The sequence below is a fragment of the Enterobacter cloacae complex sp. IR5418 genome, from assembly GCF_049238105.1.
Classification (GTDB): domain Bacteria; phylum Pseudomonadota; class Gammaproteobacteria; order Enterobacterales; family Enterobacteriaceae; genus Enterobacter; species Enterobacter hormaechei.
This window is the reverse complement of the sequence record NZ_JBMKHS010000008.1, coordinates 1-112,757: the sequence shown is the minus strand read 5'-3', so window position 1 is coordinate 112,757 and position 112,757 is coordinate 1. Positions and strand designations below refer to the sequence as shown.

112 protein-coding genes and 4 pseudogenes (1 of these 116 running past the window's edge) are annotated in these 112,757 nt (G+C 55.0%); 48 read left to right on the top strand and 68 right to left on the bottom strand.

The genetic code is table 11. The features are described from left to right. The 4 genes from ACOTX7_RS09045 to dsbG form a co-directional block, all read left to right on the top strand. On the top strand, positions 1-548 hold the end of the coding sequence (locus ACOTX7_RS09045) for a methyl-accepting chemotaxis protein (RefSeq protein ID WP_221256009.1). It extends 1,003 nt beyond the left edge of the window; 548 of the gene's 1,551 nt are visible here — the last part of the coding sequence; its start codon lies beyond the left edge, outside the window; the stop codon is at positions 546-548. Between the two features lie 189 nt (positions 549-737). After that, positions 738-1,151, top strand: a complete 414-nt coding sequence (locus tag ACOTX7_RS09040) for a hypothetical protein (RefSeq protein ID WP_221256008.1) — start codon at positions 738-740, stop codon at positions 1,149-1,151. Positions 1,152-1,156: 5 nt separating this feature from the next. Continuing rightward, on the top strand, positions 1,157-1,714 hold the full coding sequence (locus ACOTX7_RS09035; protein WP_221257248.1) for an RNA polymerase sigma factor: 558 nt from the start codon (positions 1,157-1,159) through the stop codon (positions 1,712-1,714). 41 nt (positions 1,715-1,755) lie between these two features. Further along, entirely contained in the window at positions 1,756-2,532 is a 777-nt protein-coding gene (dsbG, locus tag ACOTX7_RS09030) for a thiol:disulfide interchange protein DsbG (protein ID WP_221256007.1), read from the top strand. Positions 2,533-2,570: 38 nt separating this feature from the next. On the opposite strand, the gene ACOTX7_RS09025 is transcribed toward dsbG, so the two are convergent. From ACOTX7_RS09025 to ACOTX7_RS09015, 3 genes are all read right to left on the bottom strand, one after another. Then, positions 2,571-3,860: a glycoside hydrolase family 10 protein gene (locus ACOTX7_RS09025; protein WP_221256006.1), complete on the bottom strand. Its 1,290-nt coding sequence runs from the start codon at positions 3,858-3,860 to the stop codon at positions 2,571-2,573. A gap of 7 nt (positions 3,861-3,867) precedes the next feature. After that, on the bottom strand, positions 3,868-4,155 hold the full coding sequence (locus ACOTX7_RS09020; RefSeq protein WP_221256005.1) for a VF530 family DNA-binding protein: 288 nt from the start codon (positions 4,153-4,155) through the stop codon (positions 3,868-3,870). 131 nt (positions 4,156-4,286) lie between these two features. Beyond that, positions 4,287-5,768 (bottom strand): UbiD family decarboxylase, encoded by a 1,482-nt coding sequence (locus ACOTX7_RS09015; protein ID WP_221256004.1) that lies wholly within the window; start codon positions 5,766-5,768, stop codon positions 4,287-4,289. Positions 5,769-5,879: 111 nt separating this feature from the next. Here ACOTX7_RS09015 and ACOTX7_RS09010 point away from each other — a divergent pair, with 111 nt between their 5' ends. Further along, positions 5,880-6,764 carry a LysR substrate-binding domain-containing protein gene (locus tag ACOTX7_RS09010; protein ID WP_221256003.1) on the top strand — a complete coding sequence of 295 codons (885 nt, stop codon included), beginning with the start codon at positions 5,880-5,882 and terminating at the stop codon, positions 6,762-6,764. An 18-nt stretch (positions 6,765-6,782) separates the two neighbouring features. Here ACOTX7_RS09010 and ACOTX7_RS09005 read toward each other — a convergent pair whose 3' ends face one another. From ACOTX7_RS09005 to ACOTX7_RS08995, 3 genes are all read right to left on the bottom strand, one after another. Then, the gene (locus tag ACOTX7_RS09005) at positions 6,783-7,760 is read right to left on the bottom strand and encodes an MBL fold metallo-hydrolase (RefSeq protein WP_221813183.1); all 978 of its coding nucleotides are present in this window, start codon (positions 7,758-7,760) and stop codon (positions 6,783-6,785) included. A gap of 107 nt (positions 7,761-7,867) precedes the next feature. Then, positions 7,868-8,752, bottom strand: a complete 885-nt coding sequence (locus ACOTX7_RS09000) for an SDR family oxidoreductase (protein ID WP_000103461.1) — start codon at positions 8,750-8,752, stop codon at positions 7,868-7,870. A 111-nt stretch (positions 8,753-8,863) separates the two neighbouring features. Then, a complete protein-coding gene (locus ACOTX7_RS08995; protein ID WP_000548096.1) occupies positions 8,864-9,391 on the bottom strand; it encodes a GNAT family N-acetyltransferase in 528 nt (175 codons plus the stop codon). 131 nt (positions 9,392-9,522) lie between these two features. Here ACOTX7_RS08995 and treZ point away from each other — a divergent pair, with 131 nt between their 5' ends. Genes treZ through glgX form a run of 3 tightly spaced genes read left to right on the top strand, consistent with a single transcriptional unit; the run spans position 9,523 to position 15,865 of the window. After that, the gene (treZ, locus tag ACOTX7_RS08990; RefSeq protein WP_221256001.1) at positions 9,523-11,310 is read left to right on the top strand and encodes a malto-oligosyltrehalose trehalohydrolase; all 1,788 of its coding nucleotides are present in this window, start codon (positions 9,523-9,525) and stop codon (positions 11,308-11,310) included. Beyond that, on the top strand, positions 11,307-13,775 hold the full coding sequence (gene treY, locus ACOTX7_RS08985) for a malto-oligosyltrehalose synthase (protein WP_221256000.1): 2,469 nt from the start codon (positions 11,307-11,309) through the stop codon (positions 13,773-13,775). Before treZ ends, treY begins: the two co-directional genes overlap by 4 nt. A gap of 14 nt (positions 13,776-13,789) precedes the next feature. Beyond that, complete coding sequence (gene glgX, locus ACOTX7_RS08980) at positions 13,790-15,865, top strand: glycogen debranching protein GlgX (RefSeq protein WP_221255999.1); 2,076 nt, start codon at positions 13,790-13,792, stop codon at positions 15,863-15,865. Here glgX and ACOTX7_RS08975 read toward each other — a convergent pair. Continuing rightward, the gene (locus ACOTX7_RS08975) at positions 15,862-16,410 is read right to left on the bottom strand and encodes a winged helix DNA-binding protein (protein WP_006810671.1); all 549 of its coding nucleotides are present in this window, start codon (positions 16,408-16,410) and stop codon (positions 15,862-15,864) included. The genes glgX and ACOTX7_RS08975 overlap by 4 nt on opposite strands. A 224-nt stretch (positions 16,411-16,634) precedes the next feature. On the opposite strand from ACOTX7_RS08975, the gene ACOTX7_RS08970 reads away from it, so the two are divergent. The 3 genes from ACOTX7_RS08970 to ACOTX7_RS08960 are packed head-to-tail and all read left to right on the top strand — an operon-like array spanning position 16,635 to position 19,345. Further along, positions 16,635-17,357 (top strand): DUF969 domain-containing protein, encoded by a 723-nt coding sequence (locus tag ACOTX7_RS08970; protein WP_003857121.1) that lies wholly within the window; start codon positions 16,635-16,637, stop codon positions 17,355-17,357. Beyond that, positions 17,354-18,340: a DUF979 domain-containing protein gene (locus ACOTX7_RS08965; RefSeq protein ID WP_221255998.1), complete on the top strand. Its 987-nt coding sequence runs from the start codon at positions 17,354-17,356 to the stop codon at positions 18,338-18,340. The genes ACOTX7_RS08970 and ACOTX7_RS08965 overlap by 4 nt, the downstream gene beginning before the upstream one ends. A 9-nt stretch (positions 18,341-18,349) precedes the next feature. Beyond that, entirely contained in the window at positions 18,350-19,345 is a 996-nt protein-coding gene (locus ACOTX7_RS08960) for a DUF2891 domain-containing protein (protein WP_221255997.1), read from the top strand. A gap of 47 nt (positions 19,346-19,392) precedes the next feature. On the opposite strand, the gene ACOTX7_RS08955 is transcribed toward ACOTX7_RS08960, so the two are convergent. Further along, positions 19,393-20,280, bottom strand: coding sequence for a LysR family transcriptional regulator (locus tag ACOTX7_RS08955; RefSeq protein WP_350364020.1), 888 nt, complete (start codon positions 20,278-20,280; stop codon positions 19,393-19,395). Between the two features lie 372 nt (positions 20,281-20,652). Here ACOTX7_RS08955 and ACOTX7_RS08950 point away from each other — a divergent pair, with 372 nt between their 5' ends. From ACOTX7_RS08950 to ACOTX7_RS08920, 7 genes are all read left to right on the top strand, one after another. Further along, the gene (locus ACOTX7_RS08950) at positions 20,653-21,243 is read left to right on the top strand and encodes a LuxR C-terminal-related transcriptional regulator (protein WP_221813179.1); all 591 of its coding nucleotides are present in this window, start codon (positions 20,653-20,655) and stop codon (positions 21,241-21,243) included. 208 nt (positions 21,244-21,451) lie between these two features. Further along, positions 21,452-22,006 (top strand): fimbrial protein, encoded by a 555-nt coding sequence (locus tag ACOTX7_RS08945; protein ID WP_205922389.1) that lies wholly within the window; start codon positions 21,452-21,454, stop codon positions 22,004-22,006. A gap of 42 nt (positions 22,007-22,048) precedes the next feature. Beyond that, positions 22,049-22,732 carry a fimbrial biogenesis chaperone gene (locus ACOTX7_RS08940; protein ID WP_125357660.1) on the top strand — a complete coding sequence of 228 codons (684 nt, stop codon included), beginning with the start codon at positions 22,049-22,051 and terminating at the stop codon, positions 22,730-22,732. A 40-nt stretch (positions 22,733-22,772) separates the two neighbouring features. Beyond that, positions 22,773-25,388: a fimbria/pilus outer membrane usher protein gene (locus tag ACOTX7_RS08935; protein ID WP_221813177.1), complete on the top strand. Its 2,616-nt coding sequence runs from the start codon at positions 22,773-22,775 to the stop codon at positions 25,386-25,388. Between the two features lie 85 nt (positions 25,389-25,473). Beyond that, positions 25,474-26,658, top strand: coding sequence for a fimbrial protein (locus tag ACOTX7_RS08930; protein WP_221813175.1), 1,185 nt, complete (start codon positions 25,474-25,476; stop codon positions 26,656-26,658). Between the two features lie 409 nt (positions 26,659-27,067). Further along, complete coding sequence (locus ACOTX7_RS08925) at positions 27,068-27,334, top strand: DUF1778 domain-containing protein (protein WP_221255996.1); 267 nt, start codon at positions 27,068-27,070, stop codon at positions 27,332-27,334. Further along, positions 27,322-27,813: a GNAT family N-acetyltransferase gene (locus ACOTX7_RS08920; protein ID WP_006810665.1), complete on the top strand. Its 492-nt coding sequence runs from the start codon at positions 27,322-27,324 to the stop codon at positions 27,811-27,813. The genes ACOTX7_RS08925 and ACOTX7_RS08920 overlap by 13 nt, the downstream gene beginning before the upstream one ends. Before the next feature lie 37 nt (positions 27,814-27,850). On the opposite strand, the gene ACOTX7_RS08915 is transcribed toward ACOTX7_RS08920, so the two are convergent. From ACOTX7_RS08915 to ACOTX7_RS08875, 9 genes and pseudogenes are all read right to left on the bottom strand, one after another. Further along, the gene (locus tag ACOTX7_RS08915) at positions 27,851-28,849 is read right to left on the bottom strand and encodes an HAD family hydrolase (RefSeq protein ID WP_221813172.1); all 999 of its coding nucleotides are present in this window, start codon (positions 28,847-28,849) and stop codon (positions 27,851-27,853) included. Then, complete coding sequence (locus tag ACOTX7_RS08910; protein ID WP_221813170.1) at positions 28,846-29,859, bottom strand: oxygen tolerance domain protein; 1,014 nt, start codon at positions 29,857-29,859, stop codon at positions 28,846-28,848. Before ACOTX7_RS08910 ends, ACOTX7_RS08915 begins: the two co-directional genes overlap by 4 nt. After that, positions 29,856-31,370 (bottom strand): vWA domain-containing protein, encoded by a 1,515-nt coding sequence (locus ACOTX7_RS08905; RefSeq protein WP_221813168.1) that lies wholly within the window; start codon positions 31,368-31,370, stop codon positions 29,856-29,858. Before ACOTX7_RS08905 ends, ACOTX7_RS08910 begins: the two co-directional genes overlap by 4 nt. Continuing rightward, entirely contained in the window at positions 31,367-32,344 is a 978-nt protein-coding gene (locus ACOTX7_RS08900; RefSeq protein WP_221813165.1) for a VWA domain-containing protein, read from the bottom strand. Before ACOTX7_RS08900 ends, ACOTX7_RS08905 begins: the two co-directional genes overlap by 4 nt. Further along, the gene (locus ACOTX7_RS08895; RefSeq protein ID WP_221813163.1) at positions 32,337-32,777 is read right to left on the bottom strand and encodes a DUF4381 domain-containing protein; all 441 of its coding nucleotides are present in this window, start codon (positions 32,775-32,777) and stop codon (positions 32,337-32,339) included. The genes ACOTX7_RS08900 and ACOTX7_RS08895 overlap by 8 nt, the downstream gene beginning before the upstream one ends. Next, positions 32,778-33,683 carry a DUF58 domain-containing protein gene (locus ACOTX7_RS08890; RefSeq protein ID WP_221813161.1) on the bottom strand — a complete coding sequence of 302 codons (906 nt, stop codon included), beginning with the start codon at positions 33,681-33,683 and terminating at the stop codon, positions 32,778-32,780. Next, complete coding sequence (locus ACOTX7_RS08885) at positions 33,683-34,687, bottom strand: AAA family ATPase (protein WP_221813159.1); 1,005 nt, start codon at positions 34,685-34,687, stop codon at positions 33,683-33,685. Before ACOTX7_RS08885 ends, ACOTX7_RS08890 begins: the two co-directional genes overlap by 1 nt. Then, positions 34,684-35,100 (bottom strand): annotated as a pseudogene (locus ACOTX7_RS08880) (SPASM domain-containing protein); the annotation flags it as partial. The pseudogene ACOTX7_RS08880 and the gene ACOTX7_RS08885, both read right to left, overlap by 4 nt. Beyond that, positions 35,096-35,428 (bottom strand): annotated as a pseudogene (locus tag ACOTX7_RS08875) (sulfatase-like hydrolase/transferase); the annotation flags it as partial. The pseudogenes ACOTX7_RS08880 and ACOTX7_RS08875, both read right to left, overlap by 5 nt. A 365-nt stretch (positions 35,429-35,793) precedes the next feature. Here ACOTX7_RS08875 and ACOTX7_RS08870 point away from each other — a divergent pair. Together ACOTX7_RS08870 and ACOTX7_RS08865 are read left to right on the top strand one after the other, a co-directional pair. After that, positions 35,794-36,983: pseudogene (locus ACOTX7_RS08870) on the top strand (OmpP1/FadL family transporter). Between the two features lie 222 nt (positions 36,984-37,205). After that, entirely contained in the window at positions 37,206-38,606 is a 1,401-nt protein-coding gene (locus ACOTX7_RS08865) for an ISNCY family transposase (RefSeq protein WP_221813157.1), read from the top strand. Positions 38,607-38,744: 138 nt separating this feature from the next. Here the strand turns inward: ACOTX7_RS08865 and ACOTX7_RS08860 are convergent, their stop codons facing one another. The 3 genes from ACOTX7_RS08860 to ACOTX7_RS08850 form a co-directional block, all read right to left on the bottom strand. Next, positions 38,745-39,587, bottom strand: a complete 843-nt coding sequence (locus tag ACOTX7_RS08860; protein ID WP_221813155.1) for a nitroreductase family protein — start codon at positions 39,585-39,587, stop codon at positions 38,745-38,747. A gap of 66 nt (positions 39,588-39,653) precedes the next feature. After that, positions 39,654-40,238, bottom strand: coding sequence for a TetR/AcrR family transcriptional regulator (locus tag ACOTX7_RS08855; protein WP_416275617.1), 585 nt, complete (start codon positions 40,236-40,238; stop codon positions 39,654-39,656). Between the two features lie 154 nt (positions 40,239-40,392). Next, a complete protein-coding gene (locus tag ACOTX7_RS08850; protein WP_221813151.1) occupies positions 40,393-41,328 on the bottom strand; it encodes an alpha/beta fold hydrolase in 936 nt (311 codons plus the stop codon). Positions 41,329-41,443: 115 nt separating this feature from the next. On the opposite strand from ACOTX7_RS08850, the gene ACOTX7_RS08845 reads away from it, so the two are divergent. Further along, a complete protein-coding gene (locus tag ACOTX7_RS08845; RefSeq protein WP_221813149.1) occupies positions 41,444-42,340 on the top strand; it encodes a LysR family transcriptional regulator in 897 nt (298 codons plus the stop codon). A gap of 299 nt (positions 42,341-42,639) precedes the next feature. Next, the gene (locus ACOTX7_RS08840) at positions 42,640-43,257 is read left to right on the top strand and encodes a CatB-related O-acetyltransferase (protein WP_032673833.1); all 618 of its coding nucleotides are present in this window, start codon (positions 42,640-42,642) and stop codon (positions 43,255-43,257) included. Positions 43,258-43,261: 4 nt separating this feature from the next. On the opposite strand, the gene ACOTX7_RS08835 is transcribed toward ACOTX7_RS08840, so the two are convergent. Both ACOTX7_RS08835 and ACOTX7_RS08830 read right to left on the bottom strand, forming a co-directional pair. After that, positions 43,262-44,554 (bottom strand): glycoside hydrolase family 28 protein, encoded by a 1,293-nt coding sequence (locus ACOTX7_RS08835; RefSeq protein ID WP_221813147.1) that lies wholly within the window; start codon positions 44,552-44,554, stop codon positions 43,262-43,264. 104 nt (positions 44,555-44,658) lie between these two features. After that, a complete protein-coding gene (locus ACOTX7_RS08830; protein ID WP_221255993.1) occupies positions 44,659-45,417 on the bottom strand; it encodes a DeoR/GlpR family DNA-binding transcription regulator in 759 nt (252 codons plus the stop codon). An 86-nt stretch (positions 45,418-45,503) separates the two neighbouring features. On the opposite strand from ACOTX7_RS08830, the gene ACOTX7_RS08825 reads away from it, so the two are divergent. Further along, complete coding sequence (locus tag ACOTX7_RS08825; RefSeq protein WP_221255992.1) at positions 45,504-46,088, top strand: GDP-mannose pyrophosphatase; 585 nt, start codon at positions 45,504-45,506, stop codon at positions 46,086-46,088. Between the two features lie 84 nt (positions 46,089-46,172). Then, positions 46,173-46,931, top strand: a complete 759-nt coding sequence (tam, locus tag ACOTX7_RS08820; RefSeq protein WP_221255991.1) for a trans-aconitate 2-methyltransferase — start codon at positions 46,173-46,175, stop codon at positions 46,929-46,931. A gap of 6 nt (positions 46,932-46,937) precedes the next feature. On the opposite strand, the gene ACOTX7_RS08815 is transcribed toward tam, so the two are convergent. From ACOTX7_RS08815 to ACOTX7_RS08785, 7 genes are all read right to left on the bottom strand, one after another. Next, positions 46,938-48,128, bottom strand: coding sequence for a cytochrome c biogenesis protein/redoxin (locus ACOTX7_RS08815; RefSeq protein ID WP_221255990.1), 1,191 nt, complete (start codon positions 48,126-48,128; stop codon positions 46,938-46,940). Positions 48,129-48,263: 135 nt separating this feature from the next. Next, positions 48,264-49,559 carry an ATP-binding protein gene (locus tag ACOTX7_RS08810; protein ID WP_221255989.1) on the bottom strand — a complete coding sequence of 432 codons (1,296 nt, stop codon included), beginning with the start codon at positions 49,557-49,559 and terminating at the stop codon, positions 48,264-48,266. Further along, complete coding sequence (locus ACOTX7_RS08805) at positions 49,556-50,296, bottom strand: response regulator (RefSeq protein WP_048973863.1); 741 nt, start codon at positions 50,294-50,296, stop codon at positions 49,556-49,558. Before ACOTX7_RS08805 ends, ACOTX7_RS08810 begins: the two co-directional genes overlap by 4 nt. Before the next feature lie 44 nt (positions 50,297-50,340). Beyond that, the gene (locus ACOTX7_RS08800) at positions 50,341-51,336 is read right to left on the bottom strand and encodes an alpha/beta fold hydrolase (RefSeq protein WP_421626068.1); all 996 of its coding nucleotides are present in this window, start codon (positions 51,334-51,336) and stop codon (positions 50,341-50,343) included. Between the two features lie 134 nt (positions 51,337-51,470). Then, the gene (locus ACOTX7_RS08795; protein ID WP_221813145.1) at positions 51,471-51,911 is read right to left on the bottom strand and encodes a GNAT family N-acetyltransferase; all 441 of its coding nucleotides are present in this window, start codon (positions 51,909-51,911) and stop codon (positions 51,471-51,473) included. Then, a complete protein-coding gene (locus ACOTX7_RS08790) occupies positions 51,908-52,516 on the bottom strand; it encodes a hypothetical protein (protein WP_221813143.1) in 609 nt (202 codons plus the stop codon). Before ACOTX7_RS08790 ends, ACOTX7_RS08795 begins: the two co-directional genes overlap by 4 nt. Then, positions 52,516-53,478 (bottom strand): hypothetical protein, encoded by a 963-nt coding sequence (locus ACOTX7_RS08785; protein ID WP_221813141.1) that lies wholly within the window; start codon positions 53,476-53,478, stop codon positions 52,516-52,518. The genes ACOTX7_RS08790 and ACOTX7_RS08785 overlap by 1 nt, the downstream gene beginning before the upstream one ends. A 148-nt stretch (positions 53,479-53,626) precedes the next feature. Between ACOTX7_RS08785 and ACOTX7_RS08780 the strand changes: the two genes are divergently transcribed. Further along, a complete protein-coding gene (locus tag ACOTX7_RS08780; protein WP_221257247.1) occupies positions 53,627-54,175 on the top strand; it encodes a GNAT family N-acetyltransferase in 549 nt (182 codons plus the stop codon). Here ACOTX7_RS08780 and ACOTX7_RS08775 read toward each other — a convergent pair. From ACOTX7_RS08775 to sad, 8 genes are all read right to left on the bottom strand, one after another. Continuing rightward, on the bottom strand, positions 54,163-55,077 hold the full coding sequence (locus tag ACOTX7_RS08775; protein ID WP_006810639.1) for a bestrophin family protein: 915 nt from the start codon (positions 55,075-55,077) through the stop codon (positions 54,163-54,165). The genes ACOTX7_RS08780 and ACOTX7_RS08775 overlap by 13 nt on opposite strands. Positions 55,078-55,278: 201 nt before the next feature. Next, positions 55,279-56,730 carry a tagaturonate reductase gene (locus ACOTX7_RS08770; RefSeq protein WP_221255986.1) on the bottom strand — a complete coding sequence of 484 codons (1,452 nt, stop codon included), beginning with the start codon at positions 56,728-56,730 and terminating at the stop codon, positions 55,279-55,281. A gap of 117 nt (positions 56,731-56,847) precedes the next feature. Then, complete coding sequence (locus ACOTX7_RS08765; protein WP_221255985.1) at positions 56,848-57,375, bottom strand: GNAT family N-acetyltransferase; 528 nt, start codon at positions 57,373-57,375, stop codon at positions 56,848-56,850. 82 nt (positions 57,376-57,457) lie between these two features. After that, positions 57,458-58,423 carry a sensor domain-containing diguanylate cyclase gene (locus tag ACOTX7_RS08760; RefSeq protein WP_221813139.1) on the bottom strand — a complete coding sequence of 322 codons (966 nt, stop codon included), beginning with the start codon at positions 58,421-58,423 and terminating at the stop codon, positions 57,458-57,460. A 58-nt stretch (positions 58,424-58,481) separates the two neighbouring features. Continuing rightward, a complete protein-coding gene (locus ACOTX7_RS08755; RefSeq protein ID WP_006810635.1) occupies positions 58,482-58,844 on the bottom strand; it encodes a DUF4186 domain-containing protein in 363 nt (120 codons plus the stop codon). Further along, complete coding sequence (gene glsB / locus ACOTX7_RS08750; RefSeq protein WP_221255983.1) at positions 58,844-59,770, bottom strand: glutaminase B; 927 nt, start codon at positions 59,768-59,770, stop codon at positions 58,844-58,846. The genes ACOTX7_RS08755 and glsB overlap by 1 nt, the downstream gene beginning before the upstream one ends. A gap of 62 nt (positions 59,771-59,832) precedes the next feature. Further along, positions 59,833-61,422 carry a methyl-accepting chemotaxis protein gene (locus ACOTX7_RS08745; protein ID WP_221813137.1) on the bottom strand — a complete coding sequence of 530 codons (1,590 nt, stop codon included), beginning with the start codon at positions 61,420-61,422 and terminating at the stop codon, positions 59,833-59,835. 127 nt (positions 61,423-61,549) lie between these two features. Then, positions 61,550-62,932: a succinate-semialdehyde dehydrogenase gene (sad, locus tag ACOTX7_RS08740; protein ID WP_221255981.1), complete on the bottom strand. Its 1,383-nt coding sequence runs from the start codon at positions 62,930-62,932 to the stop codon at positions 61,550-61,552. Positions 62,933-63,031: 99 nt separating this feature from the next. Here sad and ptrR point away from each other — a divergent pair, with 99 nt between their 5' ends. Next, positions 63,032-63,910, top strand: a complete 879-nt coding sequence (gene ptrR, locus ACOTX7_RS08735) for a putrescine utilization regulator PtrR (RefSeq protein ID WP_221255980.1) — start codon at positions 63,032-63,034, stop codon at positions 63,908-63,910. Here ptrR and ACOTX7_RS08730 read toward each other — a convergent pair. Further along, a complete protein-coding gene (locus tag ACOTX7_RS08730) occupies positions 63,907-64,719 on the bottom strand; it encodes a PhzF family phenazine biosynthesis protein (protein ID WP_221255979.1) in 813 nt (270 codons plus the stop codon). The two genes, ptrR and ACOTX7_RS08730, sit on opposite strands and share 4 nt — an antisense overlap. Before the next feature lie 22 nt (positions 64,720-64,741). Beyond that, on the bottom strand, positions 64,742-65,530 hold the full coding sequence (locus tag ACOTX7_RS08725) for a PhzF family phenazine biosynthesis protein (protein WP_221255978.1): 789 nt from the start codon (positions 65,528-65,530) through the stop codon (positions 64,742-64,744). Positions 65,531-65,706: 176 nt separating this feature from the next. Between ACOTX7_RS08725 and ACOTX7_RS08720 the strand changes: the two genes are divergently transcribed. Beyond that, positions 65,707-66,903, top strand: coding sequence for a sugar transporter (locus ACOTX7_RS08720; protein ID WP_006810628.1), 1,197 nt, complete (start codon positions 65,707-65,709; stop codon positions 66,901-66,903). A 93-nt stretch (positions 66,904-66,996) separates the two neighbouring features. On the opposite strand, the gene ACOTX7_RS08715 is transcribed toward ACOTX7_RS08720, so the two are convergent. Then, entirely contained in the window at positions 66,997-67,662 is a 666-nt protein-coding gene (locus ACOTX7_RS08715; protein ID WP_006810627.1) for a MarC family NAAT transporter, read from the bottom strand. A 256-nt stretch (positions 67,663-67,918) separates the two neighbouring features. Here ACOTX7_RS08715 and marR point away from each other — a divergent pair, with 256 nt between their 5' ends. Genes marR through marB form a run of 3 tightly spaced genes read left to right on the top strand, consistent with a single transcriptional unit; the run spans position 67,919 to position 69,002 of the window. Further along, positions 67,919-68,353: a multiple antibiotic resistance transcriptional regulator MarR gene (gene marR, locus ACOTX7_RS08710; protein WP_032673829.1), complete on the top strand. Its 435-nt coding sequence runs from the start codon at positions 67,919-67,921 to the stop codon at positions 68,351-68,353. A 20-nt stretch (positions 68,354-68,373) separates the two neighbouring features. Next, positions 68,374-68,754 carry an MDR efflux pump AcrAB transcriptional activator MarA gene (gene marA / locus ACOTX7_RS08705; protein ID WP_001303241.1) on the top strand — a complete coding sequence of 127 codons (381 nt, stop codon included), beginning with the start codon at positions 68,374-68,376 and terminating at the stop codon, positions 68,752-68,754. A 32-nt stretch (positions 68,755-68,786) separates the two neighbouring features. After that, entirely contained in the window at positions 68,787-69,002 is a 216-nt protein-coding gene (marB, locus tag ACOTX7_RS08700; protein ID WP_000668584.1) for a multiple antibiotic resistance protein MarB, read from the top strand. Between the two features lie 38 nt (positions 69,003-69,040). Here the strand turns inward: marB and eamA are convergent, their stop codons facing one another. Further along, positions 69,041-69,940, bottom strand: a complete 900-nt coding sequence (gene eamA / locus ACOTX7_RS08695) for an O-acetylserine/cysteine exporter (RefSeq protein ID WP_205923899.1) — start codon at positions 69,938-69,940, stop codon at positions 69,041-69,043. 193 nt (positions 69,941-70,133) lie between these two features. Between eamA and ydeE the strand changes: the two genes are divergently transcribed. Beyond that, on the top strand, positions 70,134-71,351 hold the full coding sequence (gene ydeE, locus ACOTX7_RS08690; protein ID WP_260630807.1) for an efflux MFS transporter YdeE: 1,218 nt from the start codon (positions 70,134-70,136) through the stop codon (positions 71,349-71,351). Positions 71,352-71,396: 45 nt separating this feature from the next. Here the strand turns inward: ydeE and zinT are convergent, their stop codons facing one another. From zinT to urtA, 6 genes are read right to left on the bottom strand one after another with little or no spacing between them, the layout of a single operon-like run. After that, on the bottom strand, positions 71,397-72,035 hold the full coding sequence (gene zinT, locus ACOTX7_RS08685) for a metal-binding protein ZinT (RefSeq protein ID WP_221255976.1): 639 nt from the start codon (positions 72,033-72,035) through the stop codon (positions 71,397-71,399). A 52-nt stretch (positions 72,036-72,087) separates the two neighbouring features. Next, a complete protein-coding gene (gene urtE, locus ACOTX7_RS08680; RefSeq protein WP_221255975.1) occupies positions 72,088-72,786 on the bottom strand; it encodes an urea ABC transporter ATP-binding subunit UrtE in 699 nt (232 codons plus the stop codon). Between the two features lie 9 nt (positions 72,787-72,795). After that, a complete protein-coding gene (gene urtD, locus ACOTX7_RS08675) occupies positions 72,796-73,593 on the bottom strand; it encodes an urea ABC transporter ATP-binding protein UrtD (protein ID WP_221255974.1) in 798 nt (265 codons plus the stop codon). Beyond that, complete coding sequence (gene urtC / locus ACOTX7_RS08670; protein WP_047354773.1) at positions 73,593-74,666, bottom strand: urea ABC transporter permease subunit UrtC; 1,074 nt, start codon at positions 74,664-74,666, stop codon at positions 73,593-73,595. Before urtC ends, urtD begins: the two co-directional genes overlap by 1 nt. Beyond that, positions 74,666-76,240, bottom strand: coding sequence for an urea ABC transporter permease subunit UrtB (gene urtB, locus ACOTX7_RS08665; RefSeq protein ID WP_221255973.1), 1,575 nt, complete (start codon positions 76,238-76,240; stop codon positions 74,666-74,668). Before urtB ends, urtC begins: the two co-directional genes overlap by 1 nt. Before the next feature lie 24 nt (positions 76,241-76,264). After that, positions 76,265-77,536 carry an urea ABC transporter substrate-binding protein gene (urtA, locus tag ACOTX7_RS08660; protein ID WP_221255972.1) on the bottom strand — a complete coding sequence of 424 codons (1,272 nt, stop codon included), beginning with the start codon at positions 77,534-77,536 and terminating at the stop codon, positions 76,265-76,267. Here urtA and ACOTX7_RS08655 point away from each other — a divergent pair. After that, a complete protein-coding gene (locus ACOTX7_RS08655) occupies positions 77,531-77,716 on the top strand; it encodes a hypothetical protein (RefSeq protein ID WP_125357643.1) in 186 nt (61 codons plus the stop codon). The genes urtA and ACOTX7_RS08655 overlap by 6 nt on opposite strands. 22 nt (positions 77,717-77,738) lie before the next feature. Here the strand turns inward: ACOTX7_RS08655 and ACOTX7_RS08650 are convergent, their stop codons facing one another. Next, positions 77,739-78,842 (bottom strand): cobalamin-independent methionine synthase II family protein, encoded by a 1,104-nt coding sequence (locus ACOTX7_RS08650; RefSeq protein WP_221255971.1) that lies wholly within the window; start codon positions 78,840-78,842, stop codon positions 77,739-77,741. Positions 78,843-78,998: 156 nt separating this feature from the next. Continuing rightward, the gene (locus ACOTX7_RS08645) at positions 78,999-79,409 is read right to left on the bottom strand and encodes a rhodanese-like domain-containing protein (protein WP_221255970.1); all 411 of its coding nucleotides are present in this window, start codon (positions 79,407-79,409) and stop codon (positions 78,999-79,001) included. A 73-nt stretch (positions 79,410-79,482) separates the two neighbouring features. On the opposite strand from ACOTX7_RS08645, the gene ftrA reads away from it, so the two are divergent. Further along, positions 79,483-80,478 (top strand): transcriptional regulator FtrA, encoded by a 996-nt coding sequence (gene ftrA, locus ACOTX7_RS08640; RefSeq protein ID WP_221255969.1) that lies wholly within the window; start codon positions 79,483-79,485, stop codon positions 80,476-80,478. A 151-nt stretch (positions 80,479-80,629) separates the two neighbouring features. On the opposite strand, the gene ACOTX7_RS08635 is transcribed toward ftrA, so the two are convergent. Next, entirely contained in the window at positions 80,630-80,992 is a 363-nt protein-coding gene (locus ACOTX7_RS08635) for a hypothetical protein (RefSeq protein ID WP_000721089.1), read from the bottom strand. Between the two features lie 243 nt (positions 80,993-81,235). Between ACOTX7_RS08635 and ACOTX7_RS08630 the strand changes: the two genes are divergently transcribed. After that, complete coding sequence (locus ACOTX7_RS08630; protein ID WP_006810610.1) at positions 81,236-81,469, top strand: DUF2554 family protein; 234 nt, start codon at positions 81,236-81,238, stop codon at positions 81,467-81,469. Here the strand turns inward: ACOTX7_RS08630 and ACOTX7_RS08625 are convergent. Then, a complete protein-coding gene (locus ACOTX7_RS08625) occupies positions 81,466-83,430 on the bottom strand; it encodes a peptidase U32 family protein (RefSeq protein WP_221255968.1) in 1,965 nt (654 codons plus the stop codon). The genes ACOTX7_RS08630 and ACOTX7_RS08625 overlap by 4 nt on opposite strands. Before the next feature lie 80 nt (positions 83,431-83,510). Further along, positions 83,511-84,038, bottom strand: a complete 528-nt coding sequence (locus tag ACOTX7_RS08620; protein ID WP_221255967.1) for a helix-turn-helix domain-containing protein — start codon at positions 84,036-84,038, stop codon at positions 83,511-83,513. Between the two features lie 92 nt (positions 84,039-84,130). Between ACOTX7_RS08620 and ACOTX7_RS08615 the strand changes: the two genes are divergently transcribed. Next, positions 84,131-85,297: a benzoate/H(+) symporter BenE family transporter gene (locus ACOTX7_RS08615; RefSeq protein WP_221255966.1), complete on the top strand. Its 1,167-nt coding sequence runs from the start codon at positions 84,131-84,133 to the stop codon at positions 85,295-85,297. Here ACOTX7_RS08615 and ACOTX7_RS08610 read toward each other — a convergent pair. After that, the gene (locus tag ACOTX7_RS08610) at positions 85,277-86,149 is read right to left on the bottom strand and encodes a helix-turn-helix domain-containing protein (RefSeq protein ID WP_006810606.1); all 873 of its coding nucleotides are present in this window, start codon (positions 86,147-86,149) and stop codon (positions 85,277-85,279) included. The two genes, ACOTX7_RS08615 and ACOTX7_RS08610, sit on opposite strands and share 21 nt — an antisense overlap. Before the next feature lie 174 nt (positions 86,150-86,323). Here ACOTX7_RS08610 and ACOTX7_RS08605 point away from each other — a divergent pair, with 174 nt between their 5' ends. Beyond that, complete coding sequence (locus ACOTX7_RS08605; protein ID WP_221255965.1) at positions 86,324-87,220, top strand: DMT family transporter; 897 nt, start codon at positions 86,324-86,326, stop codon at positions 87,218-87,220. A gap of 32 nt (positions 87,221-87,252) precedes the next feature. Here ACOTX7_RS08605 and ACOTX7_RS08600 read toward each other — a convergent pair whose 3' ends face one another. After that, positions 87,253-87,927, bottom strand: a complete 675-nt coding sequence (locus ACOTX7_RS08600) for a DUF3313 domain-containing protein (RefSeq protein ID WP_006810603.1) — start codon at positions 87,925-87,927, stop codon at positions 87,253-87,255. Positions 87,928-88,061: 134 nt separating this feature from the next. Further along, on the bottom strand, positions 88,062-89,657 hold the full coding sequence (locus tag ACOTX7_RS08595; protein ID WP_221257246.1) for an ABC transporter substrate-binding protein: 1,596 nt from the start codon (positions 89,655-89,657) through the stop codon (positions 88,062-88,064). 111 nt (positions 89,658-89,768) lie between these two features. Between ACOTX7_RS08595 and pepT the strand changes: the two genes are divergently transcribed. Then, the gene (gene pepT / locus ACOTX7_RS08590; protein WP_205923909.1) at positions 89,769-90,998 is read left to right on the top strand and encodes a peptidase T; all 1,230 of its coding nucleotides are present in this window, start codon (positions 89,769-89,771) and stop codon (positions 90,996-90,998) included. Here pepT and tehB read toward each other — a convergent pair. Further along, complete coding sequence (tehB, locus tag ACOTX7_RS08585) at positions 90,995-91,588, bottom strand: tellurite resistance methyltransferase TehB (RefSeq protein WP_221255963.1); 594 nt, start codon at positions 91,586-91,588, stop codon at positions 90,995-90,997. The genes pepT and tehB overlap by 4 nt on opposite strands. Then, positions 91,588-92,583 carry a dicarboxylate transporter/tellurite-resistance protein TehA gene (gene tehA / locus ACOTX7_RS08580; RefSeq protein WP_221255962.1) on the bottom strand — a complete coding sequence of 332 codons (996 nt, stop codon included), beginning with the start codon at positions 92,581-92,583 and terminating at the stop codon, positions 91,588-91,590. Before tehA ends, tehB begins: the two co-directional genes overlap by 1 nt. 121 nt (positions 92,584-92,704) lie before the next feature. Between tehA and ydcK the strand changes: the two genes are divergently transcribed. Continuing rightward, on the top strand, positions 92,705-93,685 hold the full coding sequence (gene ydcK, locus ACOTX7_RS08575; RefSeq protein WP_221255961.1) for a YdcK family protein: 981 nt from the start codon (positions 92,705-92,707) through the stop codon (positions 93,683-93,685). On the opposite strand, the pseudogene rimL reads toward ydcK, so the two are convergent. From rimL to ACOTX7_RS08555, 4 genes and pseudogenes are all read right to left on the bottom strand, one after another. After that, positions 93,680-94,186 (bottom strand): annotated as a pseudogene (rimL, locus tag ACOTX7_RS08570) (50S ribosomal protein L7/L12-serine acetyltransferase). The gene ydcK and the pseudogene rimL overlap by 6 nt on opposite strands. Before the next feature lie 90 nt (positions 94,187-94,276). After that, positions 94,277-95,932, bottom strand: a complete 1,656-nt coding sequence (locus ACOTX7_RS08565) for a glucan biosynthesis protein D (RefSeq protein ID WP_213828135.1) — start codon at positions 95,930-95,932, stop codon at positions 94,277-94,279. 230 nt (positions 95,933-96,162) lie between these two features. Then, positions 96,163-96,936, bottom strand: coding sequence for an ABC transporter substrate-binding protein (locus ACOTX7_RS08560; RefSeq protein WP_006810595.1), 774 nt, complete (start codon positions 96,934-96,936; stop codon positions 96,163-96,165). A 10-nt stretch (positions 96,937-96,946) separates the two neighbouring features. Next, the gene (locus tag ACOTX7_RS08555) at positions 96,947-98,116 is read right to left on the bottom strand and encodes a pyridoxal phosphate-dependent aminotransferase (protein WP_221255960.1); all 1,170 of its coding nucleotides are present in this window, start codon (positions 98,114-98,116) and stop codon (positions 96,947-96,949) included. A 113-nt stretch (positions 98,117-98,229) separates the two neighbouring features. On the opposite strand from ACOTX7_RS08555, the gene ACOTX7_RS08550 reads away from it, so the two are divergent. Next, positions 98,230-99,072, top strand: coding sequence for a LysR family transcriptional regulator (locus tag ACOTX7_RS08550; protein ID WP_006810593.1), 843 nt, complete (start codon positions 98,230-98,232; stop codon positions 99,070-99,072). Here ACOTX7_RS08550 and ACOTX7_RS08545 read toward each other — a convergent pair. Both ACOTX7_RS08545 and hglS read right to left on the bottom strand, forming a co-directional pair. Then, positions 99,059-100,564, bottom strand: coding sequence for a carboxylesterase/lipase family protein (locus ACOTX7_RS08545; RefSeq protein WP_221255959.1), 1,506 nt, complete (start codon positions 100,562-100,564; stop codon positions 99,059-99,061). The genes ACOTX7_RS08550 and ACOTX7_RS08545 overlap by 14 nt on opposite strands. A gap of 42 nt (positions 100,565-100,606) precedes the next feature. Beyond that, on the bottom strand, positions 100,607-101,950 hold the full coding sequence (gene hglS, locus ACOTX7_RS08540) for a 2-oxoadipate dioxygenase/decarboxylase HglS (RefSeq protein ID WP_221255958.1): 1,344 nt from the start codon (positions 101,948-101,950) through the stop codon (positions 100,607-100,609). Positions 101,951-102,177: 227 nt separating this feature from the next. On the opposite strand from hglS, the gene ACOTX7_RS08535 reads away from it, so the two are divergent. Continuing rightward, positions 102,178-103,101, top strand: coding sequence for a LysR substrate-binding domain-containing protein (locus tag ACOTX7_RS08535; protein WP_221255957.1), 924 nt, complete (start codon positions 102,178-102,180; stop codon positions 103,099-103,101). 41 nt (positions 103,102-103,142) lie between these two features. On the opposite strand, the gene ACOTX7_RS08530 is transcribed toward ACOTX7_RS08535, so the two are convergent. From ACOTX7_RS08530 to ACOTX7_RS08520, 3 genes are all read right to left on the bottom strand, one after another. Continuing rightward, complete coding sequence (locus ACOTX7_RS08530; RefSeq protein ID WP_221255956.1) at positions 103,143-104,834, bottom strand: methyl-accepting chemotaxis protein; 1,692 nt, start codon at positions 104,832-104,834, stop codon at positions 103,143-103,145. Between the two features lie 159 nt (positions 104,835-104,993). Then, positions 104,994-106,112 (bottom strand): S-(hydroxymethyl)glutathione dehydrogenase/class III alcohol dehydrogenase, encoded by a 1,119-nt coding sequence (locus ACOTX7_RS08525; protein WP_221255955.1) that lies wholly within the window; start codon positions 106,110-106,112, stop codon positions 104,994-104,996. Between the two features lie 32 nt (positions 106,113-106,144). Next, positions 106,145-106,420 (bottom strand): metal/formaldehyde-sensitive transcriptional repressor, encoded by a 276-nt coding sequence (locus tag ACOTX7_RS08520; protein WP_003857256.1) that lies wholly within the window; start codon positions 106,418-106,420, stop codon positions 106,145-106,147. 245 nt (positions 106,421-106,665) lie between these two features. On the opposite strand from ACOTX7_RS08520, the gene ACOTX7_RS08515 reads away from it, so the two are divergent. The 5 genes from ACOTX7_RS08515 (at position 106,666) to ACOTX7_RS08495 (ending at position 108,878) form a co-directional block, all read left to right on the top strand. Continuing rightward, positions 106,666-107,289: a transporter gene (locus ACOTX7_RS08515; protein ID WP_221255954.1), complete on the top strand. Its 624-nt coding sequence runs from the start codon at positions 106,666-106,668 to the stop codon at positions 107,287-107,289. 168 nt (positions 107,290-107,457) lie between these two features. After that, positions 107,458-107,730, top strand: coding sequence for a DUF883 family protein (locus ACOTX7_RS08510; RefSeq protein WP_003857263.1), 273 nt, complete (start codon positions 107,458-107,460; stop codon positions 107,728-107,730). 188 nt (positions 107,731-107,918) lie between these two features. Continuing rightward, on the top strand, positions 107,919-108,158 hold the full coding sequence (gene ycgZ, locus ACOTX7_RS08505) for a regulatory protein YcgZ (protein ID WP_221255953.1): 240 nt from the start codon (positions 107,919-107,921) through the stop codon (positions 108,156-108,158). A 118-nt stretch (positions 108,159-108,276) separates the two neighbouring features. Beyond that, positions 108,277-108,576, top strand: coding sequence for a hypothetical protein (locus ACOTX7_RS08500; RefSeq protein ID WP_221813129.1), 300 nt, complete (start codon positions 108,277-108,279; stop codon positions 108,574-108,576). A 23-nt stretch (positions 108,577-108,599) separates the two neighbouring features. Beyond that, a complete protein-coding gene (locus ACOTX7_RS08495) occupies positions 108,600-108,878 on the top strand; it encodes a biofilm development regulator YmgB/AriR family protein (protein ID WP_221255951.1) in 279 nt (92 codons plus the stop codon). An 85-nt stretch (positions 108,879-108,963) separates the two neighbouring features. On the opposite strand, the gene ACOTX7_RS08490 is transcribed toward ACOTX7_RS08495, so the two are convergent. Then, positions 108,964-109,227, bottom strand: coding sequence for an EAL domain-containing protein (locus ACOTX7_RS08490; RefSeq protein ID WP_313771844.1), 264 nt, complete (start codon positions 109,225-109,227; stop codon positions 108,964-108,966). Positions 109,228-109,256: 29 nt separating this feature from the next. Here ACOTX7_RS08490 and ACOTX7_RS08485 point away from each other — a divergent pair, with 29 nt between their 5' ends. Further along, positions 109,257-110,000 carry a DeoR/GlpR family DNA-binding transcription regulator gene (locus ACOTX7_RS08485; protein ID WP_006810570.1) on the top strand — a complete coding sequence of 248 codons (744 nt, stop codon included), beginning with the start codon at positions 109,257-109,259 and terminating at the stop codon, positions 109,998-110,000. 13 nt (positions 110,001-110,013) lie between these two features. Beyond that, complete coding sequence (locus tag ACOTX7_RS08480) at positions 110,014-111,081, top strand: oxidoreductase (protein WP_221255950.1); 1,068 nt, start codon at positions 110,014-110,016, stop codon at positions 111,079-111,081. Positions 111,082-111,124: 43 nt separating this feature from the next. Here the strand turns inward: ACOTX7_RS08480 and cybB are convergent, their stop codons facing one another. After that, positions 111,125-111,655, bottom strand: coding sequence for a cytochrome b561 (gene cybB, locus ACOTX7_RS08475; RefSeq protein ID WP_221255949.1), 531 nt, complete (start codon positions 111,653-111,655; stop codon positions 111,125-111,127). A gap of 481 nt (positions 111,656-112,136) precedes the next feature. Between cybB and ACOTX7_RS08470 the strand changes: the two genes are divergently transcribed. Then, positions 112,137-112,712 (top strand): DUF1120 domain-containing protein, encoded by a 576-nt coding sequence (locus ACOTX7_RS08470; protein WP_260630805.1) that lies wholly within the window; start codon positions 112,137-112,139, stop codon positions 112,710-112,712. Positions 112,713-112,757: the final 45 nt, after the last annotated feature.

The following is a 112,757-nucleotide window of genomic DNA, read 5'->3' as shown; positions in this document are numbered from 1 at the left end:
GCGAAGCGGTAACCCGCGAAGTTATCGAAACGATGAATACTATCGCGTCCAATTCGAAGCGCATTGAGGACATCACCAGCGTTATCAACAGCATTGCTTTCCAGACCAACATTCTGGCACTGAACGCGGCCGTTGAAGCGGCGCGTGCCGGTACCCAGGGGCGAGGATTTGCCGTGGTGGCGAGTGAAGTTCGCACTCTGGCACAGAAAAGCGCAGTGGCGGCGAAGGATATTGAAAGCCTTATTGCCCAGTCTGTTTCCAGCGTGAAAAACGGTGCGGAACTGGTGAATCGTTCGGGAGAGGTGATTGATTCTATTATCAGCTCTGTGAATAAAGTGAACACGCTGATGGAACAGATTTCCGTTGCCTCTGAAGAGCAGAGCCGCGGGATTGGTCAGGTTGGGCAGGCCGTAACGGAGATGGACGGCGTAACCCAGCAGAACGCGGCGCTGGTGCAGCAGTCCGCCGCTGCGGCCGCCTCGCTGGAGGAACAGGCGCAGCAGCTGTCGCAGAGTATTTCGAGTTTCAGTTTGCCTGCAACGGCGTGATGTTCAGAGAGGCTCCTGATGGAGCCTTTTTAATGTCTGCATGTAGCCGCTGCACAATCTCCTTCAGCCAATACTGTTAACCATACAAACCCGTCATCACATAAATTTTATCTTTCCCCGGCAATATTTCTATTCCTCAATCGTCTACCTCATCAGAGATCATATTCATTCAACGTAAACGAGGTACACATGAGAAATTTTGATATGCATGGAAAAGGTCACGGGCATGGTTTGGGCCGCCATCGTATGGGCAAGGGCATCGTGATTGGCGCAGTCCTGTTTGTGGTGCTTGGCCTGCTGGTCATGTCCCTGTGGAACGCGTTGCTCCCGGCCATCCTGGGGGTTAAAGCCATTGGCTTCTGGCAGGCTCTGGGGATCCTGCTGCTGAGCCGCATTCTTTTCGGTGGTCTGGGTTTCCGTCCGGGCATGTTCGGTGCACACCGCCGTATGCACGAACAATGGATGAATATGAGTCCCGAACAACGTGAGGCCTTCATTCAGCAGCGTCGGGCAGGATTTGGGCGCCACGGCCATTGCCGGTGGCACGACGGCCGGGATGAGAAGCGAGATGATAACGCTGCGAAAGCGCCGGAAGCTGAGTGAGCAATATGAAAGCCGGTGAGGCGGGGGAATCATTACTGATCTCGGCACTCAATGCCTGCCGCGCGCGGCTAAAAGCCTTCATTCGCGGACGGACTGCGGTTCGTGATGATGTCGATGATATTCTTCAGGAAGTGACCTGGCAGTTGATGAAAGTGGAACAGCCGGTCGAGAACGTCGCCGCCTGGCTGTTTCGCGCTGCACGAAATGAGATGATCGACCGGGCGCGAAAAAAGCACGAGGTTTCACTGCCGGGGTACCTGACAGCAGATGACGAGGACTTTCCGGAGCAGGAGATTGCAGAAACGTTATTTGGCGTACCGCAAACGCCGGAGGAGGAGTATCTCAACATGCTGCTATGGGAAGAGTTGGGGCAAGCCCTGTCGGAACTGCCGCCACTTCAGCGCGAGGTGTTTGAAAAAACGGAATTTGAGGGCTACAGCATGAAGGTGCTGGCAGAGGAAACAGGCGACAGTGTGCAGGCGTTATTATCCCGCAAACACAAAGCTGTGCGATTTTTGCGTAGTCGCCTCAAGGATATTTATGAAGCGTTGACAGGGCAATAAACTTCGACCACTCTGAAAAACAATAATTTAGAGAGGTCGTTATGCTTCAACGGTTAGCAAAGAAAAAGGTGCTGTTACTCTCTGCTCTGATGGCTTCAGGGCTGGTCAGGGCAGAGGAGATGCTTCCGGATGTGGTGAAGCACTTCAGTGAACAGCAGGACATCAAAATCATTAAGAAAATTGACGCCCCCGGTGGCGCGCCAGCGTGGCTGGGGCAATATCAGGACATGGGCGTGACGCTCTTTCTGACGCCTGACGGAAAGCATGTGGTGTCTGGTTATCTTTATGATGAGAAGGGAACCAACCTCAGTGAGGCCTTTTTCCAGAAAGAGATCTACGCCCCGATGGGCCGCGAGATGTGGAAAAAGCTGAATGCGGCGCATCCGCTGAAAGAGGGTGCAGAGACTGCCCCGCGCAAAGTCTTTGTCTTTGCCGACCCGTTCTGCCCGTACTGCAAGCAGTTCTGGGCTGAAGCGCAGCCGTGGGTGACGGCCGGAAAGGTCCAGCTTAATACGCTGCTGGTCGCGTTTCTCAACCCGAACAGCGGGCGTAACGCCTCCGCCATCCTGAATGCGAAAGATCCGGTGTCGGCCTGGAAAGCGTACGAGCTGTCCGGCGGCAAAAAGCTGCCAAAGCCTGAAGGCGCAGCATCCCGGGAAACCGTTGAGATCCTGCAAAATCACCAGACGCTTATGGACAGTCTCGGGGCGAATGCCACACCGGCTATTTATTACCTTAATGAGCAAAACGAACTGCAACAGGTCGTGGGCATGCCAGACGCAAAACAGCTTGAGGCGATGTTCGGGCCGAAGCCATAAGAGAAAGGCAGAAACAGGGTGTTTCTGCCTTTTCTTCATCAGCTCCCCCAGCGTCCACGCAGATAATTTACGGCCTCCTGCGTCTGGGGCTGATTAAGATAATCTTCGCGGAACAGGATGGTGCCTTTTACGTCTGGCAGGGAATCGTTGAGATCGAGCTGTTTTTTCAGCTCCGGTACGCCGCCGTTTACCGTCCAGTCCGGCTCATTTCTGGAAGGCGCGCCCACTTTGTAGAGCGCGATCCCGATATACAGGCGGGTATGGGTCGGTTTCACCACGTCAGCCCACCATTTTGTCAGCACATCGTAGCGCGCTGCGTCGCGGGCGAAGGGCCAGTAGATCTGCGGCGCAATATAATCCAGTAAGCCCTGCTGTACCCATTTGCGCGTGTCAGCGTAGGACTCATCGTAGGCCGCGGCACCGCGCGTGTCCGAGCCTGCCGGATCGAAGGATCGGTTGCGCCAGACTCCCGCCGGGCTGACGCCAAATTCGACCTCAGGCTTTGCCTGCTTGATCGCCCTGGAGACCTGCACAATCAACTGCTGCGTATTGTGTCGACGCCAGTCCGCTTTTGACGCAAATCCCTCGCCATAGCGCCTGAAGGTCCAGGCATCATTCAGGGGGGACCCCGGCGTTTCGGTGTAAAAATAGTCGTCGAACTGAACGCCGTCGACAGGGTAGTGATTCACCACTTCCATCACCACCTGGGTTATCCATTCCCGCACCTCGGGAATGCCCGGGTCGAGAACAAAACGATCCCCCGAGGTGCGGATCCATTCCGGATGCTGGACGTATACGCTGGAAGGATGAAGCGACGAGGTGCGGTTAAGCGCGGCGATGGTCGACGGCTTTGTGTTGGTGGAAACGCGGTACGGGTTAAACCAGGCATGCACCTTCATCCCGCGCTTATGCGCTTCATCCAGCATAAACTGGAGGGGATCGTAACCGGGGTCTTCCCCGATAGTCCCCGTCAGGGTATCTGACCACGGCAGTATTTTAGAGGCCCACAGCGCCGTACTGTCCGGTTTGACCTGGAAAAAGACGGTGTTGATCCCAAGATTTTTCAGCTTATCGAGCTTGTCCGTCAGCGCCTTCTGCTGCTGGGCGATACGCTGCTCGGCGCTACGGCCATTCACCGAGGAAACGGGTGGCCAGTCGAGACGGGAGACGGTCGCCAGCCAGATCCCGCGCATGGGTTCGTTGGTCTGCTGTACTGGTTTCGCCTGCGGCAGCGGGGTAACGAGTGATTTAGGTGGTCTGGAGGTGCAACTTACCAGTAAAAGCGCGCAGCCAAGCAGCGCGCCAGTCCGTTTTACGTGTCGCATCATTTGCGTGTTAGCTCCTGGGTATCCGGCTGTCCGTCCAGGGATTAAAGGCCGGTTCGTCCTGTTCCCCGTTACCATCATCGTGAAGGGAGTCGAGGTAGAGGGCTTCAACTTCCGCCCGCGCCCATGGGGTGCGGCGCAGGAACTTCAGACTCGATTTAACGCTCGGGTCCTTGCGAAAACAGTTGATTTTGATTCGGTTGCCCAGTTCATTCCAGCCATATCGCGCAACCAGCGCGTTAACCTGCATTTCGAGCGTTACGCCATGCAAAGGATCGTTGGAAATATGTGCTGTCATAGGCGTCCGGTAGTCTCATTTTTTATGGGGATGTGATAAACGCTCAAAGGTTACAAGAAAGCAGGGGACGCGGCAATTTCAGCGTGAGGTTCTTCACCCGTGAAAGGGTGAAGAAGGTTTTCCGGTTAACGCTATTTTTTAAACAGTTCAGGCGCCCACGGTGTTGGATCTACCTCCATAAAGGGCGCACGCTCAAAGCGGGACTTCAGTGCCCAGGGCACCGTACAGTCGAAAATCGTTTTGCAGGTGATGCCGTTTCCACGAATGGAGGGGCTGTAGTCCGGCGCCTGAGACGGATCGAGCTGGTGTCCGCGGATCCCCGGCAGATGGGTGATGCTGACATCGCCCTGCATACGGGTGGTCATGGCCCACAAGATGTCGTCGCTGTCGAAAATATCCACATCTTCGTCGACGAGAATAATGTTTTTAAGCTCCGAATAGGTGGCTAACGCGATGAGTGCCGCCTGACCCTGACGCCCTTCGTCAGAAGGCTGACGTTTTTTCACCTGCAATACGCCAAGGAATTTGCCGCCGCCAGCGGTATGCGCATAGACGTTTTGCAGAAAACCGGGGATGGCTTCTTCCACCGCATTGCGGATGCTCGCCTCCGTTGGCAAACCGGCCAGCGTGGTGTGCTCTTCGCCCGGACCCACCAGGGTTTGCAGGATAGCCTGATGGCGCATCGTCACGGCCTTCACTTTGATTACCGGTAAGGAGGGGTTAGCCTCCCCGCAGTAGCCGGGGAATTCCGGCATGGCGTGCCCGGTGTGGGTATGCTGATCTTCTTCTACGCGCACGCCGGGCAGCAGTTCGCCTTCGATGATAATTTCCGCACGCGCTATCGCTTTTTCATTTACGGCCACGCCCTGCACCAGCTCGACGGGGGTCTGACGTAACGCACCGGCGACACCCAGCTCGTTATAGCCGAAGGGCGTAGTAGGGGCTTCGAAACAGGCACCAATGTAGATAGCGGGATCGAGGCCCATATTAATCGTGACCGGCAACGGTTTTCCCGCCTCCTCGGCTTTCTTACGGAACACTTCAATATGGCGGCCCGCGGCAAGGAACATGGAAAGCTCATCGCGTTCCTGAACGCAGAGGCGGTGAATAGTGACATCGGTCAGCGACGCGTCTTCCGGATCGCTTGCCAGCACCAGCCCCAGACAGAAGAACGGACCGGCATCTATCGGCGTGTTGGTCGGTGCCGGAAGCAATTTACGCAGATCAAAGTCCGGATCGTCGGCATAAAACACCTGTTCCTGACACGGCGCCTGGGTCGCCGGGACGACAACGGGAGCAATCGGGTTTTTCACGGCCTGGCCGACATGTTTTGCCAGTTCAGAGGGCTCGCAGCCCAGCAGGAGCGCCGCACGCTCGCGGCTGGCGTGCATTCCGACCAGAATACGGGAGTCGGGATACCCCTTAATCGCATTAAACATCATCGCCGGGCCGATGCGCGTCGGACGTTTTACCGTGCCGCCAGCACCAATGTGCCGGTACACACCCGCCAGCTCCGCGTCAGGATCGACCGGATGGCTGGTCTCAAGGTATTGACCTTCATGGCGTTTGAGCAGTTCGATAGCACTTCTGAGATCGTTGATGTGATTTTCCATATTTTCCCCCTCGGATGAATGCTTCCATTCTTAACCGGACGAAGAGGGCTATCAATTGCATCATTTATGCTATTTTAATAAGAATTTTATTATCAATAATGAAGGCAGGGTATGCAGTTTCGACTGATGCGCAATTTTATTGTGGTGGCTGAAGAGCTTCACATGCACCGGGCGGCGGAGCGTCTCAACATGGCGCAACCGGCGCTAAGCCAGCAGATAAAAACGCTTGAAGATCGGCTGGGGGTGATGCTCTTTAGCCGGGCGAATCGTCGCCTGACGCTGACGCCAGCCGGTGAAGCGTTTCTCAGTAAAGCCAGAGTTGCGATTCTTATGACCGATCAGGCGATTCTGGATGCCAGACAGACGGCCAGAGGGGAACAGGGCGTGCTGAATCTCGGCTGTGTTTCAAGTGCGATATTCGACAGTAAGCTGCCCGCCGCGCTGCGGCTTCTGCATGAGAAATGGCCGGCCATCATCTTGTCTATGATGACGGGGAACGTGCAAACCCTTTATAGCGCCGTGCAAAGCAACCAGCTGGATGTGGCCATTATTCGTGCCCCGTTACCGCTGCTGCCTGACGATCTGCAAAGCCGTCCTTTCACAACGGAAAAAGCCGTGCTGGCCTTACCTCGTCAACACAGTCTTGCTGGCTCCGCCGCGCTGACGCTTGCGTCGGTTAAAGAGGAGAAGTGGATCGCCCTGCGCGACCCGGAGGGGATGGGGCTGGAGCAATATTTCTATGATGCCTGCCACAGCGCGGGCATACAGCCTGACGTGGTGCAAAATGCCACCGATGTCCCCACGGTGATAAGCCTTGTCTCGGCAGGGTTTGGCATCGCCATGCTACCGGCCTCAGCGAAGGCGATATGCGTAGAAAACGTCGTCTATGTGGATATTCTTGACCGACTCCGGGAGAGCGAGCTGACGCTTGTTTGCCACCGGATTATTCGCTCTGAGGTGCTGAAAAAATTGATGAGCATCCTCGATCATACCTGACGTCCGGCGGGGGACATCTTATTTTGCGTCACGGTTGGTATAGGTCACCGGAACCCACGCATAGCCGTCCCGCTCACCTTTCGTCACAAAGCCGATTCCGGGGAAAGGCAGATGTGGCGCCGCAATCAGATCTTTGTTTTTCACAAACTCAGCGAAAGCTGCGTTGCGTACCCGGGCGGCGCCGTCCTGATCCTCATCGTAAGCAATCGTCACGTTGGGCTGCGGGAACTGAACCGCGGCAACGTGAATGATGTCGCCGACAAAAGTCATTTTTTCACCTTTGCTCTCCAGCGTGTAGAACGCGGAGCCTGGGGTGTGTCCCGGGTGAACCGTACCGCTGATGCCCGGCAGAAGCTGTTCCGTGCCGGAGAAGGTCTTCACTTTTCCGGCATCCAGATAGGGCTTTAAGGTCTTGTGCGCAACGTCGAAGTAGTTCTGGTCATAGCCAGACTTTTTCTGGTTCTCGTCGTTAAAGAAGAAATCGATATCCGGTTTGCCGACATACACCTGCGCGTGGGTAAACACGCGCTGACCGTCTTTGACCAGGCCGCCAGCGTGATCGGAGTGCGCATGGGTGATCAGGATATCGGTAATATCCTGCGGCCTGATGCCCTGCGTCGCCAGACTCTCAATCAGCCGCCCGCCTTTGCCGGGGCCGAAGAGCTGACCGGAACCGGTATCCACCAGAATTTTGTGGCCGGGGATGGCGATATAGAACGCGTTAATCGATGCTTCCACCGGATTGGCCTGGAAGTTTTTAGCCAGTAACGCATCGGTATTTTCCGCCGTCGTCCGGCGCAGTAAGGCGTGCAGATCCTGCGGCACGCTGCCGTCCGTAAAGGCGGTGACAATCGTATCGCCAACCTGAACGCTGTAGCCGCCAGCCTGCTGTTTCACCACATGCTGCGGAACGCTGGCCACCGCGTGGATCGCTGGAAAGAATACAACCGAACCGGTCAACAGGGTTGATATCGCAAGTTTTTTCACAGTAAACATGATGGGCTCCTCAATAGTAAGTTCATCATAGTTCAATTGCGATTTTTGAGAGCAGCCGGGGAGTGAATGTGACCTATCCATGAAATGGATAGGTCTGAGAGGATGTTTTACAGCACGCCGGTACCGCCGTCAGAGCACCACACTTGCCCGGAAGCGTATGAACAGGCATCGGAGGCAAACAGCACATACAGCGGTGCGATTTCAACCGGCTGGCCCGGTCGGCCCAGGGGAGTGTCTTCCCCGAACTTCTGAACTTTGGACTGCGGCTGACCGCCGCTGGACTGAAGCGGTGTCCAGTACGGACCCGGCGCGACGGCATTCACCCGGATGCCACGCGGCCCCAGCTGCTGGGCCAGAGACTTGGTGAAGGCCACATTACAGGCTTTGGTTTGCGCATAGTCCACCAGGATCGCGCTCGGTTTAAACGCCTGCACGGACGTGGTGTTGATGATCACGGCGCCTTCCTGCAAATGGCGCAGCGCTGCTTTCGTGATCCAGAAGGGCGCATAGACGTTGGTCTTAAACGTCGCGTCGAAATCTGCCGTGGTGAGATCGTCGATTGATTCGCAGTACTGCTGGCGTCCGGCGTTATTCACCAGGATATCCAGACCACCCAGTTCGGCGACGGCTTTTTCCACCAGCGTATCGCAGAACGACTCCACGCGAATGTCGCCGGGAATGGCGACCGCTTTACGGCCTTCGGCCTGAATCAGCGCAATGACCGATGCCGCATCGGACTCTTCTTCCGGCAGATAACCAATAGCGACATCTGCACCTTCACGGGCATAGGCGATGGCGACCGCGCGACCAATACCGGAATCACCGCCGGTAATCAGCGCTTTTTTTCCTGCCAGTTTTCCCGACCCGATATAACTTGTTTCACCATGATCCGGTATTGGCTTCATTTCCGATGCCAGCCCGGGGGCCATTTGCGGTTGTTCAGCAAACGGTGGACGAGGGTAATGCAGCGTGTGATTATTTCCTGTAGACATACCGGCCTCCTTATATAGTGAATTCCAAGATTAGTCGTTAATTAAACGCAAGCGGGCAAAATTGACAAATTCAGACAAATCTATATTCCATTCGCGGCGGTAAAATAATTCTTAAGCAAGCATGTAATACCAGAAAAGGGCGACTTCATCTTTTTCCGGCAGGGCGTTGTAAAGATAGCGATCGTACCCCCCCAGAATAAACCCATAGTGACGATAGAACAGACAGGCTGAAACATTGACGTTCTGCGTCTCCAGCCGCAAGCCGGGCGCATTGAGGCTTCGCGCCCAGACGTGGGTGGCGGACATCAGCCTGTGCGCCGCACCCGTTCGGCGTTTTGACCGCTCCACCGCAATGTAATCCACCGAGATAAATTTATTCCAGTTGCAGGACGCGGTAATAAAACCGGCGATTTCACCGTCATCCGTTTCGGCGATAAGAAATATTGAATTTGGATTAACACAATGATTTTCCAGCGTCTGGAGATCAAGCTCATAGGTTTTAAGATAAGGTTCGGTCAGCGCCTCGATATGCAAGTCGCCATTAATAAACGGCTCTCTGGCAATCTCATCAACCATGAAAGAAAAATCACAACATTCAAGACGGGCGAGGTCGGTGCTTAATCCTTTTCGAATATGCATAGTATTCCTTAAGTGGGAGTTATAAATAGATGATAGACGAAGCGGTATACCCTGCTGGCATAACACTCTGTAGATCCTGGTCTAAGCTTGTATTTCGTTCCGCGTAAAATGTGGTCATTCGAGGACAATGAATGGAATTCAGAACATGTCGCTGGCACTGGGGTGCTGAGTTTATTTCCGATGACGTGGTACGTTTTCGCGTCTGGGCTGAAGGGCAGAAAGATCTCACGTTGCGTTTAACCGACACCGACATTCCGATGGCGGCGATGGGCGACGGCTGGTTTCAGATTGACGTGCCCGGCATCCGGCACGGTACGACGTATCAGTTTGTTTTACAGGATGGAATGGCGGTGCCGGACCCGGCCTCGCGCGCGCAGCAGGCTGACGTCAATGGCCCGTCGGTGGTGATCGACCCGCGTCGCAACCTGCCCACACAACGGGAATGGCAAGGACGGCCGTGGGAAGAGACGGTGATCTACGAGCTGCATATCGGCACCTTCACGCAGGAAGGCACCTTCAGGGCGGCCATCGACAAACTGCCTTATCTCGCCGATCTGGGTATAACGCAGCTGGAAGTGATGCCCGTGTCCCAGTTCGGGGGGGCGCGCGGTTGGGGGTATGACGGCGTACTGCTGTATGCCCCGCACTCGGCGTATGGCACACCGGATGATTTTCATGCTTTCATCGATGCCGCCCACGCGCTCGGGCTTTCCGTGGTGCTGGATATCGTACTCAACCACTTTGGCCCGGAAGGGAACTACCTGCCGTTACTCTCACCGGCGTTTTTCCATCAGGATCGTATGACGCCGTGGGGCAACGGTATTGCCTATGACGTTGACGCCGTCCGGCAATACATCGCTGAGGCGCCGTTATTCTGGCTGTCGGAGTATCATCTCGACGGTTTGCGCTTCGACGCCATCGACCAGATCCATGACGACGCAGAGACCCATATTCTTCCCGAGATAGCGCAACGGATCCGCGACGCATTTCCGGATCGGCTTATCCACCTGACCACCGAAGACAGTCGCAACGTCATTTTCCTGCATCCGCGCGATGAGCATGGTCAGACGCCGCTTTTTACCGCCGAATGGAATGATGACTTTCACAACGCCGCGCACGTGTTCGCGACCGGGGAATCACACGGCTATTACCAGGACTTTGCCTTTGAGCCGGAGAAAAAACTGGCGCGGGCGCTGGCAGAAGGGTTTGTCTACCAGGGGGAGATCTCGCTTCAGACCGGGAAATCGCGCGGGGTGGAGTGTCGCGAGCAACCGCCGCAGTTTTTTGTCGATTTTATTCAGAACCACGATCAGGTCGGCAACCGTGCCCAGGGGGAGAGACTTATCTCTCTGGTTGGCGCAGAGAAAACGCACGTGCTGTTCGCGGCGCTGCTCCTGTCGCCCCATATTCCGCTCCTGTTTATGGGGGAGGAGTATGGCGAGACGCATCCGTTCCTCTTCTTCACCGACTTCCACGGCGACCTGGCGAAAGCGGTGCGGGAAGGGCGCGCGAAAGAGTTTTCCGGCCATGCCGGGCACGATGAAACCGTACCGGATCCTAACGACCTGAATACCTTTATGCGGTCGAAGCTTGACTGGAACAAGGCAGAAACGGAGGAAGGCAGGGCGTGGCTGCACGTTACGCGTGAACTGATTGCGCTGCGTCAGCGCTTTATCGTCCCGTTACTGAAACAGCACGGCACCGTTGAGGGTCACGTCCTGCAAACGGCGCTCGGCATGGTTGCCGTGAGCTGGGGTTTTCCATCCGGTACGCTGTCGCTGGCGCTGAATATCGGCAAAAAGCCGCTCACTTTACCGGACCTGTCAGGAAAAACGATCTTTAGCTGGCCGGAGGCCGTCGAAAACCTGCCGCCGAACAGCATTGTTGTTCGCTTTGCTGACGGAGACGCAGCGCTATGATCCCTTCCTCTACTTATCGCATTCAGTTTCGCAACGGCATGACCTTCGATCGCGTGGTGGACCTGATTCCGTATATGAAAGACCTCGGTATCAGCCATCTCTACGCGTCGCCTGTTTTCACCGCCACCACAGACTCGACCCACGGCTATGACGTGACGGATCCCAACGAAATCGACCCGGCGATTGGCGGACGAGACGGGTTTGACCGCATGGCGGCGGCGCTGAAACAGGCGGGGATGGGCCTGATTCTGGATATCGTTCCTAACCATATGTCGACCTCGCTGGAAAACCGCTGGTGGCGCGATGTTATCGAGCACGGCAATAAGAGCCGCTACGCAGCGTATTTTGATATCGACGGGTCCCGACCGCTGACGTTGCCGTTTCTTGGCGACACCTTTGAAGCCGAGCTGGAGCGGGGAGCTATTACCTTAAAACGTGACAGTGTCACGAACAGCGCGGCGCTGGTTTACTATGATGCCGCCTATCCGCTTAATCCCGGCACGTATAACGAAAGCAAGAGCATCGCTGAGATCCACGAAGCGCAAAGCTGGCGGCTGATGTCCTGGCGGGAAGCGCCGAAACAGCTTTCGTGGCGACGCTTTTTTGAAATTACCGGGCTGGTGGGCGTGCGTGTAGAGGATGAGGCGGTATTCGCAGACACGCACCGCCTGATCCTTGAGCTTGTCCACGCCGGAATTGTCGACGGCCTGCGCATTGACCATGTGGACGGGCTTGCCGATCCGCTGGGCTATTTGCAACGCCTGCGGGCGGCGACCGGGCCGGACTGCTACATCACGGTGGAGAAGATCCTCGCCAAAGGGGAACAGCTTCCCCCGGAATGGCCCGTCTCGGGCACCACGGGGTATGAGTTTATCGCCTCGCTGGCGGAAGTGCTGGTGGATGATACCAACCTCTCGCGGCTGGAGACGCTTCACGACGAGACGCTGGGTACGATTGTGGACAGGCAGGCGGAACTTCGCAAAGCCAAAGGGCTGATGACCGATCGTAATTTTGAAGGTGAATTTACCACGCTGCTCAAAATAGCCAGCGAGCTGGCCGGGCATAACGGCGCCGACGTGGAGCACGAGGACATTCGCCATGCCTTACGTGAGCTGCTCATCGCGTTTCCGGTGTATCGCACCTACGGCACCGCGGAGGGGCTGACGCCATCGGATGTGTCGCTGCTCAGCCGGGTGGTCGCCAGCGTCAACACCTCTGAACCCGCTCTGAGTCTGATCGTGCGTATTCTCACCGGTGATGTGCCGGAGCACGACCAGGCGCTGGCGTCGCTTTTCCGCACCCGTTTTCAGCAGCTGACCGGGCCGCTGATGGCGAAGTCGGTGGAGGATACGCTGTTCTTCCGCCATAACCTGGAGCTGGCCCTGAACGAAGTCGGCGCCGACCCGACGCCGCGCGCGTTTTCACTTTCCCGTTTTCACCAGGAGATGCGCATTCGTCTTGCCCGGCAACCCGATGCGCTACTGGGCACCTCAACCCACGACACCAAACGCGGCGAGGACGCGCGGGCGCGGCTTTACACCCTGACGGAAGCGCCAGATCTGTGGAGCGAAAACCTGGCGCGCTGGCGGCAGATGAACCAGACGCATGTCCGATTTCTTAATGACGGCACCGCGCCGAACGCCGCCGACACCTGGATGATCTTCCAGGCGCTGGCGGGCGTCTGGCCAGCCACGCTGTCGCCTGACGATCGTGACGGCCTTAAGTCACTTGAAGCGCGTTTCCTTGGCTTTATAGAGAAAGCCCTGCGCGAAGCCAAACAGCGTACCGACTGGATCGACAGCAACGAAGGTTACGAGAGCGTGGTGCTGGACTATGTGCGCCATCTGCTCTCCCCGGATAATACCCTGTTCCTGCATGATTTCAGTGCCGCACTCCAGCCGTTTATTCGGGCGGGGTTAATGAACAGCCTGAGTCAGACGGTGATCAAGCTGACGGCGCCCGGCGTACCGGACATCTACCAGGGCAGCGAAGGGCTTAACTTTAGCCTGGTCGACCCGGATAACCGACGCGAACCGGATTTCACCGCGCTGGCGGAAAACCTCAGCACGGCGGATGCAACCCTCTTTAACGATGCGCAACGCTGGCGAGACGGCAGCGTGAAACAGAACGTCACCGCCACGCTGTTACGGCTTAGGCCGCATTATCCCGCGCTTTTCCGCTACGGCGACTGGCTGCCGCTGAAGGTGAGCGGCGAGCGGGAGGAGAAACTGATCGTTTATGCCCGCATAAACAATGACGAGGCGCTTATCGTCGCCGTGCCGCGCTTGGTGTTTGACGTCACCGACAATGCGACGCTGTGGGCCAATACTACCGTGGCGATACCCCAGGAGCTGGCCGGGAAGCACTACCGGGATCTGTTTACCGGTGAGCGTCGCCGTCTGCCAGAGACGCTGGATTTAACGTCTGAAAAGGGATGTTTATTGGTTCTGCTTACCTGCGATTAATCGAGAGAACAAAAATGCCAAAGGATACAACGTTTGAAATTCGGGCCGGTCATGGCCAGCAGTTGGGCGCAAATTATGACGGGAAAGGGGTGAACTTCGCCCTGTTTTCCGCCCACGCGGAGCGGGTGGAGCTTTGTCTGTTCGACCCCTCCGGGAAAACCGAAATCGCCCGCCTGGAGCTGCCGGAATATACCCATGAGGTCTGGCATGGCTATGTGCCGGATCTGAAACCGGGGGCGCTGTATGGCTACCGTGTTTATGGTTCGTACGATCCGGAGAACGGCCACCGGTTCAACCCCAATAAGTTGCTCATTGATCCCTATGCCCGTGAACTGGTGGGTGACATTGAGTGGAACGATGCCCACTTCGGCTATGAGCTGGGACACGATGAGCTGGATCTCAGTTTTGATACCCGAGACAGCGCGCCGTTTACGCCCAAATGCAAGGTTATCGATCCCAATGCCGTTGACTGGCAAGACTCCCGCCGTCCCGATATCCCCTGGCCGCATACCGTGGTCTATGAGAGCCACGTAAAAGGCTTTACCCAGCTTAACCCGGCGATTCCGCCTGAACTGCGCGGTACGTTTGAGGGGATGGGGCATAAAGCGTCGGTGGAATACATTAAAAGCCTCGGCATTACCTCGGTCGAGCTGCTGCCGGTTCACTGGTTCCCTGACGATCAGCATCTGCTCGATCGCGGCCTGAAAAACTTCTGGGGCTATAACTCGCTCGCTTTCTTTGCGCCAGCGTCCCGCTATTACGGCCCGGCGGGGATCCAGGGGTTCCGCGACATGGTGCGTGCCTATCATGACGCGGGTATCGAGGTGATCCTCGACGTGGTCTATAACCACACGGCGGAGGGCAACGAACTGGGGCCAACCCTGTCGTTCAAAGGGATTGATAACTTCTGCTATTACCGCACCATGCCGGATCAGCACCGGTACTACATCAACGACACCGGCACCGGGAACACCGTTAACACGTCGCACCCCCGCGTGTTGCAGATGGTCATGGACTCCCTGCGTTACTGGGCGGAATCGATGCAGATTGATGGTTTCCGCTTTGACCTCGGGACCATTCTCGGACGTGAGCCGGAGGGATTCGATCCGCGCGGCGGCTTCTTCGATGCCGTGACCCAGGATCCGGTGCTGTCGAAGCTGAAGCTCATCGGTGAGCCGTGGGATATCGGCCCCGGCGGGTATCAGGTGGGGGGCTTCCCGCCAGGCTGGGGTGAGTGGAACGACAAGTACCGCGACACGGTGCGCGAATACTGGAAGGGGGATAACGTCTCTAACGATTTTGCCGCCCGTCTGTTAGGGTCCGGTGATTTGTACGATCTGCGCGGGCGTCGTCCGTGGGCCAGCGTCAATTTTATCACCGCGCATGACGGCTTCACGCTCAACGACCTGGTGTCGTACAACGAGAAGCATAACGCCGATAACGGGGAAGATAATAACGACGGACACAACGATAACCGGTCATATCACTACGGCGAAGAGGGGCCGACGGAAAACCCGGATATCATCGCCACCCGCGAGCGGCAAAAGCGCAACTTCCTTACCACGCTCTTCTTCTCGCACGGCACGCCGATGCTGCTGGCAGGTGATGAGTTTGGCCGGACGCAAAACGGCAATAACAACGGCTATTGTCAGGACAGCGAAATCTCCTGGGTAAACTGGGAAGGACTCACTGAAAACGACGAGAAGCTGCGCGAGTTTACCCGTCGGTTGATTGCCCTGCGCGCTGAGCAGCCGCTGCTGCGACGTGAAAACTGGCGCGACGGGCTGGAGATCCGCTGGTTTAACGCCGGTGGCGGCCCGCAGCAGTCGGAACAGTGGGATGAGGGATCCACCCTTGGTCTCGCCATCAGCCGTCCTGATCTTGTGCAGGAAGAGGGCGTCTGGCACGACGTACTGGTGCTGTTTAACCCGTTTGAAGGCACGGTGCCATTCCAGATCCCGCAGTTTGGCGAAGGGGGCTGGGTGCTGGAACTCTCGACGGCGGATGATGCTCCCACAGGGGAGATCATCACGGACTCCGTCGATTATGAACTGGCCGGACGGAGTATGACGCTTTTCCGCCGTCCTTAAAGAGAAGCTGCCGCGCGTGCGGCGGTATCGTACAGGGAGGAGATCGCGCGGAGTAACTGCGCGGTCTCGCCAATCGACGCGCCCGGAATGCCGCTTTCCGCATGAATGTTGATCAGGCAGGCTTCCCGCACCTCCCGGTACTTCATGCACAGCGCTTTTCCCTCCTCCGTGGTGGAGAAAAAAAGCTCTTTTCCGGCTTTCTCGCTGGTGACATATCCCGCCTTGACCAGCTTTTTCAGCGCATACGTGACCACATGCGTATCTTCCACGTTCAGCACAAAGCAGATATCAGCCAGCTTTTTCTTACGGTTGCGGTGGTTCACGTGGTGCAGAAGCGAAACGTCAAAGGCCCCCATATCCGGTTCACCCGCTGCGGTCATGCAGCGCACCATCCATTTGTTAAACGCATTGCTGGTCATGATCAGCGCATATTCCAGCTCTGATAATTCGGCACACCGCTCTGAGACGAGATGACGGGAGGAGACGATACGCCCGTCCGTTATATCGTCGTGGTTTAACGCTGTCGTCTTTTTCTTTGTCGTCATAACGATCCTTCCCCCGAAATGTAAACCCGTCGATAAAATAAGAACATTTTATTGATAAATTGTTTACATGTTTTTGACGTTCAGATATAGCTTTTTAGTGCAGGTTCTGTGGAGCCTGACGCAAAACACAACATCGCGCGCCGTAATGCACCGGCTTCGCTCTGCTGCGAAGTATAAAAAATAGCCGTCGGCGCGCAACGCTCACTTTGGATAGGGTAACGTTTATGGACAGTTCTACACTGTTGCCACTTATCGGGATTCCGGTGGTGGTTATAGGTTTTGCACTGCGTTTCAATCCGCTGCTGGTGGTCGTGGTGGCGGGGCTGGCGACGGGCCTGCTGGTTGGCATGGATTTCGGTATGCTGCTGGAAACCTTTGGTGAAAAGTTTGTGAATAGCCGATCGCTTGCCACCTTCATTCTGATCCTGCCGGTCATTGGTCTGCTGGAGTATTACGGACTGAAAGAGCGCGCGCAGGCCTGGGTCGCGAAGATCGCCAGCGCCACCTCGGCGCGTATCCTGATGCTCTACTTTGTCGCCCGCGAAGGGACGGCTGCGCTGGGGCTGATGTCTCTCGGCGGCCACGCGCAAACGGTGCGTCCGCTGCTGGCGCCGATGGCGGAAGGGGCGGCCCTGAATGAATACGGCGAACTGCCGCAGACTATTCGCGACAAAATCAAAGCCCATGCCGCCGCGTGTGACAATATCGCGGTTTTCTTCGGGGAAGATATCTTTATCGCCTTTGGCGCGGTACTGCTGATTGATGCGTTCCTGAAAGAGAACGGGATCGAGGGGATCGAGCCGCTGCACATCGGCCTGTGGGCTATTCCGACCGCTATTGCGGCACTGATCATTCATATGACGCGCCTGCTGCGCCTCGACGCCAGCATTCGTCGCGACGTGATGGCCTGGAAAGCAGAGCAGGGTACGCAGGAGATCGCACCATGACGACCCTCATCACCATTAACCGCGTGTACTACCTGATCGGCTTTGTCGTGATGCTGCTGGTTGTGATGACCCTTCGCGATCGCGCTAACCCGAAACGCTTTACCACCGCGCTGTTCTGGTTCTTGTTCGGCGGGATCTTCCTGTTTGGCGATCTGATGGTGCAGGAGCTGGGCAAGTCGCTGGCGTATCGGATTATTGGCGGCGCCGTTATCGTGATTGCGCTGCTGGCGGGTTTCGGGCTGGTCGGGAAGGGGCACTATAAAATGTCCACCGAGGAGGAGCGTGTTGCCTCGTCGAACCGGCTAAAAAACTGGCTGTTTTTACCCGCGTTGATGATCCCGGTGGTGACGGTGATCGGGACGCTGTTCCTGAAGGGCATCTCGATCGGCGGCGTTTACCTGCTCGACCAGAAACAGCTCACCCTGGCGGCGCTGTGCGTGGCCTGCGTGGCGGCTATCCTCACCGGCTGGTGGCTGACAAAAGGTACGCCGCTGCATGCGGTGCGTCAGTCGCGTCGGCTGGTCGATACCATTGGCTGGGCGGTGATCCTCCCGCAGATGCTCGCCATGCTCGGCGGGGTGTTTGTGGTGGCAAATACCGGCGAATCGGTACAAAAGGTGGTCAGCCTGTTTGTGAACCCGGACAGCCGCTTCATGCTGGTGGTCATTTACTCCGTGGGGATGGCGCTGTTTACCATGATCATGGGTAACGCCTTCGCTGCCTTCCCGGTGTTAAGCGCCGGTATCGCTCTGCCGTTCCTGATTAACGTCCATCACGGTAATCCGGCACCGCTGCTGGCGATTGGCATGTACGCGGGCTATTGCGGCACGCTAATGACGCCGATGGCCGCCAACTTCAACATCGTGCCCGCCGCGCTGCTGGAGTTAAAAGACAAATATCAGGTCATCAAGATCCAGATCCCGACCGCGTTAACCCTGCTGGTGGTGAACGTGTTCTTAATGTATTTCCTCGTGTTTCGCTAAGGAGCTGCAATGGAATTAACGCAACATCAGGCTGACGCCTTCGCCAGAATGCCGTTGACCTATTTACGTCAGGAATACCCGAACCACATTATGCATCTGCTCAACGACGACGGTGACGTGTTGCCGCCTCGCGAGCTGCATCCGATTTTTTACGGCTGTTTTGACTGGCACTCGGCGGTGCACGGCTACTGGCTGCTGCTGCGCTGCCTGCGCCTCTGGCCCGAACTGCCGTGCCGGGAAGAGATCATCACTCTGTTCGAAGAACACCTGACCGACGAGAAGGTGGCAAAGGAGCTGGCCTATTTTACCGCGCCGTTCCGCGCATCGTTTGAGCGGCCTTATGGTTACGGCTGGCTGCTGGCGCTGGCGCAGGAGCTGAAACAGTCGTCGCTGCCGCAGGCGGAGCGCTGGTACCAGACGCTGCAACCGTTAACGCTGGATATTCGCCAGCGGCTGGTGGGTTACCTCAGCAAGCTCACCTATCCCATCCGCGTCGGCACGCACTACAACACCGCATTTGCGCTCGCACTGGGGCTGGATTATGCCCGGGCGGTGACGGATGACGAGCTTGAAGAGGCGATCCTGGACGCGGCGACGCGCTTTTATCATACGGACACGCAATATCCGGCGCATTATGAGCCGGGCGGCGACGAGTACATTTCCGGGGCGCTGACCGAGGCGTTACTGATGAGTAAGGTGGTGGCGAATTTCCCGGCCTGGTTCGATGCGTTTCTGCCGGAGGTGGCTTGCGTTTCAGCGCTGATGAACCCGGCAGAGGTGAGCGACCGCACCGACCCGAAAATCGCACATCTGGACGGGCTTAACCTCAGCCGCGCGTGGTGTATGAAGCACATTGCCCGTGCTCTGCCGGAAAACCACCCGGCGCAGCAGGCGTTACGCGATGCCGTTGCGCGTCATCTCTCGGCAAGCGTGGAGCATGTTGTCGGCAGTCACTACAGCGGCGGACACTGGCTGGCGAGTTTTGCGCTGCTGGCGCTGGAGTAGCGACATAGCATTGGCAAGATACTATTCAAAACCGTCTTACAGGGCGGTTAATTTAGTTCTTTAATCATGCTTAATAAATCAACCATGGATTTATCGTTAGCGACGGAGTGATGGTAATGCAAACTACAATCAAAGCGCATACGTAACTCCTCAGGGGGATCGAAAGCTTTGACAGGGAAGCATGTTTCAATGAATGAGACAATATCGCGGGGCATCAGTACAATATCGTTAGAAAAACAGCACAGTGTAATCATATTTAATGAATTGCTGGAGGTGACAGAAATATCCCTGAGATTGACTAATTCGTTAAACCGGTTAGCGTGTTCGATGTTGGAACAGACCAGATTCATTCCTCGTGACCAGACAATGTGCTTGTTTTCATACCAGTCTTTCATCGTAAAGGTATCTTTGATAGTCGGGTGATTTTTACTTGCAATGATCGCAATATCACACGATATAAAATCAACCTGAATAATGCTGCGATCGGGCGGCAACCTGGAACCAATGTCCATGTCTACCTCTTTATTTCTGAGGCGTATCAGTCTCGCTTCATCATCCATTTCGGGTGGAATAAAACGTAACGTTTTGGGCGAAAGGGTGGAATTTTTTAACTGATACGACAGCATCAGCTCAATCAGCGCATACGTGCTTATCGTCAGGGTTCTACTTCCAAGGGGTTGACCGTCATCATTATTAGGTAGTTCACCAATAATAGAGGTATATCGCTGACTCAACTCGAGGGCGGTACTGTCAGGTATCATCCCGTTCTTGGTCCGGCAAAAAAGGGCTGAGCCTGTTGCTTTCCTCACCTTGTTAAGTAAGTAACTTATCGTGGCGGGTGAAACATCCATTAACTCCGCTGTCCGCGTTACGCTCCTACAGGTGGTAAGTATATGTATGGCTTTCAGAGACTTTAAGTTGATTTGCGTTATCATTAGCACCTTTGAATTGCGCATGGAAATATCAGCCTGGATTATTAAAAAAACCAAATTACAAATCAATTAAATTACCCATTTAAATTATTTAAATTTAAACTCTGTGTCATGCATTCTCTCTGCGCTGCTCATTTTTAGCGTGTGCTTACAATGCTTTATACAACATATTCGGTCGCATTTTACGAAGGCGTGACCTTATTGCCTCACTCCGACGAGAAAGATACACTAACGTCATTCAGCGAGACTTATCTGTTGCTGTAGGTGCATTTTAATTAATTAAATGATTGATTTGATTTTGTCATTTGACTCACGTTCTGGCGCTCATTACTTTTTGAAAGATTAAATCTTTTAAAAGAAATGGAGACGTTCATTATGAAAAGATTGCTGTTTATCAGCGATAATATCTTCTTTTGTGCGGGAGTGGATAGCAACGTTGCAGATACCCGGATAGTAGGAGGAGAAAGCGCGAATTCAACGAATATCCTGCTTAACGATGATCAAATTCCGGTTGTCAGAGTAAGCAATCTTACCCTAAGGCGACAGATAATTGAGAAAATACAAAGCATTACCGATAAATATATCGTCACGCTGGACGAGATTTATCCCCGAAGTTCATTCAAGTTAGGTGATGTGCTTTTTTGCGGGAATCTGCTGAGCTACAGGAATATCATCAAATTTTTAGAGTGTAACCGTAAAAGCCACTTTGCGAAACTAACCGACCGTGAATTAGCGGTGTTGTACCGAATGCATAATGATAATGCGCAAATTGCTGAAGAGATGAATTTATCGGTCAAAACTATCAGTCATTACAAGCTTAGTATCCTGGAAAAATTGCGTGTTGACATGAAAAGCAATATAAACCTGTTAAAGGTCAAGCTGACACTTGATCAGGCCTATTTGTACAGCGTCAATGACGAGTTCTACCATTTCTGCCAGATGGATGAAACTGAATTCGCGTTTTAATTTAATTTTTCTAATTCACTATTTAAAGACTTTGATTTTACATGACACCCTTTGAATTTAAATGGGTTTTTATATTCAGTGCGTGAAAGTGGATATATTTTGGCTTGATCCATAATTTTTGTAAGGTAATGTCTCAACCAGCGAAGGCGATTAACCCCATTCGCTACTTCAAATGGCATATGACGGATATATTAAAACAGGATAATTTATGAAGAAATTAATGACATCTACAGCTCTGATGGCGTTGTTTACAGTCGTTGCATTTAATGCGCAGGCGGCATCAACCGGTACGATTACCTTCAACGGGGAATTAACGGCGACCACGTGTGACGCTGATGTTGATGGTCAGGGACCGGATGCGACGATTGTATTACCTACCGTTGGGACAAATCAGCTTACCGCTGAAAGTCAGACCGCTGGTCGCACCGGTTTTAATATCGGACTGAGCAACTGTGCAGGGACCTTACAGACTGCTTCTGCATTTTTTGAAGCTGGCTCCACCGTAGACCTGACTACCGGCCACCTTAAGAATATCAGTTCTGACGCTGCGGCCGCCACTAACGTCAGCCTGCAACTGCTTGATGAAGGTAATACTGAAGCCGTTATCCAGGCGGGTAACAGCAATCAGACCGCAAACACCAGTTACTACGATATTTCTTCCGGTTCGGCAAATCTTCCTTATGCCGTTGAATACTATGCTGACGGCGCAACGACAGCGGGGCCAGTTGTCAGCAACGTAGTCTACTCCATCCAGTACAAGTAATACCTGAAGGGGGGGCATCCCCCTTAATAAGAGAATCCCCCCATGATCCGTAAATTTATTTTTTCTTTAGCGCTGTTCAGCACCGTAGCGCAGGCAAGCATCGTAATTACTGGCACCCGAGTGATCTACCCGGCCTCTTCAAAAGAAGTCACGGTTAAAGTCAGCAATAAAGGCGAGTCGCCGGTGCTTATTCAAAGCTGGCTGGATAATGGCGATACAAATGCTAAACCCGACAAAATTAAAGTGCCTTTTGTCCTTACGCCTCCCATTAATCGTGTCGAACCGTCCAGCGGCCAGACGCTGCGTATCAGAGCATTACCCAATAATTTATCCCAAAAGCAGGAATCCATATTCTGGCTTAACGTCCTTGAGATACCTGCAAAGCCTAAAGAGGATGTCGTTGAAAAAAATAATTACCTCCAGGTGGCGTTTCGTTCGCGCATAAAGTTTTTTTATCGCCCGTCCAGTCTGAAAGGTAGCCTGGCTGAAGCGGCAAAAACATTGCAGTGGACACATTCAGGCAAGGGGCTTCATGTGAAAAACAGCTCCCCATATCACGTTTCTCTGGTTCAGGTTTCAGTGGGTAAGAAACACGTTGATGGAAAAATGCTGAAGCCATTTTCTGAAATGGACTATGCGTTGCCTGCGACAAGCGGTAGTCAGCTGACCGCGAGTTACGTCAATGACTACGGTGCTGTTATTCCAGTGAAATTTACCCTCAAGTAATCCGCGAATCTTTTTGCTTTACCGGTTCAGGACGTCTGGCATGAAAAAAAACAAATCGAAATACCTCTCCCGTAAAATCATTGTTACCAGGTTATCTCCACTTTGGGTTGCTATGTCTGGGCTGAGTGGGCAGATCGGCGCGACGGCGTTGCCGGTAACGCAGATCGCAAAAAATGTGCAGTTCGATTCGTCATTTTTGCAGCTGGAAAACGTCAACGCGGTAGATTTAAACCGGTACGCAAATGGTGCCAGCATTACGCCAGGAACCTATAACACCGCAGTCTTTGTAAATGGGCATGCCGTGGGTAACGTGGACGTAGAAATGCGCGAGCGAGAGGACAAAACCGTTTTCCCGTGCATGACAGCGTCCTTATTAAAGCAAATCCCTTTTCGTTACGAACATTTGCCTGCCCATTTTTTTGAGAAGGCGGGTGAATGTGGTGATTTACACGCCTTGCTTCCGGAAGCCGTCACGCGGTATGACAGCAATGAGATGAGGCTGGACATTCAGCTTCCGCAACTGTATGTCTCTGATACGGCGAGAGGATCGGTTAGCCCGGCGCTGTGGGACAGCGGGATCCCGGCCGCCATATTAGGCTATAACCTTAACGGTTATCAAAACACGTCGAACGGCATCGAGAATAAGTCTTTTTATGCTGGCATCAATGCCGGGCTGAATATCGGCGCATGGTATCTGCGTCATAACGGCAGTTATAACTGGAACAGTAACGGTTTCAAAAAATACGACGCCATTAATACTTACCTGCAAAGAGATATTCCCGCGCTGAAGGCGCGCGCGCTAATCGGTCAGTCAAATACCCGGGGGGATGTGTTTGATACGCTGCCCTTTACCGGCGTCGCGTTGGCAACGGACGAGCGTATGCTGCCGGAATCCCAGCGCGGTTTTGCTCCTGAAATCCGGGGCATAGCCCGAACCAATGCCAAAGTCACCGTTCGTCAGGGTGATGCGGTTATTTATCAAACCACGGTAGCGCCTGGCGCATTCCTTATAGACGACCTTTACCCCACCGGCTATGGCGGCGACCTGCTGGTGACGGTAGAGGAGGCTGATGGCACTCGTCAGTCTTTCAGTGTGCCTTATGCGGCTGTGGTAGAGCAGTTGCGCCCGGGTGCGACCCGTTTTGAACTGGTGGGTGGTGAACTCCGCAACGATTTTATCTCACACGACGTCGCGCTTTATCAGGGGACGGTACGTCATGGCCTGACCAATCTGCTGACAGGATATGGCGGCATGCAGGTCAGTCAGAATTACTATGCGCTCCTGGGGGGAGTCGCTGTAGGTACGGAGTATGGGGCATTTTCCTTTGATGTTACCCAGGCAAGGATGCACCTTCACCAGACGGAAAAGCAGGCCAGCTCGGGCCAGAGCTATCGCCTGAGTTACAGCAAAACCGTCAGCGAAACGCAGAGCAATATCTCTGTGGCGGCTTACCGTTTCTCCTCCAGCGGCTTTATGGATTTTATGACCGCGCAGCAGACGCTGGAGGCCATCGAGCGGGGTGCCTCAGAAAATGCCATTTCACGATCCCGCAACAGATTCAGCGTCACCGCCAGCCAGGGGTTACCAGGGGCGTGGGGGCAGCTTTATATCAGTGGTTCCGTGCAGGATTACTGGAATAAAACCCGTTCCGACAAGCAGTACCAGATGGGTTACAACAACAGTTATGGCTCCGTCAGCTACGGGGTGTCGGTAGGCAGGACGTACAGCCTGAATGGCACTGAAGATACCTGGCTGCTGACCATGAGCATGCCGCTGGGCCGTTCAGACAGTACCTACCGTCCACAGTTGTCAACGCAGCTGACGCATGACAGCACCGGGCGAACGGGAGAACAGGCGACGTTGTCCGGTACCGGTGGCGAAGAGCACCAGTTCAGCTACAGCGCCACGGCGATGAACGCAAACCAGGGGGTGGGAGCCTCGGGTGCACTCAGCGGCCAGTATCGAACGCAGTATGCGAACCTTAGCGCCAGCTGGAGCGGTGGGCGCAACTACCACAGTGAATCCCTTGGCGCTAACGGGACCATCGTGGCACATCAGGGCGGCGTGACGCTGTCGTCATACACCTCTGATACGTTTGCGCTGGTAGAGGCAAAAGGGGCAACGGGGGCATCCGTATCGGGATACCCTGGCGTCCGTATCGACCGTTTCGGCTATGCCCTGGTACCGTATCTCGATCCCTATCAGATGAACAACGTGATTCTGGATCCTAAAGGGGCCAGTGATGAAGTTGAGATGGTGAACACAGAGAAAAGAGTGGCCCCGTATTTTGGCGCAGTGGTGAAGGTGAAATATGGAACCAAAACGGGATCGCCGGTGCTGATTAACGCGACGCTTAACGGACAGCCGGTGCCATTTGGTGCCGAGGTGCTTGACGAGAAGGGCCGCAGCGTCGGGAATGCGGGACAGGGGGGGCAGTTATACGCCCGCGTTGAACAACAGCAGGGGACACTCACCGTGCGTTGGGGGCAAGGTAATGATCAGCAGTGCGAAATCCGCTATCACCTGATGCCGGTCAGTTCAGAACAGAAAAACACGCACATTCAGACGTTTAATTCTGTCTGCAAGACATCAATGGATCCTCGTTTGGGTAGCACGCTCGCCATGCAGACAGCGACCGGACAGGCTCATTCATAAATCTAATACGATTAGTTTAAATTCACCATGCTGTCGCCTTTTTAATTGGGTGTATATCCACAATAACCATTATGTAGAGAGAACCATGAACATTCGTCCGGCGAATAAACTAAGCACAATAACGCAGGGGGTAATCCTGTTATCCGCGCTATTCAGTATGACCAGCGCAGCGAGGGCGGCCTGTAGTGTGAAGAATATGACGACCGTACCCTTTCAATATAACGTAGACGAAACCTACAGCGGAAATGAACGTCCGGTGGGCAGCACATTATACCGGGCGGCCTATGCGGTTGGCTCATTTGGCGGGGATACCACGGTGACCTGCGACCAGGACACCACGTTATATAAATTTCTGACCATCACCGCTGAGCCGCTAGGACAGCCGGTAACGATGGCCACGGATTTTGGCACTGGGCCCGTTTATCCGACCAATGTCAGCGGTATCGGGATTGTCTACTTTTATTCCAACCCGACGAGATTTATCACCCTGACACAGCCAACATCTCCAACAACAATAAACCTTAAGGCAAATACGCCCCAGAGCATGGCTACCCAGCTTAGCTTGAGTGAGGGCAATTTCGATGTGGCGCTTATTAAAACTGGCCCTGTGGCATCCGGCTCATCGGTGTCGATATCTCAGGCCGTCCCTCACTTGGCGGTAGTGGTATCCACAAATCAGACCTACGACGCCTCAGCCATGAAAGTGGTGAATATTCCACAAAGCGGGTGGATAACGGTTACAACATCGACCTGCGAAACGCCTGACGTGTCTGTGAGCATGGGAAGTCATGATGCGAATAAATTTACCGGAAAGGGTTATACCACCGGGTGGAAAGATGCCTCAATCGTGCTGCAAAACTGCCCAACCTTCTCGGGCTATTACGCCAACAATTATACCGCGCAGGTCATCCCTCTGGAGGGAGGTACGCCAGATGAACCCAGCATGGGACGTAATCTGAACACCCTTACTGTGTCGCTGACGGCGTTAAACCCAATAGTTGATACGACTAACCAGGTGATGGGGCTGGACAGCGGGAATGATGTGGCCACAGGTATTGGTATTCAGCTGGGCTATAGCGCCAGTATCAGTGCGGTGGCGACATCGCCCCAGACCATCTGGTCCCCAGGAAAAAACTGGGATATCGCGCCACCGACGGACGGACGACTGTCATTCAAAATCCCACTGGCAGCACGTTATTACCAGACAGAGGATACCGTGATGCCGGGCAAAGCCAATGCAAAAGTCACTTTCAATATCGATTATAAGTAATCGTGTTCAACATTCGTCGCAAAAAGATAATGTAGGAAATTAAAAAGTAGTTTTCATTTCTTTTACCATCATTATACATTCAGTAGGGGTTATTCAATGAAATTAAATAACGATAACACATTATTCATGTTGCCCCCGAACTGTTGTAACGTCATTCTTGTTTCACGAACTTAAGACCCCTCTGAGTTCGTCCCTGAACGAATAATAATAAGAGTGTTTCCACCTGGCTTATATGCAGGCTCACTACACCAGGACAAATGTCCTGGTTTTTTTTATTCTCCGGCCCACAAAGCTTTAGCATTAAAATTGACTGCTCCACGCTGCATGGAGTAAGGGTTGTGTATAGCGATTGCTATACACACCGCTTATGCTATGCTTGTAAAGCAATTGCTATACAAGAGGTATGCCCATGAAATCAGATGTTCAACTCAATATCAGAGCCAAAGAATCCCAGCGGGCGCTTATCGATGCCGCCGCAGAGATCCTCCATAAATCACGGACAGACTTCATTCTGGAGATGGCCTGTCAGGCAGCCGAGAATGTGATCCTCGATCGGCGTGTATTCAATTTTAACGATGAACAGTATGCAGAGTTCATTGACATGCTCGATGCCCCGGTCGCGGACGATCCTGCCATAGAAAAACTGCTGACAAGGAAACCTCAGTGGGACGTGTAACAGCTCCAGAGCCCTTATCCAGTGTTCATCAACTGGCGGAGTTCGTCAGTGGAGAGGCCGTGCTTGACGAATGGCTAAAACAAAGAGGCCTGAAAAACCAGGCGCTCGGCGCAGCCCGAACATTTGTGGTTTGTAAAACGGGCACGAAGCAGGTCGCGGGTTTTTACTCACTGGCTACCGGCAGCGTTAACCATACGGAAGCGACAGGCCATCTTCGCCGTAACATGCCGGATCCGATTCCCGTGATTGTACTTGCCCGTCTGGCTGTCGATGTCTCATTACACGGAAATGGGTTGGGAGCCGATTTACTCCACGATGCGGTTTTACGCTGTTATCGGGTGGCAGAGAATATCGGAGTGAGAGCGATCATGGTTCATGCACTCACTGAAAATGCCAAAGCTTTCTATCTTCACCACGGTTTTAAAGCATCCCAGACTCAGGAACGAACACTGTTTCTCCGGCTTCCTCAGGAGAAGTAAAAGGGCAATAAGTTGCCCTTTTGTTGTCACTCATCCGCTACCGCGTTGTTACCGGACAAAGCGCCGGATCAAACACCGTTTTCCAGTCCTTTTGCATATCCACTACCGTCCAGCCTTTTGCTTTTGCAACCTGTAATCCCTCTATCAGTTTTCCACTGGCTGGTGGATGGCTGTCATAGGCATATTCACGTTCGGCATCGGTATGATGGACAATAAGACCGAATGTTTTCGCATCCGGATTGGCCGCAGTGTATTGCATCATGGCAAGATCGCCATCGCTATTGCCAAAGGCTGCGACGGGACGGTGCCCCATAAACAGATGAATGGCGACCGGTTTGTTGGCCGCATCATCGTTAAAAGCGCCCTGCATGGTTTTTTTGATTTCGGCCCCGTCGGGGGTGAGTGCAAATTCCCCCAGCGCAAAGGATCCGACAACCTGTTCAGGCGGAATGCCATACATTTTTTGCGAAAGCACGCGCATAAAGTCGATGCCGCCACCGGAGATAATCCAGGTTTTGAAGCCATTCTCACGCAAATAATCCAGCAACTGTCGCATCGGTTGATACCCTAACCGATCGTAACCGCAGTCGAAACGCGGATCTTTTTTGCTGGACACCCAGTTCGCCACGCGCTGGTCGAACTCGGTGGTGGTGATATCGCTGTGGGTTAATGCCAGCAGCTTAAGCAAGCCTGCTTCACCTGCGGCTGCGACGGCGTTGATATCGTTATTAAGCACGGACTGTACCAGCGGCTCTTTCGCCCATTCAGGATGCTGTGGCGCCAGACGTTTCACTTCATCCAGAGCAAACTGGATCTGAAAGGTAAGAGGGGCCTCGGGCCATAAGGTCCCGTCGTTATCAAACACGACATACCTTTTTTCCGGTGGAATATAGGTTGAACGATCGGCGTTGGTTGTATTTTTCACCCACTCCATAATCGCTTTTTTCGCAGCGGTATCATTCCAGGCCGAAAGGGGGTCGGCCATTGCAGAGCCGCACAGGCTGGCTAACACAATGCCAAGGATCACACGCTTCATAAATGACTCCTGTTTTTGGGGACCAGGCCCGGAAGTGCAGTGGGTTTCCAGAATCGACGGTACTGGTTAGTGAGAAATTGACCGCTGCGGCGCAGCGCATGACGTAAAAACCAAAGCGCCATACAGCTCGCAACAGTCAACGCAATAAACAGCGCAATGAGGCTGACAGGGAGATCCGTTTTCCCTTTCAGCACCGATTCGGCACCGGCATTTAATGCCGGGCCGACCGTGTAGCGACTGCCAGGCAGTTCAGCCAGCTGCCACTGCTGGTGGGTGGTGTCCCACCAGCGTAATTTAATCGGCGGCAGAACAATTTCCCCGGCCTCGATCGGGAGATAGCGGAGGGTTTCAATACGTTGCGCGCCGTCAATGTCGCCTCTGCCGGACGTAATAAGGCTATTTTTTGCCGTTAATCGCTGGGAATGCGAACCCGGTATTGCAAAGAGTAATTGAGGGATCTGCACCGGAGAAATATCTCCCGCGCGCACCGTCACCACGCGTTCAATAACGTCACCCGCCCGCAGATCCTTGTCGCCATGGGTGGTGTGCGTGTTCACCTGTTGGGTGAGCGTCAGTCGGGAGGCAGGAAGAAAACGATCGGGCTGCTGTACATCCCTGGGCCAGGTTACGTTCTTCTCCAGCGGCGGCAGTTGAACGGTAGTCGGCGCTTCTCCGGCTGCCGCGAAAGTGATTTCCTGCGCGGGTAAGCGAAGCGTTCCCTGATCCCATGCGGCAACCTGCCGCTCCATGCGTACGCCGCTCCAGGTAGTGCCACCTTCACGACGGGTGACAAGCTGATTAGGGATCGCCGTTGTGAGGAGATCGCCATTTTCGACCGGAAAATCGGGCCACGTCGGCGGGGGATTAAACCAGCCATCGGTCCGGAAGGTGACGGCGACGCGCACCGGTTGGCCCGGCACCACGTGTTCAGGGGCGATCAACTCGCGGGTAATGTTCATTGCAGCGTGACAGGGTAACGTCAAAAATATGATCAGCCAGAGCAGTCTCATTCAGCGCCTCCCGGTTGCGTACGATAAAGATTCTCCAGCAGACCGGAGGGGGACACGGTAAGGTTCTCATACCACTGGCTGACCTGAGGTGTATTACCGGCAACGGGTTGAATATCTTTTTGATTAACACCCTGATCTGGCTTCAGGTCGTGCTTGATCTCATCCGGCTTGTAATCCTGCTCTTCGCCCTGTGCAGCCTGACGGTCTCGCTCTTTTTGCCGCAGCTGCATGATGATCGCGGCGATCTTAGCCCGGTTCCCTTGCGCCAGCGTCCAGTCGGGCCGCAGGCTCAACGCTCGGTCATAGCTGTTTAACGCCAGTTGCCACTGTTTTTGCTGGGCCAGCGCGTTGCCCGTCCACACCAGCACGTCGGGTGTTTGCTGCGCCTGACGGAATGCAGCAGTCGCCGCCGGAAAATTTCCGGCCCGATACCAGGCGATACCCTGTCGGAGCGGGTCAGTGTAATGGTGAGCGGCCTTGCTATAATCACCGCGCGAAAAGGCATATTGCCCCTGCATGTCCGGGCTAATCCACGCATCCAGCCAGGCGGCATGTCCGGCAGGCTGCCAGAGCAGCAGCGGGGCGATAATCACCCAGCAAAAAAGCTGTCGTCGCCAGAAGAAAAGCATCCCCAGCAGGGGGATAACCAGCATCCAGCCGTCGTTTCGCCAGTGCAGATCGCCGCGGGCATTGTTCTGCGCCGTTACGCCCTGTTCAATATGGCTAACAATAACCGGGAGGTCGTCGTCGTTGGCCGTCACCAGCGTAACGGGTATGCCCGCATTGCGAATGGCCTCGAAACGGGAGACGTTCAGTCGCGTGTCGATACCAAGCCCCGCGAGCTTTTCAGGTAACGCACCCCCCTGGGCTGTCCCCGGGACCCATACCTGAAGCGGCAGTGTTTGCTTGTCTAGCCAGGCGGCATCTTCCGCGCTGAGAGTATCGGCCACTAAAATGATGCTGCGAGGTGAAGCGGGCATGTTTTTCATTGCCAGCGACACTGCGTTCTGTAAGCCGGAACCTTCACCCGACGGCAGTAAACCCGGGTTTTGCGCATGCAGAAAGAGGGAATAAAACGCGGGATCGACAGTCAGCGGCGTGGTCAGCCAGGCCCCGGCATGATAAACCACCAGGCCAAATCGCGTGCCTGGCTGACGTTCCATTAATGTCATAATTTTTGTCTGCATCCGTTCGTGTCGGCTGGGGGCGAGATCGCCCGCGAGCATGGCACCGTCCTGCTGCAAAATGACCATGACGTTGCTTTGTGGCGTCAACGCTGCGGGCAGCTGTCGTTGCCAGGTTGGGCCAGAAAGCGCAATAACGCCCAGCATGGCTATCCACGGCAAGGCCTGCCCAACTTTACGATGCCGCCCGATGATTAACGCCTTCGCCAGCGGCTTATCCATTATCCGCGACCAGGCGCTGCGGCCTGCTGCCGGGAGCCACCAGAGCGCAACGCAGAGCACCAGTAACAGTAGCCTCCAGGGATGAATAAAATGGAAGTCGCTCATACTTTGTTCTCCCGGACGATACGGTAGAGCTGGAAGGCCAGCAACAGGAGGAGCGCGGCGGCGAGAGGCCAGGCAAAGAGCGGCACGCGCCAGGACCAGCCGATGCTCTTGACCTGGACCGGCGTGATGGCATCAATTTCTTTCCAGACCGCGTCCAGTGACGCGCCGCTGTTTTCCGCCGTCCAGGAACGTCCTCCTGTCATACGGGCAAGGTCCTGCAACAGGTTCAGGTCAACTTTGTCATCCCCGCTGCTATTCACATCACCAAACGCGATGGTGTGCAGCTGAACATGGTGGCTGACAGCCAGCTGCGCGGCGAGGCGAGGGGTCAATTGTGATGCGGTGTCATTTCCATCCGTCAGCAGAATCGCCAGCTTGCTGGCCTCCTTATCACCGGTTGAATCCAGCAATTTTACCGTGACGCCCAGCGCATCGCCGATAGCCGTCTGCTGGCCAGCCATGCCGGGCGCAAGCTGACTGATGCGTGTCTCGAGCGCCTGCTTGTCCTCGCTCACCGGGGCAAACGGCCAGGCGCTGTTCGCAAATATCACCAGTCCGATACGGTCAGATTTGCGGGCCGCCACGAATTTTTTTACCGACTGTTGCACGGCCTGAAGGCGTGTAAGCCCGCCTGCAACATCGTTTTTTTCCATCGATCCGGACACATCCAGAATCAGCATAATATTACGCATGGGCTTCTCAATGTGCTGAGGGGGAGTGAGGTACTCAGGACGGGCAAGTGCACAGACCATCAAAGCCCATATCAGCCAGAACATACACGTTGCCATCTTGCCGCTGCGCTCAGGCTGCTGGTTAAGCTGTAAAGATTCGATTAACCCAGGCAGGAAGGGGACGCGGACATACTCTTTTACGGTGCGCTCACGGGTGAACAAGAAACGCCCCAGTAGCGGCACGAAAAGCACCAGCCAGGCCCAGGGCCAGGCGAAATCGATTTGGGACAGGTATTCAGACATAAGGAAGCCCCTCTATCCATGAGCGTAGCTGCTGACGCAGCCGAAACGTCTCTTCCTCACTGAGGTGGTTTTCAGGCTGGCAATAGCGCTGACAAAGCTGGTCGCGAATGTCCGCATCAAGCGGCAAATCTGACAGCCAGAGCACCGGGTCCAGATACGCGCTAATCGTCTGGCGCGTGTGGTGAACCAGTAAAATCCGTTTAATCAATACAAGCCAGCTGTCCACGGAGTGGGATTGCTCGATTGCCTCCAGCGCCTGACGCCGCCACAAATTCCGTCGCCAGCGGGCCAGACGGATAAGGGCAAAAACGAGCAGGGCGATCAGCAATATGCCGCCCATGACCAGCCATCCGGCAGGCAGCGGCAGCCAGGAGGGAGGCTCAGGCAGGATCGGCTCTGCCAGCTCTGGTATGGAAAATCCCTTCTCTAACATTCAGACTCCTTTTTGCAACTGCCAGAGCAGATCGTCGGCAACGACTATCTGATTAACGCGAACCCCAAGCCGGGTAAGGCGCTTTTCCTGATCGGAGAGCCGTGCCGTGATGTTCTGTTTAATACCGTCCTGAAGATAAGGTGAAAGCGAGAAGTCAGCTTCGCGTCCTTCATAGCGGGCGGACAGTTTGCCCTGGGAGGGTAAGCGTAAATGCAAGTCATCCAGCATGACGAACGCGCTCACTTCACCACGGCGGCGCAGTGCCGCCAGCAGGGCGTCACACTCGTTATCCAGATCGTGGAAATCGCCGATGAGCGCCACCCAGCTTCCGGCTGGAATCAGCGTGATGGCGTGACGCAGCATACTGGCAAGCGTGAGTGGGTGAGGCGATTCTTCAGGATAGTTATCGGCGACCTGGTGATTAAAGCGCACGATATCATCCAGCAGCGCCGGTAAGGTGCCAGCCGGGCTGCGGCATTTATGCAGTGAATACGCGTCATCGCCAAAGATGAGGCCACCTAACCGGTCTCCGTCGTGATAGCTTCGCCAGGCCAGCAGGGCGGCTATTTTGGCGGCGGCAACCGATTTGGTTTGTACGCGGGTAGAAAAAAACATGTCGCGACGCTGATCGACCAGTATAAAAATAGGCCGCTCTTTCTCTTCGTTATAAAGGCGTATCCACGGGGTTCGCATGCGCGCCGTGGCTTGCCAGTCGATCAGGCGGACGTCATCACCGGGCTGATAGCGACGCAGGCTGTCAAAGTTCATCCCTCGGCCTTGCTGGCGTGAAACACGCTCGCCCGCCAAAGCACCCGGCGGGATCTGCCCCGGTGGATTGAAAATGGCTCGCGCATCGGCAGCAAGCCCGATCAACGTTTCACGTTCAATGCGTACCGCACTGCTCATTACGCCACCACTGCGTCTAATAACATTTGTACGGCGTCATCCGGGGTGCAATTGTCGGCGCTGGCCTGCCAGGTCAGCATCAGACGGTGACGCAACACCGCCGGGGCCACTTTTTTGATGTCCTCTGGCAGCACGGCATCGCGTCCTTCCAGCCAGGCCTGCGCACGACCGCAGCGTTCAAGGGCAAGGGTACCGCGAGGGCTGATGCCAAAGCTCAGATAGCCTGCCAGCGTATCGCTCACCTGTTGCGGGTGACGGCTTAAATCCACAATATTGACGATGTACTCTTCGACCGCCGGCGCCACATGGATGGCAGAAATACCCTGCCAGCAGGCGGCTATCTCCTGCTGGCTCAGCATTAAGGTCTCGGGAAGGGGGGCGCTCGTCCCGGCGGAGGCGGCCAGCTGCTGATATTTTTGCTGTTGCTCCCCGCGGACCAGCTGCATGACTTTCAATTCATTTTGCTTTGTCGGGTAGTCCACCAGGACCTTCATCAGAAAACGGTCCAGCTGTGCTTCGGGCAGGGGCCAGGTGCCCTCCTGATCGACCGGGTTTTGCGTGGCAAGCACCATAAAGACCCCCGGCAGCGGCCAGGTTTTTCCCGCTACGGTGACGTGGCGCTCTTCCATCGCTTCCAGTAGCGCAGACTGGACGCGCGCGGAGGCGCGGTTGATCTCATCCGCGAGGATGATGTTGCCGAATACCGGGCCAGGCCGAAAGCGGAACTGATCTTCTTCTCGCGTGGCGTTTTGCTGATAAATCTCGCTTCCGGTGATATCTGAAGGCAGCAGGTCGGGTGTGAACTGGACCCGTCGATAATCCCCCTCAACATGACGCGCCAGCTCGCGTACGGCACGCGTTTTTGCCAGTCCCGGCAGGCCTTCCAGCAGTACGTGACCGTCACAGAGCAGGGCAATGATCAGCATTCGCACCAGCTCTTGCTGACCGATAACCTGTTCATTCATTCGTTGTTCAAGTTGCAGCAGTTTCTCGCGTTCGATCATCGTTTTAATCCTGCAAAGTCACGTTTAACCAGCGTGGCGATCCCCACCAGGATGGGCTCGGCGTAATTAAAGAAGGCTTTGATACCTGGGCAGAGATAGTTAAGACCCGCCTCGCCGTCCGGGGCGCGCACAATACGGTTTTTGGGGCACTCGCCCCAGCACATGTTCAGATAAGGGCAGGCCTTGCAGAATTTTGGCAGCGTATCGCGCTTACCCATCCCGAATGCTTTTTGACGTTCTGAGAACGCCAAATGCGCAAGCTGGGTATTTTCTATATTGCCAATCTGGTATTCCGGGTACACGTAATGGTCGCAGGAGAAGATGTCGCCGTTCTTTTCAATCGCTAACCCTTTACCGCAGAACTCGGAGTGGGTACAGATTTGAGCAGGCAACCCCAGAGTCTGGGCGACGGAAGGGCATCTGGCCGGTGATAAATGCTGAACGGCCTGCGGTAGAACTCTGTTCGGCGTAATACGAAGTGAATTTGGCCCCTTCAGCGGCGATGCTGTCGATATTAGGTGTCCGGTAACCCATGGTGCCCTGATTGTAGGTGCTCGGGTTCCAGTAGCCGATGTCATCACCAAAAATAACCACGATGTTAGGTTTCGACGTGTCTTGCTTTGGGGCATTTTCCGGGGCGGTAGTGGTCGCCGGGGCAGCGTACACGCTGGATGCTGCGCCGGCTGCAAGGGTCAACAGGCTGGCGAGCATTGTCCTTCTAAAAGGCACATTTTTTTGCATGGGGTAAGCTCCGATCGTTAGGATGGCAAATTGAGTATAGCCAGGGGAAAAGTATTTCCAGTTTTTTCTGAAGGAAATTAGATGCTTCAACGCTTTTTCCGATACTGACATATTCACATTTCTTAATGGATGCCGAATATATTTAGTCGTTTATTCGTATATTAAGAGTAATCGTCGAGAGCGTGATGGGCCAATGGAAAGGCGTTTAATAATAAATTTTCAGGGATCTCAATGTAAACGGTTTCAACCTCATCCTTACCGAACCATCACGCTATACGTACTGAAACAGTGAAGATACGCAGTTCATCATCTACGCTATTAACAACAATAAAACCGTTATTAATACGTTCCTGAGCAGGTGGCTAATGAAAAAATTATCCCTGATTTGCCTGGGTTTGCTTATTTCGCAAACCGCGCTCATGCCAGCGGACTCTATTTCTATGAAATAGGTACGGAAGATACAGCTCTGGCCGGGGCGGGGCAGGCGGCGCGTGCTCAGGATGCTTCGACCATCGTGACCAACCCCGCATGCATGACCCGTTTGCCGGACCATATGTTTACCGGCGGAATACAGGCGATGGACGGTGATATCTCTTACACGCTGGATAATGAATCTGGCAGACAAAGCCCAGGCGATATTATGAGCTTCTTCCCGAACGCCAGCGCATTCTATACGCAAAAGCTGAATGATGACTTATACGCTGGTATTGGGCTATATGGTAATTTTGGCCTGGGGACAGATTACGGTAACTGGGCGGGCGATCGGCTCATAAAGAAGAGCACGATGGTCGCAATGACGCTCAGTCCCTCTATTGCCTATAAGCTTAATGACAGGTTATCCATTGGTGGATCGGTAAATGTGAACTATGGTCTGCTGTCGCTGACCCGAAATGTTAATAACAACGATGAAACGGAAAAGGACCATGACTGGGCAACGAGCTATCGGCTTGGTTTGCTGATGGCATTGACCGATCAAACCCGGGCAGGCATAACCTGGACCAGTAAAACAGAATATGATTTTAATATTGACGGTACGGCCCGTTTTCCCAATTTACCTAATACAGAATATGACTTGCCCATTTCCGCGCAGGTCAGAACACCGCAACAAATTATGCTAAGCCTGGTTCATGACCTTAATCAGCAATGGTCCGTCATGGGCGATCTCGGCTGGCAGGACTGGAGTCAGTTTGGCAGTCCTCAGATCAGGGTAGCGGGGCAGGATATTGACAAACAGAACCGTTTAAAGGATTCGTGGCATGCTTCGTTGGGTATGCAGTATCGTCCAACAGAACAGTGGCGCCTGAACGCCGGTGTCGCTTTTGACAGCACCATTTATGAATCGCAAAGCGATGTGGCGATGACGCTACCGACCGGGGACGAATGGCGTTTTGCCACCGGCGCGCAATATCAGGTGACGCCGCAAAGTAATGTGGGATTTGCCGTTTCCTATTTGCATATGCAATCGTCGAAGGTGCAAACGCCTGAACAACTGAAAGGTCGGTTTGACAATCCTTACTTATGGTTCGCCAGCGTCAATTACAGCTATACATTTTAATGCGTAGATCCTCCGCGCCAGGCCATCGCGAGATTGCATTAATGTCTGTGGTCGCGATGTAGCAGGGCGTGTGGCGCTGGCGGCAGGACATCCTTTTAAGCGTTTTGATTGATTTAACATAATATACATTATGCGCACTAACGTTGTAACCGCAAAGTTGTAATGTCCGCTCTGGGCTAAGTTAAGATGTCCGTCACGTAGATTCACCATCGAGGGATTCTGATGACGGCTCACGCAGCGGAGTTTTTCACTTTGGATGAAGTTAACCGACTCAAAATCATTCAGGACGTTGTCGACCGGCGTCTGACCACTCAGATGGCCGCGCAGCGCCTGGATATTTCCGATCGCCAGTGCCGACGCCTTCTGTCGCGTTACCGTGAATCTGGCCCACTTGGTATGGCTAACCGCCGTCGCGGCAAACCGAGCAATAACCAGCTGCCTAATGGCCTTGCACAGTACGCGCTCAATATTATCCGAGATCGCTATACCGACTTTGGGCCTACGCTGGCGTGTGAGAAACTCGCAGAACTGCACGATGTTCACCTGTCCAAAGAGACTGTCCGTTCACTCATGGTCAAAGCCGGTCTCTGGATCCCCCGCAAACAACGTGCGCTGAAAATTCAGCAGCCGCGTTATCGTCGGGCCTGCTGCGGCGAACTGATCCAGATTGATGGTTGCGACCATCACTGGTTCGAGAACCGAGCGCCCGCCTGTACCGCACTGGTCTACGTCGACGATGCGACGAGCCGCCTGATGCAGCTTCGATTTGTGAAATCGGAATCAACCTTCACCTATTTTGAAGCCACCAGGGGCTATCTGGAAAAGCATGGCAAACCACTGGCATTGTACAGCGACAAAGCCAGCGTCTTCAGAATCAACAATAAAAATGCCACCGGCGGCGATGGTTATACCCAGTTTGGCCGTGCGATGCATGAGCTGAATATCCAGACTATCTGCGCTAATACCAGCTCTGCCAAAGGCCGTGTGGAACGCGCCCATCTGACGCTTCAGGATCGCCTTGTAAAGGAGTTCCGTCTCAGGGGAATTTCTTCTGTGGATGCAGCCAATGAATTTGCTGATGAGTTTATGGCTGATTACAACCGGCGCTTTGCGAAAGCGCCCCGGCATGATTTTGATGTTCACCGGCCACTTGAAACTGACGATGACCTTGCCGCGTTTTTCACATGGCGGGAATCGCGCCGTGTTTCAAAATCCCTGACGGTGCAATATGACAAAGTGCTTTATCTGATTGAAGATAATGAATTAAGTCGCAGGGCTATCGGGAAATATATCGAGGTCTGGCACTACCCGGATGGTCGTAAAGAACTCCGCCTTAATGACGCTGTTCTTCCCTACTCCACCTATGATCGACTCCAGGAAATCGACCAGGGGGCTATTGTGGACAATAAACGCCTCGGGCGGACACTTGAATTTATCAAACTGGTTCAGGATAAACGCGACAACAACCGGTCACAGGCTCTCCCTGCCGGAGATGGCCCCTCGCGTAGGCGCAGAAAACCCTCACAGAAAAAATCTCAACGTTCTCTGAATGGCGACGATATGCTGGAAGCATTGAAGACGTTGCAATTACGTTCTGGAGAAATTTTTGGCCCAAGGAGATGACTTGAATCCCATGATAAACAGCAATGCTTCGGTATCTAACGTCCGCTTTGAGCGAATAGCAGACATCGCGTTTATTTCATTTGGAAATATTTTTTTCTGAGCTCTCTGGCGGCTGCATAGGCAGCCGCAAAGGAAAACTTACTTAAAACCGAAACCACGTCCCTCAAGAGTAGCGCGAAGATTCTGACGTCCGTCCATATAAGCCATGCTGGTTGCTGAACTTTGCACGGCCTGTCTCCAGGTTTTGTCTTTCATTCCCAGTCCTTCACGAAATGCGTGGAACGCTTCTTCATAGCTTTTAACATGCGCGTCAAAGTCGGCTGCGTTATAGCGATTACGATGCGCTACTACACTTTGCGGCAGGCGCGGGCGGATACTGGCGTTACTTTGCGGATGAGGCCATCCGACAACCAGTCCGCATACTACGTAACTATGCGGCGGTAGCTGTATAAGCTCGGCCAGTTCTTTGGCCTTATTTCGTGCAGCGCCAATATAAACTGTTCCAAGCCCGATCGATTCGGCTGCAACCGTGGCGTTCTGTGAAGCAAGAGAGGCATCCACGGTCGCCATAATGAACGAGTCAAGATATTCATGCACGCCCGGGTTAAGCCCATCCGCGACGGTCATATCATGATTACGCGACAGATCGGCAACCCATAACAGTATTGCCGGTGCTTCTTCAATGTAGCCATTAGCCAGGCCATTATCTCCAGCTGAGAGCCTTCTGACTTCTGCCTTAAGCTCAGGGTCGGTAACGGCTACCACGCTCCACTGCTGAAGGTTTGAAGATGTGGAAGCAGACTGCGCGGCTGCCACCAGAGTTTCAAACCAGTGTTCCGGCAGAGCTTGCTGCGAGAAATTTCTAACCGAACGGTGTCGGAGCAGCCCTTCTATCTGTGCATTCCAGATAATATTTTCGGGGCGGTTTTTCTCACCATAGCGAGCTGTAATCAGTTGTTCTTTTTGCAAATTGTCAGTCATAATTTGTTTCCTTAAAACTGGAATGATCATTCAATAATTGATTAAATAAAAAGGCCGTCAGGCCTTTTACTGAATGCTGCTGATAAGCGATTGAATTGCATGCTGTTGGTAATCAACCTCATGCACGATCCTGCCGAACACCCGAAAGCCAAAGTAGGCACACATAAATGCTTTTGCCATTTTCTCTGGTTCACGCTCTGCTGCAAACTCTCCGGAAGCAATACCAGTGGCGAAAAGCGCTACAAATAAGGCTTCCAACTCTTTGATATAACTGCGGCTCAGATCCTCAACGGTCTTATCTTTAGCTGCTCTCTCAAGCGGCGAGAATATGGCCATGCAGCCGTTACGCTCTATTTCACTGAAATCTAGTTCAATGCCCTTTTCAAGCAGGATGCGCAGCCGATCTTTGACTGTTCCAGGCTGTCGGAAAACTTCCTGATGAAACTCAATGCTGGAGCGGTGATACCGACGCAGTGCTTCATGGTAAAGGTTTTCTTTATTACCAAAAGCGGCATAGAGACTACCCCGGCCCAGCCCGGTACTCTCGACAAGCGCCTGAGCTGAAGTTGCCTCAAAGCCGTTACGCCAGAACGCATCCATGGCGGCCTGTATTACCAGCTCGTCGTCAAACTCTCTTGGTCTGCCTGCCATCATTAACTCCTGCTGAAGAAACCGACTTCATCTTATCAATTATGGAATGATCGGTCAATAATCCATCGAGCTTATCTTTATGGTCACCGCTGCGCCTGAAACATCCTGCTTATCGGAAACGGTCTTCAGGACCTTAATGGACAGCTATCTAGGTTTATTTGCTCAGAAATTCATGGAGTTGCCGGGTAAACGTCAGCGGCTCTTTGAGATGCAGGAAATGGTCACCATTATTTTTTTTATCATAGATAATGACCCGTCCGTCAGATACGGTCTCTGCAATCCAGCGCTGGCTTTCCACCCAGTTACTGTGTTCACCAGATACGACAAGCACGGGGTTTGAAATTTTCTGAGTAAGGACATCACGCCAGTCGTTAAGAATATGGTCGAAAAGCACAAGCTCCAGGGCTACCATATCAGGCGGCACCATCTCTTCTGCAAAAGTATGTGAGTTTTCAAAAGCGGGCGCGCCTGTGACGGTGTAAAAATCCATGATATCCGTATTCACAACCAGCCTGTTTGAGGGACCTTTACCGTAATACATTGAGATCATCGCTTCCGCTGATGTTGTAAAGGCACCGGCATTAATACGCTGCTCTTCAGTCCAGTCGCTATGACAGTAAATAGATGCTGCCTCGTCGATAAACACCAGTTTTTCGATTTTCTCGTTACCGAACAGGTCAATGTAGCTCCAGATAACAGAACATCCCATCGACCAGCCACAAAGGTGTGCTTTGCGAATGTCCAGCGAAACCAGCATATCGTTGAGATCGGCTGAAAGGCGTGATATCCGATTGCCAAAAGTCACCTTATCTGACAACCCGTGGTTGCGCTGGTCGAGGACATAGACTTCATATTTATCTTTCAGAAGATGAATAAGGTTGATGTACTCCGCTCCGTTTGAAGACCAGCCGGGAACAAATACTAACGGGGTGCCTTTTCCCGCTTTCCAGTAAGTCAGCTTCACGCCATCGTTAGTCTGAAAAGATCCTATCTCAAGGCCTTTCACATCTGAGAGCTTCGTTGGCAGGCCTGGGATGCTGTGTGCGAATTCATAATCATGTCCAAAATATTCTAATGCGGTCTTAATCATTTTCCCCTCTCATTTAACAACAAGCTGTAGCATAACGGGTACATTTTAAGAGCTGAGTTAAGTAAGATGCAGTCCTGAGAATGGGAATGGGACTTTCATTAATGAGAGGGGTTCGGTGGATCTTAATGCTTTAAAAATGTTTGTTCTTGCCGCACGTGGCGGTAGTCTTTCCGCTGCTGCGCGTAACAACAATATTCCTTTGCCCACGCTCAGCCGCAAAATAGCCGAGCTGGAAAAGGAGCTGAACTCCGTGTTGCTCGAAAGGACTTCCACAGGTTGCAGGTTAACCGAGGCCGGGCAAAAGTTAATGAATTATGCAAGCTCAGCAATGGATATTCTGACTGATGCCGAACAGGCTCTGCTGACAGCATCGCCCCGTATTACAGGACATCTGCGTCTGACAATACCCCAGTCACTTGAGGTGTGGTGGCAGCTTATAAGGCAGTTTCAGAAGGCTTATCCGGATATTGCTATCAGCGTTCATACGACGGAGCGTCGTGTGGATCTCATCTCTGAAGGCGTTGATGTTGCGTTGAGAGTCGGAACTATCGCTGACGACTCCGTGGTTATTCGCCACCTTATGGATTTTCGTCATATTCTGGTCGCCAGCACTGCTCTTTTCAGTTCAGCACCGCTTCCTGTAAAACCGTCCGATCTTACGGGCTATCCCTGTGCGGCCTGGGGATCGGTGACAGGGGCACGGCCCGTCTGGATGCTGGGCAATCATGCCTATGAAGTTCCTGCCACCTTAACGGTAAATGATTATCTTCATTTGCGGGCAGGAGCACTTGAGGGGGAATACATTACAGAGTTGCCGGTTTTCTTTGCAGCTGACTATATAAATAATGGAAAGTTAATCGAGCTGCTTCCAGCTTATCCACTGCCTTATTCTTCATTACATCTGGTCTATAAAAGGCAAGGACATATCTCAGCCTCTGCCAGAGCTTATATTGATTTTTGCAGTGACAACATTGGCTTGCTGTCGGCTAAATGCCTGATAACCCCCTCCTAACAGAGTCTGGTAGTTAAAACAGAGCCTGCTAATGTAGTGAAAAGTTGCAGGCCAAGGTTAAAGGATGTTTTATGCAATGTCTGCTTTTGGCACAGAGCGGACATTTTAACTTTGCCCTGCCCCGGACATCTGAACTTAGCTTTGACAAACGTCAGATAACGAAAATTGTAGCCAGACTGGTGCAGTCGTTATTCACCTGTTTTAAGGCCACACGGGGCTAATCACCGTTGTAACAACGTAAACAATTAACTTATCATCACATGGCTAATCACTTACCCATGAGTCTAAAGGCCTTCAGAATGACTGAAAAACACTGGTCAAAAATAGAATATCTGCATCAGACCGTCACTAACCCTAATATTCACATTAAAGGTACGCACAGCTATTACAGTGACTGTTGGGATAAAGGATTCGAGCGTTCCGTCGTGAGATATTTACTTGGGGACGAGTTCAGTCGTGACTGGGAACCCCTTGGTCGACTCGACAAATTATATATTGGCAATTTTGTTTGTATTGGCGCCGAGAGCGTGATCCTGATGGGAGGAAATAGTACGCATCGTATGGACTGGATCAGCCTATACCCGTTCATGGAATCAATAAAAGAAGCCTACGTTAGCCGTGGTGACACCATACTGGGCGATGGTTGCTGGCTGGGAATGCGGGCGATGATTATGCCCGGTGTGACAATTGGTGAAGGTGCTGTGGTTGCCGCTGGCGCTGTGGTAACAAAAAATGTACCACCCTATGCGATTTTCGGCGGCAATCCGGCCAAACTGATTAAATACCGTTTTCCTGAAGACGAGATTACGCGAATACTTGCGCTGAAATTATACGACCTTCCGGAAGAAAAACTGGTCTCCATCCAGCCATTATTGTCGTCAGGTGAAATCACCGCACTAGAAAATAGCTTACGATAACGATTTAACGTTCATAACTGTCGTTACACTCTTGTGTGTTCTCCACGGCAGTCACCTGCACATCCTTAAATAGCATGCCATCCACACCAGAAATTTTTCCGAACTCTGTCGCGTCGATCACAATCCCCTCCAGCGTTAATCCGGCCACAGGACGCTCCGGATAACCTTCTATGAAAAATGCCCGCGAGAAGCATTTATTGTCTGAGCGACGCGCCGTTATATTTTTAATCGTCAGTCCGCTGACCACCGTAAGACCGGCGTCTCCCTCGACACCTGCGGCCAGCTTGCGCCAGTGTTCTGGTTTATCAGCTAAATCTCCCCGGTCGCCATAGCTGTACTGCGGAAACCAGTTCAGCTGGATTAAGACCGGAAAACGCACGTCTGTAAGCCGTAAATTCTGCACGATGATATCCCGAATAAACCCGCCCCGGTTGCGGGCAGACTTAATGCGAAACCCGACGCCTGTGCCGTTAAACGCGTTATCTTCAATCAGGACGCGTTCAATGCCGCCTGAGGTTTCGCTCCCCAGCGTGATCCCGGATCCCTTATTCAGCGTACAGCCGCGAATGACTATATCCCGGGCGGTACGTGCTTTTTGCGCCGCTTCGCGTCCTCGTCCTGATTTGATGCAGATATTGTCGTCATTGCAGGAAACGATGCAGCGTTCGACCCGCACCTGCTCACAGGAATCGATATCGATCCCGTCGGTGCTCGGCCCCGCAGAGTTGCTGATCTGCACACCTTCAACCGCGATATGGCGCGAATAACAGAGATGCATGTTCCAGAATCCGGACTCCCGACTGGTGAAATCACGCAGCAAAATGGTCTGACTTTCAAAAACCAGGATATTGCGCGGTCGCTGACAGTCGTAATCAACCACCCAACGCAATCCTCTGGCGCTGTAGTCGCCGACCATGCCGCTGCGCTCGTCATCTCCCCAGAAGCGTTGCCACCAAATGGCACCCTGCCCGTCTATCGTGCCCGTACCGGTAATGCTGACGTTTTCACACTCGATGATATTGATAATGCCTGCTGGCCAGCGCATATCTATGCCAGCAACCCGGGTATTAATCAGCGGGTAATCAGCCAGATCCTGGCTCCCCACAAGCTGCGCGCCAGCGTCCAGGTGAAGCGAAACACCGCTTTTCAGGAAAAGTGCGCCGGTCAGAAAACGCCCTGGCGGAATAACGATGACGTCATTCTGTTGAGCGTTATCAATGGCCTGCTGAATGGCGGATGTTGACAGACGTTGCGCGGTTGGGTCCGCGCCGCACGCCAGAATGGAGATCGCTTTCATGGCTTGTCCTTAAACAGATGAAAGCCTTAGTCTAGGAATCAGCGTGACGGATAACCTTTGTCTGTTTGACAGCCATGCGCTCAGGCTGGCAAAAAAGCAGATATTTACTGGCTTGCGATCACCGCAACGCCCTTTTCTTTCATCGCGTTGACCCAGCGTTCATCCGTTGTGTCCTCAACAACCAGCGTATTCACCCGCGACAGGTCGCCAATCACAAACGTCGAGGCCGTGTTGATCTTCTCCGGTGAGGCCAGTACCACCGTTTCCGCCGCTCTGCCGGAAAATGCACGTTTGATGCACGCTTCTTCATAATCTCCGGTGGTCAGCCCGGCCTCAGGATGCACACCGGTGACACCCATGAAAAACAGATCCGCATGAATATTGTTGATGCCTTCAATAGCAGCCGCACCGACCGTGACGATGGAGTGTTTATACAAACGACCGCCAATCAGGATCACCTCTATGCATGGATGGTCGACCAGCCCCAATGCAATACCCGGACTGTGCGTCACCACGGTTATTTGCAAATCGGGTGGCAAGAACGTAATAAGTTCGGAGGTGGTCGTCCCGCCATCGATGATCACCACCTGCCCCGGTGAAATGAGCTGCGCCCCCCGACGTGCCACGCGTTTTTTTGCATCCATTTTAACGGACTGACGTTCAGCAAAAGGCGCAACCGCTGAAGATGCTGGCAGTGCGCCGCCGTGGACACGCTGCAAACGCCCTTCTGCCGCCAGTTCACGTAAATCACGGCGGATAGTGTCCTCAGATACCGAGAAAAAAAGGCTTAGCGCAGTAGACTGCACCTGGCCTTCCGCCTCCAGTTTTTCCAGAATCAACTGTTTACGCTGACTTGTGAGCATGATTTATTCCTGATATTGCACGAACCATCTTGTATTTGCACGATAGTGCTGTTTATGATGCTCACTCTACGAGAGGAGAGCCAAACGTGCAATCAAAACGTGCAGATATACGCATCATCACCAGCGAAACGTTGTCCGACAACTGGTATAACCTGAAAAAATACACTTTTGACCTCCAGCGCAGCGATGGCGACTGGCAGCGACAAGAGCGTGAAGTGTATGACCGCGGGAATGGCGCGACGATCCTGCTCTATAATCGCGACAGCAAAACCGTGATTCTGACACGGCAGTTCCGTTTCCCGGTGTTTATCAATGGTCACGAAGAGGATCTCATTGAGGCGGCCGCCGGGTTGCTCGATAACCTTGACCCGGAAAGCCGGATTAAAGCCGAAGCGGAAGAAGAAACCGGGTTTAAGGTGACGCGCGTAGAGAAAATTTTTGAGGCCTATATGAGCCCTGGCTCCGTTACCGAGAAACTCTACTTCTATCTGGCGGAATATTACCCGCAGGATCGGACCAGCGCGGGCGGCGGCGTTAAAGCAGAGGGGGAAGATATCGATGTGCTGGAACTGACGCTGGACGACGCGCTTCGGGGCATTGAGAATGGCCAGATTGTCGACGGAAAAACCATCATGCTGCTGTATCACCTGGCCCTGAAAGGCATTTTATAATCCCACAATTAGCCAGATACCTGCCCCGGCGCAGGTATTTGCCTGTGCTATTCTTGCTGAACACCTCAACACGGAGATGCGAAAATGGCCGACTGGGATCCCTCACTTTATCTTCAGTACAGCGCAGAGCGCACACGTCCCGCCGCTGAGTTACTCGCCCGGGTGCCGCTGGCGGACGTAACAACTGCCGTGGATTTGGGCTGCGGGCCAGGCAACAGCACCGCGCTGCTGAAACAGCGCTGGCCTTCAGCGCAGATCACCGGCGTGGATAACTCCCCGGCGATGCTGGAGGAAGCCCGGCAGACGCTGCCAGACTGTCACTTTGTTGAAGCGGATATCCGTCACTACAAACCTGACCAGCCTCTCAGCCTGATCTACGCCAATGCCTCCCTGCAATGGATCCCGGACCATTACCACCTTCTGCCACACATGGTTTCACTGCTCCAGCTAAACGGCGTACTGGCGGTACAAATGCCTGATAACTGGCTTGAGCCGACGCACGCCCTGATGCGTGAAGTCGCCTGGGAACAGGGTTATCCCGAACGTGGCCGCGAGCCGTTGCCGGGTATCCATGCTTACTACGATATTCTGACGGAAGCGGGATGTGACGTGGATATCTGGCGCACCACCTACTTCCATCAAATGAGCTCTCATCAGGCGATTATTGACTGGGTCAGCGCGACGGGGTTACGTCCGTGGTTACAGGAACTGAACGAAAGCGAGCAGAAAAATTATCTGAAACGCTACCTTGAGCTGCTGGAAGAGCAGTATCCGCTCCAGGAGAACGGGCAGATACTGCTGGCTTTTCCGCGCCTGTTTATGGTGGCTCAGCGGGTTCCGTAAGCCGGATCAGGAACGCGCTTCCTTGAGCAACTGCTGAATGACGGCCTCCTGCTTGTCGTAGTTACCTTCGCCAAACGAGGTGTAACGCAGTTGCCCTTTCGCATCGAAATAGTAATGCGCTGGCCAGTACTGATTTCCGAACGCGCTCCAGATTTTGTAGTTATTATCCGTCACCACGCGGTACGGCAGTTGCCATTTGTTGACCGCGTTTTTCACCGATGATATCGGTTTTTCCCAAGGATATTCAGGCGTGTGGACACCAATGACGACCAGACCTTGAGACTGATATTTCTTCGCCCAGTCACGAACATACGGAAGCGTATGCTGACAGTTAATACAGTCCCAGGTCCAGAAATCGATAAGGACCACTTTCCCCCGCAAGGACTCAGACGTGACAGGGTCACCATTCACCCACCCCGTACCGCCATCTAATGAGGGTAACTGGCTGCTCGGCGTCGCGTCAGCGACCGGTTGCAGTTTCACCTGCGAGGAGGTGGGTTGCGCAAGACTCAACAGCGCGTTTTCCAGCTTGTCGGCAACACCGTTGGCGCCTTTCAGTGCCGAGGTCATCCCGCTGGCGTTGAACGCAACGGCAGCTAACATCATCACCCCCGCCCCCTGACGCAAACGCGCCATCAATGCGGATTTGGCTCTCAGAGGAGCGATCAGCTTACGCCCGCCCACGACAAGCAGCCCCAGCATCAATGCGCATCCACTGCCGTAAGCGGCTAACAGCGCTCCGGTCGCGATGGCCGAGTGTCCTGCAATATTAATGCTGAAGATCGCCCCGAGAATCGGTCCGGCACAGGGTGACCACAACAGTCCAACGGCCAGCCCTGCCAGAAAAGCCGAAAGCATGCCGCGTCGCTGCATGCTGTGGGTGTTGAGAACATTTCCCGCGCTGACCGCCGGGCGGGCAATGCGCTGAGCGAACTGCGGGAAGATCAGGGCCAGCGCGGCAATACTCAGTACCAACAGCGCAATCCAGCGACCAATAACGGTGGCGTCGGCGATCCACTCGCTGGCCACCGTTACCACCATCGCCACCAACGTGAACATCACAATCATTCCCGCCAGAAGCGCCAGAATGTGCTTGCGCTGCCCCTGAAAGCCGGCGAACAGCAGAGGAATGACGGGAAGCGTGCAGGGACTGAGCAGGCTAATCATGCCGCCCAAAAAAGCGATTATCAGAAACATAAGGACCTCACGATACAGTAGCTGCGAAGGTGCAGTGAGGTCATTTCACCGTACGAATGTGTTCAGCCTGTGTGCTAAAATCTGAATTTCGTCTGCCTGGGTATCGGCGCGGGGTGCAGATACAAAAACGTACAATTAACCGCGCGGAAGGGTCACGCTTACGGTCAGTCCGCCCTCTGCCCGGTTTGCAAGATGCAATTTCCCGTCAAGCCGAGCGGTGAGCTGCGCGGCAATCGCAAGGCCTAATCCGGTGCCGCCCGTTTCGCGATTGCGCGACGTTTCAACCCGGTAGAACGGCTGTAACACCGCCTCCAGCTCTGCCTCCGGGATGCCGGGGCCGTTATCCATAATGCGGATCGCTACCTGCCTTTCATCTTCATCAATCTCTATTACCGCGCTATCGCCAAACTTCAGCGCATTATCCAGCAGATTCGTCATCACCCGGCGCAATGCCTGCGGGCGAGTGACGATCGGCAGACGCGTATTGCATGGATGAAAATGCACGTTTTTACCAATGTCCTGATAATCACTGGCGATGCTGTTAACCCACGCATTCAGCTCCAGCTTCAGCGTGGTCTCTTCCAGGGATTCTGATGACCGGGCATAGGCAATCCCCTCCCGTACCAGACGCGACATATTATCCAGGTCGCTCAGCAACTTATCGCGTAGTTCAGGCTGATCCGCCATTTCGACCCGCAGCTTCATGCGCGTGATGGGCGTCTGGAGGTCGTGAGAAATGGACGCCAGGATCTGCGCGCGTTCACGCAGATACGTCTGTATCCGCGACTGCATCTCATTAAAAGCCTGCGCCGCCTGCCGCACTTCAACCGGCCCTTTTTCAGTCATCGGAGAATGGGCCGCCGGATCGAGGGAATCCACCGCGCGGGTGAACTGCAAAAATGGCCGGACAACCTGGCGCACGGCAATCCAGGAGCAGAACGCGACAAGGAACAGCTGAAGAACCAGCACCACGGGCAACCAGCTGGCGACAGGGGGCATGCGCGGGATCAGATCGATGGTGAGTGGAGCACCGTCGCGGAGCGTCAGATGGGCCTGAATATGGGAAATCGGCCCCGGAACGGCCGTAAAACGCAGCGGATACTGGGAAGAAAGCGTCTCTTTCAGGGTTCGGACCGCATCGCGCGAGCGTTTATCCGTTGGTGCCGCGCCTGGCTCGCCCGGACCAAGAATATAACGATAATTACCGCGACTGAGGCGTTCCAGCCACTCTGGCCGCTCTTTGGCCGGAAGCCGGTCGAGAATGGCCACGCTGGTCGCGACGTCGTTCTCAAGATTGCCCAGCATAACCGTGCGCGCGCTGCGCATTCGCTCAACCATGACCAGCGTCAGGCTGAGCGCGTTAGCCAGCAATAGCCCGAGCAGCACAATGATCAGCAGCCGGGCCAGTAACGTGCGGGGCCACAGCGTCATTCATTGGCCTCGACGATGGTCACCGGCATGGTAAAAACGTAGCCCTCGCTGCGTACGGTTTTAATGTAGGCTGGCGTGCGGGCATCTTCATTCAGGCGCTGTCGCACGCGACTCACCAGGAGATCAATCGAACGTTCAAACAGCTCGGCGTCACGTCCCTGCGTCAGGTTCAGCAGCTGGTCGCGGGTCAGCACCCGTTGAGGATGGTCGAGGAATACGCGCAGAAGACGGTATTCCGCCCCGCTGAGCGCCACAATCAGTCCCTCGTTATCAATCAGATGACGCGCCACGGTATCCAGCTGCCAGTCACCGAACACCACCAGACGCCCTGCCTCGGTGACCTGAAGATTAGGCGGCATAGTGCGAAAACGACGCAGGATGGCTTTAATACGCGCCAGCAGCTCGCGGGCCACAAACGGTTTCACCACGTAATCGTCCGCGCCCATCTCTAGCCCCAGGATCCGGTCCGTGTCTTCATTGCGCGCGGTAAGCATCAGGATCGGCAGATCCTTATGCCTGCTGCTGCGCAGCTGTCGACACAGCGTCAGGCCATCATCGCCGGGCATCATCACGTCCAGCACCACCAGGTCGATATGCTGTTTGTCGAGCACCATGCGCATCTCTTTCCCGTTCGCCGCGCCAGAGGCGTGATAGCCGGATTTCACGAGGTAATCGACAATCAGTTCACGAATATCCCTGTCGTCATCGACGACAAGGATGTGATCAATATGCTCCACCGCAGGCTCCTGATTAAGAGGTAACCGATTGAAAATAGCACATATCAGAGCTTATCCGCGTCGACAACTGCTTTAACAAAGTCCTGCGGATCTTCCTGCGGCGGGTTGTGGCCAACCGTTGCGCCGAAAGTACGGTGCTCATATTTTCCGGTAAATTTCCCGGCATAGGCCGCAGGTGCAGGGTGTGGCGCCCCGTTATTACCGCCTTCGATGGTGATGGTCGGCACCGTAATGTTCGGCAGCGTCGCCAGTTTTTGTTCATAGGCGTCATATTTAGGCTCCCCTTTTTCCAGACCCAGACGCCAGCGGTAATTACTGAGCGTGACGGCAACGTGGTCCGGGTTATCGAGGGATTTGGCGCTGGCATTGAAGGTGGCATCGCTGAATTTCCAGTCCGGCGAAGCCTGGGACCAGATCAGCCGGGCAAAATCGTGCGTATTTTTAGCATAGCCTTCCGCACCGCGCGGCGTGGCGAAATAGAACTGGTACCACCACTGAACCTCTGCCTTCGGCGGTAATGGTTGTTTCCCAATCGCCTGACTACTGATCAGATAGCCACTCACCGAGACCAGCGATTTCACCCGTTCCGGCCAGAGCGCCGCAACGATATCCGCGGTACGCGCTCCCCAGTCATAACCGGCGAACACCGCCTGTTTGATGTTCAGGGCGTCCATCAGATTAACAATATCTTTCTCCATTGCCGAAGGCTGGCCGTTACGCGGTGTTTTATCAGAAATAAAGCGCGTTGTGCCGTACCCGCGCAGGAACGGCACAATGACACGATACCCCTTCGCGGCCAGCGCGGGGGCCACTTCAGCGTAGCTGTGAATGTCGTACGGCCAGCCATGCAGCAGGATCACCGGTTGCCCCTCTTTCGGTCCGATATCGACATAACCGACGTTAAGATCGCAGGCGTTAATCTGTTTTACCTGGTTGAAGGCCGACGCGTAATCTTTACCCATCGCTTCAGCCTGACAGGACATCACGGTGCCAAGCGAAACGGTCAGGGCGACTGCTGAGTATGCGAGTTTGTTAAACATGATGTTATCTCCGGGTGAGTTCAGTTGACAGAGATATAACACCATGCGTTTGTATAAAGGATGTGTGCGGATGCGGCTTTATTGCATACCTGTGTATGTATCACAGACGCAGATACAGTGTGATACAAACCCGGTTAAGGGGTGATTCGGTACCGGACGTAATCGTCGGCTTCACCATAGTGGTCATACAGCTTACGCGCCGGATTATGCATGCGGGTTACCCAGTAGAGTTTTGACCACCCTTCCCGCTTACCCTCATCGATCAGGGCGTCGATAAGCGTTTTACCCGCCCCTGCGCCACGTTCGGCAGCGTCAACAAATAGATCTTCCAGATAGCAAATGGGCGCGGTTGACCAGGTCCCTTCATGCAGGACACACATGGCGAAGCCGATGACGTTGCCGTCTTTCACCACAACCCGGCAAAAAAGGGATGATGAACCTGAGAGCGCCCTGTCCCACGTCGCAGCGGTAACGGACTCGTCAAGGTAGCACTCATAAAAATGGGTATAGCTATCCCACAGCGGTCGCCACTGTGGGTAATCTTCTGTCTGTAACGGGCGTACGATGAGCGTCATGCGTTCCTCACATTATCCTTAATGCTCTTTTGGCGCATGATGCGGGCCAGCGTGGCAAGACGCTTCGAACGACAATATAGCGTGAACAGCACAAAGCCCCGACTGTTTAACACCATACGGCTAATTACCAAAGCGATCGTTGCAATGATCAGCTGCCAGCTACTGCCGTCAGAAACGATCAGATAGTGAATCCATTGCAATACCGTTAATGTGAGCAGGATGATGAAAAGCGCTAAAAATCCTGTTAGTCCTGACGTGTATCCTCGGGCAAGGAATGCACTCGCGAGCATCAGGAAGATAAGTATCGCTAGCGATGGGACAAAAAAACTGAGTGCATGTAGCGATGGCGACATACTGGATATTGTCTGGAGAAATGGCAGCAAATTAAACGCAAAAATCACCAGAAATAGCGGTAATAATATCGCTACCGGATAAGCATTTTGCCGTGGCAGCTCACTAAGCGGGCGTGAAAAATAACGCTCCAGTTCGGGTGAGGAATGGTTTAATAAGACATTGTCATGACGGGCAATAGCGTCCTCAATCCGTTTACCGTGTTGCAGGAGCTCGTATGAAACGTGTCCGGTTAACAAGCGCAAAAATTTCATCAAAAAACCGCCAGCGACTGGATAGTACCGATAATGTATTTACTGGTGCGAGGTATGTTCCCTGGTGCCGCAATAACTCCGCTTACGGCGCTTCCTGCAAGTGCCGCGGCACTCGTCACAACTTGACCTAATTGCCTGGTGAGCTCAATCTGAACAGGACCCGTTGGGAATCGTTTTGGATAAAAGCCTGCTCTAATAAGCGCTTTGACTTCTTTATTGCTTATACCAGGGTTTTGAGCGCGAATAATTAATTCAGTCAATCGAGCACGGTCCTGACGAGGATAACTTTTTAGCCATTCGGTTGCTTTCAAGGACGAAACGGATTTCATTGCGCGCCAGGTAGTAACAGCCTCTTTCAGTGCACCGCCTGCGCTTGCCAGAGAAATGACATCTAAGGAAGTGGATGTCGCGACATACCAGTCCTGAGTATCCAGCCAGGCGACATTAGCACCATCATTTTCAACCAAATCATAAATTCGATAAAGACCATTCACACATTGCAGACCAGTGGCAGCCGTTCCGGCGTAGCCAATAGCGACCAATACGCTTCCCGCGCCTGCGGTAAGGGGAGTTGCTGCTGTTCCAGCGAGCATCACTCCGCCAGTTATGATCATCGCGCCACATGACAGAACGGTTGAGGCAATTTCAGTTCCCATGGAAGTAGAAGAAACTGCATCACTCAATGCTTTTCCTGCTGTGGAGACAGACGGCAGCGAGGAGGCTTTATTCACAATAACATGCGTTACTATTCCACTTTGCCCTTGAGGATGTCGTTTGCCGGGTCGAACCAGGAAGCGTTGGGGGCCGTCAGAGTAAATGATACCCGCGTGAGCAAATTCACGATGACAATCCATGGCGGCACCAAGCGCTTTAAAATCAAAATCCGCAGCCCCAACTCCCGACATTTTCGCAAAATCGTAGCCCGGTAAGTTTTTATCAAGGTTTATCCCAGGTAAAACCATACCTTTCTCCTTTTTAAGCAGGTTAATTTCGTTAACTCGACATCGTTTACATCGTAACTAAAGTACAGTATATCGGAACAGAATGTTATTAAGATGAAAATACCAGAACACAAACAAAAGCATAACGCTCAAATATGGAGATCACCGGATGACGATACCCACGCTTACGACAGAACGCTTATTACTTAAACCCCTTGTTGCCGCCGATGCCGTCCAGATCCAGCAACGCTATCCCCGCTGGGAGATTGTCCGCTATATGGTCTCTTCAGTCCCCTGGCCCTACCCGGAAAACGGTGCAGAAAATTACGTCAACAACGTTGCACTGCCCGACATGGCCAAAGGGATTGCGTGGTTCTGGACGATTCGACGTCGCGAAGCGCCTGACGAACTGATGGGGGTGATTTGCCTGTATGACGTGGAGGACAACAACCGGGGCTTCTGGCTCGCGCCGGAATTTCAGGGCCAGGGATATATGCGGGAGGCGAGCATTGCGGCAACGGATTATTGGTTTAATACGCTCAATAAACCGGTGTTACGTGCGCCGAAAGCGGCGGCCAACAGCCGCTCCCGACGTATTTCAGACAGCAGCGGCATGCGGCTTATCAGGACGGAGAAGAAAGCCTACGTCAGCGGCATGCTGGACTCGGAGGTGTGGGAAATCACCCGCGACGAATGGAATGCCCGTCAGGTCAGCTGATAATATTTATCCGGCATCAGTCTTTCAGGGATGTTCTCTTCATCGTTCATCTGCAACAGATCGCGCTCCATCATGTTGCAGATGGCGTCCAGCGGCAGATCGTTATCTTCCGTTCCAAACGGATCTTCCAGCTCTTCTGCCAGCGTATCCAGCGAGATAAAAGTGTACGAAATCAGCGCAGAGACAAAGGGCGTCATGTAATGCAGATCCACAACCAGCGCAAACGGCAGCATGATGCAGAACAGATACACCGTCCGGTGCAGGATCAGCGTATAGGCAAACGGAACTGGCGTATTGGCGATACGCTCACAGCCAGCCAGCACAATGGACATATCATTCAGGCGGTTGTTGAGGCTGTGAAACAGGATGTCTGAAAGCTGCCCGCTACGCCGCCGCACGGCCAGCCACTCCCCCATGATCAGCAGGATACGGTTCGCCGGTGAGTTGGCGTCCATCACGTTGCGTAAATCGTCAGGCGCCAGATAGCGGGACAGCTGTTCGGCATTGGTTTCTCGGCGCAGGGTCATACGCAGGCAGTTAGCAAAGGCGATTTGCAGGCGAACAAACTCGCCGAGATGTTTATCATCCGGTAAGGTGTTTTTTACCTCGCGAAACAGCGAGCGCGCCGCTATCATCAACTGCCCCCAAAGCAGACGTGCCTCAACGTAGCGGGAATAACAGGCGTTATTACGAAATCCCAGGAAGATGGCAATAGCCACACCCAGAATGCTGAACGGCGCGACGGTAAACCGAATGCCCAGCGAGGTATACCACGGCAGCATGACAATCACGGCGATGGAAAGCAGGAAGTTAAGCAGCAGTCGGGTATAAATTTTGGGAAGTACCGAACCATGCCAGACAAAAATCAGTTGCAGCCAGTGCTGTTGAGGACGAACAATCATAATCAGCTTCAGATAAGTAAAGAGCGCGGCTATTAAACGTGATCCCCCTCACGGTTGCAAGCTTGTTACTAATTCATTGCATTTTCTGACCTGCTAAGCCTGACGCGCACGGTGCTGCATGTGCTTTTTAAAAAAAGAGCACATAGTATGTTGTAACTAAATAGGGTCTGTAAAAAACCCGGCAAACGCCGGGCATTATGATTAGCAGAGCGGTTTCACCGCATCGCGCATGCCTTTGCTTAAAATCGCATCCAGATCCTGCGCAACCTGTTCTACCAGTCCGTTTACCTGCGTCAGATCCTGCTCCCAGTGCTCGCTCACGCTTAACACCGACGATACCAGCTCACGGGTAGTGACCTGTTTATCGCGATGTTGCGTCCACAGCTGCTGGTAACGTTCAAGCCAGTGCGCGTCGTCCTGCACCGGATAAGGCTCACCGTTGCGTTCGGCGCGGTAGAACGCAATCAGCGCTGCCAGGGCAAAGGTCAGTCGTGCAGGCAGTTTGCCGGTCGCCTTCTGCCCTGCCAGCAGTTGCGGCAGAATGCGGGTGCGGTATTTGGTCATCCCGTTCAGTGCAATCGACAGCAGCTGATGCTTAATGTACGGATTACGGAAACGCCCCGTTACGGCACTGGCGAAAGAGTGCAGCTCGTCACGCGGCAGATCCAGGACCGGTATGATCTCCTCATAAATAGCCTTCTCTACGAACGCGCAAATCTCCGCGTCGTTCATGGCGTCCCCTACCGTATCCAGCCCGGCCTGAAAAGCGACCGGGACCAGCGCCGTGTGCGCGCCGTTGAGGATCGCCACCTTACGCTCTTTATACGGTTTGATATCGTCAACAATCAGGACATTGAGCGGGTATTTATCCAGGCGCAGTTCCGCTGCAAGTGATTTTGGTCCCTGAATAACAAACAGATAGAAGTGTTCAGCCGTGTCGAGGAAGCCATCGTGATAGCCCAGACCGGCTTCCAGCTCTGCCACCTCATCACGCGGATAGCCGGTAACAATGCGGTCAACCAGCGTCGAGCAGAAGGTGTTAGCATCATTCAGCCAGGCAATGAATGCCGCCGGAAGCGCCCACGCCTGTGCGTAGCGCAGCACCAGTTCACGCAGGGCATCGCCGTTGTAGTCGATGAGTTCGCAAGGAATGATGATCCAGCCTTTATCCGCTGCCCCGTTAAAGTGGGTAAAGCGTTCGAACAGCAGACGCGTCAGTTTGGCCGGATAGCTGACCGCTGGCGCATCGTCAAACTTATCGCCCGCGTGATAGCTGATGCCCGCCTCCGTGGTATTGGAGAAGACAAATCGCATGTCCGGGTTATGGGCGAGCTTCAGAAATTCATCGTACTGGCTGTAGACGCTGATTTCACGGTTCACGGAACGAATAAGACGCGCATCGCTTACCGCTTCACCCTGCTCATTCAGACCACGAATAATCGTGGTATAGAGACCATCCTGAGTACTCAGCGACGGGGGAAAATCGCTCTGGATTGGCCGCACAATCACCACACCTGAATTGAGATCGGTATGCTCGTTTAAGAGGTCGATTTGCCAGTCAACGAACGCGCGCAGGAAGTTACCTTCGCCGAACTGGATGATACGTTCAGGATAGCGCGCACCGGGGAAATCACGACGGTTGAGTGTGTTCACAATGGAGGTCCTTTATGATTAGTCATACAGCCTGATAAGATTGGTGTGATAACTTATCAAAACTTCACGACCAGAACCCCTGTCTGGATCAACACATGGCGTAATGGTGAAAAATAATCACAAGAATTTATAAAACACCGAGGTTGCCGTCATGTCCCCGTTCGGCATCAGGGCGTAGCGTGGGATCTCCCCCACCTTTTGCCAGCCCCCACGTTGGTAAAACGTCTCCGCGCCGCTGCCGGTCGACGTATCAAGCACCAGCACCGTAAGGGCTTTTGCACGCGCAACCGCCTCCAGGGCTTCCATCAGCGCCATTGCCGCCCCTTTACGGCGCGCCTTCTCATGAACCAGCAGTTTCGCGACATCTGCGCGGTGCGGCTGGTTTTCAGGCTGATCGGTGATCAGCTGGACCGTGCCAACCAGCCCCTGCTCCTCATCGAAACATCCCAACACAGTGCGCTCGTCGCGCCCGACGCTTTCTGCGACGCTGAGCCAGAACGTATGGGCTTTCCCGGAAGAAAAAGGCAGCATAAAGCTGACGGAGGCGCCGCCGTTGACACAGCTGACGAGAATATCGTTCAGGGCAGTGATGTGGGTAAGAATGTCTTGCCGGGAGAGAGGTTTAATCAGCATGGGAGAGTTCATCGCGCGTCCTTAGGTTGAATCTCTCCACTTTGCTATTAACATTTTTGTAACGCAATAAGCGATGACATAGGATTTCGTTATGTCATTTTTCGCGGTGGTGTTGCCGCTTCATGGCGTACATCTGCGCATCCGCATGCTTTAACCACGCCTGCATATCGTTCCGGTGATGATCGAACTCGCTTAACCCCCAGGAGAACTGTAACGACCAGGGATGCAGCTGGCGCGCGTTGTAATTTTCCGTTTGTTCAACAAGATACTGCATGGCGATCCAGGCGCCAGGCTCATCGGTATCCGCAAACAGTACCGCGAACTCATCTCCCCCGAAACGTACCAGCAGATCGGCCTCGCGGAATGAGGAACGCATCAGGGCGGCCATCGCTTTCAGGGCTTTGTCGCCCTCCTGGTGCCCGAAGCGATCGTTAATGGTTTTGAAATGGTCCAGATCCAGCCAGCCAAGCGTTAACGGTTCTGCCCGACGCTGCGAAACCGACAGCGCAAACTGCGCAAACTGGTTAAACCCGCGACGGTTAAACAGCCCCGTAAGCTCATCGGTCGTGGCCGCGCTTACGGCTGCAAACTCATCCTCTGCCAGCGCGCTGAGATCGGCCAGTACGGCGGAATCCGCCGCCGAAAACTCACGCGGTGCGTAATCAATGAGACACAACGAGCCTACGCACGCCCCGTCACGTAAACGCAGCGGGTAACCGGCATAAAAGCGCACGCCAGGCTCTCCCGCCACCTGCGGGTTGTCCGCAAAGCGTTCGTCCCGCAGCGTATCCCCCACCACCAGCGGCGCGTCCCCCAGGATCGTATGACCACAAAACGAGAGTTCGCGAGGCTGGCTGACGGGCACCCGGCCATCGGCAGACTTCACGATCACGGCGTGATCATCCACCAGCGTAATCATCGCCAGCGGCACCCTGAAAAAGCGTGTTGCCAGACGCGTCAGACGGTCAAACGCGGGATAATTGTCGATCTCAAGCAGACCGGACTCGCGCAGTGCATTCATGCGCTCCGTTTCATTAACGGGAATCAAAGGTGCTTTCATAACGTCTCCTGACGCTGAGCATTAGTAAAAGCGTAGCTTAAACAGAGACATTGTCAGTTCATGAGGCACGATTTACCTCAATGACCAGCCAATGATGGATCACGTTGACGATATACTGTTGTTGCTGCGCATTCAGCGGCACGCCCTGCGGGATCGCATGCCACTTAGCCAGACAGCCCCGACAGCAGGTTGCCGTGGCATGCTGGGCGATAAAGACCGGATGGCCACGCATCGGCGTCTGCTTACCGTCATTTACCGGCTGTGCAGGTGCCAGTCGCGCGGCGACAAAATCGGCGGCATGCCGATCGATAGTCTCCGCGCCTTTATCCCAGCAGTATTGCCGCTCTTTCGTTCCTAAATGAAAACGCGAACGAAACGTGGAGCGGGCCAGGCGCGCGAATAAAGGATCTAACGTGGACATTAATATACGGACCGTCCAAGACGTTTGGTCAGCTGCTCCAGCGCCGCCACGCCTGCCAGTGAATTGCCGGTTTCGTCCAGTTCCGGGCTCCAGACGGCAATCGCCATCTCGTGCGGGACAATCGCCACAACCCCACCGCCAACGCCGGATTTGGCCGGCAGCCCCACGCGCCAGGCAAACTCTCCGGCGTTCTGATACATTCCGCTGGTCGCCATTAAGGCGTTGATCTGCCGGGCCTGCATGGGGGAGACAACGTCCTCACCCAGATGCGGGGCATGGCCCTGATGCGCCAGAAACAGAAAAGTCTGCGCCAGTTCGACACAGTTCATCTTCAGTGCGCAGTAATGAAAATAGTTTTGCAGAACCGTGGCGACATCATTATGAAAATTGCCGAAGGACTTCATCAGCCAGGCAATCGCGGCATTACGTGCAGAGTGTTCAAACTCAGAGCGCGCGACCACCGAATCGTAGGCAATGTCCTGCATGCCGGAAAGCTGACGCACAATTTCGAGCATCCGCTGGCGCGGCGCACTCAGCCGACTTTGCAGCATATCGCACACCACCAGCGCCCCGGCGTTAATAAACGGGTTACGCGGCTTACCCTGTTCGATTTCAAGCTGGAGAAGGGAGTTGAACGGCTGACCGGACGGATCTTTGCCTACCCGCTGCCAGATCTCCTGCTCGTCATACTGGCGCATGGCGGCAACCAGGCTGAGCACTTTTGAGATCGACTGAATCGAAAAGCGCTCCAGCGCGTCTCCCGCCTGAAAACGCTGCCCGTCGATGGTACAAATGGCGATACCAAGCTTATTCCCGCTGATCGAGGCCAGCGCGGGAATGTAATCGGCAACCTTACCCTGCCCCAGTAACGGACGAACCTGCGCCAGAATCTCGTCCAGCATCTCATTATGGATGACCGCAGCCACACTTTGCTCCTTGCCCTCAGGCTAAAACGGGCTGCGAGTATAACAGAGGCTTATACATCACGTCAGGCAGGGAGACGAAAACGCGAGACGGCCTGTAACAAAAGATCTGACTCCTGATGCAGACGCGCAGAGGCATTCGACGCTTCGCTAACCAGCAGATCTGTCTGACGCGATACCTGATTCAGCGCCTGAAGCTGACGGGTCATCTGGTGAATACTTTCCCCCTGATTCAGGGTGGCAAGCGAAATATCATTCAGCAGGCTGCTCAGATTCGCCACCAGCCCGGTAACCTGTTGCAGATTATCTTCCAGACGGTTTACCACCTGGGAACCTTCTTCAATGCCCTGTAGCGAATGGTTGATCAGCGCCTGGATGGTTTGCGTAGAGTGACTGCTTTTTCTGGCCAGCAGCCCCACTTCCCGGGCGACTACCGCGAATCCGCGCCCCTGCTCCCCCGCATGGGCGGCTTCAATGGCAGCATTGAGGGCCAGAATATTGGTCTGAAACGCCACGCTGTCGATCATCGCGACGATCCCGCGCATCTCTGAGGATCGGTCGACGATCGTCTGCATCGAGCCATTCACCGCAGACATCATGTGCTCCCCGCCGACGGCAGCCTGTCGGGCCTCATCGGCACGCGAGCGGGCAAGTTTCGCATACCCCGTGTTCCCCTCAACGTGGTTTTCGAGATCGGCAATATGCGCCGTCACCTCCTCCAGCTCTTTGGCCTGCCGCGTAGACTGCTGATAAAGCTTCTGATTTCCCTGGGCAAGTGACCCGATATTCTCAACCATGGCGGTGGTGGCCTCGCTGACCTGAGTCACCAGTTGCTGTAGACCGCGCTGCATGGCGGTAATACTGCCGCTGAGCTGGCTGATTTCCCGGTTGAAGCGCACAACGTCAGGCGGCGTGCCGGACAAATCTCCAGCCGCAAGCAGGTTTATATGGACGATCATACGGCGTAGCGGGGTTATCACCCATTTCGCCATGCCGAACCAGACGGCAATGGCAATGGCCACCAGCACCAGCGGCGCAAACAGGAACAGTCGTTGCAGGCCTGAGAGTTGTTCCATGAGCGACTGACGCCCCTGTATCGCCTGCTTCTCACTTCGCTGCTGATAGCGTGCGAAGTTGTCATTAAAATCGGTCTGAAACGCCTGGGCGGGTACGGCAAAAAAGAGATCAATGCTATTGGTTTTCACCAGCCCTTCCGCCTGCTCCCTGATGGCGCTATAGAAAAGCTGATAGCTATTGACCAGCGCCTCGTCTTGCGGCGGATTAAGCGCGAGCCAGCCTTTCCACGCCTGCTGTGACGCCGCCAGGGATTTTTGCGCCTCGTCCATCAGGCTGTGCCAGCTCCCTTCTGAGCCGGTCTCTTTATCCTGCATGAAGTACACGCCAGCGCGGTTGAGCAGATCGCTTGCCGCCAGCAGGGAAACGCGCGCCTGATCCAGCCTGCTCTGTTGCTGCCAGGCCAGCTGATTGCGGTGTTCGTTACGCTGGGCTTGATTCAGGGAGGCGGTCAGCAGGAAGGATGAAGAGAGTTGCAGGGCGGAGAAAAGGCCAATAATACAAAAGATGCCGGTCAGCAGGCCAAACTGACGAGGAATAAAGCGCTGCGCAAGACGGCGAAAAATTTGCGTTAGGTTCATAATTTTCTTCTGTAACAATACGTTAGACGCGAGCGAGTCTACGAAACGAAAATGACAGAACCATTGCAGAATAATGACAGGAAACGGGAATTACCGGGCAGCGTATTTGCCTTACCCGGCAACAACATTACACGCGATCCTTCCACACCGTCTGCACATTACAGAACTCATGCAGACCGAAATGAGAAAGCTCCCGTCCGAAGCCGCTCTTTTTCACGCCGCCAAACGCGACGCGCGCATCGCTGGCGCTGTAGCCGTTGATAAACACCCCGCCGCACTCCAGTTCGCGAGAGAAGGTTTCAGCCAGCGCATCGTTCGCGGTAAAGACCGTCGCCGATAAGCCAAAATCGCTGTCATTAGCCAGCTGCAAGGCATGCGCCGCATCGTTCGCGACGGTAATCGCCGCCACCGGGCCAAACAGCTCCTGACGGAAGGCCGTCATCTCTGGGGTGACGTCCCCGAGTACGGTTGGCGCATAATAGTTACCGCTCCCGGCAAGCTTCTCTCCACCGAGCAGCAGGGTCGCCCCTTCCGCCAGCGTAGCCTGCACCTGCTGATGCAGTTCATCGCGAAGATCACATCGCGCCATCGGGCCAATATAGTTATCTTCTTCTTCCGGTGCGCCCATCTTCAGCGCCGCGACCGCGGCAACAAAGCGCTGGGTAAAGACGTCCGCCACGCCCGCTTCCACAATAAAGCGTTTTGCCGCCGCGCAAACCTGCCCGGTATTCTGATAACGTCCGGCCACGGCCGCGTTGACGGCCAGATCCAGATCGGCATCGTTCAGCACGATAAACGGATCGGAACCACCCAGCTCGAGCACGCATTTCTTCAGCGCCGCGCCCGCCTGCGCGCCAATCGCCGCCCCTGCCCGAACGCTGCCGGTCACGGTCACCGCCGCGATACGACGATCGATAATCGCCTGGCTGACGCCGTCATTGGTCGCGTTCACCCAGCCAAAGACCCCCTCAGGGAAACCGGCATCCGCAAACACCTGCCCGATCATCTCCGCCGAGCCGAGCACATTCGGCGCATGTTTAAGCAGATAGCTGTTCCCTGCCAGCAGGATCGGCACCGCACCGCGCAGCACCTGCCACAGCGGGAAGTTCCACGGTATCACCGCCAGAATCGGCCCCAGCGGACGATACTCAATCACCGCATTTTCGACCTGGGTAGATTCCGGATTCAGCATCGCCGGGCCGTGTTCAGCGTACCAGTCGCAAAGGCTGGCGGACTTCGCCACCTCCGCACGCGCCTGCACAATCGGCTTACCCATCTCACGGGAGATCGTCTGCGCCATCGCTTCCGCACGGCTGCGCAGCGCCGTACCCAGATCGCGAAGTTTTTGCGCCCGGTGCGCTACGCTCTCGCGTCGCCACTGGCGAAAACCGGTATCCGCCTGCGCAATGGCATGCTCAACGTCACGGGACATGGCCCACGGGTAAGCAGCCAGCGTTTCGCCGGTAGCCGGATTAACAGAAATGGCATGGGTAGCAGATGAATAGGTCATGATGTTCTCCACGTAATAACAGTTGATTGATTGTGGCCTACTCTGCTATTTCTTAAAAATGAATAATACTCACCACCTTATTCACGAATCGAGAACGGTATGAACTTAACCCAGCTTGAGATGTTTAACGCCGTCGCACTGACCGGCAGCATTACCCAGGCGGCGCAAAAGGTACACCGCGTGCCGTCAAACCTCACCACCCGCATCCGACAGCTTGAGGCAGATCTCGGCGTGGAACTGTTTATCCGTGAGAATCAGCGCCTGCGGCTTTCCCCCGCCGGGCACAATTTTTTGCGCTACAGCAAGCAGATCCTGGCGCTGGTCGACGAAGCGCGAATGGTCGTCGCCGGGGATGAACCGCAGGGATTATTCTCACTCGGCGCGCTGGAAAGTACCGCCGCCGTGCGCATTCCGGAAAGTCTGGCGCGGTTTAATCAGCGCTATCCGCGCATACAGTTTGCGTTGTCCACCGGGCCTTCCGGTACGATGATTGACGGCGTGCTTGAGGGGACGCTCAGTGCCGCCTTTGTCGACGGGCCGCTCTCGCACCCGGAACTGGAAGGGATGCCGGTTTACCGGGAAGAGATGATGCTGGTCACTCCTGCGGGCCACGCGGAAGTGTCAAAAGCCACGCAGGTGAGCGGCAGCGACGTGTACGCCTTTCGCGCCAACTGTTCTTACCGTCGTCATCTGGAGAGCTGGTTTCATGCCGACCGCGTCACGCCGGGCAGGATCCACGAGATGGAGTCCTACCACGGAATGCTCGCCTGCGTGATTGCGGGGGCAGGCATTGCGCTGATGCCCCGCTCCATGCTGGAGAGCATGCCAGGGCATCATCAGGTGGCGGCGTGGCCGCTGGCGGAAAACTGGCGCTGGCTCACCACCTGGCTGGTGTGGCGACGCGGGGCGATGACCCGCCAGCTTGAGGCGTTTATCGCGCTGCTTAACGAGCGTCAGCCACCAGCGCCCCGTTGTTAATGCTGAACGTAGTCCTGGAGACGAAGGTAGATTTTCCCCTTCATATACAGCGTGGCCTGCCCGCCAATCAGCACGCGATCGCCCTTAAGCTCGCAGCGCAAATCCCCGCCGCGCAGGGAGACCTGGCGGGCCGACATCTGCGTTTTACCGAGCTTTTCGCTCCAGTACGGGATCAGCATGCTGTGGGCTGATCCCGTCACCGGATCCTCCGGCACCCCTTCCCCCGGGCAGAAGAAGCGGCTGACGAAATCATATTCATCACCCGGCGCCGTAACACAGACCATTTTCCCCAGCGGAAGCATGCCCGCGATATCCGGGGTCAGCGCCTCCACCTGCTGCTGGCTGTCGAGCACCACCATGTAATCGCGCCCCACACGCACCTCTTTTGCCGCGTTAATGCCCAGTGCGCTGAACAGCGCTGCCGGTGGCGTATCGACAACCTCGGTTGACCACGCCGGGAAATTGAGCGTTAGCCAGTCGCCGCTACGTTGGACCGTCAGTTCGCCGACAAAGCGCGTGGTGAAGGTAATTTCCGTATGCGGGTAATCCAGATATTCGAAAATAACGTGAGAAGCCGCGAGGGTTGCATGGCCGCAAAGGTTGATTTCATCCTGCGTGGTAAACCAGCGCAGCTCAAACCCGTTGTCCGTTCGGACAAAGAACGCCGTCTCTGACTGATTATGCTGCTTTGCCATCTTCAGCAGCGTCTCATCTGGCAGCCATGCTTCCAGCGGACATACCGCCGCCGCATTGCCGCCGAACGCCCTGTCGCTGAAAGCATCTACCAGATAAAAATCAATTTCCTGCATCGTTTGTTCCTCTTAGATTTATTCAGCGCAGAAATACTGTGCCCTTCAGGTACAGCGAGGCCTGCCCGCCCATCCGCACGCGGTCGCCCCTGAGTTCGCAGCGGACGTCCCCGCCACGGGCTGAAACCTGACGGGCAAACATCTGTGTTTTGCCAAGCTGTTCACTCCAGTACGGGATCAGCATAGTGTGCGCGGAGCCGGTGACAGGATCTTCCGGCACGGCCACGCCCGGCGAGAAGAAGCGACTGACAAAGTCATATTCCCCTTCGTCCCGGGCGGTGACCGCCACTTTATGCTCGCCCGGCGTCATGGCGGAGAAATCCGGATTAAGGGCTTCAACCTGCTCGCGGTTTTCCAGTACCAGCACCCAGGCGCGGCCTTTTCGGGCCTCGACATAGTGGCTGATACCGAGTGCGGAGAGCATCTCCGGTGGCGGCGTCTGTGCCTGCGTCGGGCAGGCCGGAAAATCCAGCGTCATCCAGTCACCTTCACGGCTGACGGTCAGGCGACCAGAGGCGGTGTCAAAATGAATGCGTGAGTCCGGATAATCCAGTTCGTTAAACAGAACATACGCCGCGGCAAGCGTGGCGTGACCACAGAGATTCACCTCGGTGAGCGTGGTGAACCAGCGCAGCTCAATTCCCCCTCTGGTGCACACAAAAAACGCGGTTTCCGACTGGTTATGCTGTTGTGCCATCCGCAGTAACGTCTCATCCGGCAGCCACGCGTCGAGCGGGCAAACCGCCGCCGGATTGCCGCCAAAGGAGGACGCGCTGAACGCATCTACCAGATAAAAATCAATCTCCTGCATTGTGTTACCGCCTGTTTTTGTTGTGTTGTTCTTTATCTTCAATGAAAACAACCTTGTTCGCTACCGCTGCATGAAGGTAAATTTTGTGATTCACATCACATAACGGTTGAGTTTTCGCCGTTTAAAGCTTTAAGATCGTCTCCTCATCTTTCAGGTAACGAACCCCAGATATCCCTATGACAACACACACGGTTTCCCGCAGGGTCGCGTGGCTACGCGTGGTCACGCTCGCCATTGCAGCGTTTATTTTCAATACAACGGAATTTGTTCCGGTTGGACTGCTGTCCGACATCGCCGCCAGCTTCCATATGGAAACGGCACAGGTTGGCATTATGCTGACCATCTATGCATGGGTGGTCGCGCTGATGTCGCTGCCGTTTATGCTGCTGACCAGTCAGATGGAACGTCGTAAGTTACTCATTGGGCTGTTTGTGGTATTCATTGCCAGCCATGTGCTGTCGTTTATGGCGTGGAACTTTACCGTGCTGGTCATCAGCCGCGTCGGCATCGCGTTTGCCCATGCCATTTTCTGGTCGATTACCGCGTCGCTCGCCATTCGTCTGGCCCCGGCGGGGAAACGTGCCCAGGCGCTGAGCCTAATCGCCACCGGAACGGCGCTGGCGATGGTGTTAGGTCTGCCGATCGGACGCATAGTGGGACAATACTTCGGCTGGCGAACCACCTTCTTTGCTATCGGCATGGGGGCGCTGATCACCCTGGTGTGTCTGATCAAACTCTTGCCAAAACTGCCCAGCGAACACTCCGGCTCGCTGAAAAGCCTGCCGCTGCTGGTGCGCCGTCCGGCGCTGATGAGCATCTATCTGCTGACCGTGATTGTGGTGACCGCCCATTACACGGCCTATAGCTATATTGAGCCGTTTGTTCAGGTTGTGGCGGGCTTTAGCGCCAACTTCGCCACCGTTCTGCTGTTGATCCTGGGCGGTGCGGGGATTATCGGCAGTATCCTGTTCGGGAAGCTGGGCAATCAGCACGCGTCTGCGCTTGTGAGCAGTGCGATTGGCCTGCTGCTGGCGTGCCTGCTGTTACTGCTGCCTGCGGCTGGCAGCGAAAGCCATCTGGCGATCCTCAGCCTGTTCTGGGGCGTGGCGATCATGATTATTGGTCTGGGGATGCAGGTTAAAGTGCTGGCGCTGGCTCCGGACGCCACGGACGTGGCAATGTCGCTCTTCTCCGGGATATTTAATCTGGGGATTGGGGCCGGGGCGCTGGTGGGAAATCAGATCAGCCTGCATGTGTCGATGTCGGCCATTGGCTATCTCGGGGCGATTCCGGCGCTGATCGCGCTGATCTGGTCGGTGCTTATCTTCCGTAAATGGCCGGTCGCGATGGAAGAACAGACCAGCCACGGTTGACGTTTGTTGTGCCGGGTGGCGGCTTCGCCTTACCCGGCCTACATTATTACGGACTTGTAGGCCGGGTAAGCGCAGCGCCACCCGGCAATGTTCTCAATGATACGTCTTAACAATCTCCAGCACGCCGTTAATAATAAACTGCACGCCCATACAGACCAGCAGGAAGCCCATCAGACGGGAAATGGCCTCAATACCCCCCTTGCCCACCCAGCGCATAATCGCCCCGGAACTGCGTAATGATCCCCAGACGATAATGGCGATAAGCGCAAAAATGATCGGCGGCGCAACGGTGATAACCCAGTGCGGAAAAGTGGTACCATCCCGCACCGTTGAGGCGGAACTGATGATCATCGCTATCGTCCCCGGCCCCGCCGTGCTCGGCATGGCTAACGGTACAAAGGCAATGTTGGCGCTCGGTTCGCTTTCAAGCTCCTCCGATTTGCTTTTGGCTTCCGGTGATTCGTGCGCTTTTTGCGCCGGGAACAGCATCCGGAAACCAATAAAGGCCACGATCAGCCCACCGGCGATACGCAGACCGGGAATCGAAATCCCAAAGGTATTCATCACCAGCTGCCCGGCGTAATACGCCACCATCATAATGGCGAAGACATAGACGGAGGCCATCATCGACTGCTGATTGCGCTCCGCGCTGTTCATGTTCCCCGCCAGCCCCAGAAAAAGAGCCACCGTCGTTAACGGGTTCGCCAGCGGCAGTAATACCACCAGCCCAAGTCCCACTGCTTTAATCAAATCCAACATAATGCACCGCAGCCCTTATCCTTATTCAACACCGCAATTATAGGGGGAAATCCTCGTCCTGAGCCATCCGCGTAGCGTAACCATTCTTGTCTCGCGCAACCAATAACGCCAGATTATGTATATGATTTAAAAGCGTACAGAAAAAGTTCCTGAAGCGTTTTAGCATTTCGTGGCATCGGCTGATCCATTCAGTTGACTTATACTTGCCTGAGCAATAATATCTGCCGTGACTAAACTACTTGCCGGGGCAACCATTGTGAAAAACACCAGTGACCTCTTTAACGACATAATCCCACTGGGTCGTCTTATTCACATGGTTAATCAGAAAAAAGATCGCCTGCTCAATGACTACCTGTCACCGCTGGATATCACCGCAACACAGTTCAAAGTGCTGTGTTCTATTCGCTGCGAAGTGTGTATCACGCCGGTTGAGCTGAAAAAGGTGCTCTCTGTCGATCTGGGTGCGTTAACCCGCATGCTGGATCGTCTCGTCTGTAAAGGATGGGTAGAACGAAGCCCTAACCCCAATGACAAACGTGGCGTACTGGTGAAACTGACCAGCGATGGCGCGGCCATGTGTGAGCAATGTCATCAATTAGTAGGACAAACACTGCACCAGGAACTGACAAAAAACTTAACGGCAGATGAAGTGGCAACGCTTGAGCTTTTACTCAAGAAAATCCTGCCGTAAACAGAAAAAGAGGTATGACGATGTCCAGACGCAATACTGACGCTATCACCATTCATAGCATTTTGGACTGGATCGAAGATAACCTGGAATCTCCACTCTCTCTTGAGAAAGTGTCAGAGCGTTCAGGTTACTCAAAATGGCACCTGCAACGGATGTTTAAAAAAGAGACCGGCCATTCATTAGGACAATATATTCGCAGCCGCAAGCTGACGGAAATTGCCCAGAAGCTGAAAGAAAGCAATGAGCCGATCCTCTATCTGGCGGAACGCTACGGATTTGAATCGCAACAAACCCTGACGCGTACGTTTAAGAACTACTTTGACGTGCCGCCTCATAAGTACCGTATTACCAGTATGCCGGGTGAATCCCGTTATCTGTATCCGCTAAAACATTGCAGTTAATCATCGCCTGTTAAGACGTAACCGAGGAAATCATGAAATTTATCGCCTCCGCCGCCCTCACCTTGCTGGTGCTGGTTTCCGGCCAGAGTTTCGCGGAGCAAACCCCCAGCGCGGGGCAGCAAAATAATCGTGGCACCATGATTATGCCCTCCACGCAAAACCAGTCGCCCTGGGACTTCAATCACATGGGCGCTGGCAGCGACAAATCCGACGAATTAGGCGTGCCGTATTACAACCACGACCTGTAATTCGTTTTTGCCCCGCTCAGGCGGGGCTTTTTTCTGCCTTAACCCCGCACCCGCGTCGCCCGACGCACACGCAAGCCAAAGACGTTGATATACAACCCGGCCATAATCAGCCCTGCGCCACACAGTTGCAGCGCGCTGAGCGTCTCGTCCAGCAACAGTGCGGCGCTGGCAAGCCCGACCACCGGTACCAGCAGCGATAACGGCGCCACGCGCCAGGTTTCATAGCGCCCGAGCAGCGAACCCCAGATGCCATAGCCCACGATTGAGGCAACTAACGCCAGGTAGATCAGCGACAAAATGGTCGTCAGGTCGATCTCAACGAGGCTTTTCAGCATTGCCTGCGGGCCATCCAGAATAAACGACGCGGCCATAAAGGGCACAATGGGGATCAATGCGCTCCAGACCACCAGCGACAATACCGGCGGACGCGCCTCGTGCTGCATTATCAGCTTGTTAAAGATATTGCCGCACGCCCAGCTCAGCCCCGCCGCCAGGGTGAGCATAAAGCCCAGCAGGGCGACATGCTGACCGTTGAGGCTGCCTTCTATCAGCACCAGCACGCCAAAGACCGCAAGGCTAATGCCCGCCAGCTGTTTGCCCTGCAAACGTTCGCCAAAGACAAACGCGCCGAGAATGATGGTAAAGAACGCCTGCACCTGAAGCACCAGCGAAGCCAGGCCCGCAGGCATACCGAATTTGATGGCGCAAAAAAGAAACGCAAACTGACCAAAGCTAATGGTAAGGCCGTAGCCCAGCAGCAGCTTCAGGGGAATTTTCGGGCGGCCGACGAACAGCAGCGCCGGAAACGCCACCAGCAGGAAGCGCAGACCCGCCAGCATCAGTGGAGGCATGTTGTGCAACCCCATTTTAATGACCACAAAATTGAGTCCCCACACCACAACAACCAGCAACGCTAACAGCCCGTCTTTCCGCGTCATTTTCCGCCCCTGAATTATTAAAATTTTGTTAACACCTCAAGGTAACAGAAAAAATAGCCCGGCGAGAAGATCATTAATTCTGGTACCGGGAAGAAGCACTCGCGGATAAATTGGGTGCTATACAAGCTCCCGGTCCCGTGATAATCCTGTAATAACACAACAAAAAAAGCATAAGCATTTGTCGGGCAGGAAAATGAAACCATCAATCAGGCGCTCAACCGCAGCGCTGCTGGCATCGTCATTGTTATTAACAATTGGTCGCGGCGCAACGCTGCCCTTTATGACCATATATCTCACACGCGTGTACGATATGAACGTGGAGAATATTGGCTATGCCCTGACCGTGGCGTTGACCATTGGCGTGGTGTTTAGCCTGGGGTTCGGCATTCTGGCGGATAAGTTCGACAAAAAACGCTATATGCTGATCGCCATCGTGGCCTTTATTGCCGGGTTTGTGGCCATTCCGCTGGTGAATAACGTGACGCTGGTGGTGCTGTTCTTTGCCCTGATCAACTGCGCCTATTCCGTCTTCTCAACGGTGCTGAAAGCATGGTTTGCCGACGTGCTGACCTCCAGCGAAAAAGCGCGCGTTTTCTCACTCAACTACAGTTTCCTGAACATCGGCTGGACGATCGGGCCGCCGATCGGCACCCTGCTGGTGATGTACAGCCTGCAACTGCCGTTCTGGCTGGCCGCCTTCTGCGCCGCACTGCCGCTCGGGTTTATCCATTTCTACGTGCAGAAAAGCATAGCCTCAGACAACGTTGAGGAGAAAATGCCATGGCAGCCCTCGGTGCTGCTGAAAGACCGGGCGCTGTTCTGGTATACGCTCTCCGGCCTGCTGGCGTCCTATGTAGGGGGATCGTTCGCCACCTGTATTTCCCAGTATGTCCTCGCCGCACATGCGGACAGTGATTTCGCAGAAAAGGTGGTGGCCGTTGTACTGCCCGTCAACGCGGCGGTAGTGGTCAGCCTGCAATACGCGCTTGGACGTAAGATCACCGCCAGCAATATCCGCCCGTTAATGACTGCCGCGACGCTCTTTTTCATCCTCGGGCTGGGCGGGTTTATGCTTTCGGGTGAGAACCTGATTTACTGGGGGATTGCGGCGGCGATCTTCACCCTGGGTGAAATAATCTATGCGCCGGGCGAATACATGCTGATCGACAATATCGCCCCGCCGGGCATGAAGGCGAGCTACTTCTCTGCGCAGGCGCTGGGCTGGCTGGGCGCGGCGGCGAACCCGATGATCACCGGGCTCATCCTGACCCATCTGCCGCACTGGTCATTATTCATCATTATGATGGCCGCCATCATTGCGGCCTGGCTGATGATATTGCGCGGGATGCGCGTGAAAAGTGAAGAGAGCGTGTCGGGTGGTGCTGCGCTTACCCGACCGACAAAACCCTAATTGTAAGCCGGGTAAGGCGAAGCCTTCACCCGGCAAAACCAACGCCTAGTGGTGCAACATCTCCTCCACCACCTGCTCTTTGTACATCTCATTCGGGTAGTAGGTCGGCCAGTTATCCATCTCTTTCAGCAGCGCCTCGTGGGAGGTGTTGCCCATAAAGATATGGAAGTGTGAAGAGGCCTTCGGGCCGATGATATGGTCGCTGAACTGCACAAACTTAGGCGCCTGGCTCGCGTTATCCTTGCACTCAAACAGGTAGCGCACCCCTTTTTTCCCCGAGGCGTAGGTCAGAATTTTGTAGCCGCTGTAGTCGTAGCGGCAACTGCTCACCGTTTTGCCTCTGTGGAATTCCATCACGTTGTTTTCAATTCCAATCGCGTCCACGTCCGTCGCGTACCCCTTGCGGTAGTAGGCTTTCACCTCGGCAGCGGATTTTTCCCCCTTCTGCGCTTTCTTTTCAAAAACCGGATCCAGCGAACCTTCAAGCAGGAAGGGATAAACAGACTGCCAGGTCCCGTCCCAGTCAGACAGCGTTCTGTCCCTGACGTCTTTATCCTCAAAGACGCCGTTTGCCGCCTTCTGTTCCGCCTCCGTCATCTGATGTCCGTGCGAATGGGCAAAAAGCGAGCCGCTTACCAGCAGCGTTCCCAGAGTCAGCGCAATTTTTCCACGATGTGCAGCCACAGCAAAATCCTCATTCCGTTTTATAAGAATGAGGATGTTATATTATAACATTTCAGATCGCAACCAGCCCGCGAACGCCCTCCTGCGCCATATTCTCCCCGCGTCCCTGCTGGACGATGCTGCCGCGCGACATCACCAGATAGCTGTCGGCCAGCTCCGCCGCAAAATCATAAAACTGCTCCACCAGCAGGATCGCCATATCCCCCCGGTTCGCCAGGCTGCGGACCACCAGCCCGATCTCTTTGATCACCGACGGCTGAATACCTTCCGTGGGTTCATCCAGAATCAGTAACTGTGGACGACTCGCCAGCGCCCGCCCAATCGCCAGCTGTTGCTGCTGACCACCGGAAAGATCGCCTCCGCGACGGTGCTTCATCTCTTTCAGCACCGGGAAAAGCTGCCAAATTTCCTCCGGTACACCCTTCGCGTTTCGTGCGGAGAAGCGCGACAGCCCCATCAGCAGGTTTTCTTCTACGGTCAGACGCGGGAAAATCTCCCGTCCCTGCGGAACATACGCCACGCCGGACTGTACCCGCTGGTGCGGTTTACTGTGGGTGATGGTTTTCCCCTGCCAGACCACCTCCCCGGTTTTCACCGGGATCAGCCCCATCAGGCACCTCAGCAACGTGGTTTTACCCACTCCGTTGCGCCCCAGAAGGCAGGTGACTTCCCCGACGCCCGCCTCAAAGCTCACCCCGCGCAGTATATGACTGCCGCCGTAGTACTGATTCAGTTCGTTAACCCGTAACATCACCGCTCCTTAGCGTCCCAGATAGACGTCAATCACCTGTTCATTGGCCTGTACCTCGCGAAGCGAGCCTTCCGCCAGCACGCGCCCCTGATGCAGCACCGTGACGTGATCGGCGATGGTCTCGACGAAGCCCATATCGTGCTCAACCACCATCAACGAATGCTTGCCTGCCAGGGTTCGGAACAGCTCGGCAGTGTATTCCGTCTCTGCGTCCGTCATGCCAGCGGCGGGTTCGTCCAGCAGCAACAGGTGCGGATCCTGCACCAGCAGCATGCCTATCTCCAGAAACTGCTTCTGTCCGTGTGAAAGCAGCCCGGCGCGGCGATCGCGCTCGCTGCCAAGCCGCAGCAAAACCAGCATCTCGTCAATGCGGTCACGCTGTTCGCCGCTGAGCGTGGCCCGCAGGCTCGCCCAGACGGACCTGTCGGCTTTCATGGCGATTTCGAGGTTTTCCCCTACGGTCAGCGCTTCAAACACCGTCGGCTTCTGAAACTTACGACCAATCCCCTGACGGGCAATGGCCGCTGGCTCAAGGGCTGTCAGATCGATGGACTGATCATAAAGGGCTTTTCCGCTTTTTGGCCGGGTTTTGCCTGTTATGACGTCCATCAGCGTGGTTTTACCGGCCCCGTTAGGGCCAATGATGCAGCGCAACTCGCCAACGCCGATATTCAGCGAGAGGTCGGTCAACGCCTGAAAACCGTCAAAACTGACGTTAATGGCCTCAAGCTGCAATACCGGATCGGTCTGCTCGCGGTAACGGTCGCCCGGTAGCTGCCGGGTAAAGAGTCCTTCAGAGGGATGCATTAATTCTCTCCCTTACGAAACAGACCGAACACGCCGCGTGGTAAAAACAGCGTCACGGCAATGAAAATCAGGCCCAGAAACAGCTGCCAGTACTCCGGCATCGCCACGGTGAAAAAGCTCTTCGCACCGTTGACCAGCGCCGCACCAATCACCGGGCCTACCAGGGTGCCGCGCCCGCCCAGCGCCACCCAGATGGCCGCTTCAATCGAGTTGGTTGGCGACATTTCACCCGGGTTGATAATGCCCACCTGCGGAACGTACAGCGCCCCCGCGAGGCCACACAGCACGGCGGAAAGCGTCCAGACCAGCAGCTTAAAGCCGCGCGGATCGTACCCGCAGAACGTCAGACGGTTTTCCGCATCGCGCACCGCCGTCAAAATGCGGCCAAATTTACTCTTCGCCAGCGCATAGCCCGTGCCCAGGGCCAGAAGCAGCAGCATGACCGTCGCGAGGAACAGCGCGATCCGCGTCGTCGTCGCCGTAACGGAAAACCCGAGCAGCGTGGTGAAGCCGGTAAAGCCGTTATTGCCGCCAAAGCCGGTTTCATTGCGAAAGAACAGCAGCATGCCTGCATAGGTCAGCGCCTGGGTCATAATGGAGAAATAGACCCCTTTGATCTTCGAGCGGAAAGCAAACCAGCCGAAAACCAGCGCCAGCAGACCGGGGATCGCCACGATTAGTACCAGCGCCCAGGCAAAATGCTGCGTTCCCCACCAGAACCAGGGCAGTTCGCTCCACGAGAGAAACGACATAAACGCGGGCAGCCCGTCACCCGCCGCCTGGCGCATCAGGTACATCCCCATCGCATAGCCGCCGAGGGCGAAAAATATGCCGTGCCCCAGCGAGAGCATTCCGGCATAGCCCCAGACCAGATCGAGGGCCACGGCGACAACCGCGTAGCAGAGGATCTTGCCGATGAGCGTTAACATCCACGTGGAAATGGCCAGCGGATGCGTTGCGGGCAACAGCGCGAGAAAAGGCAGCACCAGCAGCGCTGCAACCAGCAGACTGCCGAAGATTTGTGCGGTGCGCGGTGCACTGCGCGCCAGTGTTAAGGTCAATGGCTGGCTCATCAGTCTGTCACCCTCCCTTTAAGTGCGAATAACCCCTGCGGACGTTTCTGGATAAACAGAATGATCGCCACCAGAATCAGGATTTTGCCCAGCACCGCGCCCATCTGCGGTTCAAGAATTTTATTGAAGATCCCCAGACCAAAGGCCGCTGCGACGCTACCGGCCAGCTGACCGACGCCGCCGAGCACCACCACCAGGAACGAATCAATGATGTATCCCTGACCCAGCTCCGGTCCCACGTTCCCCAACTGGGACAATGCCACGCCGCCCAGCCCGGCAATGCCGGACCCGAGGCCAAACGCCAGCATATCCACCCGTCCGGTCGGCACGCCACAGCAGGCCGCCATGCTGCGGTTTTGCGTCACCGCCCGCACGTTCAGGCCCAGACGCGTTTTATTCAGCAGGAGCCAGGTGAAGAACAGCGCCAGCAGTACAAACCCGAGTACCACAATGCGGTTCCACGGCAGCGTCAGGTTGGCGAAAACCTGCACGCCGCCGGACAGCCAGGCCGGGTTCGCCACCTCAAGGTTCTGGGCGCCAAAGGTCATGCGCACCAGCTGGATGAGCATCAGACTGATCCCCCAGGTGGCGAGCAGGGTTTCCAGCGGACGGCCATAAAGATGGCGGATCACCGTCCGCTCCAGCACCATCCCGATACCTGCCGTCAGGCAAAACGCCACCGGCAGCGCTACCACCGGATAGAGCGCCAGCCACTGAGGCATCCACTGCGCCATCATCTGCTGCACCATCCAGGTGGCATACGCTCCGAGCATCAGCATCTCGCCGTGGGCCATGTTAATCACCCCCAGCAGACCGTAGGTGATAGCCAGCCCGAGCGCGGCCAGCAACAGTACCGACCCCAACGACAGGCCCATAAAGGCCTGCCCCAGCAGTTCGCCCCACATCAGACGGTGCTGAATACCCTCAAGGCTCTCCGCAGCGGCGGCACGTACCCGTGCGTCCGGCTCGGTTTGCACCCGGGTAAACGGCGCGAGCGTGGCCTGAACGTCCGGATCGTCGGACTGTCCCAGCAGCTCAACCGCGTTAAGGCGTACTTCCGCCTGCGGGCTAGCCAGCTGAAGGTTTGCCAGCGCCAGCATGAGCGACTGCCGGGTGACATCGTCCGTTTCGCTATTGGCCCGCTGTTGCAGAAACCCGAGCATATCCGGCTGGGCGTCACGCTGAAGCTGTCGTGCGGCATTGCGCCTTTCGGTGACACTGTCACTGACAAGCTGATGCGTCGCCAGCGCCGTGACCGTTAACACGCGCAGCCGGTTGGTCAGCCGCACGGCTTTGGTCGCTCCTTCAGCGCGTTTTGCCGCGCCCAGGGCAACCATTTGGCCGTCGATGCGGGTAAATGCCTGTTTCTGGCTGTCGGTGTAGAGGTTTTCCTGTTGCAGCGCCTTAAGCAGCGGCAAACGTGCGGATTCCGGCGTGGCTGCCCACCGGGTGAGCATGGCGGTCTGCTGACTGCGGGTGGCGGCAACGAAATCATCGGCATCCGATGCCTGCGCCATCCCTGGCAGCAGTCCGGTAAGCCACACAATCGCAATAATCATGCGCATGGCGTTCATGACGTCTCTCCCTGGTGTGGCGGCTTAGTTGCTGGCTGTTTTCATCGGCTGGTCAGGCTTTTTGTCATTCCCGGCGATAAACGGGCTCCACGGCTGAGCGCGCACCGGCTGTTCGGTCTGCCAGACGACGTTGAACTGGCCGTTGCCTTCGATTTCACCAATCATGACGGGCTTATGCAGGTGGTGGTTGGTGGCATCCATGGTCAGCGTAAAGCCGGACGGCGCGTTGAACGACTGGCCCGCCATTGCCGCGCGCACTTTGTCCACGTCGGTCGTCCCGGCTTTTTCAACTGCCTGCGCCCACATATGGAGGCCAACGTAGGTCGCTTCCATCGGATCGTTGGTCACGACGGTATCGGCATTCGGCAGCTTATGGGCTTTCGCGTAAGCTCTGTAGGCCGCGACAAAAGTCTTGTTGGTCGGGTTATCAACGGATTCAAAGTAGTTCCACGCCGCCAGGTTACCCACCAGCGGTTTGGTATCAATGCCGCGCAGTTCTTCCTCGCCCACGGAGAACGCCACCACCGGTACGTCCGTGGCTTTCAGCCCCTGGTTCGCCAGCTCTTTATAGAAAGGCACGTTGGAATCACCGTTGATGGTGGAGACCACCGCCGTTTTGCCGCCTGTGGAGAATTTCTTGATATTGGCAACAATGGTCTGGTAATCGCTATGACCAAACGGGGTGTAAACCTCTTCAATATCTTTATCCTCCACGCCTTTCGAGTGCAGGAAGGCGCGGAGGATCTTGTTCGTGGTGCGTGGGTAAACGTAGTCCGTTCCCAGCAGGAAGAAGCGTTTCGCGCTGCCGCCGTCTTCACTCATCAGGTACTCCACCGCCGGGATCGCCTGCTGGTTCGGTGCCGCACCGGTATAGAAGACGTTAGGTGACATCTCTTCGCCTTCGTACTGCACCGGATAGAACAGCAAACCGTTCAGCTCCTCAAAGACCGGCAGGACCGATTTACGCGATACGGAGGTCCAGCAGCCAAACACCACGGCGACCTTATCCTGGCTCAGAAGCTGGCGGGCTTTTTCGGCAAACAGCGGCCAGTTGGAGGCCGGATCAACCACCACCGGCTCCAGCTTTTTCCCGAGCACGCCGCCTTTGGCATTGATTTCGTCGATGGTCATCAGGGCAACATCTTTCAGGGGTGTTTCTGAAATGGCCATCGTGCCGGAGAGAGAATGCATAATCCCGACTTTAATGGTCTCGGCGGCCTGGACGCCAAAGCTCATCCCCATGGCGACCACGGAGGCGGACAAGGCGAACGCTTTAATAAAGGTACGACGGTGCATATTTTCACTCCTGAAAAAGAAAGCTGTGCGAAGACGTCCGTTACCACCCGGACGCAGAAAAAAGTAACGCCAGTTTCAGGAGAGCAAAAAGAGTGCCAGGTTGCAGAAGCAGGATTTTTAAAGGGGATGACGCGAGGAACGGCGGGAAACGACTCAGAATGGTACAGCGCTGCACTGTAATAATGCAGCGCTGTGGACAACGTTACCAGACGTCGCTGGCGATTTGCGTAACCAGGCGAACTTTATCCCACTGCTGGGCTTCGCTCAGGCTGTTACCCTCTTCCGTGGAGGCAAATCCGCACTGCGGGCTAAGGCAAATCTGCTCTTTCGCAACGTATTGTGCGGCTTCTTCCAGACGCGCTTTCACCCCTTCCGGGTTCTCCAGTTCGCCGTGCTTGGTCGTGATCAGCCCCAGAACCACCTGCTGTTTACCCGGGCGGATAAAACGCAGTGGCGCGAAGTCGCCGCTACGGTCGTTGTCGTACTCCAGGAAGAACGCGTCGACGTTCACCGTGCCGAACAGCACCTCCGCCACCGGCTCATAGCCGCCTTCGGAAATCCAGGTTGAGCGGAAGTTGCCGCGGCAGACGTGCAGCCCGATGGTCAGATCGTCCGGTTTGTCTTCCAGCGCTTTATTCAGTACCCGGGCATAGATGCGGGCAAGTTCGTCTGCATCATCACCGCGCTCGCGGATCTGGCGGCGCTGGTCATCCGAGCAAAGATAGGCCCACACGGTGTCATCCAGTTGCAGATAGCGGCAACCCGCGTCGTAAAATGCCCGAATGGCATCGCGCCAGGTGGTCGCCAGATCGTCAAAGTAGACGTCCAGATCCGGGTAGACCGTGGCATCAATATCCTTGCGGCCACCGCGGAAGTGCAGCACGCTCGGGCTAGGAATGGTCATCTTCGGCTGTGCGTTACCGCTGATGCTTTTGAGGTAGCGGAAATCGTCCAGCATAGGATGATCGCCGAAGCCCAGTTTGCCCGTTACGCGCACGCCGTGGGCTTTGGTCTGCACCCCGTTGAACTGAATGCCCTGCTGGGAATCATAACGCTCCACGCCCTGTAGCCCGTCGAAGAAGTCAAAGTGCCACCAGGCGCGGCGGAATTCTCCGTCCGTCACCACATGCAGGCCGCAGGCGCACTGCTGCTCAACAACATGGCGAATGGCCTCGTCCTCGACCGCGCGAAGCTGCCCGGCATCGATCTCACCGCGGGCAAATTGCAGACGGGCCTGTTTAATGGCATCCGGGCGTAAAAAACTGCCGACTACATCGGCGCGGTACGGGGCGTGGTATCGCTGCATGGAAATCTCCTCTGTCTGTCGGCGTTAATTGCCCACAGTGATAATTCATCTCTTGAAGCTTTAGACTTCTGGATGTCTAAACGTCCTGAAAAGATGTCATACCAACCCCCTGCCGACAAACGAGAAAATTTCATCTGTGTTGAAATAAATTCATGTTCACAAGGCGGATGATGAGGAACCGTCAAAGGCGAACTCCTCATCTTCCCAGCCGGTCATGCCCCCGAGCATAATTTTGACCGGCAGACCCAGACGCGCCAGCTTCAGCGCCGCCCGGTCCGCCCCGTTGCAGTGCGGGCCTGCACAATAGACGACAAACAATGTCTCTTCCGGCCACGCTTTCATCCGCTCTGCGGTGATCTGGCTCCAGGGCAAATGCAGCGCCCCGGGCAGGTGCCGCCGGGCAAAATGCTCAGGTTTTCCGACCACGTGCAGCAGAACAAAGTCCTGCTCACCGCTGGACACGGCGTGATGCACATCGGCGCAGTCCGTCTCGACGCTCAGACGACGCAGAAAATGTCCCACGGCTTCCTGCGGCTCAGCAGCCGGAAATTCAGTAACATAGCTCATGAATCTTCCTCATTTGGGGTGTTTGTGTTAACACTACTCTATCCCTTAATTCAGCCCATGAATGCGTCCGCCTATGCCAGAAAACAGCAAAAAGATGACAAACTTAAGACATCCCTCTCCTCGCGCCGTCGTGCTGGCCTATGACGGTTTATGTACCTTTGAGTTTGGTGTGGCGGTAGAAATCTTTGGCCTGCCGCGCCCGGAAATGGGCGAGGAGTGGTATCAGTTCGCCGTGGCGAGCGTGGATGAGGGCGAACTCCGGGCAACGGGCGGGATCCGTATTATTGCCGATGGCGATCTGCGTCTGCTGGAGACGGCGGATGTGGTGGTTGTTCCCGGCTGGCGAGGGCTGGACGAACCCGTACCCGAGGCGCTCTGCCAGGCGTTACGCGCGGCGCACGCGCGCGGTTGCCAGCTACTCTCGATCTGTTCTGGCGTTTTTGTTCTGGCGGCATCAGGTCTGCTTAATGGCCGGAAGGCAACTACGCACTGGCGCTACACGCAAGCCCTGAAAACACGCTATCCCGCCATTACCGTGGTCGAAGATGTCCTGTATCAGGACGAGGGCGATATTCTCACTTCCGCAGGCAGCGCCGCGGGGATTGATCTGTGCCTGCACGTGGTGCGACGGAATTACGGTATGGAGGCGGCAAACCGCGTGGCGCGTCGGCTGGTGATCCCGCCCCATCGGGACGGCTCGCAAACCCAGCAGCTTAGCCGACCAGTGGCCCAGTTGCGGGAGAGCCAGCGTCTGGGCCAGCTGTTTGACTATCTTCACCAGCATCTGGCCGTTTCCCATACCGTCGAATCGCTGGCCCTGCGGGTTGGTATGAGTCAGCGCACCTTTCTGCGTCGTTTCCAGGACGCAACCGGAACAACGCCCGCGCGCTGGTTATTGACTGCGCGATTGCAGCGGGTAAAAGATTATCTCGAAAACAGTCGACTCAGTATCGACAATATTGCGGAACAAACCGGATTTGGGCAAAGCGCCACGCTGCGCCACCATTTCCGGCAGCAATTTGCGCTTTCGCCCGCGCAATATCGCAAAAAATTTTTGCAGCCGGAATGATAAACAGACAAAAAAAAACCGCCATAATCTGGCGGTAAATGCTTGCATGGATAGATTTGTATTTTGGTATCTACGCTCCGGTATTCCATACCGGAATGCGGATCACCTGCAATCTATCACTGTGAGCCTCAACGAAGCATAAACGAATCGATTAACCCGCTTTGGTATTAATTTGCAGATAACGCATCAGCCCCTGCTCTGCGCTCTGGCGGGCATCATCATTAATCGCTTCGAGATAAAATGCGCGAGAGACCCCATACGGCGCCTGCTCTGAAGGATAAACGGCGAACTGGAAGGTCTTACCCCTCGCCTTATTGGTACAGCCCAGTTCCCAACGATCTTCACTGACCTGGGTGCTATTACATTCGACACGCCCGTAATCGCTGGTTAAATACGATCCGACACGGCTTTTTGCTGACTGAATATATTCTGGTTCTTCATTTGAATAGATGCTGGCCGCAGCACCTGCCGCAACCACTACGCCCAGAAGTGATAGCACAATTATTTTTTTCATTTATTCGATCCAATCCTTAGCCAGAAAAGTCTTATTGTAAATGATTTCCCAACAAATCTAGTTGTTCTTTGCATACCAGAAATGGGAGTTTACAACGTCAATATAGCTTTTAAGAATAGTCTTATGTGCGTTTAATTGCGACCACAAATTTTGACAGTCTATTTTCTCAAATTTAAAGAGTGTAATAATTACTCTATGAAATTATCCCTACGATGACCGTAGCGTATTTTCGGGGGCTAAAGGATGTTCAGAAAAGGGTTTTCACTACTCATGCTGATCGGCGCGCTGTTCTCAGGACAAGTGATGGCGGAGCACAAAGGACATAAATTTCTGTATGTGAAAAACGCCGACCATCAGCTTCGACATGAAGCTGACAGCGACGAGTTACGCAGTGAGGCCGAGGAGTCTGCGGAGGGGTTGCGCGAACACCATGCCTGGCAGAAATCGCGCAAACCGGATACCCACTTTCCGGGTTAGCTGCCTTTACGCTTCGGCAGGGTTTTCATCAAATCGTCCGGGCTGACGGACGCCACAATGCTGCCCGGCGGTGGCATTTTGAAGATGTGATTCTTCATCTTGCCGATAACGTGCATTTCACACGGACGGCAGTCAAACTTCAGCGTCAGCACTTCATCGCCATTAACCAGCTGCATCGGCGTCGCTTTCCAGCTTTTAATATTGCCTTTCGCCTGTTTCGGGCAAAGGTTAAAGGCAAAGCGCAGGCAGTGTTTGGTGATCATCACCGGGACATCGCCCTTCTCTTCATGCGCTTCATACGCGGCGTCAATCAGCTGCACGCCGTGACGATGATAAAACGCACGCGCCTTGTGGTTGTAAACGTTCGCCAGGAAGGAGAGATGGGTGTCCGGGTAGACCGGCGCAGGCACCGCTTCGGCCTTACGGCTGCCGCGCGGATAGTTTGCCAGACGGGCTTCATCCAGCATCTCGGCCGTTTCACGGCGGAACTGGTTCAGCAGGCTGTTCGGCACAAACAGCGCATCCGGCAGGTTCACCTCAATATTACGCGCGTAATAGAGGGTCTGCCCCAGCTTCGCCACGCCATCCTTAAGGCTGTTGAGCGCTTTCTCCGCATTGTTCGCCACCTCGAACATGCCGTCGAGGGTATGCGTGACGCTGATACCGTCTTCACAGGTCATGGTCAGGATCAGCTGCTCTTCCCAGCCCCCCAGCGCGATATCCACCGCAATGCGGCGCTCGCTGGAGGTTTTGAGCAAGGCCTGCTGCCAGTTGTGGTCCAGGTTACGGTTCAGCGCCGCGTTGGGACGCGCTTTGTAGAGATCGGCTGGCATTTCGTTCGGCCAGACGCGATAGCGATTTTCACCGGTTTTCTCCACCGTATTGGCGCGGAAACCCACCACTTCACGTTTGATCATCACGTTGAGGCCATCGCCGTTCGCCAGCGGCTCTGTCACCTGAACGTCAAGATGGTCTTTCGCCACTTTCAGCACTTCACCTACCGGCAGGCCGATAAACTTTGGTGAATCAAACGCGCCGATATCCCCTTTGCGCGCATTGACAAAATAATCCGTACTGCCGCGGTGGAAGGTTTTATCCGTAGACGGAATAAAGAAATGCTCTGTACGTCCGGCGGAGGCGCGCGCCAGATCCCCGCGATCGTCGATGATGGCATCCAGCATCTGGCGATAATGCGCGGTGATATTTTTCACATAGCTCATGTCTTTGTAACGCCCTTCAATTTTGAAGGAGCGAACCCCGGCGTCGATCAGCGCGCCGAGGTTCGCCGTCTGATCGTTATCTTTCATCGACAAGAGGTGTTTTTCGAACGCCACCACGCGGCCCTGATCGTCTTTCAGGGTATACGGCAGACGGCAGGCCTGCGAGCAATCGCCCCGGTTAGCGCTGCGCCCCGTCTGGGCGTGGGAAATATTGCACTGACCGGAATAGGCCACGCACAGCGCGCCGTGAATAAAGAATTCAATCGTCGCGTCGGTTGCCTGGTGGATATCGCGGATCTGATTGAGGTTCAGCTCGCGCGCCAGAACAATCTGCGTAAATCCGACGTCCGAGAGAAACTTCGCCTTCTCAACGGTGCGGATATCGCACTGGGTGCTGGCGTGAAGCTCAATCGGCGGGATATCCAGTTCCAGAACGCCCATATCCTGAACGATCAGGGCGTCAACGCCGGTCTGGTAGAGATCGGTGATCAGACGCTGCGCAGGCTTCAGTTCATCATCATGAAGAATGGTGTTCAGGGTCACGAACACCTTCGCCCCGAAACGGTGGGCGAACGGCACCAGCTCGGCAATGTCGCGCAGGCTGTTGCTGGCGTTATGACGGGCACCGAAGCCAGGGCCGCCAATGTAGACGGCATCTGCACCGTGAAGAATGGCTTCACGGGCAATGGCGGCGTCGCGGGCCGGGCTTAGCAGTTCAAGATGATGGGAGTGCAGGCGCATACTTCGTCGTTATCCGTTATGGTCAAAATGGCGGCTATTGTAGTCAGAAGTCTGTGTCAGTGAAACCGTTTTGCGACGCTTTAGCGGGGATAATGGATCAGAGAGTGAAAATGCACCGTCCGGGCGCTGCTGTTGCGGTACGCGTGCGGTTTATCGCCAGCAAAACGCGCACCCGAATCAGCTTGAATCGTCCGCCAGATACCGTCGATTTGCATGTCCAGAACACCGCTTATCACCACCACGTGTTCAATCACCCCGGCTTCGTGCGGCGTGGACTCGCTCAGCGCGCCGGGCGACAGCGTGATGGAGAAATGGTCAAACTTAAGCTGGTCGTCCCAGGGGAAAAGCGGTTTCACCACCATCGCCTGCTGCTGCGGATCGAACACCGCCTGCGGGTCGCTCTCTGGGGTGATAAACGCCGAAAAAGGCACGTTCAGCCCGGTAGCGATTTTCCACAAGGTAGAGACCGTCGGGCTGGACTCGTTGCGTTCGATTTGCCCAAGCATCGCTTTCGATACGCCCGTCTCTTCCGCCAGTTTCGACAGGCTCCAGCCCCGCGCCTGGCGCAGCGCTTTCAGTGTGGTTGCAAGTTGTTGCGTTATGTCCATGGTTCCTCCCGTTGCGACAAAGCATACCACTTGTACGCTATAGCGCACAGTGATACCTTACCCCGGACGTTATAACGCACAACGGAGTTTTCATGCGATCGACTACCTCTCTCTTTCCTGCCGTACTGGCCGGTTTTGTTGCCGTGCTGGTGGGTTATGCCAGCTCTGCCGCCATTATCTGGCAGGCCGCGGCCGCGGCTGGCGCCAGTTCACAGCAAATCGCAGGATGGATGACCGCGCTGGGGCTAGGAATGGGGATCAGCACGCTGGCATTGTCGTGGTGGTATAAAGCCCCCGTGCTCACCGCCTGGTCGACCCCCGGCGCGGCGCTGCTCGCCACCAGCCTGCAAGGCGTCACGCTGGCGGAAACCATCGGGGTCTTTATATTTGCCAATGCACTGATTCTGCTGTGCGGCGTCACCGGCCTGTTTGCCCGATTGATGAAACTGATCCCGCATTCGCTTGCCGCCGCCATGCTGGCAGGCGTGTTGTTACAGTTTGGCCTGAAGGCATTCAGCAATCTTGAGGGTCAAGGTGTTCTTTGTGGCAGTATGCTGGCCGCCTGGCTGGTGGCTAAAGCCCTCGCGCCCCGGTACGCCATTGTCGCCACGCTGCTGGTCGGGATCCTTGTGGCCTGGGCCGGAGGTGACGTTGTCACGGATAAGATGACATTATCGGTAGTGATGCCGGAATTCATTGCCCCTGCGTTCACCTTCACCAGCCTGATCAGCATCGGCTTACCCTTCTTCCTGGTGACCATGGCCTCGCAGAATGCGCCCGGCTTCGCCACCATGCAGGCATCGGGCTATCCGCTGCCGGTCTCACCGCTGATCGTTGCCACCGGCGTGCTGGCGCTGCTGTTGTCCCCCTTCGGCGTTTATTCTATCTGCATCGCCGCCATCACCGCCGCCATCTGCCAGAGCCAGGACGCCCATCCGGATGCCAGTAAACGCTGGCTGGCCGCGGCGGCGGCGGGCGGGTTTTATCTGCTGGCTGGGGTGTTCGGCGGGTCAATTTCCGGGCTGATGGCCGCCCTGCCGCTGAGCGGGATCCAGACGCTGGCCGGGCTGGCCCTGCTCGGCACTATCAGCGGGAGTTTGTATCAGGCACTGAACCATGAAGCAGAACGTGACGCGGCAATCGTCACCTTCCTGATGACCGCCAGCGGCGTCACGATCCTGGGGATTGGCTCCGCCTTCTGGGGGCTGGTGCTGGGTGGGATCTGTTACGCCGTCCTCTCACGCCTTCGCCGCGCGTAGCTGTGACGGCGTGATGCCGGTCATGCTGCGAAAACGGTTACTGAAATGGCTGGCGGAGTTAAATCCGCAGGCCAGCGCGATGTCGGTGAGCGGCGTGGTTGTGTGCTGCACCAGCGCTTTGGCCTTCTCCATGCGGCGCTGCATGACGTACTGATGCGGCGCCAGCCCCATCGACTGGCGGAACATCCGCGCAAAGTGATACTCACTGAGTGCCGCCTGGCCAGCCAGTTCCGCCAGCGTTAAGGGTTGCGCCAGATTTTCTTCGATAAAGGCCAGCACGTTACGCAGCACAAACGGCGATAATCCGCCGGTCACCACCGGCAGCTTCCACTGCACGCTGGAATAGTGCTGAACCAGATGCGTCAGCAATAATGTCGACGCGGTGCTCAGGGTGAGCTGATTGGCGTTCTGCTGCCAGTCGCAGCCGAGCAAAAACTGGCGATAAAGGGCGGTGATTTTCGGATCGCTGCCGAAGATTTTTTCCTCCAGCGTCAGCGATAGCGGACGTTTATCCCAGATCTTCTCCCCCACATCCCGCAGATGTTCATCGGTACAGTAGAGGTGCACGAACGACAGGTCGTCACGAATATCCCACGTGGATTCGCTCTCTTCCGGCATCAGACAAAAACGGTCCGGCCCGCCGCCATTTTTCCAGCCACCCGGCGTTTTTTGATAGCTTTCATAGCCATCCGCCACGTACAGGCTAAGGGTGTGATGGTTGCTTTTCACGGTGATCGTGTCGTGCTTGTTGTACCACGCCGCCAGTTGAATGCCAGTATTGAGCGCGACGGTTTCCCGCAGCACCGCATTTTGTTGGCGTAACGTTTCAAAGGTGTCGTAAACGAGAGACATGGCCGTAAACAGGTGATTAATCAGACTGTCAGTCTAAGAAGTGTTGCAGCCTGTTACCAGCGTTCGCGTGAGAAAAAAGCGCAAGAATTTGCAAGTCCGGCGCAAGCCGATGAAAGCCGCTTTCCTTCTCTTTCGCCACACTGTTGTTTTTCGCGGTATGAGAAGAGAGAAACCATGAACGCATTACTCTATGGGCTGGTCGTTGTGATCTGGGGCACGACCTGGATCGCCATTTTTTTGCAACAGGGGCCGGTTGCAGCGCCTGTCTCCATTTTCTGGCGCTTCGCCGTGGCCAGCGCCACGATGATGATCGTCCTGGTCGCCCTTCGCCGACTGCGCAGGCTGGCGCTGCGGGATCACCTCTACTGCATGCTTCAGGGCTGCTGCGTTTTCTGTTTCAACTTCTGGTGCTTTTACACCGCCGCCGCCCATATCAATACTGGCCTTGAGTCGGTGATTTTCTCGATGGCCGTGCTGTATAACGCCATCAACAGCTTTATCTTCTTCGGCCAGCGTCCACCCGCCCGCTTCTGGACGGCGGCAGCCCTAGGGCTTATAGGGATCGTTACCCTGTTCTGGAACGATCTGCTCGCCAGCGGCTGGAGCGCGTCGTTGCTTACGGGCATCGGGCTTTCCGCCCTTGGCACCTACGGCTTCTCGCTGGGGAATATGATCAGCATGCGTCATCAGCGAAACGGGCTGGAAACCATGACCACCAACGCCTGGGCGATGCTGTATGGCACCGTCGTGATGGGCCTTATCGCTCTCTTCAGGGGTGAAAGCTTTATGCCGGAATGGACGGTGAGCTATATGGGGGCGCTGCTCTATCTTGCGCTGTTTGGCTCGGTGATTGCCTTCGGCGCCTACTTTACGCTGGTGGGCCGCATTGGTCCCGGTAAAGCCGCGTACAGTACCCTGCTGTTCCCGCTGGTGGCGCTGTCGATTTCAACGGTGTATGAGGGCTACGTGTGGCATCTCAATGGGATCGTGGGCCTGCTGTTGATTCTGGGGGGGAATATGGTGATGTTTACCAAACCAGAAACCTGGTTCCGACGCCTGCGGACGGCATAAAAAAAGGCCTGCGAACAAGCAGGCCATCATCGTTATTTCGCCGTCGGATGAACGTCAAACATGGTGGCATCGGTCGCCATGTCATCCACAACCTGTTTCAGGGTTGCGAAGCCCATCGGCGTATTTTCGTTTGCCAGCTCTTTCCCTTCGCCTTTACGAACAACCTTAACAACCGGTTTGTTCGTGGCCGCGTCAATCAACTCACCCTCGAAGAACAGATGCGTATCCATGGTGCGATGACCAGTTGCCATCTGCGTGCCCGCGACCAGTAGCGCCACTGGCACGACCTCATAGAACTGCAAACCTTCTTTGTCTGAACTCACACCCGTGATGGCGCCGCGGAAGATCAGGCTATGTTTGCCTGGCGTCGTCACAATCGGCTTACGCTGGCCAATCGCGGTTTTCAGTTTGTTATTGGTATAACTCAGCAGCTCATCAAGCGTTTTTTGCCCAATCTGGGTGGACGGTTGTGGCTTTGGATAATACGAGATCGGCGTCCAGATAATGCTGTCGTAATTCGCCGGGTTATATGAAGGATCAACCCAACGCAGCGTCGGTTTACCCGTCGCAGACGTTGTCTGCTGCAAGCTGGAATAGTCTTTTAAAAAGCCTGAATACTGTTCGGGAGCCGCGACTTTTGACGCACAGCCAGCCAGCGCTAACAGACCAGAAAGCACTGCCACTTTAAAAAAAGGATGAGTACGCATTATGGTATTCCATGTTATCTGCAAGTATGCATTTGAAGTTATAACAAAAAACCGGGCGATGTGTTGTGGCAAAAAATGACGAAGACAGCACAAATAGTGAAAAAATGCCCGGACGGAGGCCGGGCGGTGAAATATTACTCTTTCAGATCGACCTGCCAGAACAGATGCTTGCCAAAGGGATCGATTTCATAGCCTGTGACCTCTTTACGGACTGGCTCAAAGATTGTCGAGTGGGCAATCATTACCGCCGGCATTTGATCGTGCATCATCTGCTGCGCCTGCTTGTACAGCGCCACACGTTTTTCGCGATCGGTTATCGATTTTGCTTCGGCAATCAGGTCATCAAACGGCTTATAACACCATTTCGCCGAGTTGGACCCGCCGTTGGCGGACGTACAGGTAAAGAGCGGGCCGAAGAAGTTATCCGGATCGCCCGTCGCCGTTGTCCAGCCCATCAGCGCGGCCTGATGCTCCCCGCCTTTCACGCGCTTCAGGTATTCGCCCCATTCGTAGGTCACGATTTTGGCCTGCACGCCAACTTTCGCCCAGTCCGCCTGGATCATCTCCGCCATACGCTTCGCGTTCGGGTTATAGGGCCGCTGTACGGGCATCGCCCACAGATCGATGCTGACGCCATTGGCAAATCCCGCTTCCGTTAACAGCGCTTTCGCTTTTTCAGGATCGTAGTCGTAATCTTTCAGCGCACTGTCGGCACTCCAGACGCCAGGGGGCAGCAGGTTTTTCGCCGCCGTACCGGTGCCGTGGAAGACCGCCTCAATGATGGCGGGTTTGTTAATCGCCATCGCCAGCGCCTGGCGCACTTTTACGTTGTCCAGCGGCGGCTTTTGCGTGTTAAACGCGAGGAAACCGGTATTCAGCCCGGCCTTGCTCATCAGGTTGATGTCTTTGTTCGCCTTCATACGCGGCAGATCCGCCGGGTTCGGGAACGGCATCACCTGACATTCGTTCTTCTCCACTTTGGCAAAGCGCACCGAGGCGTCCGGCGTGATGGTGAACACCAGACGATCCAGCTTCGATTTCCCCTGCCAGTAGTCCGGGAAGGCGGTAAAGAGGATGCGGGAATCTTTTTGATACTGTGCGAGCTTAAACGGCCCGGTGCCAATCGGCTGCATATCGACCTTTTCCGGCGTGCCCGCTTTCAGCATGGCATCGGCATACTCAGCCGACAGGATGGAGGCAAAGTACCACGCCAGATCAGCGACAAAAGGCGCTTCCGGGTGCGCCAGGGTGAAGCGCACGGTGTGATCGTCAACTTTATCAATGGCGGTAATCAGGCTGCCAAACTCCAGACTTTCGAAGTTGGAATAACTGCCGTTTGAGACGTTATGGTACGGATGATTCACATCCTTCTGGCGCATAAACGAGAAAATCACGTCATCCGCGTTGAAGTCGCGCGTCGGCGTGAACAGCTTATTACTGTGGAACTTCACCCCTTTGCGCAGGTGGAAGGTGTAAACCTTGCCATCCTCGCTGACTTCCCAGCTTTCCGCCAGGCTCGGCACCAGTTCGGTGGTGCCCGGTTTGAAATCGACCAGACGGTTATAAACCGGTACCGCGCTGGCGTCCACGCTGGTTCCCGAGGTATAGAGCTGAGGATTGAAGTTTTCCGGCGATCCTTCGGAGCAATACACCAGCGTTTTTGCCGCGACGGTGGAACTGACCGTCAGCGCAGCAAGCGCCAGCGTTATCATTGTGAATGTGCTTTTCATCATTTATTCCTGTCTTTTTAATTCGACGGCTAATTACTTCTTTTGCCATTCCATAAATAACATTAAAGTGTTGACGCAAACACATGAAAAATAAATACAGAAGGAAACACTATGGGCTCAGAACTCTCCAGACAATTAACCCAACGCTTTTTCCGCTATCTCGCCATCACCAGCCAGAGCGATCCGAAAGTCAAAACGCTGCCCTCCACCCCGGGCCAGCATGACATGGCGCGGGAGCTGGCGAAGGAGCTGGAAACGCTGGGGTTAGACGATATTGTGATTGATGAGTTCGCCACCGTTACCGCCGTGAAAAAAGGCAATGTTCCCGGCGCGCCGCGTATTGGTTTTATTACCCATATCGACACCGTCGACGTCGGTTTATCCCCGGATATTCATCCACAAATATTAACGTTTACGGGGGATGATCTCTGTCTGAATAAAGAGAAAGGGATCTGGTTGCGCGTAAAAGAGCATCCGGAAATTCTGGCTTATCCTGATGAAGAGATTATTTTCAGCGACGGAACCAGCGTATTAGGCGCAGATAATAAATCCGCCGTCACTGTGGTGATGACGGTGCTGGAAAACCTGACCGCTGAGCACAAGCATGGCGATATTGTGGTGGCGTTTGTGCCCGACGAAGAGATTGGCCTGTGTGGTGCGAAAGCGCTGGATCTGAAGCGCTTCGACGTCGATTTTGCCTGGACCATCGACTGCTGCGAGCTGGGGGAAATTGTTTATGAAAACTTTAACGCGGCGGCGGCGGAAATTCGCTTTACCGGCGTTACGGCCCACCCGATGTCCGCCAAAGGCGTGCTCGTCAACCCGCTGCTGATGGCAACGGATTTCATCAACCATTTCGACCGCCAGCAAACCCCGGAATGCACCGAGGGGCGCGAGGGTTACATCTGGTTTAACGGCATCCAGGCCGGGCAAAACGAAGCGGTACTGAAAGCCAACATCCGTGATTTTGACAAAGAGGGATTTGCCGCCCGCAAGCAGCAGATTGCCGATGTGGCGGCGCGGATTGCCGCACAGCATCCCACGGCAAAGGTGGAGTATCGCATTGAGGATACCTACAGCAATATCAGCAATGCGATTGGCGAAGACCGCCGCGCGATCGACCTGATGTTCGAAGCGATGGAATCGCTCGGCATCACGCCCAGGCCAACGCCGATGCGCGGTGGCACGGACGGCGCAGCCCTGTCAGCCAAAGGTTTGCTCACCCCGAACTTCTTCACCGGCGCCCATAACTTCCACTCGAAGTTTGAGTTTTTACCGCTGTCGTCGTTCGAGGCGTCCTACCGCACTGCCCTGCAACTCTGTCTGCTGGCCGCGCGTTAAGCGGGCTTGCGTGCAAGCATGGTGGCGAAGCGCAGCTTGATACGGTTCCCGTTGGCATCGGTACGGTGGAGTTCCCCCACCTCTTCGTTGTACTTGATCAACTCCCAGCCTTCGTAATAGTGGCTCAGTTCACCGGTTTTGAACGCAAACGGGAAGCCGACGGTGCACGGATAGTCCTCCGTGTCCATCGCGGCAACAATCAGGTTATAGCCGCCCGGTTTGGTGCAACCCTGCATATTGGCGATAAGACCAGGGATGGTTTTCGCCTCAAGGAACATCAACACGACGGTGGAGAGAATAAAGTCGTATTCGCCATCAAAGGTCAGGGTGTTCAGATCCACAATCGCCGTTTTCAGGTTCGCAATCCCTTCCTCCGCCTTAATGCGCTCGATGTTATCGATGCTCATCGGGTTTTTATCCCACGCCGTCACGTCATGGCCGTTGGCCGCCAGGTAGAGGCTGTTGCGGCCATTTCCGCACCCGAGATCGAGCGTTTTACCCGGCTTAACAATGCCCGCGCTGTAAAGCACCTCTGAGTGGGTGCGGGTCAGACCATATTTCTCAGTAAAGTAGTTTTCATCGACAGTCATTATTTTTCCTCAGATTGCATAAGCAGTGCCTTATCAGCGCGCACCAGAAGTTTGCCCTGCATCAGCAAGATAAAAGTACGGACCAGCAGCATCGCGATGATGGCGTTGGTGAAAATAAACAGGGGAACCGCGAGGGCATGAAAGAACCCTGACGGACTGCTCTGCCCAAGATGTAAACCGGTGGTCGCCAGCGCCGACACCCCGAACGAGAAGCTCCAGAACGACGCGTTGAACGGCTGCGACAGATACCACGGCATCAGACGCAGCATAAACAGGAGTTGCAACAGACCATAGCCGAAAAGCATTTTGGCGAAGGTGTCCGCTTCGCCGCCGTTGACACTAAACCAGGCGCTACAGGCCACCAGGGCAGGCGCAAGCTGGATCCCGAGCGAGGTACGAAGCGCCGCGGGCAGTTCACCCGCGCTGCGCAGGCGTTGCAAAATGACCGGCTCCAGGCTCAGCCAGGAAAAGACCCCGGCACCAAGGAACACCAGCCCCGCATCGTGGAAACCCAGCGCACCGCAGGCCATCGCGCTGATAAAATTGTTCGCTACCGTCGGCAGATACAGTCCTGGCGTCGTGGCCTCTTCCGGATGCTTACCGCGCCATAGCCCGGCGCTTTGCCAGGCGGCATACGCAAGCTGGATCACCACGCCCACGCCAAACAACCCCAGCGCCAGCGGGCGATACCACGGCACAAAGCCGATGGCCACCAGCAGCGTTGTGGCAGGAAAAAGGCTGACAAAACTGCTCATTACCGGATGTCGCATCTCGGCCAGCACGCTATGTGGAAACCGTACCGCACGGGTAAGAAACGCCACGCTCAGAAGGAACCAGATCGCCACCGCCAGCGCCACCAGGATCTCGCCCGGCCAGCGCGTCACCGGCCAGATGGTACCGGCGTAACGCCAGGCGAACCCCATGCCTATGGTCCCGAGGACCATACCGAAATACCCGGCGGGCAAGTTAAGAACGCGTTGGTTTTGGTTATGCATTTTTTTTAAACTTTAAAATGTATTTTAAATGCCATTTTAAGGGGTTTCCTGAGCGGACGCCAGCACTTCGAAAAGCCAAAAGTTTGCTACGTTTAGTGAAAGGCTTTTCAGGGATAACGCGATGACAAAATATCGGCTAAGCAATGAAACCCGTCTCTGGCGCTGGCAGGACGGATCGACGCCGTGCACAACCTCCCTCAGACAAATTATTGCCGTGAAGGATTTTAACGATGTGACCCGCGGGACAAAAGGCGGTTGGGTTGAGGATGAGAACGCGCTCGCCCAGGACGGGGATTGTTGGGTTTACGATGAAAACAGCGTGGTATTTGCCGGGGCCAGAATATCCGGTAATGCCCGCCTCACCCAACCCTGCATCGTAAGCCACCGCGCACACGTTGGCGGCAACAGCTGGCTTGACGCGGCAGAGGTGAGTCACGGGGCGATAATAAGTGACAACGTCACCATTCAGCATTCCAGCGTACGCGGGGAATGCCGTATCGCCGGTGATGCACGGGTGCTGCACAATAGCATGGTGATTGCAGCCAAAGGGCTGACGCCCGACCGTGAGAAGATCCTGCAAATTTATGACAGAGCCACGGTCAGCCAGTCGCGTATTGTGCATCAGGCGCAAATCTACGGCGATGCCATGGTGACCTGGGCCTTCGTTGAGCACCGCGCGGAGGTGTTCGATCGCGCCATTCTTGAGGGCAATGCGCTTAATAACGTCTGGGTGTGCGACTGCGCCAAAGTGTACGGCAACGCCCGCCTGCTGGCCGGTTCAGAGGACGATGCCATTCCGACGTTGCGGTACAGTTCACAGGTCGCTGAAAACGCCCTTGTCGAAGGCAACTGCGTGATCAAACACCACGTGTTGATAGGCGGTGAGGCGTGGTTACGCGGCGGGCCGATCCTGATTGATGACAAGGTGGTAATTCAGGGGCGCGCGCGTATCAGCGGCGATGTGCTGATTGAGCATCAGGTGGAAGTAACGGACGATGCGGTTATCGAGGCGCTTGAGGGTGAAAGCATTCACGTCCGGGGTGCCAAAGTGATCAACGGCGACACGCGGATCACCCGAACGCCGCTGCTGGGGGCACTATAGCGGAAAAAGCCTGGCATAAAGATTCACATCATCGAAGCGGCCGTTGAGCATTTCCGCTTCCCGCATACAACCTTCCAGCGTGAATCCGTTGCGCTGCGCCACCCGGTTACTGCTCTGGTTATCCACGCGACACTTGATCACAAAGCGGCGGATCTCGCCGCGCTCAACGTAATAGCGCATAAACGCCTGGAGCGCCTGAGAGAGAATGCCCTGCCCCTGATGCGCTTCGTCGAGCCAGTAGCCGATGTATCCGGCCTTATTCGCAGGCTCTATCGCGTTAAATGAAAGCACGCCCACCAGTTCATCCTTCATGAAAATCAGGAACATTTTGGCGTAACCGCGCTGGTGCAGCATCTGATTGCTCTGCACGTTGCGGCGCGTGTCCTCTTCGCTGCCGACATGTTGCGCCTAGTCGAAGGCGGTTTGCAGCCAGGTTTTGTTTTTGATGACGAGGTTGTGCAGATCGAAGGTATAGCGCTCGTCGACCGCGCGAAGCTCGATTTACTGGTTAACGGGGATGATTTCTGAAGACATAGTGCCTCTTAATTGCCGGGTGGCGGCTTCGCCTTACCCGGCACAATCCCAAAATGACTAGCGCATAATCCGGTCGTCAACGTAGTTACGTTTGTCCGGTGCGGGCGGGAAGTACTGGTACAGCCAGGTCTCGCTGATGGCATCGCCCTGACAGCGCAGGAACAGGCGCATATCGACCGGATCGGTGGAGTCAGAGGTTGGATACCAGTCAAACAGAATGCGATACCCGTCGAACGGTTCGACATAGAGGATCTCCACCTGCTTCGCTTCACCGCTGGACAGGGTGATCACCGGCTCAATGCCCTTCGGTGCGGCGGCCTTCAGATCGCCCCCGACGAAGTCAATGGCAAAGCGACGGGCCCACACTTTCGGGTAGTTTTCACCCGGTGCCCAGCCTTCCGGGAAGCCGCCCATACCGGTACGGGTGGCGTAGACGTTAGCCAGCGGCGAACGCACCGGTGGCTGTGCGCTCCAGTAGAGACGGTATTTGAAGTCCAGTTCATCGCCCGCCTGCACCGGTTTCTCCGGCTGCCAGAAGCAGACCACGTTATCGAGTGTCTCGCCGGTTGTCGGGATTTCCATCAGCGCAATGGCGCCTTTACCCCAGTTGTTGCGCGGCTCGACCCACAGGCTTGGTCGCTTGTTATACCAGCCCATCACGTCCTGATAGTGTGAGAAGTCACGGTCAAGCTGCAACAACCCGAAGCCTTTCGGGTTTTTATCCTGATAGGCGTTAAATTGCAGCTTTTGCGGGTTGTTCAGCGGTCGGCAGATCCATTCCCCGTTTCCGCGCCACATCGCCAGACGGTCTGAATCGTGGATCTGCGGATGAATGGTGTCACACATGCGGCGTTCGTTATTGCCGCAGCTAAACATGCTCGTCATCGGCGAGATGCCGAGCTGCTTGATGTCTTTGCGCGCGTAGAGGTGGTTTTCAACGTCCATGATCACCTGACTCTTCTCACAGTGGATCACAAACTTATAGGCACCGGTAATGCTCGGGCTGTCCAGCAGCGCATAGACGGTAAAGGTGGTATCACCCGGCTTAACGGTTTCAAACCAGAAGGAGGTGAAGTCCGGGAACTCTTCCGGGGTGTCGGTAAAGGTATCTACCGCCAGACCGCGCGCGGAAAGACCATACTGGTAGGTATCATCCACCGCGCGGAAGTAGCTCGCGCCCAGGAACGAAACGATATCGCGTCGGGCCAGCTCTGGCGCTTTAAAGACGCGGAACCCGGCGAATCCGAGGTCGCTCTGCCCTTCAAGCTGGCGGGTATCCACGCCCGTATCGCCGTAGCTGAACAGTTCAGGCCGGAAGTGAATTTCACGCGCCTGCGAGGTCGTTTGATCCAGCGAGAACATGCGCACGCGGCGGCGGAACCCCATCCCCATATGGAAGAACTGGGCGTCCAGCTGTCGGCCTTCAATGTTATTCCACAGCGACTGCTTCTCATCGTAACGGATGGCGTTGTACGCCTGCGGCGTCATGGTCGCCAGCGTTTCCGGCAGCGGACGTGGCGCACCGCCCCACGGGGTTTTCGCCAGATCGTGCGCCATGGATTGCAGAACAGAGAAGTCAAAGCGGCGGCTCTGACCGTCTGCAATGTCGGAATCAGCAGCATACGCCGCCTGGGAAAAGAGAGAAGCAAGGCCAGAAGTGCCGCTCAGGGCAGCCATTGCCAGGGAACCTTTGAGAAAACGTCTGCGATTCATGCCTGAGAAAACGTCCTTATGGTCGTGTGAATGAGTTTCGCGCGCAGCGAAATGACGGCAAGAAAGAACGCACAGCCTAAACAAAAACGGTTAAGAATCCAATTGTTGGCGGGTGATTATCTGAACAAAGTAAGAAATATTTTCTGTCGACCAGAACGGCCTGAAAAAGGGGTAAAGTTATGTATAAAAATGCCCCGGTGCGACATCGACAACCGGGGCGAATGAGGCGGTTATTTTACGCTGACATCGATACCCGGAAAGTACTTATCAGCCAGTTTCGCGATCGTGCCGTCGGCACGTACTTTATCAATTGCGGCATCAAGCTGCTTTTTGGTGGCTTCATCTCCCTTACGCAGCCCAAAGCCGATCCCACTGCCGAGGATAGTGTCGTCCGACACCGGTTTGCCGATAAAGCCAAACCCTTTACCCTGCGGCTTGCTGAGGAAACCGGCCTGCCCGGCCGCTGACATCACCAGCGAGGCATCAATACGGCCATTCAGCAGATCTCCCCAGGCCATATTCTGATCTTTATAAGACACCACGGTGACACCGTGCTTTTCCCAGTGCTCTTTCGCGTAAGTTTCCTGAATTGAACCCTGAAGAACGCCGATGGTTTTTCCCTTCAGCCCTTCCGGCGTGGCCTCTACCGCAGAACCGGCTTTCCCCACCAGTTGGGAGGGAATGCGGTAGATCGGCTGGGTGAAATCAATGCTCTTGCGACGCTGTTCGGTGATGTTCATCGCCGAGTTGATGGCGTCGAACTTCTTCGCCACCAGACCGGGGATCAGCGCATCAAACGAGGTTTCTACCCAGCTGCACTTCAGCGCGGCGGCCTGGCAGATGGCATTTCCCAGCTCTACGTCAAACCCTTCCAGCTCCCCTGACGCATTGCGGCTTTCAAACGGCGGATATTCCGCTTCCAGCCCGTACCGCAACTCGGTGGCGGCAAACGACGAGAATGAACACAGCAGACCTATGCCGACAACTAACGCGCGTAATTTCATCTTAAATTCCTTAACGTGGTGTAACCCGACACAGGGCTTGTGCACCTGCCCGTAACGTCGCCTCATCTTTCGCAAAAGAGAGACGGATTAACTTATTGTCCGTGCCATCGGCATAAAACGCCGACAGCGGAATGGTGGCAACCCCGTACTCGACAATCAGCCTTTTCACCATCTCGCTGTCGCGCTCGTCGCTAAAGCCGCTGTAATCCGCCAGCAGGAAGAACGAACCGGCACTTGGTAGCAGCCTGAACGGTGAGTCGGCGAGCAAACTTTGCAGCAGATCGCGCTTGCGCTGATAAAACGCCGCCAGCGACAGCCAGGTTTGCGGATCGGTCATGTGTTCGGCAAACGCGTACTGCATCGGCGTATCGGCCGAGAACATTAAAAATTGATGGACTTTACATATCTCATCCATCAGCTCCGCGGGTGCCACACAATACCCCACGCGCCAGCCGGTGACGTGATAGGTTTTTCCGAAAGAAGAAATAATCACGCTGCGCTCCGCCAGCTGCGGGTGCGTCGCCATTCCGTGGTGCGGTTCGGCATCAAAAACGACGTGCTCGTACACTTCGTCAGACAAAATGATGATGTTGGTGTGGCGCGTCAGCGCGGCCAGCTGGTCCAGATCGGCGGCTGAAAACACCTGTCCGCTCGGGTTGTGCGGCGTATTGACGATGATCATCCGCGTGCGCGGGGTAATAGCCGCCCGTACTTCATCCCAGTTCACGGCAAAATCCGGTACCGTCAGCTTAATGGCGATCGGCGTCGCCCCTTGCAGACGCACAATCGGCGCATAGCTGTCAAAGGAGGGCTCGAAATAGATCACCTCATCCCCAGGATGAACCAGCCCGCTGATGGCTGAGTAAAGCCCTTCGCTGGCGCTGGCGGTCACCAGCACCTCACTCGCCGGGTCATAGCGCGTGCCATAGAGCGTGGCAATTTTGTCCGCAATGCGCTCCCTGAGCGGTTGCAGCCCGGTCATGGAGGCGTACTGGTTATGCCCTGCCTCCATGGCGCGGGTCACGCCGGTGATAAGTTTTGGGTCGCAGGAAAAATTCGGCGCACCCTGAGAAAGGTTGATGGCGTTATGCCGGGCTGAAAGCTGGCCGATAACGGTAAAAATGGTGGTTCCCACATCGGGCAATTTGGATCGTGTCTGCACCGGCGTTTTCAAAGTCATCCTCTGTCCCTTCTCGTGGTGAATGCATAACTATTCAAACAACAACTTCATTGTCGGGACAATCGAATTGTTGTCATAATAGCCATGACAAAAATGCATAGCTAAGGTGAGATATGTCGCGCCGTTCATTTCCGCTTAATGCCGTAGAGACGTTCATTGTGACCGCGCGTCACCTGAATCTGACCCACGCCGCCAGAGAGCTTTGTCTGACGCAGGGGGCGGTAAGCCGTAAAATCGCCTCGCTGGAGAGCTGGTTCGGCTTCCCGCTGTTCGAACGCCATGCGCGCGGCCTGCGTCTCTCTTCGCAGGGAAGCGCCCTGCTGCCGGAGCTGCAATCTGCGTTTGAACACCTGCTGAACGTCGCTGAACAGGCACGGTCGCACCAGACCGTGATTCGTCTGAAAGCGCCTACCTGCGCAATGCGCTGGCTGGTGCCGCGTCTGTTACAGGTGGAACGTGAACAGCCGGAACTCCAGATTGCGCTGACCACCACCACCGATCACAACGTCAATTTCAAAACCGAATCCTATGACGCGGCGATTGTGTTTGGGACGCACATGAGCGCCGGGGATCTGCTGTTCGAAGAGGCCTTAACGCCGGTGATGAGTCCGCTGCGGGCCGGTTCTGCGCTGGAAACGCTCACCTTCCTGCACCCGACGCGGGACAAGACGGACTGGACGCTATGGCTGGCGAAACAGCCGCACCCGACGCCAGCTATGCTCAAAAATCAACACTTCGAAACCATGGATCTGGCGATTACCGCCGCCATTCAGGGGCTGGGCATCGCCATCGCGGATGAAACGCTGGTGGAGGAGGACGTGCGCGCCGGACGGCTGATGCGGCCTTTTGACACAAGCATCAAGACGGGGGCGAGCTATCGGCTGGTATTACGCGACGCACCCGGCCCGGAAAACGGGCTGGATGCGTTTCGCGCCTGTCTGCTCAGTCGAGGCTGACGTGGTGTTTCATCACCCGTTTGAAGAGGCTCATGCGGGCACGCATGAAACGGTTTTCAAGCCGAAAACCTGCATGTTTATTCACACCGATACGTAAGAGTACGTCCCGCCCTTTCCGGCAGGCGGGCCAGCGTGTCGGCCCTGCCAGGCTGTCACGTGTCCCCGCATCCCGGGCAAAACTCACCCAGTAGTCCGCCACCTGAGCGGCGAAGGCCAGGTCGCGTTCATTTACATAGTGCCGCGAGGGTTCCACCTGGCCAAGGGTATCGAACACGTAGGGCACTTCGTTACCGTGCCAGGCGCCGTTAATGTACGTCGCGTGTTCCGCTTCGGCCACATAATCAAACCAGTATCGCCAGCACAAACCGCCCGCCCGCTGCTGCGCCTGCATCACCACGTATCCCATAGTGGTAAAGGCCATGTCGCGGCATACCTGCCTGCCGAGTTCCTCATCGCCCTTCACGCCCGGATAAAGCAGCTTGATCAGCCCCAGGCCGAAGCGCCGCTCGCGGCGAAGCTTCTGGATCTGCCCGGCAAGATCGACCCCGAATACCGACATCACGCTGGCTTCGTCGCTGTTCGACCCTATCATCACCGGTACAGGATGCTGACGGGCCGCGAAAAAGACGTCGAGCATGGCTTCAGGCAGAACGTAGTCACCCACGATGGGCGCAGGGGCGATATTCAGCGGCGAGGTCAGCGGCCAGAACGCCTCAGGTGGGATCGCGCGAAGCTGTTCCGCGGTGGCATTTTCCAGACCGAAATGGGCGGCAATGGCTTCGCCTTTATGCATGGCCTGTTCGCGCGGCGTGTCCGGCAGCGTGTACCCGCTTTGCACAATGGCTTTATGGAACAGCCCTCCCGCAAGCGGCGAGGCCATGAGCGACAGCACGCTGCGCGCCCCGGCCGACTCGCCAAAAACGGTAATGTTCTCAGGATCGCCGCCGAACGCGGCAATGTTATCGCGCACCCATTCCAGGGCCTGGATCTGATCGAGCAGCGCAAAGTTATGCACCACACGCTCTTCCTCCCCCTCCAGCGCCGGATGGGCAAAAAAGCCGAGGTGCCCGAGACGGTAATTAATTGTCACCACCACCGCGCCGCGCTTCGCCAGCGCCCTGCCGTTATACGGAGGCAGCCCGCCAGCGCCGAGGGTAAAGCCCCCGCCGTGCAGCCAGACCATCACCGGAAGCGGCGTGGCGCGTGCGATCGGCGACCAGACGTTAAGGTAGAGGCAGTCTTCAGAGAACTGGCCGGGATCGCCGCCGCCCAGCTCCTGACAGCTTTCGCTGCTCTGCCAGCTGGAGGCGGAGAACGCCGTCGCCGGACGCACGCCATCCCAGCGCGCGGGGGGACGCGGGGAGCGCCAGCGCCACGGGCCTACGGGCGGTGCCGCATAGGGAATGCCGCACCACACGTGGGTATTGTCTTCAGTAAAACCAATCAGTGCGCCCTGGCGCGTTTCAACCACAGGGGCGGAGGGATTTTCCATACCAACCTTCTTTTTCCATCACACCCTTGCAGAGTAACGGTTTCAGAGCAAACCGCAACGCTGTTTGCTGCGCACCTCCGCCTCCTCGTACAGCGAAAACTCATCGTGTACCGCGCAACCGAGCGCGGCTTCAAACGCATTGCGGCTGGCATTGCCGTGGCTGCGCGCCTGCGTTTCATTGCCGAGATTCGACTGGAAGATCCCCGCCGCGCTGACGGGCAGAAAATCCTCGTAGGTGATCGGCTGGGCCACAACCCAGCCGCGTTCGATCAGCGGCTGCGGATCGTCGCCGGGACGAAACGCGTGGCGATGCGCCTCCCCCGTCGGGGTCAGACGGTAGCGGAAATAGGCCAGCCCCTGACGGCGCAGGAACATTTCACTGTCCGGGAAGGCGCTGAAGATCTCGCGCAGGTGAAGCTGGTGGGTCAGGTTGTCTTTGCCGGTCCCGGCCTGATTTAACAGGCTGTCGTACAGCTCGCGTCCTTTCGGCGTAAGGGCCACGCCGCGCTGCTCAATCTCACCGAAACGCGCGGTATGGGTGCCCTTGTGTTCTCCCGCGAAAAGCACCGGCTCTTCCAGCGCCTTAAAGCTGGTCTGGCGCAGGAGGATCGGCACCTCGCGGCGCGGCGGGCCTTCAATCAGAATTTTCGGTTCAATACCGTACTTCGGCATCAGCTCCTGCACCCGGTCGATATCCAGCGTGCGCGGCGTGAGATGGTTGATATGGCACCCCGGGAAACAGACCACGTCGGCAATCAGGCGATGTTCGTTGCTCAGGGCCAGATAGGTTTCCTGATCCACCGTCGCATGACGATGCCAGCGGAAGGTTTCTAACGCCTCCAGCACAAATTCACGCGCCTGCGCCCCGGTAAAGTGTCCCTGCGCATCATGCAGGTCAATCAGTTCCAGACAGCGCGGCGTAAAGATGTTGCGCCGGGAGAGGATCTCCGCCGCCCTTTCGCGCAGCGCAACGTTTTCAATCAGCTCCAGGCGCAGCAGCGAAGTAAAAATGCGAAACGGATTACGGCACAGCGCCGCATCGTCAGTCGGACGAAACGCCGTCGAGTGGACGGGCACGCCCGCCTGGGAGAGATCGTAATAGCTGACCGGGTACATGCCCATAATGGCGAAGATCCGGCGCAGGGTGGAAAGCTCCTGCGCGGTGCCGACGCGGATCGCACCGTGACGCTCAACGTTCAGGCGCGCCAGTTCGTCTGCGTTTGCCAGTTGTTCATGTAAAAGGGGGTTATTTTCCAGAACCGCCAGGTTAACGTCCGCCACCAGTTCCAGCAAGGTGCCGTACTGCGGAACTTCCTGCTGGTACATCGCCGACATAGCCTGCGAAAAGTGTTCCCGAATATCATCAGCCGTGATGGTGTTCGCCATGATGTCATGCCTCCAGTGAATACTACCTGGAGTGTAGAGAAGCCCATTCCTTTCGTTGGGAAGAATTTACGAATTGTGATCCAGGCAGACGAGTGGTCAAAGCGTGGGCGTTTTCGAAAAACGGTTGTAACTCAAATAGATCAGATGTTAAAAATATTTTGCTATCAGGTTATCAAATTCAAACATCTTAACTTGTCACCCGCGTCGCTCTGTTTTTAACATCGTCTATGGAAAAAAATGGTCTGTTCAGTCAGCGCATACGCTTGCGCCATTTACATACTTTTGTGGCCGTCGCTCAACAGGGAACGCTGGGGCGAGCGGCTGAAACCCTTAACCTCAGTCAGCCTGCACTCTCCAAAACGCTAAACGAACTGGAACAGCTTACCGGAACCCGCCTGTTCGATCGCGGTCGTCTGGGCGCTCAGCTTACGCTCGTGGGCGAACAGTTCCTGACGCATGCCGTGAAAGTTCTCGATGCACTCAACACCGCCGGTCAGGCGCTCAACCGTAAAGAGGAGCCGGCCAGCGACATCGTACGCGTGGGCGCGCTGCCGACGGCGGCGCTGGGCATATTGCCTGCGGCGATCGGCCAGTTCCACCGCCAGCAACAGCACGCCACGCTTCAGGTCGCGACCATGAATAACACCATGCTGCTGGCGGGCCTGAAGTCAGGCGAGCTGGATCTGGGCATTGGTAGAATGTCCGATCCGGAACTGATGAGCGGCCTTAATTACGAGCTGTTGTTCCTGGAATCCCTGAAGCTGGTCGTGCGTCCGAATCATCCCCTGTTGCAGGATACCGTGACCCTGAGCCGCGTGATGGAGTGGCCGGTTGTCGTTTCACCGAAAGGAACCGTGCCGCGTCAGAATGCGGAAGCTTTACTGCAAATGCAGGGCTGCACGCTGCCGTCAGGGTGTATTGAAACGCTTTCGGCGTCGCTTTCTCGCCAGCTTACCGTGGACTATGACTACGTGTGGTTTGTGCCGTCCGGCGCGGTGAAGGACGATCTGCGACGCGGCGTGCTTACGGCGCTGCCGGTAACATCGCCCGGGGCGGGAGAACCCATTGGGATCCTGACGCGCGTAGATGCCTCACTTTCGGAAGGCGCCCAAACGTTGTTAAGCGCCATTCGTAAATCAATGCCTCTCTGAAGATAAACGTACAACCCGCCGCGAGGGCGGGTCTGTCTTACTCAGAACGTTTCCCAGTTATCACCTGACACGGCCGCCGCCGGGGTTAAAGGCGCGGGCTTCGCGGCGGGTGCAGCGGTGGCCGCCCTTCCTGCGCGTGCTCCGTTGAGACGAAACGCGCCAACGGCTTCCGTCAGACGTGCCCCCTGCTCTTCCAGCGAGGCCGCCGCCGCAGAAGCTTCTTCCACCAGCGAGGCGTTCTGCTGCGTCACCTTATCCATCTCGGAGATCGCCTGGCTCACCTGAACAATGCCGCGGCTCTGCTCATCGGACGCTGCCGCAATTTCCAGCATGATATCGGTGACGCGTTTAACCGCCTCGACGATCTCATTCATGGTATTACCCGCGGCAACCACTTCCCCGGAGCCCTGATCGATAAGCGACACCGATTCATTAATCAGGCTTTCAATCTCTTTCGCCGCGTTCGCGCTGCGGCTTGCCAGGGTGCGGACTTCGCTCGCCACGACCGCAAAGCCGCGTCCTTGTTCCCCCGCTCGTGCCGCCTCGACCGCCGCGTTAAGCGCCAGAATATTGGTCTGGAACGCGATGCTGTTAATCACGGCAGTAATCTCAGAGATCTTCTTCGAACTGGTGGAAATATTACCCATGGTTTTCACCACGCCAGAGACCATCTGACCCCCGCGGCTGGCCTTACCGGAGGCATCTTCAGCGAGTTTACTCGCATGATGCGCGTTATCGGCGTTCTGCTTCACCGTGGCGGTGAGCTGTTCCATGCTGGCCGCCGTCTGTTCGATAGCCGCCGCCTGCTGCTCGGTACGGGAAGAGAGATCGGTGTTACCCGCGGAGATTTCGCTGGTGCCACGGTAGATCTCCTCCGCCCCCTGCCGCACGGTGCCCACGGTTGTCACCAGCGCGTGCTGCATGGTTTGCAGGTCGCGCGTCAGGCGGCCAATTTCGCTGCGCCCGGTCGGTTCGTCCGGCATGGTCAGATCGCCTTTTGCGATATTTTCGATACGCGTCGCGGCGCGCTGGAGCGGGTTAATCACCGTGCGGCGAAGTACCACAAAGGTGATCACCGCCAGCGCCAGGGCGAGACCAAACGCGCCGAACATAAACATCAGCCCCAGCCGGGTACGGGTATGCGCCTGCGCCGTTAGCGCATTGGCGCGTTCGGTACGGATTTTTATCGCCTTCAGCAACACCGCGTTATAGGCATCGTCCAGCGGACGCGCGGTCTCATTTTCGTGGTTGATAATGGCTTCAAACATGCCGTTTTTGGCATATTTCAGCATCGGCTGCATACCGGCGATGTAGGCGTCATAGCGGGCTTTCAGATCGCCATCCAGCGCTTCATCAGCCGGGGTGCGAACGGTGCGCTTCATATAGGAAGCAAACCCATCCTGCGACTGTTTGAGGCGGGTTTCGGCTTCAGCGATGTTTTGCTTCATCGCCTCCATCTCGGCAATACGGCTCGCGGCCCCCGCGTGGATCATGTTGATACGGGCAGTGCGCAAATGGTTGGAACTGTTTGACAGACCGGTGCGCACCTGGATTTCCGCTGTGACATCCTGCTGATCGATATCGGCCTGGAGCAGGAAATAGCCTGCCAGACCCGAGCTCAATGCAAACAGGAGGATAATGCCACCGAGAATGGAGGAAAACAGCGGAACCAGCCGGATGTGATGCAAGAAGCTCAGCTTATGCTGCGCCTGCATCGATGTTGTGTTGTCCATGACCGTCGACTCTCTTATAGGTAAGATGCGTAAAAACACGCCTGTAAAAGAGTCATCGGCACGGCGGAGAATTTGATTACGCCTAAAAGCGTCAGACAGGTCACACTTTAGAGAAGATCAGGGAAGAAATGCCAGCGGTAAAAACCGCTGGCAGAATAATCAGTTGTCGCCGAAATGGATAACGGTACGAATGGATTTTCCTTCGTGCATCAGATCGAAGGCTTCGTTGATCTGATCCAGCGGCAGGCGGTGGGTGATGAACGGGTCGAGCTGAATTTTACCAACCATCGCATCTTCAACCATGCCCGGCAGTTGAGTACGGCCTTTCACGCCGCCAAATGCCGACCCGCGCCATACGCGGCCTGTCACCAGCTGGAAGGGACGAGTTTTGATCTCCTGACCCGCGCCAGCCACGCCGATAATGATGCTCTCGCCCCAGCCCTTATGGCAGCACTCCAGCGCTGAACGCATCACGTTGACGTTGCCGATACATTCGAAGCTGAAGTCCACGCCGCCGTCGGTCAGCTCAACGATCACCTCCTGAACTGGCTTGTCGTAGTCTTTCGGGTTGATGAAATCTGTCGCGCCCATCTCGCCTGCGAGCTTAAATTTTTCCGGGTTGGTATCCACAGCAATGATACGTCCAGCTTTCGCCTGTACCGCGCCCTGGATGACCGCCAGACCGATCCCGCCCAGGCCGAACACCGCCACGGTGTCACCCTCTTTCACTTTCGCCGTGTTATGCACCGCACCGATACCAGTGGTGACACCGCAGCCGAGCAGACAGACTTTATCCAGCGGGGCCTGCGGATTCACTTTCGCCAGTGAGATCTCGGCACACACCGTGTATTCGCTGAAGGTGCTGGTCCCCATGTAGTGATAAATAGGCTCGCCGTTATAGGAGAAACGGGTGGTGCCGTCCGGCATAAGTCCTTTGCCCTGCGTGGCGCGCACGGCCTGACAGAGGTTGGTTTTGCCGGATTTGCAGAACTTACACTCGCCGCATTCTGCGGTGTACAGCGGGATCACATGGTCGCCGGGCTTCAGGCTGGTGACGCCTTCACCCACTTCCACCACCACACCGCCCCCTTCGTGGCCAAGCACCGCCGGGAATACGCCTTCCGGATCGTCACCGGACAGGGTAAACGCATCGGTATGGCAAACGCCGGTGTGGGTAATTTTGATCAGCACTTCGCCTTTCTTCGGCGGAGCAACATCAATTTCAACGATTTTCAGCGGCTGGCCTGGGCCGAACGCGACAGCTGCGCGAGATTTCATGATGTCTTTCCCTTGTTGTGAGGTGTGTGGGTTTATTTTAGATAAGAGCGCAGCAAATGGCCGACTTCTGCCATCCGCACAGCCCGCTGATCCGGGGTCGTCTCCCCCGTCACCAGCTCATCTTTGAGGTGAATTTCGACCATTTCCCCCATCAGGCCATTGGCAGCGCCGCGTACGGCGGCAATTTGCTGCAAAATGGCGAGACAGGGATCGCCCGACTCCAGGGCGCGTTCAAGGGCATCAACCTGGCCCCGAATGCGGCGGACGCGGGTCAGAATACGTTTTTTATCTTCGGGTGAATGCGGCATACGCCCTCCTGATACTATAGGGGGGTATGGTACCTCGTATGTTATTGCTCTGTAAACCACAAGAAAAAAAACGCTGAAATGAGCAAACAGCCTGAACAGTGCAAATGATATATACGGTTCACTTCTGCCGCTGCGAAATCTATTTAGCTCGTAATGTTAAAAATCCGCACTTATATGGCACGATGTGAACAGAAATAACATTCTCGTCACCTAACATACTCGCTACAAACAAAATGGTGGTGTTAATGATTGTACTAAAGAGCTTTTTATTCTTCGTTGGCGCGGCGGCCGCTTGCGCACTTATTATACTTTGTCTTTGGGTTGATATGCGGTTTGTCGGCCATGATATTCCGGAATTATCACTGACCGAAATTATGCAGGAAACGGTATTAGCGACTATCGTCTTTCTCCATTTTCGTCTGGCGAAAATGGACGAATCTATGCGTTACTGTAATATTCTGGTGGGCGGCTTTTTCCTGACGATGTTAATTCGGGAACTGGATGCGCTTTTTGATCTCATTTCTCATGGAAGTTGGGTATGGTTCGCGCTGATAACCGCGCTGCTGGCGTTAATTCGCCCCGTTATGCATTTTCGCGCTACCCTGGAACAGCTGGCAAAATATACGCAATCTCCCTGGTACGGCATACTGTTGAGCGGCCTGCTGGCTGTGCTGGTCTTCTCCCGCCTCTTTGGCATGCAGGTACTGTGGCACGCCATCCTTGAGCATGACTATATTCGTGTCGTGAAAAACGCCGTTGAGGAAGGTTCGGAATCGTTCGGCTATATGCTGTGCCTGGCCGCATCCCTCGGCTATTACGTTACCTTTCCCGCTCACGCACGACAGAAATATTCTCTTCGCGCTGCGTAGAGAGAGACGGCGCCGGAAATATTTATCGACGACATCCTCAGGACGTCAGGGCGGTCATATAACAAAGACATATCCTAAAAAAGGGCAATCAGGCGTCGATTTCAGCGAATTCTCTCTCACGCCTGCCATCAGCGTCTATCCTTAGACTATCAACAAAAGGAGGCTGGAATGTCTGATTTCGACACTGATAAAAATGCACAATACGCTGGCGATAAAGCCAAAAACAAACTTGATGAATTATCCGGCTCTGCACAGCAGCAGTTTGGCGAATTCGTTGATTCCCCTAAACACCAGGTCAAAGGTGCGGCAAAAAAATATGCTGCCCAGGCCAGTGATGCCGTCTCGGATGTCACTGAAGCCGTCAGAAATAACCCGTTAACGGGCTTAATCGCAGCCGGTGCGGTAGGTATCGTTCTGGGACTTCTGCTGGGACGTAAATAATTTCAGGCCCTTCGGGGCCTTTTCTTTCCCCCCATTTCCTTCCTCTCTCCCCCCTAATTTTGATAGTTCTTCTGGCAAAATGCCGATCCGCACGAAAAACTTGTACAATTTAGATGTACAGATTTGACCAGATAGTATAAATTCGATGCCAGTGATGTTACAAAATTGTTTGTTAACGGTGGAAAATTATGCGTCGCAACCATGCTCCCTCTACAGCAGAAAGCGCTATCACCTTGTATTTCAACAAGGATAACGTTCCAATACAGCAGGAAACCCTGGGTGCCATTGTCAGTGAGATCATCAAAGAAAATGTACAACTGAGCAGAATGACAATTTGTACAAAGCTGCTGCGCAGAATTGAAGAATCAACGTCTGACGCAGAGAAAGCGCACTACAACGGCCTGATAGCCCTCTTCTTCGAGCGTTAACCTGAACACTGTTTTTTTACTTACTAAGTTAGTCATGCTGAGTGAGAATAGAACTCCTGGATGCGATGACTAACCCCATGCTACAGCCTGCTGCGTGTAGCAGAGTGAGATTGAAGCTATGCATAGAACTAAATTTGAACGACTTAAGGATGACCTTATCGGTGAGGCCGTATTATCCATACTGAAAGAGAACGGACCTATTACCTTTGCGTCTCTTGCCAATCGCCTGCGGGCGATGGCTAACGTTGAATCAAATGATGAACGTAAAAATGCATTGATTGCCGCAGAAGATGAAGTACGCCAACGTGTTACCGGCGTATCGCAAGATCGTGTAAGCGTCATGGGCGATTATGATATTGGTCGCATGCGCGCGCTCCTCACGAAAAAAACGGTTCTGGCCCCAGACAAGAAACACTAATTTTAATCTAAACGGTGACCACCATGAGTAAAGCGATTATGCAGCAGACCTATAATTTTGAAGCACTGCACGATAAAGGACTGGCGGAACATTTTCTTAATGCCGGCAAGCATCTCACTGGTGAGGTTGAAGTGTTAGGCTCGGCTATACGCTGTATTATGCTGACAGGGGACAATCTCTCAAATAAAGAGATTATTCTGCAACTGATTCATGCCCTAGAAATTACCGATGAGCCTGAAGCCTGCGATGTCATTCGTAACACGCTTGAAATTGTGGTCGGCTTTACGCGCGATGATATCTGAGAAAACATTATTTCAACGGTGAGTCACTGCTTTTCGCTGGTGGTCGTTTAGTTTACGCTAACGTATCACCAGCACAGTGAAGCCATTAACTGAATAACCTTACCATCCGATCCAGTTCTTCCTCTTTAACCGCCCGGGAAAGATAATATCCCTGGAAGCGTTTAACCCCTAACGCGACAAGCTTTTCAAATTTTTCTTTGCTATCGACGCCTTCCGCAACGCATTCCCTTCCCGTTATGTCGCTGTATGTCTGTATAGATTTCCAAAAGTCACCCTTTTGAACTGTTTTAGTGAACATTCCGCCGCGGCCCCGATTCCCTTTCCTGCAAAATGCTGTAAACTGCGATATATTGCAACATTTTGCAGGATCTGTCTCTCATGCATAAAACCGCCAGACAAAAATATGTGCTTGATATTATTACTGAACAAGGCCAGGCGAGCATCACTGAGCTGGCAGACAAATTGCAGGTTTCGGCAGACACCATCCGCCGCGATCTGACCGACCTGGAAAAACAGGGGCTGGCGCAGAAAAACCATGGCGGCGCCATCGCGCTCAATCTCTCGACGATGACCCGTGCCAGCAGGAATACCTTGCTGCCTGAAATTAAGCAGCGGCTGGGTAAACAGGTTGCGCAGTGCGTTCCTGCCGGTTCAACGCTTTTTCTTGACGCCGGGAGCACGCTTCTGGCCGTGGCCTCTTTCCTTCAGGGGCCGCTGACCCTCATCACCCCTTCTCTTGATATCGCCCAACAGGTTAGCGACAGGGACGATATTGACCTGATCCTGCTCGGCGGCAGATGGGATCAGAAACAGCGCCTGTTTGCAGGAAGTGCCACCCTTTCCCTGCTCTCTCGCTACCGGGCGGATATTGCCATTCTTGGCGCCTGCGCCATCCATGCCGAACTCGGATTAAGCGCCAGTCAGGAGGCGGATGCCGAGGTGAAGCGAGCCATGCTGGCCGCAAGCCAGACACACTGGATAGTCGCCGACCATCTGAAACTCAACCAGTGCGAACCGTATCTGGTGTCGGGGTTATCGCAGATCCATCAACTGTTTTTAGATCGTCCCTGGGCAGAGCTTGGGGACCATAGCGCCTTGCAGGTTACCGTTTGCGCGCATTAACGTGGAGAAGGTCATGAATAAAGTGAAGACAATCAATATTGCGCTGATCGGGTATGGTTTTGTAGGTAAAACGTTCCATGCCCCGCTGATCCAGTCCGTCGACGGCCTGAAGCTGGCGGTGGTCTCATCCCGGGATGAAGAGAAGGTCAAACGCGATCTGCCGGACGTGCTTGTTGTCGCCACGCCAGAAGAGGCTATTCTGCACCCGGATATCGACATGGTGGTTATCGCCTCCCCTAACGCGACCCATGCCCCGCTGGCCACGATGGCCCTGAACGCCGGCAAGCACGTGGTGGTGGATAAACCGTTTACGCTGGATATGCAGGAAGCGCGGGATCTGATTGCGCTTGCGCAGGAAAAACAGCGGCTGCTCTCTGTCTTCCATAACCGCCGCTGGGACAGCGATTTTCTCGGCATTAAGCAGGTCATTGAGCAAGGCAGCATCGGCAAGGTGAAACATTTTGAGTCACATATCGATCGTTTCCGCCCGGACGTTCGCGTGCGCTGGAGAGAGCAAAACGTTCCCGGCAGCGGCCTGTGGTTCGACTTAGGCCCGCACATGATTGACCAGACGCTACAGCTGTTTGGTCTGCCGCAGTCGGTACAGGGCAACATCGCCACCCTGCGTGACGGCGCGGAGATTAACGACTGGGCGCACGTGGTACTGAATTATCCTGAACATAAAGTGGTCCTCCATTGCAGCATGCTGGTGGCGGGCGGCGTTTCCCGCTTCACCGTTCACGGCGATAAAGCCAGCGTGGTGAAAGCGCGCATCGATCAGCAGGAAGCCCAGCTGCTGGCGGGCGTCATACCGGGCAGCGCAAGCTGGGGTGAAGACAGCGACGCGATGGTGCTGTTTAATGCCCAGGGTGAAGCCAGCGCTATCCCTGCGCCAAAAGGTGACCAGCGTCAGTACTATATACATGTGCGCGATGCCCTGACCGGCAAAATCGATAACCCGGTCCCTCCCGTGGAGGCTCTGGCGGTGATGGCGGTACTGGAAGCGGCGGTTAAATCTTCGGAAACGGGTTCAACCCAGACACTGGATTTAACGGCGCAGGAGCGCGCGCAACTGCAATAAGCAGCGAAAAAAAATGCCCTGCGGGTTTGCAGGGCATTTTCGGTTACTGACGCTTTTTCGGCATCATTCGCAACAGCGTATTGTCTTTCCAGAAATAGTGATGCATCAGCGCGGCAAAGGCGTGCAAACCAATCACGAAATAGCCCAGATTCGCCAGCGTCACGTGCCACGCTTTCAGGTTGTCCACCAGGTCAAAGTTCCCCTCCGCCGCATGCGGCATAGTCAGGCCAAAGGCAAACCAGTCATTGCCACGGTTATACATCATCACTATGCCGATCAGCGGCAGCGCAATGAACAGCAGGTAGATCACCAGATGCCCCAGATGAGACAGCCCGGTGATCATCGCTTTTGGTTTCGGCTGAATGGGCGGTGCCGGGAATTTGAGGCGAATTAGCAGGCGCGCCACCATCAGCACCAGAATGCTAATCCCGCAGGAAACGTGGATCATATTAATCAGCGGGCGATCGGTTCGCGGGAACCACCCTCTGAACTCCATGGCGCAATAGGCCACAATGACTAAAAAAAAGACCAGCCAGTGAATGCTGATTTGCAAACCTGTATATTTTGTACGCATGTAATTTCCTGATGACTGTTACGGATTGCGCCAACATAACCAGCTTCGCTAAAAAATTCATTAAAATTTTGCATATCTCAAACGTAATGGCAAACGACCTGTTTATAAGGCCGGTATATTTGTTTACGAGGACGCCGAGGTTACCATGCTAACAAAAAACAAACTCACTTCTTGCAATTCAATAAGTTACATAACACCTTTCCCTGCGCATCCCTGGTGTACGTTCCCGTAGTATACTCCCACGCCCGCTTGCGTGACCTGTTGAGGTTTATTGAGCACGCAAATAACATCGATAAAATAATTCAGTAAAAATTAAAAGCTGATTTTTTCTTAAATGGTCTTTCATTTTTTATAAATTTTTTTAAATCGCGAAGTCGCTATTATGGCAGCCGAACGGAAGAGGTCATTTAAAACACCTAACCGTTCATTTGTTATGAATCATTTTTTCTTTACATTTAACTACATTTTTCAAGGATCAAGGATGAAAAAGGCTATTCTTGCAACAGTAATCGCGTTGTGCACCACTTCCGCTTTCGCAGCTGAAACCGCTGTACTTAAAGTTAAAGGGACTTTAACTAACTCAGCTTGCACACCAGAAATCGGAAATGGCGGTGTGATTGACTATGGCAGAATTAATCTCGGTGGTTTATCTGCTACAGCCAACAATGTACTGGGTCAAAAAGAAGTTCCTGTAACTATTACCTGTACAGCGGCAACGAAAGTTGGCTTTAAAATTATGGATGACCGTACTGACAGCAATGCTCTGCTGCCGGTTGACATCAATGGTAATGCCGATATTTCTGACTCGTATTACACCTATGGTGTAGGCAAAACTGCTGGCTGCGTTAAAATTGGTAACTATGGCCTGTGGATGAAGGATGTTACCGCAAACGGTGCAACCGTTGATGCTATTCTCATGAATGACAACTGGGGTACTGATAAGTGGGAAAAATCTGTCATTCCACGTAGCGACGCATTCTCTACTTCAGCCTTTGCGACCACGGGTACAACTGAACCACTGGCGATCACCACGGCAGGTTTTAACTGGCTTTGTTGAATAAATCAGATTTCGGGTAAGTCTCCCCCGTAGCGGGTTGTGTTT

Excerpts from the sequence above, each read along its gene's own strand:
- ACOTX7_RS09040 (WP_221256008.1), top strand. The coding sequence starts at position 738 with ATGAGAAATTTTGATATGCATGGAAAAGGTCACGGGCATGGTTTGGGC.
- ACOTX7_RS09035 (WP_221257248.1), top strand. The coding sequence starts at position 1,157 with ATGAAAGCCGGTGAGGCGGGGGAATCATTACTGATCTCGGCACTCAAT.
- dsbG (WP_221256007.1), top strand. The coding sequence starts at position 1,756 with ATGCTTCAACGGTTAGCAAAGAAAAAGGTGCTGTTACTCTCTGCTCTG.
- ACOTX7_RS09025 (WP_221256006.1), bottom strand. The coding sequence starts at position 3,860 with ATGATGCGACACGTAAAACGGACTGGCGCGCTGCTTGGCTGCGCGCTT.
- ACOTX7_RS09020 (WP_221256005.1), bottom strand. The coding sequence starts at position 4,155 with ATGACAGCACATATTTCCAACGATCCTTTGCATGGCGTAACGCTCGAA.
- ACOTX7_RS09015 (WP_221256004.1), bottom strand. The coding sequence starts at position 5,768 with ATGGAAAATCACATCAACGATCTCAGAAGTGCTATCGAACTGCTCAAA.
- ACOTX7_RS09010 (WP_221256003.1), top strand. The coding sequence starts at position 5,880 with ATGCAGTTTCGACTGATGCGCAATTTTATTGTGGTGGCTGAAGAGCTT.
- ACOTX7_RS09005 (WP_221813183.1), bottom strand. The coding sequence starts at position 7,760 with ATGTTTACTGTGAAAAAACTTGCGATATCAACCCTGTTGACCGGTTCG.
- ACOTX7_RS09000 (WP_000103461.1), bottom strand. The coding sequence starts at position 8,752 with ATGTCTACAGGAAATAATCACACGCTGCATTACCCTCGTCCACCGTTT.
- ACOTX7_RS08995 (WP_000548096.1), bottom strand. The coding sequence starts at position 9,391 with ATGCATATTCGAAAAGGATTAAGCACCGACCTCGCCCGTCTTGAATGT.
- treZ (WP_221256001.1), top strand. The coding sequence starts at position 9,523 with ATGGAATTCAGAACATGTCGCTGGCACTGGGGTGCTGAGTTTATTTCC.
- treY (WP_221256000.1), top strand. The coding sequence starts at position 11,307 with ATGATCCCTTCCTCTACTTATCGCATTCAGTTTCGCAACGGCATGACC.
- glgX (WP_221255999.1), top strand. The coding sequence starts at position 13,790 with ATGCCAAAGGATACAACGTTTGAAATTCGGGCCGGTCATGGCCAGCAG.
- ACOTX7_RS08975 (WP_006810671.1), bottom strand. The coding sequence starts at position 16,410 with ATGACGACAAAGAAAAAGACGACAGCGTTAAACCACGACGATATAACG.
- ACOTX7_RS08970 (WP_003857121.1), top strand. The coding sequence starts at position 16,635 with ATGGACAGTTCTACACTGTTGCCACTTATCGGGATTCCGGTGGTGGTT.
- ACOTX7_RS08965 (WP_221255998.1), top strand. The coding sequence starts at position 17,354 with ATGACGACCCTCATCACCATTAACCGCGTGTACTACCTGATCGGCTTT.
- ACOTX7_RS08960 (WP_221255997.1), top strand. The coding sequence starts at position 18,350 with ATGGAATTAACGCAACATCAGGCTGACGCCTTCGCCAGAATGCCGTTG.
- ACOTX7_RS08955 (WP_350364020.1), bottom strand. The coding sequence starts at position 20,280 with ATGATAACGCAAATCAACTTAAAGTCTCTGAAAGCCATACATATACTT.
- ACOTX7_RS08950 (WP_221813179.1), top strand. The coding sequence starts at position 20,653 with ATGAAAAGATTGCTGTTTATCAGCGATAATATCTTCTTTTGTGCGGGA.
- ACOTX7_RS08945 (WP_205922389.1), top strand. The coding sequence starts at position 21,452 with ATGAAGAAATTAATGACATCTACAGCTCTGATGGCGTTGTTTACAGTC.
- ACOTX7_RS08940 (WP_125357660.1), top strand. The coding sequence starts at position 22,049 with ATGATCCGTAAATTTATTTTTTCTTTAGCGCTGTTCAGCACCGTAGCG.
- ACOTX7_RS08935 (WP_221813177.1), top strand. The coding sequence starts at position 22,773 with ATGAAAAAAAACAAATCGAAATACCTCTCCCGTAAAATCATTGTTACC.
- ACOTX7_RS08930 (WP_221813175.1), top strand. The coding sequence starts at position 25,474 with ATGAACATTCGTCCGGCGAATAAACTAAGCACAATAACGCAGGGGGTA.
- ACOTX7_RS08925 (WP_221255996.1), top strand. The coding sequence starts at position 27,068 with ATGAAATCAGATGTTCAACTCAATATCAGAGCCAAAGAATCCCAGCGG.
- ACOTX7_RS08915 (WP_221813172.1), bottom strand. The coding sequence starts at position 28,849 with ATGAAGCGTGTGATCCTTGGCATTGTGTTAGCCAGCCTGTGCGGCTCT.
- ACOTX7_RS08910 (WP_221813170.1), bottom strand. The coding sequence starts at position 29,859 with ATGAGACTGCTCTGGCTGATCATATTTTTGACGTTACCCTGTCACGCT.
- ACOTX7_RS08905 (WP_221813168.1), bottom strand. The coding sequence starts at position 31,370 with ATGAGCGACTTCCATTTTATTCATCCCTGGAGGCTACTGTTACTGGTG.
- ACOTX7_RS08900 (WP_221813165.1), bottom strand. The coding sequence starts at position 32,344 with ATGTCTGAATACCTGTCCCAAATCGATTTCGCCTGGCCCTGGGCCTGG.
- ACOTX7_RS08895 (WP_221813163.1), bottom strand. The coding sequence starts at position 32,777 with ATGTTAGAGAAGGGATTTTCCATACCAGAGCTGGCAGAGCCGATCCTG.
- ACOTX7_RS08890 (WP_221813161.1), bottom strand. The coding sequence starts at position 33,683 with ATGAGCAGTGCGGTACGCATTGAACGTGAAACGTTGATCGGGCTTGCT.
- ACOTX7_RS08885 (WP_221813159.1), bottom strand. The coding sequence starts at position 34,687 with ATGATCGAACGCGAGAAACTGCTGCAACTTGAACAACGAATGAATGAA.
- ACOTX7_RS08865 (WP_221813157.1), top strand. The coding sequence starts at position 37,206 with ATGACGGCTCACGCAGCGGAGTTTTTCACTTTGGATGAAGTTAACCGA.
- ACOTX7_RS08860 (WP_221813155.1), bottom strand. The coding sequence starts at position 39,587 with ATGACTGACAATTTGCAAAAAGAACAACTGATTACAGCTCGCTATGGT.
- ACOTX7_RS08855 (WP_416275617.1), bottom strand. The coding sequence starts at position 40,238 with ATGGCAGGCAGACCAAGAGAGTTTGACGACGAGCTGGTAATACAGGCC.
- ACOTX7_RS08850 (WP_221813151.1), bottom strand. The coding sequence starts at position 41,328 with ATGATTAAGACCGCATTAGAATATTTTGGACATGATTATGAATTCGCA.
- ACOTX7_RS08840 (WP_032673833.1), top strand. The coding sequence starts at position 42,640 with ATGACTGAAAAACACTGGTCAAAAATAGAATATCTGCATCAGACCGTC.
- ACOTX7_RS08835 (WP_221813147.1), bottom strand. The coding sequence starts at position 44,554 with ATGAAAGCGATCTCCATTCTGGCGTGCGGCGCGGACCCAACCGCGCAA.
- ACOTX7_RS08830 (WP_221255993.1), bottom strand. The coding sequence starts at position 45,417 with ATGCTCACAAGTCAGCGTAAACAGTTGATTCTGGAAAAACTGGAGGCG.
- tam (WP_221255991.1), top strand. The coding sequence starts at position 46,173 with ATGGCCGACTGGGATCCCTCACTTTATCTTCAGTACAGCGCAGAGCGC.
- ACOTX7_RS08815 (WP_221255990.1), bottom strand. The coding sequence starts at position 48,128 with ATGTTTCTGATAATCGCTTTTTTGGGCGGCATGATTAGCCTGCTCAGT.
- ACOTX7_RS08810 (WP_221255989.1), bottom strand. The coding sequence starts at position 49,559 with ATGACGCTGTGGCCCCGCACGTTACTGGCCCGGCTGCTGATCATTGTG.
- ACOTX7_RS08800 (WP_421626068.1), bottom strand. The coding sequence starts at position 51,336 with ATGTTTAACAAACTCGCATACTCAGCAGTCGCCCTGACCGTTTCGCTT.
- ACOTX7_RS08795 (WP_221813145.1), bottom strand. The coding sequence starts at position 51,911 with ATGACGCTCATCGTACGCCCGTTACAGACAGAAGATTACCCACAGTGG.
- ACOTX7_RS08790 (WP_221813143.1), bottom strand. The coding sequence starts at position 52,516 with ATGAAATTTTTGCGCTTGTTAACCGGACACGTTTCATACGAGCTCCTG.
- ACOTX7_RS08785 (WP_221813141.1), bottom strand. The coding sequence starts at position 53,478 with ATGGTTTTACCTGGGATAAACCTTGATAAAAACTTACCGGGCTACGAT.
- ACOTX7_RS08780 (WP_221257247.1), top strand. The coding sequence starts at position 53,627 with ATGACGATACCCACGCTTACGACAGAACGCTTATTACTTAAACCCCTT.
- ACOTX7_RS08775 (WP_006810639.1), bottom strand. The coding sequence starts at position 55,077 with ATGATTGTTCGTCCTCAACAGCACTGGCTGCAACTGATTTTTGTCTGG.
- ACOTX7_RS08765 (WP_221255985.1), bottom strand. The coding sequence starts at position 57,375 with ATGAACTCTCCCATGCTGATTAAACCTCTCTCCCGGCAAGACATTCTT.
- ACOTX7_RS08760 (WP_221813139.1), bottom strand. The coding sequence starts at position 58,423 with ATGAAAGCACCTTTGATTCCCGTTAATGAAACGGAGCGCATGAATGCA.
- ACOTX7_RS08755 (WP_006810635.1), bottom strand. The coding sequence starts at position 58,844 with ATGTCCACGTTAGATCCTTTATTCGCGCGCCTGGCCCGCTCCACGTTT.
- ACOTX7_RS08745 (WP_221813137.1), bottom strand. The coding sequence starts at position 61,422 with ATGAACCTAACGCAAATTTTTCGCCGTCTTGCGCAGCGCTTTATTCCT.
- sad (WP_221255981.1), bottom strand. The coding sequence starts at position 62,932 with ATGACCTATTCATCTGCTACCCATGCCATTTCTGTTAATCCGGCTACC.
- ptrR (WP_221255980.1), top strand. The coding sequence starts at position 63,032 with ATGAACTTAACCCAGCTTGAGATGTTTAACGCCGTCGCACTGACCGGC.
- ACOTX7_RS08730 (WP_221255979.1), bottom strand. The coding sequence starts at position 64,719 with ATGCAGGAAATTGATTTTTATCTGGTAGATGCTTTCAGCGACAGGGCG.
- ACOTX7_RS08725 (WP_221255978.1), bottom strand. The coding sequence starts at position 65,530 with ATGCAGGAGATTGATTTTTATCTGGTAGATGCGTTCAGCGCGTCCTCC.
- ACOTX7_RS08720 (WP_006810628.1), top strand. The coding sequence starts at position 65,707 with ATGACAACACACACGGTTTCCCGCAGGGTCGCGTGGCTACGCGTGGTC.
- ACOTX7_RS08715 (WP_006810627.1), bottom strand. The coding sequence starts at position 67,662 with ATGTTGGATTTGATTAAAGCAGTGGGACTTGGGCTGGTGGTATTACTG.
- marA (WP_001303241.1), top strand. The coding sequence starts at position 68,374 with ATGTCCAGACGCAATACTGACGCTATCACCATTCATAGCATTTTGGAC.
- marB (WP_000668584.1), top strand. The coding sequence starts at position 68,787 with ATGAAATTTATCGCCTCCGCCGCCCTCACCTTGCTGGTGCTGGTTTCC.
- eamA (WP_205923899.1), bottom strand. The coding sequence starts at position 69,940 with ATGACGCGGAAAGACGGGCTGTTAGCGTTGCTGGTTGTTGTGGTGTGG.
- ydeE (WP_260630807.1), top strand. The coding sequence starts at position 70,134 with ATGAAACCATCAATCAGGCGCTCAACCGCAGCGCTGCTGGCATCGTCA.
- urtE (WP_221255975.1), bottom strand. The coding sequence starts at position 72,786 with ATGTTACGGGTTAACGAACTGAATCAGTACTACGGCGGCAGTCATATA.
- urtD (WP_221255974.1), bottom strand. The coding sequence starts at position 73,593 with ATGCATCCCTCTGAAGGACTCTTTACCCGGCAGCTACCGGGCGACCGT.
- urtC (WP_047354773.1), bottom strand. The coding sequence starts at position 74,666 with ATGAGCCAGCCATTGACCTTAACACTGGCGCGCAGTGCACCGCGCACC.
- urtB (WP_221255973.1), bottom strand. The coding sequence starts at position 76,240 with ATGAACGCCATGCGCATGATTATTGCGATTGTGTGGCTTACCGGACTG.
- urtA (WP_221255972.1), bottom strand. The coding sequence starts at position 77,536 with ATGCACCGTCGTACCTTTATTAAAGCGTTCGCCTTGTCCGCCTCCGTG.
- ACOTX7_RS08650 (WP_221255971.1), bottom strand. The coding sequence starts at position 78,842 with ATGCAGCGATACCACGCCCCGTACCGCGCCGATGTAGTCGGCAGTTTT.
- ACOTX7_RS08645 (WP_221255970.1), bottom strand. The coding sequence starts at position 79,409 with ATGAGCTATGTTACTGAATTTCCGGCTGCTGAGCCGCAGGAAGCCGTG.
- ftrA (WP_221255969.1), top strand. The coding sequence starts at position 79,483 with ATGCCAGAAAACAGCAAAAAGATGACAAACTTAAGACATCCCTCTCCT.
- ACOTX7_RS08635 (WP_000721089.1), bottom strand. The coding sequence starts at position 80,992 with ATGAAAAAAATAATTGTGCTATCACTTCTGGGCGTAGTGGTTGCGGCA.
- ACOTX7_RS08630 (WP_006810610.1), top strand. The coding sequence starts at position 81,236 with ATGTTCAGAAAAGGGTTTTCACTACTCATGCTGATCGGCGCGCTGTTC.
- ACOTX7_RS08625 (WP_221255968.1), bottom strand. The coding sequence starts at position 83,430 with ATGCGCCTGCACTCCCATCATCTTGAACTGCTAAGCCCGGCCCGCGAC.
- ACOTX7_RS08620 (WP_221255967.1), bottom strand. The coding sequence starts at position 84,038 with ATGGACATAACGCAACAACTTGCAACCACACTGAAAGCGCTGCGCCAG.
- ACOTX7_RS08615 (WP_221255966.1), top strand. The coding sequence starts at position 84,131 with ATGCGATCGACTACCTCTCTCTTTCCTGCCGTACTGGCCGGTTTTGTT.
- ACOTX7_RS08610 (WP_006810606.1), bottom strand. The coding sequence starts at position 86,149 with ATGTCTCTCGTTTACGACACCTTTGAAACGTTACGCCAACAAAATGCG.
- ACOTX7_RS08605 (WP_221255965.1), top strand. The coding sequence starts at position 86,324 with ATGAACGCATTACTCTATGGGCTGGTCGTTGTGATCTGGGGCACGACC.
- ACOTX7_RS08600 (WP_006810603.1), bottom strand. The coding sequence starts at position 87,927 with ATGCGTACTCATCCTTTTTTTAAAGTGGCAGTGCTTTCTGGTCTGTTA.
- ACOTX7_RS08595 (WP_221257246.1), bottom strand. The coding sequence starts at position 89,657 with ATGAAAAGCACATTCACAATGATAACGCTGGCGCTTGCTGCGCTGACG.
- pepT (WP_205923909.1), top strand. The coding sequence starts at position 89,769 with ATGGGCTCAGAACTCTCCAGACAATTAACCCAACGCTTTTTCCGCTAT.
- tehB (WP_221255963.1), bottom strand. The coding sequence starts at position 91,588 with ATGACTGTCGATGAAAACTACTTTACTGAGAAATATGGTCTGACCCGC.
- tehA (WP_221255962.1), bottom strand. The coding sequence starts at position 92,583 with ATGCATAACCAAAACCAACGCGTTCTTAACTTGCCCGCCGGGTATTTC.
- ydcK (WP_221255961.1), top strand. The coding sequence starts at position 92,705 with ATGACAAAATATCGGCTAAGCAATGAAACCCGTCTCTGGCGCTGGCAG.
- ACOTX7_RS08565 (WP_213828135.1), bottom strand. The coding sequence starts at position 95,932 with ATGAATCGCAGACGTTTTCTCAAAGGTTCCCTGGCAATGGCTGCCCTG.
- ACOTX7_RS08560 (WP_006810595.1), bottom strand. The coding sequence starts at position 96,936 with ATGAAATTACGCGCGTTAGTTGTCGGCATAGGTCTGCTGTGTTCATTC.
- ACOTX7_RS08555 (WP_221255960.1), bottom strand. The coding sequence starts at position 98,116 with ATGACTTTGAAAACGCCGGTGCAGACACGATCCAAATTGCCCGATGTG.
- ACOTX7_RS08550 (WP_006810593.1), top strand. The coding sequence starts at position 98,230 with ATGTCGCGCCGTTCATTTCCGCTTAATGCCGTAGAGACGTTCATTGTG.
- ACOTX7_RS08545 (WP_221255959.1), bottom strand. The coding sequence starts at position 100,564 with ATGGAAAATCCCTCCGCCCCTGTGGTTGAAACGCGCCAGGGCGCACTG.
- hglS (WP_221255958.1), bottom strand. The coding sequence starts at position 101,950 with ATGGCGAACACCATCACGGCTGATGATATTCGGGAACACTTTTCGCAG.
- ACOTX7_RS08535 (WP_221255957.1), top strand. The coding sequence starts at position 102,178 with ATGGAAAAAAATGGTCTGTTCAGTCAGCGCATACGCTTGCGCCATTTA.
- ACOTX7_RS08530 (WP_221255956.1), bottom strand. The coding sequence starts at position 104,834 with ATGGACAACACAACATCGATGCAGGCGCAGCATAAGCTGAGCTTCTTG.
- ACOTX7_RS08525 (WP_221255955.1), bottom strand. The coding sequence starts at position 106,112 with ATGAAATCTCGCGCAGCTGTCGCGTTCGGCCCAGGCCAGCCGCTGAAA.
- ACOTX7_RS08520 (WP_003857256.1), bottom strand. The coding sequence starts at position 106,420 with ATGCCGCATTCACCCGAAGATAAAAAACGTATTCTGACCCGCGTCCGC.
- ACOTX7_RS08515 (WP_221255954.1), top strand. The coding sequence starts at position 106,666 with ATGATTGTACTAAAGAGCTTTTTATTCTTCGTTGGCGCGGCGGCCGCT.
- ACOTX7_RS08510 (WP_003857263.1), top strand. The coding sequence starts at position 107,458 with ATGTCTGATTTCGACACTGATAAAAATGCACAATACGCTGGCGATAAA.
- ycgZ (WP_221255953.1), top strand. The coding sequence starts at position 107,919 with ATGCGTCGCAACCATGCTCCCTCTACAGCAGAAAGCGCTATCACCTTG.
- ACOTX7_RS08500 (WP_221813129.1), top strand. The coding sequence starts at position 108,277 with ATGCATAGAACTAAATTTGAACGACTTAAGGATGACCTTATCGGTGAG.
- ACOTX7_RS08495 (WP_221255951.1), top strand. The coding sequence starts at position 108,600 with ATGAGTAAAGCGATTATGCAGCAGACCTATAATTTTGAAGCACTGCAC.
- ACOTX7_RS08485 (WP_006810570.1), top strand. The coding sequence starts at position 109,257 with ATGCATAAAACCGCCAGACAAAAATATGTGCTTGATATTATTACTGAA.
- ACOTX7_RS08480 (WP_221255950.1), top strand. The coding sequence starts at position 110,014 with ATGAATAAAGTGAAGACAATCAATATTGCGCTGATCGGGTATGGTTTT.
- cybB (WP_221255949.1), bottom strand. The coding sequence starts at position 111,655 with ATGCGTACAAAATATACAGGTTTGCAAATCAGCATTCACTGGCTGGTC.
- ACOTX7_RS08470 (WP_260630805.1), top strand. The coding sequence starts at position 112,137 with ATGAAAAAGGCTATTCTTGCAACAGTAATCGCGTTGTGCACCACTTCC.